At 59.0% G+C, this 114,260-nt stretch carries 109 protein-coding genes, 5 tRNA genes, 3 rRNA genes and 1 pseudogene (2 of these 118 cut by a window edge); 43 read left to right on the plus strand and 75 right to left on the minus strand.

The window, feature by feature from the left end; translation table 11 throughout:
• On the minus strand, positions 1–385 hold the beginning of the coding sequence (locus tag SBC1_RS39790; RefSeq protein ID WP_370469558.1) for an EAL domain-containing protein. It extends 836 nt beyond the left edge of the window; 385 of the gene's 1,221 nt are visible here — the first part of the coding sequence; its start codon is at positions 383–385; its stop codon lies beyond the left edge, outside the window.
• 452 nt (positions 386–837) lie between these two features.
• Here SBC1_RS39790 and SBC1_RS10770 point away from each other — a divergent pair, with 452 nt between their 5' ends.
• The 4 genes from SBC1_RS10770 to rpsU all read left to right on the plus strand — a co-directional run bounded on the left by SBC1_RS10770 (position 838) and on the right by rpsU (position 2,888).
• Positions 838–1,383, plus strand: a complete 546-nt coding sequence (locus SBC1_RS10770) for a GNAT family N-acetyltransferase (RefSeq protein ID WP_165091975.1) — start codon at positions 838–840, stop codon at positions 1,381–1,383.
• Positions 1,384–1,496: 113 nt separating this feature from the next.
• Complete coding sequence (locus SBC1_RS10775; protein ID WP_165091977.1) at positions 1,497–2,090, plus strand: YigZ family protein; 594 nt, start codon at positions 1,497–1,499, stop codon at positions 2,088–2,090.
• Between the two features lie 5 nt (positions 2,091–2,095).
• On the plus strand, positions 2,096–2,443 hold the full coding sequence (locus tag SBC1_RS10780) for a 2Fe-2S iron-sulfur cluster-binding protein (protein ID WP_165091978.1): 348 nt from the start codon (positions 2,096–2,098) through the stop codon (positions 2,441–2,443).
• A 232-nt stretch (positions 2,444–2,675) separates the two neighbouring features.
• Positions 2,676–2,888, plus strand: a complete 213-nt coding sequence (gene rpsU / locus SBC1_RS10785; RefSeq protein ID WP_165093256.1) for a 30S ribosomal protein S21 — start codon at positions 2,676–2,678, stop codon at positions 2,886–2,888.
• A 659-nt stretch (positions 2,889–3,547) separates the two neighbouring features.
• Here the strand turns inward: rpsU and SBC1_RS10790 are convergent.
• Positions 3,548–3,624: transfer RNA gene (locus tag SBC1_RS10790), tRNA-Met, on the minus strand.
• A 78-nt stretch (positions 3,625–3,702) separates the two neighbouring features.
• Complete coding sequence (locus SBC1_RS10795) at positions 3,703–5,235, minus strand: peptide MFS transporter (protein WP_165091979.1); 1,533 nt, start codon at positions 5,233–5,235, stop codon at positions 3,703–3,705.
• Positions 5,236–5,645: 410 nt separating this feature from the next.
• Between SBC1_RS10795 and SBC1_RS10800 the strand changes: the two genes are divergently transcribed.
• The gene (locus SBC1_RS10800) at positions 5,646–6,377 is read left to right on the plus strand and encodes an SDR family oxidoreductase (RefSeq protein ID WP_165091980.1); all 732 of its coding nucleotides are present in this window, start codon (positions 5,646–5,648) and stop codon (positions 6,375–6,377) included.
• Here SBC1_RS10800 and SBC1_RS10805 read toward each other — a convergent pair.
• The 16 genes from SBC1_RS10805 to SBC1_RS10875 form a co-directional block, all read right to left on the minus strand.
• Positions 6,317–7,075, minus strand: a complete 759-nt coding sequence (locus SBC1_RS10805; RefSeq protein ID WP_370469559.1) for a ribonuclease HI family protein — start codon at positions 7,073–7,075, stop codon at positions 6,317–6,319. The two genes, SBC1_RS10800 and SBC1_RS10805, sit on opposite strands and share 61 nt — an antisense overlap.
• 87 nt (positions 7,076–7,162) lie before the next feature.
• Entirely contained in the window at positions 7,163–8,410 is a 1,248-nt protein-coding gene (gene ccmI, locus SBC1_RS10810; protein ID WP_165091981.1) for a c-type cytochrome biogenesis protein CcmI, read from the minus strand.
• Complete coding sequence (locus SBC1_RS10815; RefSeq protein ID WP_241201929.1) at positions 8,407–9,024, minus strand: cytochrome c-type biogenesis protein; 618 nt, start codon at positions 9,022–9,024, stop codon at positions 8,407–8,409. The genes ccmI and SBC1_RS10815 overlap by 4 nt, the downstream gene beginning before the upstream one ends.
• The gene (locus SBC1_RS10820) at positions 9,017–9,556 is read right to left on the minus strand and encodes a DsbE family thiol:disulfide interchange protein (RefSeq protein WP_165987609.1); all 540 of its coding nucleotides are present in this window, start codon (positions 9,554–9,556) and stop codon (positions 9,017–9,019) included. The genes SBC1_RS10815 and SBC1_RS10820 overlap by 8 nt, the downstream gene beginning before the upstream one ends.
• The gene (locus SBC1_RS10825) at positions 9,553–11,610 is read right to left on the minus strand and encodes a heme lyase CcmF/NrfE family subunit (RefSeq protein WP_165091983.1); all 2,058 of its coding nucleotides are present in this window, start codon (positions 11,608–11,610) and stop codon (positions 9,553–9,555) included. The genes SBC1_RS10820 and SBC1_RS10825 overlap by 4 nt, the downstream gene beginning before the upstream one ends.
• Complete coding sequence (ccmE, locus tag SBC1_RS10830) at positions 11,607–12,113, minus strand: cytochrome c maturation protein CcmE (protein ID WP_241201930.1); 507 nt, start codon at positions 12,111–12,113, stop codon at positions 11,607–11,609. Before ccmE ends, SBC1_RS10825 begins: the two co-directional genes overlap by 4 nt.
• Complete coding sequence (locus tag SBC1_RS39795) at positions 12,110–12,301, minus strand: heme exporter protein CcmD (RefSeq protein ID WP_241201931.1); 192 nt, start codon at positions 12,299–12,301, stop codon at positions 12,110–12,112. Before SBC1_RS39795 ends, ccmE begins: the two co-directional genes overlap by 4 nt.
• Positions 12,298–13,047: a heme ABC transporter permease CcmC gene (gene ccmC, locus SBC1_RS10835; RefSeq protein ID WP_165091985.1), complete on the minus strand. Its 750-nt coding sequence runs from the start codon at positions 13,045–13,047 to the stop codon at positions 12,298–12,300. Before ccmC ends, SBC1_RS39795 begins: the two co-directional genes overlap by 4 nt.
• Positions 13,048–13,056: 9 nt before the next feature.
• Positions 13,057–13,725, minus strand: a complete 669-nt coding sequence (gene ccmB / locus SBC1_RS10840; protein WP_165091986.1) for a heme exporter protein CcmB — start codon at positions 13,723–13,725, stop codon at positions 13,057–13,059.
• On the minus strand, positions 13,713–14,408 hold the full coding sequence (ccmA, locus tag SBC1_RS10845; protein ID WP_165091987.1) for a cytochrome c biogenesis heme-transporting ATPase CcmA: 696 nt from the start codon (positions 14,406–14,408) through the stop codon (positions 13,713–13,715). The genes ccmB and ccmA overlap by 13 nt, the downstream gene beginning before the upstream one ends.
• A gap of 11 nt (positions 14,409–14,419) precedes the next feature.
• Entirely contained in the window at positions 14,420–15,034 is a 615-nt protein-coding gene (locus tag SBC1_RS10850) for a NapC/NirT family cytochrome c (protein ID WP_165091988.1), read from the minus strand.
• Positions 15,035–15,043: 9 nt separating this feature from the next.
• Entirely contained in the window at positions 15,044–15,541 is a 498-nt protein-coding gene (locus SBC1_RS10855; protein WP_165091989.1) for a nitrate reductase cytochrome c-type subunit, read from the minus strand.
• Between the two features lie 10 nt (positions 15,542–15,551).
• Positions 15,552–18,056, minus strand: coding sequence for a periplasmic nitrate reductase subunit alpha (gene napA / locus SBC1_RS10860; RefSeq protein WP_165091990.1), 2,505 nt, complete (start codon positions 18,054–18,056; stop codon positions 15,552–15,554).
• On the minus strand, positions 18,028–18,363 hold the full coding sequence (locus SBC1_RS10865; RefSeq protein WP_165091991.1) for a chaperone NapD: 336 nt from the start codon (positions 18,361–18,363) through the stop codon (positions 18,028–18,030). Before SBC1_RS10865 ends, napA begins: the two co-directional genes overlap by 29 nt.
• Positions 18,364–18,423: 60 nt before the next feature.
• Entirely contained in the window at positions 18,424–18,582 is a 159-nt protein-coding gene (locus SBC1_RS10870; protein WP_158934280.1) for a periplasmic nitrate reductase, NapE protein, read from the minus strand.
• Between the two features lie 426 nt (positions 18,583–19,008).
• A complete protein-coding gene (locus tag SBC1_RS10875) occupies positions 19,009–19,713 on the minus strand; it encodes a glutathione S-transferase N-terminal domain-containing protein (protein WP_165091992.1) in 705 nt (234 codons plus the stop codon).
• A gap of 286 nt (positions 19,714–19,999) precedes the next feature.
• Between SBC1_RS10875 and SBC1_RS10880 the strand changes: the two genes are divergently transcribed.
• The 4 genes from SBC1_RS10880 to SBC1_RS10895 all read left to right on the plus strand — a co-directional run bounded on the left by SBC1_RS10880 (position 20,000) and on the right by SBC1_RS10895 (position 23,157).
• Positions 20,000–22,177 (plus strand): malate synthase G, encoded by a 2,178-nt coding sequence (locus SBC1_RS10880; RefSeq protein ID WP_165091993.1) that lies wholly within the window; start codon positions 20,000–20,002, stop codon positions 22,175–22,177.
• A 62-nt stretch (positions 22,178–22,239) separates the two neighbouring features.
• On the plus strand, positions 22,240–22,473 hold the full coding sequence (locus SBC1_RS10885) for an AbrB/MazE/SpoVT family DNA-binding domain-containing protein (RefSeq protein ID WP_165093262.1): 234 nt from the start codon (positions 22,240–22,242) through the stop codon (positions 22,471–22,473).
• A complete protein-coding gene (locus SBC1_RS10890) occupies positions 22,466–22,876 on the plus strand; it encodes a PIN domain-containing protein (protein WP_370469560.1) in 411 nt (136 codons plus the stop codon). The genes SBC1_RS10885 and SBC1_RS10890 overlap by 8 nt, the downstream gene beginning before the upstream one ends.
• 191 nt (positions 22,877–23,067) lie before the next feature.
• Positions 23,068–23,157: transfer RNA gene (locus SBC1_RS10895), tRNA-Ser, on the plus strand.
• Between the two features lie 103 nt (positions 23,158–23,260).
• Here SBC1_RS10895 and SBC1_RS10900 read toward each other — a convergent pair.
• From SBC1_RS10900 to acs, 3 genes are all read right to left on the minus strand, one after another.
• The gene (locus SBC1_RS10900) at positions 23,261–25,279 is read right to left on the minus strand and encodes a sodium:solute symporter family protein (protein WP_165987611.1); all 2,019 of its coding nucleotides are present in this window, start codon (positions 25,277–25,279) and stop codon (positions 23,261–23,263) included.
• Positions 25,280–25,286: 7 nt separating this feature from the next.
• Complete coding sequence (locus tag SBC1_RS10905) at positions 25,287–25,634, minus strand: DUF4212 domain-containing protein (RefSeq protein ID WP_165091995.1); 348 nt, start codon at positions 25,632–25,634, stop codon at positions 25,287–25,289.
• Between the two features lie 138 nt (positions 25,635–25,772).
• A complete protein-coding gene (gene acs, locus SBC1_RS10910) occupies positions 25,773–27,755 on the minus strand; it encodes an acetate--CoA ligase (RefSeq protein ID WP_165091996.1) in 1,983 nt (660 codons plus the stop codon).
• 397 nt (positions 27,756–28,152) lie between these two features.
• Between acs and SBC1_RS10915 the strand changes: the two genes are divergently transcribed.
• The 9 genes and pseudogenes from SBC1_RS10915 (at position 28,153) to SBC1_RS10955 (ending at position 36,122) form a co-directional block, all read left to right on the plus strand.
• Positions 28,153–29,061 (plus strand): DMT family transporter, encoded by a 909-nt coding sequence (locus SBC1_RS10915; protein ID WP_165091997.1) that lies wholly within the window; start codon positions 28,153–28,155, stop codon positions 29,059–29,061.
• Between the two features lie 252 nt (positions 29,062–29,313).
• Complete coding sequence (locus tag SBC1_RS10920) at positions 29,314–29,901, plus strand: TIGR00645 family protein (protein WP_165091998.1); 588 nt, start codon at positions 29,314–29,316, stop codon at positions 29,899–29,901.
• Between the two features lie 90 nt (positions 29,902–29,991).
• A complete protein-coding gene (locus SBC1_RS10925) occupies positions 29,992–31,515 on the plus strand; it encodes a fumarate hydratase (RefSeq protein ID WP_165091999.1) in 1,524 nt (507 codons plus the stop codon).
• 217 nt (positions 31,516–31,732) lie between these two features.
• Positions 31,733–32,209: a bacterioferritin gene (gene bfr / locus SBC1_RS10930; protein ID WP_089158863.1), complete on the plus strand. Its 477-nt coding sequence runs from the start codon at positions 31,733–31,735 to the stop codon at positions 32,207–32,209.
• A 13-nt stretch (positions 32,210–32,222) separates the two neighbouring features.
• Positions 32,223–33,173 carry a glutamate racemase gene (murI, locus tag SBC1_RS10935; protein ID WP_165092000.1) on the plus strand — a complete coding sequence of 317 codons (951 nt, stop codon included), beginning with the start codon at positions 32,223–32,225 and terminating at the stop codon, positions 33,171–33,173.
• A 266-nt stretch (positions 33,174–33,439) separates the two neighbouring features.
• Positions 33,440–33,676, plus strand: a complete 237-nt coding sequence (locus tag SBC1_RS10940) for a bacterioferritin-associated ferredoxin (RefSeq protein ID WP_165092001.1) — start codon at positions 33,440–33,442, stop codon at positions 33,674–33,676.
• Positions 33,677–34,025: 349 nt separating this feature from the next.
• Complete coding sequence (locus SBC1_RS10945) at positions 34,026–34,802, plus strand: energy transducer TonB (protein ID WP_165987614.1); 777 nt, start codon at positions 34,026–34,028, stop codon at positions 34,800–34,802.
• 81 nt (positions 34,803–34,883) lie between these two features.
• Positions 34,884–35,606, plus strand: a pseudogene (locus SBC1_RS10950) (MotA/TolQ/ExbB proton channel family protein); the annotation flags it as partial.
• Positions 35,607–35,696: 90 nt separating this feature from the next.
• Positions 35,697–36,122 (plus strand): biopolymer transporter ExbD, encoded by a 426-nt coding sequence (locus SBC1_RS10955; protein ID WP_165092004.1) that lies wholly within the window; start codon positions 35,697–35,699, stop codon positions 36,120–36,122.
• A 355-nt stretch (positions 36,123–36,477) separates the two neighbouring features.
• On the opposite strand, the gene SBC1_RS10960 is transcribed toward SBC1_RS10955, so the two are convergent.
• Entirely contained in the window at positions 36,478–37,440 is a 963-nt protein-coding gene (locus tag SBC1_RS10960; RefSeq protein ID WP_165092005.1) for a LysR family transcriptional regulator, read from the minus strand.
• 170 nt (positions 37,441–37,610) lie between these two features.
• On the opposite strand from SBC1_RS10960, the gene SBC1_RS10965 reads away from it, so the two are divergent.
• The 4 genes from SBC1_RS10965 to hemP all read left to right on the plus strand — a co-directional run bounded on the left by SBC1_RS10965 (position 37,611) and on the right by hemP (position 40,030).
• A complete protein-coding gene (locus tag SBC1_RS10965; RefSeq protein ID WP_165092006.1) occupies positions 37,611–38,483 on the plus strand; it encodes a pirin family protein in 873 nt (290 codons plus the stop codon).
• A gap of 157 nt (positions 38,484–38,640) precedes the next feature.
• Complete coding sequence (locus SBC1_RS10970) at positions 38,641–39,051, plus strand: OsmC family protein (RefSeq protein ID WP_165092007.1); 411 nt, start codon at positions 38,641–38,643, stop codon at positions 39,049–39,051.
• A gap of 82 nt (positions 39,052–39,133) precedes the next feature.
• Positions 39,134–39,628, plus strand: a complete 495-nt coding sequence (locus SBC1_RS10975) for an SRPBCC family protein (protein WP_165092008.1) — start codon at positions 39,134–39,136, stop codon at positions 39,626–39,628.
• 141 nt (positions 39,629–39,769) lie between these two features.
• Positions 39,770–40,030: a hemin uptake protein HemP gene (hemP, locus tag SBC1_RS10980; protein WP_165092009.1), complete on the plus strand. Its 261-nt coding sequence runs from the start codon at positions 39,770–39,772 to the stop codon at positions 40,028–40,030.
• A gap of 300 nt (positions 40,031–40,330) precedes the next feature.
• Here hemP and SBC1_RS10985 read toward each other — a convergent pair whose 3' ends face one another.
• The 6 genes from SBC1_RS10985 to uvrB all read right to left on the minus strand — a co-directional run bounded on the left by SBC1_RS10985 (position 40,331) and on the right by uvrB (position 46,574).
• A complete protein-coding gene (locus SBC1_RS10985) occupies positions 40,331–40,744 on the minus strand; it encodes a heme-binding protein (RefSeq protein WP_165092010.1) in 414 nt (137 codons plus the stop codon).
• Between the two features lie 95 nt (positions 40,745–40,839).
• Positions 40,840–42,246, minus strand: a complete 1,407-nt coding sequence (locus SBC1_RS10990; RefSeq protein WP_206365950.1) for a 4Fe-4S binding protein — start codon at positions 42,244–42,246, stop codon at positions 40,840–40,842.
• Positions 42,243–43,088, minus strand: coding sequence for an FTR1 family protein (locus tag SBC1_RS10995; protein ID WP_165092011.1), 846 nt, complete (start codon positions 43,086–43,088; stop codon positions 42,243–42,245). Before SBC1_RS10995 ends, SBC1_RS10990 begins: the two co-directional genes overlap by 4 nt.
• A gap of 81 nt (positions 43,089–43,169) precedes the next feature.
• The gene (locus SBC1_RS11000) at positions 43,170–43,517 is read right to left on the minus strand and encodes a cupredoxin domain-containing protein (RefSeq protein WP_165092012.1); all 348 of its coding nucleotides are present in this window, start codon (positions 43,515–43,517) and stop codon (positions 43,170–43,172) included.
• A gap of 96 nt (positions 43,518–43,613) precedes the next feature.
• Positions 43,614–44,162 carry an iron transporter gene (locus tag SBC1_RS11005; protein ID WP_165092013.1) on the minus strand — a complete coding sequence of 183 codons (549 nt, stop codon included), beginning with the start codon at positions 44,160–44,162 and terminating at the stop codon, positions 43,614–43,616.
• Between the two features lie 318 nt (positions 44,163–44,480).
• Positions 44,481–46,574 carry an excinuclease ABC subunit UvrB gene (gene uvrB, locus SBC1_RS11010; protein WP_165092014.1) on the minus strand — a complete coding sequence of 698 codons (2,094 nt, stop codon included), beginning with the start codon at positions 46,572–46,574 and terminating at the stop codon, positions 44,481–44,483.
• Positions 46,575–47,040: 466 nt separating this feature from the next.
• On the opposite strand from uvrB, the gene SBC1_RS11015 reads away from it, so the two are divergent.
• Complete coding sequence (locus tag SBC1_RS11015; RefSeq protein ID WP_165092015.1) at positions 47,041–48,240, plus strand: amino acid aminotransferase; 1,200 nt, start codon at positions 47,041–47,043, stop codon at positions 48,238–48,240.
• A gap of 127 nt (positions 48,241–48,367) precedes the next feature.
• Here the strand turns inward: SBC1_RS11015 and SBC1_RS11020 are convergent, their stop codons facing one another.
• Complete coding sequence (locus SBC1_RS11020; protein WP_165092016.1) at positions 48,368–49,624, minus strand: patatin-like phospholipase family protein; 1,257 nt, start codon at positions 49,622–49,624, stop codon at positions 48,368–48,370.
• A gap of 59 nt (positions 49,625–49,683) precedes the next feature.
• Positions 49,684–50,481 (minus strand): 3-hydroxybutyrate dehydrogenase, encoded by a 798-nt coding sequence (locus SBC1_RS11025; protein ID WP_165092017.1) that lies wholly within the window; start codon positions 50,479–50,481, stop codon positions 49,684–49,686.
• Between the two features lie 244 nt (positions 50,482–50,725).
• Here SBC1_RS11025 and SBC1_RS11030 point away from each other — a divergent pair, with 244 nt between their 5' ends.
• Positions 50,726–51,697 carry an aldo/keto reductase gene (locus SBC1_RS11030; protein WP_165092018.1) on the plus strand — a complete coding sequence of 324 codons (972 nt, stop codon included), beginning with the start codon at positions 50,726–50,728 and terminating at the stop codon, positions 51,695–51,697.
• A 158-nt stretch (positions 51,698–51,855) separates the two neighbouring features.
• Complete coding sequence (locus tag SBC1_RS11035) at positions 51,856–52,701, plus strand: 23S rRNA (adenine(2030)-N(6))-methyltransferase RlmJ (RefSeq protein ID WP_165092019.1); 846 nt, start codon at positions 51,856–51,858, stop codon at positions 52,699–52,701.
• Positions 52,702–52,722: 21 nt separating this feature from the next.
• Here the strand turns inward: SBC1_RS11035 and SBC1_RS11040 are convergent, their stop codons facing one another.
• Positions 52,723–53,325, minus strand: a complete 603-nt coding sequence (locus tag SBC1_RS11040; protein ID WP_165092020.1) for a hypothetical protein — start codon at positions 53,323–53,325, stop codon at positions 52,723–52,725.
• Positions 53,326–53,460: 135 nt separating this feature from the next.
• Between SBC1_RS11040 and SBC1_RS11045 the strand changes: the two genes are divergently transcribed.
• Positions 53,461–53,874, plus strand: coding sequence for a DUF305 domain-containing protein (locus tag SBC1_RS11045; RefSeq protein WP_165092021.1), 414 nt, complete (start codon positions 53,461–53,463; stop codon positions 53,872–53,874).
• Positions 53,875–53,969: 95 nt separating this feature from the next.
• Here SBC1_RS11045 and SBC1_RS11050 read toward each other — a convergent pair whose 3' ends face one another.
• Together SBC1_RS11050 and cueR are read right to left on the minus strand one after the other, a co-directional pair.
• The gene (locus SBC1_RS11050) at positions 53,970–54,116 is read right to left on the minus strand and encodes a DUF3563 family protein (RefSeq protein ID WP_087882081.1); all 147 of its coding nucleotides are present in this window, start codon (positions 54,114–54,116) and stop codon (positions 53,970–53,972) included.
• A gap of 273 nt (positions 54,117–54,389) precedes the next feature.
• Positions 54,390–54,776 (minus strand): Cu(I)-responsive transcriptional regulator, encoded by a 387-nt coding sequence (gene cueR, locus SBC1_RS11055; RefSeq protein ID WP_165987616.1) that lies wholly within the window; start codon positions 54,774–54,776, stop codon positions 54,390–54,392.
• Positions 54,777–54,874: 98 nt separating this feature from the next.
• On the opposite strand from cueR, the gene SBC1_RS11060 reads away from it, so the two are divergent.
• The gene (locus SBC1_RS11060) at positions 54,875–55,081 is read left to right on the plus strand and encodes a heavy-metal-associated domain-containing protein (RefSeq protein ID WP_165092023.1); all 207 of its coding nucleotides are present in this window, start codon (positions 54,875–54,877) and stop codon (positions 55,079–55,081) included.
• The gene (locus SBC1_RS11065; RefSeq protein ID WP_165987618.1) at positions 55,078–56,004 is read left to right on the plus strand and encodes an SDR family oxidoreductase; all 927 of its coding nucleotides are present in this window, start codon (positions 55,078–55,080) and stop codon (positions 56,002–56,004) included. Before SBC1_RS11060 ends, SBC1_RS11065 begins: the two co-directional genes overlap by 4 nt.
• Before the next feature lie 315 nt (positions 56,005–56,319).
• Here SBC1_RS11065 and rrf read toward each other — a convergent pair.
• The 5 genes from rrf to SBC1_RS11090 form a co-directional block, all read right to left on the minus strand.
• A 5S ribosomal RNA gene (gene rrf / locus SBC1_RS11070) occupies positions 56,320–56,432 on the minus strand.
• A gap of 239 nt (positions 56,433–56,671) precedes the next feature.
• Positions 56,672–59,552, minus strand: a 23S ribosomal RNA gene (locus SBC1_RS11075).
• 338 nt (positions 59,553–59,890) lie between these two features.
• Positions 59,891–59,966: transfer RNA gene (locus tag SBC1_RS11080), tRNA-Ala, on the minus strand.
• A 76-nt stretch (positions 59,967–60,042) separates the two neighbouring features.
• Positions 60,043–60,119: transfer RNA gene (locus tag SBC1_RS11085), tRNA-Ile, on the minus strand.
• Positions 60,120–60,189: 70 nt separating this feature from the next.
• Positions 60,190–61,722: ribosomal RNA gene (locus SBC1_RS11090) — 16S ribosomal RNA — on the minus strand.
• The 16S, 23S and 5S rRNA genes sit together here with 2 tRNA genes alongside, the layout of an rRNA operon.
• Before the next feature lie 648 nt (positions 61,723–62,370).
• On the opposite strand from SBC1_RS11090, the gene SBC1_RS11095 reads away from it, so the two are divergent.
• The 4 genes from SBC1_RS11095 (at position 62,371) to SBC1_RS11110 (ending at position 66,880) form a co-directional block, all read left to right on the plus strand.
• Complete coding sequence (locus SBC1_RS11095; protein ID WP_165092026.1) at positions 62,371–63,585, plus strand: DUF2863 family protein; 1,215 nt, start codon at positions 62,371–62,373, stop codon at positions 63,583–63,585.
• A 903-nt stretch (positions 63,586–64,488) separates the two neighbouring features.
• On the plus strand, positions 64,489–65,307 hold the full coding sequence (locus SBC1_RS11100) for a response regulator transcription factor (protein WP_165987620.1): 819 nt from the start codon (positions 64,489–64,491) through the stop codon (positions 65,305–65,307).
• A gap of 117 nt (positions 65,308–65,424) precedes the next feature.
• Positions 65,425–66,099: a hypothetical protein gene (locus tag SBC1_RS11105; protein WP_165092028.1), complete on the plus strand. Its 675-nt coding sequence runs from the start codon at positions 65,425–65,427 to the stop codon at positions 66,097–66,099.
• Between the two features lie 163 nt (positions 66,100–66,262).
• Entirely contained in the window at positions 66,263–66,880 is a 618-nt protein-coding gene (locus SBC1_RS11110; RefSeq protein WP_165092029.1) for a BspC domain-containing protein, read from the plus strand.
• Positions 66,881–67,078: 198 nt separating this feature from the next.
• Here the strand turns inward: SBC1_RS11110 and SBC1_RS11115 are convergent, their stop codons facing one another.
• Positions 67,079–68,239: a M14-type cytosolic carboxypeptidase gene (locus SBC1_RS11115; RefSeq protein WP_165987622.1), complete on the minus strand. Its 1,161-nt coding sequence runs from the start codon at positions 68,237–68,239 to the stop codon at positions 67,079–67,081.
• Between the two features lie 43 nt (positions 68,240–68,282).
• Positions 68,283–69,062: a peroxide stress protein YaaA gene (gene yaaA / locus SBC1_RS11120; RefSeq protein ID WP_165092031.1), complete on the minus strand. Its 780-nt coding sequence runs from the start codon at positions 69,060–69,062 to the stop codon at positions 68,283–68,285.
• A 55-nt stretch (positions 69,063–69,117) separates the two neighbouring features.
• Between yaaA and SBC1_RS11125 the strand changes: the two genes are divergently transcribed.
• Together SBC1_RS11125 and SBC1_RS11130 are read left to right on the plus strand one after the other, a co-directional pair.
• Positions 69,118–69,609 carry a putative toxin-antitoxin system toxin component, PIN family gene (locus SBC1_RS11125; RefSeq protein ID WP_165092032.1) on the plus strand — a complete coding sequence of 164 codons (492 nt, stop codon included), beginning with the start codon at positions 69,118–69,120 and terminating at the stop codon, positions 69,607–69,609.
• Between the two features lie 42 nt (positions 69,610–69,651).
• On the plus strand, positions 69,652–70,833 hold the full coding sequence (locus SBC1_RS11130) for a pyridoxal phosphate-dependent aminotransferase (protein ID WP_165092033.1): 1,182 nt from the start codon (positions 69,652–69,654) through the stop codon (positions 70,831–70,833).
• 3 nt (positions 70,834–70,836) lie between these two features.
• On the opposite strand, the gene SBC1_RS11135 is transcribed toward SBC1_RS11130, so the two are convergent.
• Positions 70,837–71,496 carry a glutathione S-transferase family protein gene (locus tag SBC1_RS11135; protein ID WP_165987624.1) on the minus strand — a complete coding sequence of 220 codons (660 nt, stop codon included), beginning with the start codon at positions 71,494–71,496 and terminating at the stop codon, positions 70,837–70,839.
• Between the two features lie 116 nt (positions 71,497–71,612).
• Here SBC1_RS11135 and SBC1_RS11140 point away from each other — a divergent pair, with 116 nt between their 5' ends.
• The 6 genes from SBC1_RS11140 to SBC1_RS11165 all read left to right on the plus strand — a co-directional run bounded on the left by SBC1_RS11140 (position 71,613) and on the right by SBC1_RS11165 (position 77,961).
• Entirely contained in the window at positions 71,613–73,154 is a 1,542-nt protein-coding gene (locus SBC1_RS11140) for a 3-hydroxyacyl-CoA dehydrogenase (protein WP_165092035.1), read from the plus strand.
• Complete coding sequence (locus SBC1_RS11145) at positions 73,151–73,939, plus strand: oxepin-CoA hydrolase, alternative type (protein ID WP_165987625.1); 789 nt, start codon at positions 73,151–73,153, stop codon at positions 73,937–73,939. Before SBC1_RS11140 ends, SBC1_RS11145 begins: the two co-directional genes overlap by 4 nt.
• Entirely contained in the window at positions 73,936–74,664 is a 729-nt protein-coding gene (locus tag SBC1_RS11150) for a histidine phosphatase family protein (protein WP_165092037.1), read from the plus strand. The genes SBC1_RS11145 and SBC1_RS11150 overlap by 4 nt, the downstream gene beginning before the upstream one ends.
• A gap of 91 nt (positions 74,665–74,755) precedes the next feature.
• Positions 74,756–75,865: a phosphotransferase gene (locus SBC1_RS11155; RefSeq protein ID WP_165987627.1), complete on the plus strand. Its 1,110-nt coding sequence runs from the start codon at positions 74,756–74,758 to the stop codon at positions 75,863–75,865.
• Positions 75,866–75,939: 74 nt separating this feature from the next.
• Complete coding sequence (locus SBC1_RS11160) at positions 75,940–77,154, plus strand: acyl-CoA dehydrogenase (RefSeq protein WP_165092039.1); 1,215 nt, start codon at positions 75,940–75,942, stop codon at positions 77,152–77,154.
• A gap of 114 nt (positions 77,155–77,268) precedes the next feature.
• Entirely contained in the window at positions 77,269–77,961 is a 693-nt protein-coding gene (locus SBC1_RS11165; protein WP_165092040.1) for a glutathione binding-like protein, read from the plus strand.
• 73 nt (positions 77,962–78,034) lie between these two features.
• Here SBC1_RS11165 and SBC1_RS11170 read toward each other — a convergent pair whose 3' ends face one another.
• From SBC1_RS11170 to SBC1_RS11305, 28 genes are all read right to left on the minus strand, one after another.
• The gene (locus SBC1_RS11170) at positions 78,035–78,487 is read right to left on the minus strand and encodes a MaoC family dehydratase (RefSeq protein WP_165092041.1); all 453 of its coding nucleotides are present in this window, start codon (positions 78,485–78,487) and stop codon (positions 78,035–78,037) included.
• Positions 78,484–78,942 (minus strand): MaoC family dehydratase, encoded by a 459-nt coding sequence (locus SBC1_RS11175; RefSeq protein WP_165092042.1) that lies wholly within the window; start codon positions 78,940–78,942, stop codon positions 78,484–78,486. Before SBC1_RS11175 ends, SBC1_RS11170 begins: the two co-directional genes overlap by 4 nt.
• A gap of 31 nt (positions 78,943–78,973) precedes the next feature.
• Positions 78,974–80,095: an acyl-CoA dehydrogenase family protein gene (locus SBC1_RS11180; protein ID WP_165092043.1), complete on the minus strand. Its 1,122-nt coding sequence runs from the start codon at positions 80,093–80,095 to the stop codon at positions 78,974–78,976.
• 10 nt (positions 80,096–80,105) lie between these two features.
• Positions 80,106–81,302 carry an acyl-CoA dehydrogenase family protein gene (locus SBC1_RS11185; RefSeq protein WP_165092044.1) on the minus strand — a complete coding sequence of 399 codons (1,197 nt, stop codon included), beginning with the start codon at positions 81,300–81,302 and terminating at the stop codon, positions 80,106–80,108.
• Positions 81,303–81,371: 69 nt separating this feature from the next.
• Complete coding sequence (locus SBC1_RS11190) at positions 81,372–81,869, minus strand: DUF1178 family protein (protein WP_165092045.1); 498 nt, start codon at positions 81,867–81,869, stop codon at positions 81,372–81,374.
• A gap of 230 nt (positions 81,870–82,099) precedes the next feature.
• Complete coding sequence (locus SBC1_RS11195) at positions 82,100–82,702, minus strand: NUDIX domain-containing protein (protein ID WP_165092046.1); 603 nt, start codon at positions 82,700–82,702, stop codon at positions 82,100–82,102.
• A 71-nt stretch (positions 82,703–82,773) separates the two neighbouring features.
• Positions 82,774–83,070, minus strand: a complete 297-nt coding sequence (locus SBC1_RS11200; RefSeq protein WP_165092047.1) for a DUF2818 family protein — start codon at positions 83,068–83,070, stop codon at positions 82,774–82,776.
• Positions 83,070–84,548: an NADH-quinone oxidoreductase subunit NuoN gene (gene nuoN, locus SBC1_RS11205; RefSeq protein ID WP_165092048.1), complete on the minus strand. Its 1,479-nt coding sequence runs from the start codon at positions 84,546–84,548 to the stop codon at positions 83,070–83,072. The genes SBC1_RS11200 and nuoN overlap by 1 nt, the downstream gene beginning before the upstream one ends.
• Before the next feature lie 24 nt (positions 84,549–84,572).
• Positions 84,573–86,063 (minus strand): NADH-quinone oxidoreductase subunit M, encoded by a 1,491-nt coding sequence (locus tag SBC1_RS11210; RefSeq protein ID WP_165092049.1) that lies wholly within the window; start codon positions 86,061–86,063, stop codon positions 84,573–84,575.
• A 17-nt stretch (positions 86,064–86,080) separates the two neighbouring features.
• Complete coding sequence (gene nuoL / locus SBC1_RS11215; protein WP_165092050.1) at positions 86,081–88,156, minus strand: NADH-quinone oxidoreductase subunit L; 2,076 nt, start codon at positions 88,154–88,156, stop codon at positions 86,081–86,083.
• Positions 88,157–88,173: 17 nt separating this feature from the next.
• Entirely contained in the window at positions 88,174–88,479 is a 306-nt protein-coding gene (gene nuoK, locus SBC1_RS11220) for an NADH-quinone oxidoreductase subunit NuoK (protein ID WP_031360677.1), read from the minus strand.
• A gap of 14 nt (positions 88,480–88,493) precedes the next feature.
• Complete coding sequence (locus SBC1_RS11225) at positions 88,494–89,195, minus strand: NADH-quinone oxidoreductase subunit J (protein ID WP_165092051.1); 702 nt, start codon at positions 89,193–89,195, stop codon at positions 88,494–88,496.
• 208 nt (positions 89,196–89,403) lie between these two features.
• Positions 89,404–89,892: an NADH-quinone oxidoreductase subunit NuoI gene (gene nuoI, locus SBC1_RS11230; RefSeq protein WP_031360675.1), complete on the minus strand. Its 489-nt coding sequence runs from the start codon at positions 89,890–89,892 to the stop codon at positions 89,404–89,406.
• An 18-nt stretch (positions 89,893–89,910) separates the two neighbouring features.
• Positions 89,911–90,975, minus strand: a complete 1,065-nt coding sequence (gene nuoH, locus SBC1_RS11235) for an NADH-quinone oxidoreductase subunit NuoH (protein ID WP_165092052.1) — start codon at positions 90,973–90,975, stop codon at positions 89,911–89,913.
• Entirely contained in the window at positions 90,976–93,315 is a 2,340-nt protein-coding gene (gene nuoG / locus SBC1_RS11240; protein ID WP_165092053.1) for an NADH-quinone oxidoreductase subunit NuoG, read from the minus strand.
• Positions 93,316–93,346: 31 nt separating this feature from the next.
• Positions 93,347–94,672: an NADH-quinone oxidoreductase subunit NuoF gene (gene nuoF, locus SBC1_RS11245; protein WP_165092054.1), complete on the minus strand. Its 1,326-nt coding sequence runs from the start codon at positions 94,670–94,672 to the stop codon at positions 93,347–93,349.
• Positions 94,669–95,154, minus strand: coding sequence for an NADH-quinone oxidoreductase subunit NuoE (gene nuoE, locus SBC1_RS11250; RefSeq protein ID WP_031360671.1), 486 nt, complete (start codon positions 95,152–95,154; stop codon positions 94,669–94,671). Before nuoE ends, nuoF begins: the two co-directional genes overlap by 4 nt.
• Positions 95,155–95,312: 158 nt before the next feature.
• Positions 95,313–96,566 carry an NADH-quinone oxidoreductase subunit D gene (locus tag SBC1_RS11255; RefSeq protein WP_165092055.1) on the minus strand — a complete coding sequence of 418 codons (1,254 nt, stop codon included), beginning with the start codon at positions 96,564–96,566 and terminating at the stop codon, positions 95,313–95,315.
• Positions 96,567–96,575: 9 nt separating this feature from the next.
• On the minus strand, positions 96,576–97,178 hold the full coding sequence (locus tag SBC1_RS11260; RefSeq protein ID WP_165092056.1) for an NADH-quinone oxidoreductase subunit C: 603 nt from the start codon (positions 97,176–97,178) through the stop codon (positions 96,576–96,578).
• A 123-nt stretch (positions 97,179–97,301) separates the two neighbouring features.
• Entirely contained in the window at positions 97,302–97,781 is a 480-nt protein-coding gene (locus SBC1_RS11265) for an NADH-quinone oxidoreductase subunit B family protein (protein WP_027819582.1), read from the minus strand.
• 88 nt (positions 97,782–97,869) lie between these two features.
• A complete protein-coding gene (locus tag SBC1_RS11270; RefSeq protein ID WP_047844587.1) occupies positions 97,870–98,229 on the minus strand; it encodes an NADH-quinone oxidoreductase subunit A in 360 nt (119 codons plus the stop codon).
• A 165-nt stretch (positions 98,230–98,394) separates the two neighbouring features.
• Positions 98,395–98,479 (minus strand) — tRNA-Leu (locus tag SBC1_RS11275).
• A 114-nt stretch (positions 98,480–98,593) separates the two neighbouring features.
• A complete protein-coding gene (secG, locus tag SBC1_RS11280; RefSeq protein ID WP_165092057.1) occupies positions 98,594–98,971 on the minus strand; it encodes a preprotein translocase subunit SecG in 378 nt (125 codons plus the stop codon).
• Positions 98,972–99,057: 86 nt separating this feature from the next.
• A complete protein-coding gene (gene tpiA / locus SBC1_RS11285) occupies positions 99,058–99,840 on the minus strand; it encodes a triose-phosphate isomerase (RefSeq protein ID WP_165092058.1) in 783 nt (260 codons plus the stop codon).
• A gap of 157 nt (positions 99,841–99,997) precedes the next feature.
• Positions 99,998–101,014 carry an NAD(P)H-quinone oxidoreductase gene (locus tag SBC1_RS11290; protein ID WP_165987629.1) on the minus strand — a complete coding sequence of 339 codons (1,017 nt, stop codon included), beginning with the start codon at positions 101,012–101,014 and terminating at the stop codon, positions 99,998–100,000.
• Positions 101,015–101,181: 167 nt separating this feature from the next.
• On the minus strand, positions 101,182–103,329 hold the full coding sequence (gene pnp / locus SBC1_RS11295) for a polyribonucleotide nucleotidyltransferase (protein WP_206365951.1): 2,148 nt from the start codon (positions 103,327–103,329) through the stop codon (positions 101,182–101,184).
• Positions 103,330–103,695: 366 nt separating this feature from the next.
• Positions 103,696–103,974 carry a 30S ribosomal protein S15 gene (gene rpsO, locus SBC1_RS11300; RefSeq protein WP_165092061.1) on the minus strand — a complete coding sequence of 93 codons (279 nt, stop codon included), beginning with the start codon at positions 103,972–103,974 and terminating at the stop codon, positions 103,696–103,698.
• A gap of 300 nt (positions 103,975–104,274) precedes the next feature.
• Positions 104,275–105,675, minus strand: coding sequence for a branched-chain amino acid ABC transporter substrate-binding protein (locus SBC1_RS11305; RefSeq protein ID WP_243830202.1), 1,401 nt, complete (start codon positions 105,673–105,675; stop codon positions 104,275–104,277).
• Between the two features lie 274 nt (positions 105,676–105,949).
• Between SBC1_RS11305 and SBC1_RS11310 the strand changes: the two genes are divergently transcribed.
• From SBC1_RS11310 to SBC1_RS11320, 3 genes are all read left to right on the plus strand, one after another.
• Positions 105,950–106,459: a hypothetical protein gene (locus SBC1_RS11310; RefSeq protein ID WP_165092062.1), complete on the plus strand. Its 510-nt coding sequence runs from the start codon at positions 105,950–105,952 to the stop codon at positions 106,457–106,459.
• Positions 106,460–106,684: 225 nt separating this feature from the next.
• Positions 106,685–107,380 (plus strand): carbonic anhydrase, encoded by a 696-nt coding sequence (locus tag SBC1_RS11315; RefSeq protein ID WP_165092063.1) that lies wholly within the window; start codon positions 106,685–106,687, stop codon positions 107,378–107,380.
• 96 nt (positions 107,381–107,476) lie between these two features.
• Positions 107,477–109,045, plus strand: a complete 1,569-nt coding sequence (locus SBC1_RS11320) for a SulP family inorganic anion transporter (protein ID WP_165987631.1) — start codon at positions 107,477–107,479, stop codon at positions 109,043–109,045.
• A 111-nt stretch (positions 109,046–109,156) separates the two neighbouring features.
• Here the strand turns inward: SBC1_RS11320 and SBC1_RS11325 are convergent, their stop codons facing one another.
• The 5 genes from SBC1_RS11325 to ilvN form a co-directional block, all read right to left on the minus strand.
• Entirely contained in the window at positions 109,157–110,707 is a 1,551-nt protein-coding gene (locus tag SBC1_RS11325; protein WP_165092065.1) for a 2-isopropylmalate synthase, read from the minus strand.
• A gap of 357 nt (positions 110,708–111,064) precedes the next feature.
• Entirely contained in the window at positions 111,065–111,931 is an 867-nt protein-coding gene (gene pssA, locus SBC1_RS11330) for a CDP-diacylglycerol--serine O-phosphatidyltransferase (RefSeq protein WP_165092066.1), read from the minus strand.
• Positions 111,932–111,978: 47 nt separating this feature from the next.
• Complete coding sequence (locus SBC1_RS11335) at positions 111,979–112,623, minus strand: phosphatidylserine decarboxylase (RefSeq protein WP_165092067.1); 645 nt, start codon at positions 112,621–112,623, stop codon at positions 111,979–111,981.
• Between the two features lie 120 nt (positions 112,624–112,743).
• Positions 112,744–113,760, minus strand: coding sequence for a ketol-acid reductoisomerase (ilvC, locus tag SBC1_RS11340; protein WP_031360656.1), 1,017 nt, complete (start codon positions 113,758–113,760; stop codon positions 112,744–112,746).
• Positions 113,761–113,844: 84 nt separating this feature from the next.
• On the minus strand, positions 113,845–114,260 hold the 3' portion of the coding sequence (gene ilvN / locus SBC1_RS11345) for an acetolactate synthase small subunit (protein ID WP_047844600.1). It continues 76 nt past the right edge of the window; only the last 416 of its 492 coding nucleotides appear in the window; its start codon lies beyond the right edge, outside the window; the stop codon is at positions 113,845–113,847.

The following is a 114,260-nucleotide window of genomic DNA, read 5'->3' on the forward strand; positions in this document are numbered from 1 at the left end:
TCCAGGGAAGCGCGCGCAAGCGTTCAGCGAAAGTCGCGTCCGATGTACTCACTGCAGTTGGTGCGTTTGCTGCGTTTGGTGCCTCGTAACCGCGATGTGCCGCGTTGGGGTTCGAGGGCATCGCTGTTGCAGCGAATACGGGTACCGGAAACTGGGCAAACAACCTGGAAGGCCCCGCCACCGAGGTATTGGCGATCAGGTGGATCGCGCCAGTGTCGACCATGTGCACAACGTAGCTTTCGAGCGCCGCGGCTTCCCGCGCTGCGGCAACGCGTTCATCCACGCCGGGCGCAAACAGGACACACAAGACCCCCGGCAGCATCGCCGCGCTCAGCACGATGCTAGCCAGGAACGCTAAGCGCCCGCTGCGTTTGAACGCATTCATCGTGCGCTTGTCATGTAGCGACGCCTTTGCGCCGGATGCGCGCTGCATAATGGTTTTTAATGAGGCACCTGATGGCATCTGTGTCGTGCGCAATTTCGTCAACGCTGAGTGGCTTGCGCTGATAGCGCCGTTAGTCGGGATCCGGGTGATCGCGCCGCAAGCACTGTCCGCTTGGCTGACAACGGCATGCTTGTTTCCCTGCATCTTCCCGGAAACGGCCCAGTTTAGCGGCCGGGTACACCGGGCTTCAATGCTTCGCTGCCCACGAAATGCCTGCTTTGGTGGGCTGGCGCACGCCGGCTCGATGCTTTTGCGCCACGCGTGCGCAGACGTCTGGTAATTGGCGGATGAGTCCTATAGTCGTGAGAAAATCGGACCGCCGGGTGATGACCTTTCTCACTGGCGGATTAACACTATTGACACGATCAACACCCCAACCACGGAGGCACTCGATGGCATTGCACGAAGCCAGCGCTCTCACGATCCGCGACGCGAACGCCGCCGATTTCGAAACAATCACCCGCATATACGCCCACTACGTGTTGCATGCCTTGGCGACCTTCGAGGAAACGCCACCGGGTATTGAGGAGATGCGTAATCGGCACGCGACAATCACCGGCGCGGGCCTGCCCTATCTCGTAGCTGAAATGGACGGCGTGGTGGTGGGTTACACGTATGCAACCGCGTATCGGCCGAGATCGGCGTATAGGCACACGATTGAAGATTCGGTTTATATCGCCGATGGCTTCGGTGGGCGCGGCCTCGGTCTCGCGCTGCTGACGGCGCTGATCGAACGTTGCGACGCGGGGCCCTGGCGCGAACTTATAGCGGTGATCGGCAACAGTGGCAACGCCGGGTCGATCGCGTTGCATGCACGCCTTGGATTTGAGCACGTCGGCGTGTTGCGCAAGGTGGGCTACAAACACGGCCAATGGGTGGACACGGTGCTTATGCAACGCTCCCTCGGCGAAGACAAGGCGTTGATTCGACAGAAATAAGCCGCCCCAGTCAGCGCACGCTGTTCATCGCCGGATAGTGCGCAGCGGCAGCGCTTTCGCCATACCATTGCATCGCGACCTTCCAGTCGCCTCTCTTACACCCTGAGCTTTAGTTGCCCACTTACACCCTCGCCGCCGCCGTCAGTGCTGAAATCGACATTCGCAAAAGCCGTTTTATCGCGCTGGCGATTCCTGTTGCCGATCGCGCTGCCGCAATGCTCGAACTCGATACGCTGCGCGCCCTGCATCCCGGCGCTACGCACGTCTGCTGGGCGCTGCTGGCGGGCGGTGAATCCGGCATGTCGGACGATGGCGAACCTTCCGGCACAGCCGGCCGCCCGATCCTGGAAGTGCTGCGTCATCACGAAGTGGATGGCGTGCTCGCCGCCGTCGTGCGCTACTACGGCGGCATCAAGCTCGGCGCTGGAGGACTGGTCCGCGCATACACGGACGCCATTGCAACCGCGATGCAACTGGCCGAACGCATAGAACGCGTGGCGCTCGGCGTGCTGCAAGTGGAAGTCGATTACGCCGATGAAGCGCGCGTGCGGCGCTGGATCGAACAAGAAGGCCATGCGCTCGATGAACCCGGCTACGGCATGACCGTGTGCCTGTCGATCCGGATGCCGCTTGCCGTGCGCGACCAGGCCGCCGATATTATCCGCGACCTGACGCACGGCCGCGCGGTCATCACCAAAGCGCCCTGAGCATCATGAGCACCGCCGACCATCCACATTCTTTTACGATCACGCTGCTGCCCTCGCAGCGGAGCTTCGCGTCGACCGGGCAGACCACGATCCTTGAAGCCGCCGCGCTCGCCGGGCTGCGCCTGTCGAGTTCGTGCCGCAACGGCACGTGCCGCGCGTGCCTTTGCCGTCTGATCGATGGCACCCTGCAGTATCGGATCGATTGGCCGGGTCTGAGCGCGGACGAAAAAGCCACTGGCTGGATTCTGCCGTGCGTGGCGTTGCCCACGTCCGATTTGATTATCGATCAAGTGGATTTTCTTGAAATACAGAATCCCGCCGATACAAAACCTGTTCGCGGCCGGGGTTTCTGAGGGAGCGAATCGGACTCGAATCAGGCTGCGAGCGGCATGTGCACAAATGCTCAACGACTGCAAACCGGCACCCGGGTATTCCGGGATTGTTGTCTTTTATCAAAGACATACGATGACATTCCCGAGCGGCGAAGCGTGTCCCATTGTTCAGCGGCCTGTAATAGAGGCTCCGAAAAGTGTACAATTGCGTTTCGCCCAATTTTCTGGCAGGGCCAGACCAACTGAGATCTCAATGACTAAAGTATTGTTGAAAGAGAACGAGCCTTTCGACGTCGCCATGCGCCGTTTCCGCCGCACCGTCGAACGTACCGGCCTGATTCAGGAACTGAAGTCACGTATGGCTTATGAAAAGCCGACCACCGAGCGCAAGCGCAAGAAAGCTGCAGCTGTTGCTCGCCTGCGCAAGCAGATCCGTCGCGCACAGTTGCCCAAGAAAATGTATTGATGTTGTTGCACGTCTGAACGGCGGCTTGCAGGTCGATCAAGTTCGATCGAAGCACCGAGTAGCCGGGGCCTTGTTCGATAGGTTCCGGGCGTATGTCGGATAAGTGCGCGGTGTATGTCAAATTAGTGCCCGATAAGCGCGCGATACACGTCGGACCTTCGATACCGGCCCAGGCGCCCTAGCCCAGCGGCCCATTTGCGGCGCGATCCGCGAATCAATCATGAAGCACTTCGCCCACCGAGGCGAAGCTAAGCGGCAGCCGCATTGAGCATCGTTTAAAGCGCACTTGCTGAATGGATCATGACGGCTTGGCCGCATGAATCTTGGCCACATGTCTTCGGCCGCACATCTCGGCCACAATGAATAGATCGCGCGGAGACACAAAACGCGCTCCACGCTTCCCTGCGCTGCTTCCGTTGAACTGTTGATCAGTCTCAAGAAGTCGAGAACTGTATCGACCTTGGCTCACGCATCCAGAATTCAAAAGCCTGCACGGTTCATATCGTGCGGGCTTTTTGAGCTTCCCCGCGTGCGTTCTTAGATCCTTGGGTTCGTGGGCCACTTCTGCGCTTGACGATCACTCATCGAAGCACTTTCCACTCATGCACGACCGTAAACGCATAAAGCCCGGATAGACCGGGCTTTATGCGTTGAATCTTTGGTTGCGGGGGTAGGATTTGAACCTACGACCTTCGGGTTATGAGCCCGACGAGCTGCCAGACTGCTCCACCCCGCGAAAAAGATTATAGCGCTAAGGGTATGTCAGGTCAAACCGAATCGAAGAATATTGGTACTGAATGCAAATACGTTGACGTTATTGCAGCGATGCCGGCTTCGCCGCAGCGTACGGATCAGTTCCACGACGTACCGCTTCCACACAACGCCGATGTTCTCGCGACAAGCGATTCAACAGCGGCAGCAGAATGATTGCCACGGCGGCCCCGCCCGCCGCGAGCCAGCCTAGTCCGAAAAAGAGCTTCGTATAAAGCGGCAGCGATTGCAGCGAACTCAGGTCGTTGGACGGCATACGCGCGAAGTTGGCAACCACGCTGCCCAGATACTGCGACACACCCACTGCAACGTAATACGCCCCCATCATGAAACCGCTCATGCGTGCGGGCACGTAGTGGGCGATCATCGCGAGGCCTAGCCCGGACACCAGCAGTTCACCCAGCGAATAGAGCCCGTAGCCACCGACCATGAACCACGAAGATACTCGGCCATCAACGGCATAACGGCCGCTGAACGCGAACACGAAAAAGCCTAGCGCGACCACTATGAAACCCAGCGCGTACTTTGCGGCGATGGGGATATCGTGATCGCTATTCGCGAGCCGCGTATACGCGATCGCGAGGAACGGACTCAGCAGCATGATCCAGAGCGGGTTCAACGCCTGAAATTGCGCCGCGCTCCATGAGAACAGGGTCACGTTAAAGAGCGTGAACGACGCGTCCACGTTGCGCAGCGCGAACAAGGTCAGCGAGGTGGACATCTGCTGATAAAAGATAAAGAACAGGATGACCTGCAGCGTGAGGATCAATGCAGCGAGCAGACCGGAGCGTTCGCTTCGATCGCATTTCAAAAGCATCCAGCCGAAGATCACGAGCATGGCAACACCCGCCGCATATACGCAGATCGCTGCCACGTGTTCGTTCTGCAGCACGAATACTGTCGCGAGCCCCAAGGCCACGGCGCCCACCACAACGGCCGCAAAGCGGCCCCACATCATGGGCTCGTCGTCAGGAGCGGAACCGATGTGCCCAACGGTACGCCGCATCACCATGAAGTTGATCAAGCCGAGCACCATGCCCGCGAAACACACGGCGAAGGCTACGTGCCAGCCCCAGTGATCCTTGATCCACGGCGTCGCGAGCATCGAAATGGTCGAGCCGATATTGACTGACATGTAGTAGATGGTGAACGCGCTGTCGAGGCGCGCGTCATCGCCTTCGTAAATGCGCCGCACGAGATTCGCCGCGTTCGCTTTGAAGAGGCCGTTGCCGACCACGATCACACCGAGCGCCGCGTAGAGGTACCCCAATGAATCGAACGGAATGGCGAGCATCAGATAACCCGACCCCAAAATGCACGCGCCGAAGATCATCGTGCGCCGCGCACCCAGCACCTTGTCGCCAATCCAGCCGCCTATTGCCGGCGACGAGTACACGAGCGCGGTAAACGCGCCCCATGTGAGGTTCGCGTGGGAATCGTCGAAACCGAGCTTGTCGATCATGAACAGCACGAGCAACGCAGCCATGCCGTAATAACCGAAACGCTCCCACATCTCGATGAGGAAAACAGTCGTGAACGAGCGCGTCTGGGACACGCCGGATGGATGGGGAGTCATGGGTAAATCTCGATAGGGTTAGACGGCGCACCCTGCCTCTGAATCGTTCGCGACCCACCCGCCTGACAGGCAACGTGAAAAAAAATAACGCGATTGATTCATTAATACAGGAGTCCGATACATGTGAAGTCGCGATTATCCCAACACTTTCCATGAATGTGTGACAAAGGCTTGCACATACAGCGTTCAGTTTTTTGAGACGAAGGTGCCGGTTGAAAATGGAATGACACGTTGGAGCAGTTTGCGATCTTGTTGGTTGATTAGCGTCAATTGTTCCTGGGATTGGATAAGTTTTTTGTTCTTTTAATCATTTCGTATAACGATCTATTGGCCGATATCGCACCACACCACGGACTTTTGCAAACTCGTGGTAACTTTGTGTCTTCAATTCATTCTCAGGTTTAATCGACATGAACACTATCAAGGCGATTCTCACCGGTCACACACGCGGTCTCGGCGCGGCGTTGGCCAGCCACATGCTGTCACGGGGCATCGCGGTGCTCGGGGTATCGCGCACGCGCAGCAGCACACCCGCTTCAGCCCTTTTGCAGGAAGTCGAACTCGATCTCGCGAATCCCGCCGCGCTCGGCGAATGGCTGGGGACTGAAACGCTCGCCCGGTTTATCGATGGCGCGCATACCGTCCTGCTGATCAACAATGCCGGCATGTTGCAGCCGGTGGGGGCAATCGAAGGACAGGACGTGAACGCGATCGGGCGCTCGGTGAGCCTGAATGTTGCCGCGCCGTTAATGTTGTCGGCAGCAGTGGCAGCAGCAAGCCCGGCGGCTTTCGATCGACGTATTGTGCATATCTCGAGCGGCGCGGCCCGCAATGCGTATCCCGGCTGGAGCATCTATTGCGCGACGAAGGCAGCGCTCGATCATCACGCGCGCGCGGTCACGCTGGATAACAACCGGGCGTTGAGAATATGCAGCGTGGCACCGGGTGTGATCGATACCGACATGCAAGCCGAGATTCGCGGCACGGGTTTGGAACATTTCCCCTTGCGGGAAAAATTCGATGAACTCAAACGCAACGGCCAGCTTTCGACCCCGGCCGACGCTGCGCGAAAAGTGCTCGACTACGCGTTGAGCGACCCATTCGGCGACACGCCCGTGGTGGACGTACGCGACCTGTCGTGAGCGTCTGCCTGGGTGTCTAGATGAGTGTCGGTGCGCACTGCGTGCTGCGAAAGCGCATCGGCGGCTGCGTTGCGGGCGCGAGGAATCCACTGGAGGCGAACATCGGCGAGTTGCGCGATCAGACCGCGCGCCTGCGCCGCGTAGGGACTTAGCGCGGGCGCACTGCTCGCTTCGTCGCGAAGGACATCTTCAATGACAACCTGACTGTCGCCATGAATCACAAGCTTGGCCGGCACCGGCGTTCGTGATACCGCGGCTTCAAGCACCGCGATCAGAGCAAGATATTCCGCCTCGCAACTGTCGCCATGACCGGCACGCGCGCTGATTTTGACAACGTCGCCATCCGGGCTCTCCAGCACACCGCCAATGCCAATCTTGCCCGGATTCGGATGCGCCGAGCCGTCGAACCAGGCGTGCCACGCGGCGGCATCACGGAATGCAGGCCGCACTTTTCTCGCCGCGCGCGCGGCTGCACGTTCTTGCTCACGATGGTGTCGCGCCTGTTCTTTCGCGGCCCTTTCCCGATGCCGTGCGCTCACAAGCTCCGCGAGCGTCTGCGTGCCGGCTGATTTTTCCAGCGTCTGCGTCAAAGCGGCGTGAGCGGAGAGCGATGTGAGCTTGGACAAGCGTCGGCTCACGGCGCGCTCCTTCTTGTAGGCAATTAGCAATAGCTCTTCGAACTCGAACATGCTGGGCATTGAAGTGACCGAATGCCGAGCTTAACAAGTTTTTGCAGCGGGTCGAAATTCGGAACGCCAAGAACATTGCCGGTCAAAATGAAGCGTCTATGGCGATGATGCCGCGATCACCACATCGGCGTGTCGATTCTCCAACCCTCGGGCATCGCCTCGTCCGGTCAAATCGTCCCCTCCCGATGCCGAGACAATCCGCGCTTCCACCACAACCTGCTGGTGCGCCGACAGCGTGTCGGTTGCGTTGATGGCAAGCGAGTCGTCGAGAACGATCGTAGTGGGAAGTTGACTTGCAGCTAGCCGACGCTCGGCGAGCAACGTGTTCGACGGGACCGCCGCGCTGACCGCACTCGCCGCGCTCGCCGGATTCATCGGCTTAGTCGAAGCCTGTGCGCCGCTCGTGCGAGCCGTCACGATAACCGCTGCATCAGACGCGACGTGCGCGCCATCGGCCAGTCGAATATTCACGGTAACCGCGCTCAAGCCCTCCGCCTCACCAATATTCTTTTGCACTCGGGCGACTTCGGGTGAATCCGGCTTTAACGTCGCGATCAGCCTTCGCCACAACCCGATCGCGCTGGCATAACTCCGCGCTTCGAACGCCGCCGACGCCGCCAACGCAAGCGCTTTCGGATCAGCGGGATCGATGGCGAGCGCCGCCGCGATCTCCTCCGATGCTCGCCCTGCAAGGCGGCCATCGTTCGCGCTAGCGATGGCATCGGCGAAATCGGCCCGCAGCGACGCGTCGCCCGGCTCAAGCGCCACAGCCTTCGCATAGGCCGCAGCCGCGTCCGTCGGCCGCTCGAGCACGGTGTACGAGCGCGCGAGCGTGGCCCAGGCGTCGGCATCGCGAGGATCAGGCACATGATCGCGCAGACGAAATGCGAGCCGTGAAACCATCATCTCCACCGAGATCGACGACATGTCGTGCGAGACGCCCAGCGAGTCGTCCAGCGCGTTGTCCAGCTTAAGCGCGGCGGGTTCGCCAAGCTTCAGATACAGCAGGCACGCAGCGCTCGGGAGAAGCGCAATCAGCACGGCACAGGTTGCCGCACGTGTAGCCGTACGCGGGGTGGACCGGCGGGCCAGCGAAGGAGAACTGGTGGTATCGGCAAGTACGCGCTGTTCTATATCGCTGCGCACGCTTGCATATTGTTGCGCCGATAACGCGCCCGTGCGCAGATCCGCGTCGGCGTCAGCCAGTTCCCGCCGATACAGCGACACGCTCAACGCGCGAGCCTTCGGTGCACCGGTTGCAGTTTCTCGCTGCATCAACGGCACGACTGCGCACAGGACGGCCGCGATCAACATTACGGCTGCGATGAACCAGAAGGTGATCATGTCCGGCTTCCCAGCAGACGCCTGGCGCGTTGCCGCTGCAGGTTAGTAAGCGGTGGCGGCGTCATTTTCCGGCGTTGCAAAACGATGCCCGCGAACACGCCGAAGCCAATCACAAGGAGTACGAATGGACCGATCCAGAGCGCCCACGTCAGCGTTTTGAACGGCGGATCGTAGAGAACGAAATCTCCGTAACGCGTCACCATGTAGTCGCGAATCTGCGCATCGGTTGCACCCTGCTGGACTTGCTCGTGAATGATCATGCGTAGATCGGACGCGAGATCGGCCGTGGAATCCGCGATGGTTTCGTTCTGGCATACGAGACAGCGAAAGCTCGATTCAAGGCGGCGGATGCGAGCGGCAAGCGCCGGGGCAGCACTCGCTGTCGCGGTGATTGCGGCGCTCGTACCGGCATTAGCTTGCATTCCAACGTCGCCTTTAACCGGTGCGTCAACAGGGATGTCAGCGGCTCCCTGAGCGCTGACATTGGCTTCGGTTTCGGCTTCGGCCATCACGACGACGCCAGATCTAACGGCTGCGCTTGCTACACCAATCACCAACACGCAGCACAACCCGGCCACGATCCTGTGCATCGTCCTGTGCGTCGTCTTATTCATCGCTGCCCTCGCCTTGAAGGCTTCGCACAAGCGGCAGGATTTGCGTATCGAGCGCCGCTTGCGTCAGCGGTCCCGAGCGTTTGAAGCGGATCACACCACGCCGGTCGACGATAAACGTTTCAGGCACGCCATACACGCCATAGTCAATTCCCGTCTGCCCGGAGCGGTCCATCATCGTTGCAATATACGGGTCGCCCGCCTGCTTGAGCCACTGTCGCGCGGCGTCCGGTTCGTCCTTGTAATCGAGCCCGTAGATCGGCACGATATTCCTGGCCGCGAACGTCACGAGTGCCGAATGTTCATCGCGACACGACTCGCACCACGACGCCCAAACGTTCATCACCCACACCTGGCCGCGCAATGCTTCGGGAGACAGCCGCCGCTCGGTGGCATCGAGACGTGGCAGGTCGAACGTGGGCGCTTGCTTGCCGATGAACGTCGATGGCAAGCGTCTTGGATCATTCGATAACGACGCAGCCAACACCGCACTCAGGCCCGCGAAGAAAATCAGTGGCGGCAGGAAGCGTTTCATGATCTCGTCTCCTTTGCGCTTGCTACGTTCCCTACGTTCCCTACGTTCGCCGCCGCGATAGCCGCCTGCGTTCGAATGCGCGCATGCACCGCACCCGTTGCAGCCTGCCGCCGCTCACGCACGGCTAGCCGATACCGCCGGTCGCTTGCCGCCAACACGCCGCCGAACGCCATCAGCAAACACCCCGCCCAGATCCAGTCGACGAACGGTTTGATCTGCACGCGCACGGTCCAAGCAGTCGCGCTGTTGTCGGCTGCATCGCCGAGTGCGACGTAGAGATCGCGGAACACGCCGCGGTCGACGGCGGCTTCGGTCATCGTCGTTTCCTGCACGACAAAGAAGCGTTTCTCCGGATGCATCACCGCAACCACGCGCCCTTCGCGGCTCACCACTATGTTCGCCCGCAGTGCGCGATAGTTCGGACCGTCGACCGGTTTCGTGCCATCGAAGCGGAAGGTGTAGCCGCCGGCCTCGATCGATTGCCCGATATCGAGCCGCGCTTCGCCGGCCGTTTCATAACCTTTGACCAGCGTCACCCCAGCGATAAAAATCCCGATGCCCAAGTGTGCAACCAGCATGCCGTAGAACCCGCGCGGCACATGAAAGAACCGCAGAATCCAGGGCCCACGCCCGTCCGCAATACGTCCGGCCAACGCAGTGAGCATGGTCGTCGCGCACCACACTGCCAGCAGCATGCCCAGCGCAACCATCGGCTTCCAACCACCAGCGAGCCACGGCAACGCAATCGCCGACGCCACACTCACCAACGCCGCCCAGCACAAACGAATGGCGATATCGGGCAGGCGCGCGGACTTCCACCTCGCGATTGGCCCAATGCCCATGAGGAATATGGCGGGTGTCATCAACGGCACGAATACCGCATCGAAATACGGCGCACCGACGGAAATTTTTCCGAGCCTGAGCACATCGAGCAAGAGCGGATACAACGTGCCGAGGAAGACCGAAGCGGCCGCGACCATCAGCAAAACGTTGTTCGATAACAGCAAGGCTTCACGCGATACCAACGCGAAACCGGGACCCAGTCCAATCTTCGGTGCTCGCCATGCGAACAATATCAACGCGCCGCCGGTCACTATCGACAGGAAGATCAGGATGAAAATGCCGCGCGTAGGATCAGAGGCGAATGCGTGCACGGACGTAATCACGCCCGAACGCACGAGGAACGTGCCAAGCAAGCTCAGCGAAAACGCGCAGATGGCAAGCAACACGGTCCACGCGCGAAAACTGCCGCGTTTATCGGTGACGGCGAGCGAGTGCATCAGCGCCGTGCCGACGAGCCACGGCATGAACGAAGCGTTTTCCACGGGGTCCCAGAACCACCACCCGCCCCATCCGAGTTCGTAGTACGCCCAGCCGCTGCCGAGCATGATGCCCAGCGTGAGGAAGGTCCAGGCAGCCGTGGTCCACGGGCGCGACCAGCGCGCCCAGGCGGCATCGAGTTCGCCCGACAACAACGCCGATACAGCGAATGAGAACGCTACGGCGAAGCCGACGTACCCCATATAAAGAATGGGCGGATGCGAGACCATGCCCGGGTCTTGCAGCAACGGGTTGAGATCGCGGCCATCCATTGCCGGTGGCAAAAGACGCGTGAACGGATTGGAGGTCCATAGCATGAAGAGCAGGAAACCCACGTTGATCCAGCTCATCACACCGAGCACGCGCGCGACCATGGGTCGGGGAAGCTGCTTGCTGAACACGGATACCACCGCCATCCACCACGTGAGCAGCAAGGTCCAGAGCAACAGCGAACCTTCGTGGCCGCCCCAGACCGCCGCGAAACGGTAGATGAGCGGCAGCATTGAATTGGAATTCGATGCAACATACGCCACGGAGAAATCGTTGCCCATGAACGAAACCGCCAGGCAACCGAATGCCATCGTGACGAATCCGCATTGGGCACGCGCAAGCGGCCACGCGCTTCTTGTCCAGTTTGTGATTCCGCGGGCCGCGCCGACAAGCGGCAACACGCCAGCCGTGATGGCGAGCAGCAAGGCGACGATCAGCGCGAACTGGCCGAGTTCCGGGATCATCGAGCGACTCCTGCGGGCACGCGTGTCCCGCCCGATGCCGCGTTCGATATCGTGTCCGATCTTGTGTCTGATACCCGCACGGACCGCGCGCGTTTGATGGCTTCAGCGGCGTCCGGCGGCATGTATTTCTCGTCGTGTTTGGCCAGCACCTGATCCGCCAGGAACACACCGTCCGGCAACAATCTGCCCTGCGCTACCACGCCCTTGCCTTCGCGAAACAGGTCGGGCAGCGCACCGCGATAAAGCACTGGAATCTCTCGAGCTGTATCGGTGATCATGAAACGCACGGTCAACCCGCTGGCGTCGCGTTCCACCGAACCACGCTCCACCAGACCGCCTACGCGCAGTCGTGCTGCGTGTTTCATGTTGCCCGAGACCAGTTGCGAGGGCGTGACGAAGAACATCACGTTGGCGTTGAACGCATTCAACACGAGCGCGGCCGCGCCGCCGAGCGCCACAAGCCCGGCGGCGACACCGCACGCCCGCCGCGTGCGCCCTTTCACGGTTTCTCCGTCAACGTGCTGCCACGCGTGCGCGGGTGGACAACATGCCCGCGCCTGCGCTGCCGCCTGTTCGAACCAACAGTGATTGCGATCTCGATGGCGAGCACAAGGAAGGTGATGTCGAACGCGACCCACAGGTACCAGAGATCGCCGTCGCCACCGGTCAAGCTGTTCATGACGTTCATCATGCTGCCTCTCGTTCATCGATAATCCGCCGCACCCGTACGAGCACCATGGCAATTGCGTAACACCAGAACGCCAGCGTCATCACGACGAGGCCAGCGAGCATCGAGCTGTCCATCGATACCCCGCTGCCGAATGAAAGCGATGCCCCCTGATGCAGCGTGTACCACCACTGCACCGAGAAATAGATAACCGGCACGTTGACCACGCCGGCGAGCGCGAGCACGGCGCAGGCACGATCGGCGCGGCGTGTGTCGTCGATGGCGCCATGCAGCGACATGAAGCCCAGATACAAGAACAGCAGAATCAGTTCGGACGTGAGCCGGGCGTCCCAGACCCACCACGCTCCCCACGTCGGACGGCCCCACAGCGCGCCCGTCACAAGCGCGAGGGCTGTGAAAAGCGCGCCGGTTGGAGCGATTGCACGGGCCATCATCGCGGAGAGGCGTGCGTTGAGTATCAGGCCGAGCGCCGCGTAAGCGGCCATCACGACATAGAGCAGCATCGACATCCATGCCGCCGGCACATGCACGAACATGATGCGATAAACGTCGCCCTGCACGGCATCCGTGGGGGCAATGAACAACGCGATCTGGATGCCCGGCATCGCGAGTAACAGCGCGGCAATAGCGAAGCCGGGAATCATCTTCCCCGCCAGCCGGTGAAACGGTCTCGGCGATGCGTAACGCAACCAGCCGGTCATCGCGATAGATGAGTTCATGATCGATGTGCCTTCATTGCGCTGACTCATTCTGCTGACTCATTCCGCTGAGATTCTTAAAGCTGCGACGGTTGCGACCGGGCACAGCGCGAGTGCAGCCAGCAGGCTTGCGCCGAGCAGCGAAAAGTTGGCCGTTGACCACGCGTCGGCGCGTGATGGATCGGCCGCGTTGGCGCCGAAAATCAGCACGGGCGTCTCGAGCGGAAGCACGAGCACCGCGAGCAGCATGCCGCCGCCCCGCACGCCGAGCGTCAGCGCCGCGCCCATCGAACCGATCAGGCTCAGAACAGGCGTTCCGAGCAACAGTGCCGCCGTAAGACGGCAAACGGTATCGAAAGACAGCCCGTATTGAAGCGCCAGAACGGGTGCAAGCAACACGAGCGCGAAGCCGCTCGTCAACCAGTGCGCGCCAATCTTCGCCATGACAATCGTCAGCAGCGAACGCGGCGAAAGCAGCATCTGGTCGAGCGCGCCATCGGCGAAATCGGGGCCGAATAAACGCCCGAGCGAGAGCATCGCGGCGAACAGCGCGGTCACCCACAACACGCCGGGAGCGATAGCCTGCAACAGCGCAGGGTCCGCGCCGACCGCGAGCGGAAACAGGCTCGCCGCGATGATGAAAAACAGCAGGCAGCCGAGGGCGGCGGTACGTCGCCGCCACGTCAGGGCGAGTTCGCGCTGCACGATGCGCGCCGTCAGTCGGAACATCGGCCGCACGGTTCGAAGTAGAGATTGCGGGTAGCCGAAGGCGGGGTGGTGATGAGCTTGTGTGTAGTCATCAATACGATGCCGCCTCGCTCCAGATGTCCCGCAATGCAGCGCTCGAGCACGCCGGACGATTCCTCGTCGAGCGCTGACGCCGGTTCATCGAGCAACCACAGCGGCTTGTGTTCCAGCAACAGCCGCGAGATAGCGAGCCGGCGCTTTTGTCCCGCGGACAAGCCGCGCACAATCGCGTGCCGGTAGCGGTCAAGTCCTACGCTCTCGAGCGCTTTCTCCTGGACCTCTACCCGCTCTTCAGCAACTTCGCCCAGCACCGAGCTGAAGGTCAGGTTCTCGGAAGCAGTCAGATCGTCGCTGATGCCGTTCAGATGCCCGAGATAGGCGAGCGATTGCCGCCACACTTCCGGACGTGCCCGCGCATCCTTGCCGCGCCATCGCACCGTGCCCGCGCTCGGTTGCAACAGACCCGCGAGCACGCGCAGCAGCGTGGTCTTGCCACTGCCGTTCGGGCCGTGGATCTGCAGCACCTGGCCGGCGTCAACGTCGAACCCTACGTCGCTAAAGAGCCTTTCTCCGGCGCGATCGAAGGCCAGTTTGTCGACAGACAAAAGTGCATCGCCCGATCTTGCCGTAGAGAATTCCGATGGAATAAACGTGTTCTGATTCATCGATAGACCTCTCAATTTGAACGCGCTTCGCGCAGCTGTTGATCTCGCATTGCCTGAGTCATGTTTGGCAATTCGTGTGCAATCCCCTTGTGACAATCGATACACGTCTTCTCGCCGGTGGCGAGAAAGCGCTGATGCGCGTTCTGCGCCCGCGGGCTTTGGCGCGTGAAATCCATGGACTCGAAAGAGTGGCAATTACGGCACTCCAGCGAGTCATTCGCTTTCATGCGGCGCCATTCGTGTTCAGCGAGTTCAAGCCGCTTCTCCTGGAATTTTTCACGCGTGCCGACCGTGCCGAACACCTTCGCCCACACTTCCTTCGACGCCTGCATCTTCCGTGCGATCTTGTCCGTCCAGTTGTGCGGCACATGACAGTTGGAACAGATGGCACGCACGCCGCTACGGTTGCTGTAATGAATCGTGGTCTTCAGTTCAGCGAAGGTGTTGTCGTGCATCTCGTGGCAACTGGTGCAGAACGCTTCGGTGCTGGTCACTTCCAGCGCCGTGTTGAACGCACCCCAGAACACCACGCCCGCGATAAACCCGCCTAGCGTCAGGAAGCCGAGGCTGTAGTAGGTGCTCGGGCGGTTGATCGTCTGCCAGTAGCGCTTTATCAGGCCGAACATCGCACGCTCCTATTTCTTCCCGGCCGCGTTCGGCCCAGCAGGCCCGGGCGCGACGCGCACATCTTCCACATCCTTGAACGTGTTGCCGACAAGCGGCTTCGTATCGGCTTGCGGGACATGGCACTGCGTGCAGAAATAGCGCCGTGGCGAGAGGCTTCCGAGCGTGGCGTTGTCTCGCGTGAGGTAATGCGATACGCCGATGGGCACGGCTCCACTCTCGGCCGCGCGGCTCCTCGCGTGGCACGCGAGGCAGCGGTTGGCGTTCTTGTCGAGTTGATAGCCGTCGATCTTGTGCGGGATCGTCGGCGGCTGCTGTGCATAGGCGCGGCCACGGATGACATCCTTATTTTCGATAGGTGCAATCAACGGCGGTTTCGCCTCTTCATCGATCGGCGTTGTGCCGCGCATGGCGTCGTGAAACGGTTCGGCAGGAATCACCGGCTGAGTCGACGCCGCCTGGGAAAAAACACAAAGACTTGCTGCAACCACTACGGTCCACGCTCGCATGGCCGCCTCCTCAGACTCTGACAATCTTGACGGCACACTTTTTGTAGTCGGTCTGTAGCGAGATCGGGTCGGTGGCGTCGAGCGTCACTTTGTTGATCAACTGACTCGCGTCGAACCACGGAACGAACACGAGACCGCGCGGCGGTTTGTCACGACCGCGTGTCTCGATCCGCGTACGGATAAAACCACGTCGCGACATCACCTTGACTTCATCTCCGCGTCGTAAGCCGAGCGCTTTTGCATCGTCGGGATGCATGAAACACACGGCGTTGGGAAATGCCCGATATAACTCCGGCACGCGGCGCGTCATCGATCCGGAATGCCAGTGTTCAAGCACGCGTCCCGTTGCCAGCCAGAGCGGAAAATCCTTGTCCGGCGCTTCGGCCGGCGGTTCGTACGGCAGCGCGTAGATCACCGCGCGGCCATCTTTGTTGCCATAGAACTGATACCCCGTGCCGGCCTTTACGTAGGGATCCGATCCCTCCTTGTAACGCCAACGCGTCTCCTTGCCGTCCACCACCGGCCAGCGCAAGCCACGCGCTTCGTGATAAGCGTCGAAGGGGGCGAGATCGTGACCATGACCGCGGCCGAAAGTCGCGTATTCCTCGAAGAGCCCCTTCTGCACATAAAAACCAAAAGCCTTCGCTTCATCGTTTCTATAATTCGGATTACTATCTTTATTCGGAAATTTATCGACTTGGCCGTTACGATAAAGCACGTCATAGAGCGTCTTGCCCTTCAGTTCGGGCTGCTTCGCAATCAACTCCGGCGGCCAGACTTCCTCGACCTTGAAGTGCTTCGAGAACTCCATCAACTGCCACAGATCCGAGCGCGCGCCGTTGGGCGCTTCCACCAGTTGATGCCAGAACTGCGTCCGGCGCTCGGCGTTGCCGTACGCGCCTTCCTTCTCGACCCACATTGCCGCGGGCAGGATCAGGTCGGCAGATACCGCCGTAGCAGTCGGATACACATCGGACACCACAATAAAATTCTCAGGGTTCCGATACCCCGGCAGCGTCTCTTCGTTGAGGTTCGCGCCCGCCTGGACGTTGTTGTTGCACATGACCCAGTACGCGTTCAGCTTGCCGTCCTTCAGCATGCGGTTTTGCAGCACCGCGTGATAGCCCGGCTTCTCTGGAATCGTGCCCGCGGGCAGCCGCCAGATCTGCTCCGCATGCGCCCTGTGTTCGGGGTTCGTCACCACCATGTCCGCCGGCAGCCGATGCGAGAACGTCCCCACTTCCCGCGCTGTGCCGCACGCCGACGGTTGCCCGGTCAGCGAGAACGGGCTATTGCCCGGCGTTGCGATCTTGCCCGTCAGCAAGTGCAGGTTATAGATCATGTTGTTCGCCCACGTGCCGCGCGTGTGCTGGTTGAAACCCATGGTCCAGAACGACATCACCTTGATATTCGGATTGGCGTAAAGCTCCGCAAGCTGATCGAGCTTGACCTTGGGCACACCCGACAACTTCGTCACGTAATCCGCGTCGTACTTCGAAACGAAGCGCGCGAAGGCGTCGAAATCCATGGGCTTCGAACCGTTCGGATCGCCCGCGTTTTTGGCGGCTTTCTGCAACGGATGATCGGGACGCAGGCCATAGCCAATATCCGCGTTGCCTTCCTTGAATGTCGTGTGCTTCGAGACAAAGTCCTTGTTCACACGATTCGTCTTGATGATCACATTCGCAATGTAGTTCAGGATCGCGAGGTCGGACTGGGGCGTAAAGATCACTCGATAATCGGCGAGATCAAAGCTGCGATGCTCGAACGTGGACAGCACCGCGACCGTCGTCTTCGGGACGCTCAGCTTGCGGTCCGTCACGCGGGTCCAGAGGATCGGATGCATCTCCGACATGTTCGAGCCCCAGAGCACGAATGCGTCGGCTTGCTCGATGTCGTCGTAGCAGCCCATAGGTTCGTCCATGCCGAAGGTGCGCATGAAACCGGTCACCGCCGACGCCATGCAATGCCGCGCGTTCGGATCGAGATTGTTGCTGCGAAACCCCGCCTTCATGAGTTTCACCGCGGCGTAGCCTTCGAACACCGTCCACTGGCCCGAGCCAAACATACCGACTGCTGTCGGCCCCTTCTCTTTCAGCACGCGCTTGAATTGCTCGGCCATCGTGCTGAACGCCTGGTCCCACGAGACCGGGGTGAACTCGCCGTCCTTCGCGTATTTGCCGTCCTTCATGCGCAGCAGCGGCGTGGTCAGGCGGTCCTCGCCGTACATGATCTTGGAGAGGAAATAACCTTTTACGCAATTCAGGCCGCGATTCACTTCGGCGAGCGGATCGCCCTGTGTCGCGACTACCCTGCCTGCTTTCACTCCCACGCTGACGCCGCAACCTGTTCCGCAAAAGCGGCATGGCGCCTTCGACCAGGTCACGTCGGCTTCGGCGACAGCGGCGATGGTTTTGTTCACGCCAGCGGCGAGGGCCGGCAGCGCGACGCCGGCCGCCGATGCGGCGGTAGCCGCCGCGGTCTGTTTAATAAAGCTTCGACGCGTCAGGCTCATCGCGAATCTCCTGGTCGAGCGCTTCAATATCCTCGTGATGCTGATAAACAAGCGAGGCCGAATAAACACCCGGAAGCGCATGGATGGCAGTCAGCTGATCGGCGATGTCAACCGAGCGGCGCGCCTCCAGGGTCACGATTATTTTTCCTTCCGGACTGGTTACGTGAATCTCGGACCCCGGTAGACGTGAAATAGCCTGCTTGATATTTTCAAGATTCGATTGACTTGCATGCACGACAATCCCCGCAATATGCGCCTCGGGAATTGAAGCGAGTTCAACCAATGCATTTTTCAGGCGTGCAGACATACATCGACTCCTGTCGCTTTCAATTACGTGAAACGAATTAATCCGCCGATTAGTCGTTAGTCAGTGAGGCGGACCGCCGATCAGCATTTGATAGAACCACACGCTGAAACCGTAAATGGCAACGAACATGATGGTCAATACAGGAACCATGATAATGGTCAGAAAGAGGAAGCTACGGAGCTCTTCCGTCTTTCGAAGGGGAGTTTCGGTTTCCGTCATGATTATGAATTACGAGAGGCTGTGCGATTAAAATCCGGTTTTTTTGAGATCCTGTAAGAGTGATTGTTGGCGCACGCGGGGAAAGCGTCAAGGGATTTATTGTTTTGAGGATATGCGAGAAACGATTGATTGTTGCAGCTAAAGCCATCGATGAAAAACGGGCGTCTTTATATCACCATTTATTAAATCAACTGGAACTCTATTTAATTTAAAATCTCGGTTCTTGAAATTTGAATCAAATCGATGGCTTTTGATGACCTGGATAAAGATCAACGGTCACGGGTGGTTGACAAACGTTCAGCCAGAGGGGAAACGCTGCCCCAAGTGTGGGCACGGCGTGAAATGTCATTGGTCGATCTCGGATAAACGAAGGCAGCGCATGGCCGCCTTCGTCGCGAATTCACTTCAGCCGGTTCGCAAGCCCCCTCAATCCCGCTTCGGAATATCCAGCCCTCTCACCACTGCCGGCCTGGCGACGAATGCATTGAGTGCGCGCCTGACGTTCGGGAAGTTTTCGATACCGACAAGGTGGCCCGCCTCGTAAAAACCAATCAGGTTTCGTATCCACGGAAAGCTTGCTATATCGGCGATCGTGTAGGTGTCGCCCATGATCCATTCGCGGCCCTCCAGCCGCTGCTCAAGTACGCCAAGCAGACGCTTCGACTCAGCCACGTAGCGCTCGCGCGGGCGCTTGTCCTCGTATTCTTTACCGGCGAATTTGTTGAAGAAACCGACCTGGCCGAACATCGGGCCAATGCCGCCCATCTGGAACATGACCCACTGGATCGTCTCATAGCGGCCGGCCGCATCCTGCGGCATGAACTGGCCGGTCTTGTCGGCAAGATAGATCAGGATCGCGCCGGACTCGAACAACGCGAGCGGCTTGCCATCCGGGCCATTGGGATCAAGGATTGCGGGAATTTTGTTGTTCGGATTCAGCGATAAAAACGCCGGCGACATCTGGTCGTTGGTCTGGAAGCTCACCAGATGCGGCTCGTACGGCAGCCCGGTCTCCTCCAGCATGATCGAGACCTTGACGCCGTTGGGCGTCGGCAACGAATAAAGCTGAATCCGGTCGGCATGCTGCGCAGGCCATTTTTCTGTGATGGGAAAAGCAGACAAAGCGGTCATGGTTATCCTTTAGACAAAAGCGTGGGGAGCGAGGCAATAAGGCCTCGCCAGCGCGGTTTATTGGTCCGTTCAGGCGCACAGGACGACAAATATAGTCACTCCTGCGGATCTTGTCTTTGCGGGCCGGTAAACACTGCCGACGCGCGACGGCTATCGAGGTAATCGCCTACGCAGGAACCGGATCGAAGCAATCAAGAAGCGTTAACATGACAACTACAATGGCAACTAACTACATTGCTGCAAAACGGCGAACGCGGACAGAATACAAACAGAGCTGGAGTTACCCATGAGTCAAATGATCAAGCGAAACGGATTGCAGGTTGCAGCCGAACTGAGCCAGTACGTCGATGAAGAAGCGCTGTCGGGTATTGGCATTGATAGCGACGCGTTCTGGAAAGGCTTCGATACCCTTGTTCACGACCTCGCGCCGAAGAACCGCGCGCTGCTCGCTGAACGTGACCGGTTGCAGACGGAGCTGGATCAGTGGCATCGAAAAAATCCCGGGCCGGTGCGGGATCTGAAGGCGTATCGCGCGTTTCTGGAAGGCATTGGCTATATCGTTCCGGCGAGTGCGGCTGTGCAGGCAACGACCCAGAACGTCGATACGGAAATCGCCGAACAAGCCGGACCACAGCTCGTCGTGCCGCTGTCCAACCAGCGCTACGCGCTCAACGCCGCAAATGCGCGCTGGGGCAGCCTGTACGACGCGCTGTATGGTACCGACGCGATCCCCGACACCGATGGCGCCGAACGTACCGCGCAATTCAACCCGGTTCGCGGGGCAGCGGTGATCGCGCGCGCCCGTGCATTCCTCGATGAAGCCGCGCCGCTCACAAACGGTTCCCACGTTGATGCCACCGCGTATCGCGTAGAAGGCGGCAGGCTTGTCGTGACGTTGAAAAACGGTTCATCGGCGTTGAAAGCGCCCGATCAGTTCATCGGTTTCCAGGGCAATGCCAGCTCGCCGTCCGCCGTACTGCTCAAGCATCATGGCCTGCACTTCGAGATCCAGATCGACGCGACCCACTCTATCGGCAAGACCGATGCCGCGCATGTGAAGGACGTGTTGATGGAGGCGGCGGTCTCGACCATTATCGATTGCGAGGATTCGGTTGCAGCCGTCGACGCCGTCGATAAAGTCCTGCTTTACCGCAACTGGACCGGCCTGATGAAAGGCGATCTGGCGGAGGAAGTCACCAAGAACGGCAAGACATTCACACGCCGCCTGAACGCCGATCGCGAATACACCGCGCCCGATGGCTCGACGGTGAAGCTGCACGGCCGCTCGCTGCTGTTCATCCGTAACGTCGGGCATCTGATGACGAATCCGGCTATTGTCGATCGCGACGGGCACGAGATTCCCGAAGGCATTCTCGACGCCGTAATGACGTCGCTGGGTGCCATGCACGACCTGCAAAACAAGCTCAATTCGCGCACGGGATCGATTTACATCGTCAAGCCGAAGATGCACGGCCCGGCGGAAGTCGCTTTCTCCGACGAACTGTTCGGACGCGTGGAAGATCTGCTCGGCCTGCCGCGCTACACGATCAAGATGGGCATCATGGACGAGGAGCGGCGCACGAGCGTCAACCTGCAGGCGTGCATTGCGGTGGCATCGGCGCGGGTCGCGTTCATCAACACGGGTTTTCTCGACCGCACCGGCGACGAGATGCACAGCGCAATGGAAGCCGGTCCAATGATGCGCAAGGGCGACATGAAATCGTCGGCGTGGATCACGGCTTATGAGCGCAATAACGTGCTCGCGGGGCTAAGCTCGGGATTGCGTGGACGCGCGCAAATCGGCAAAGGCATGTGGGCCATGCCCGACCTGATGTACGCGATGCTCGAGCAGAAGATCGCTCATCCGAAAGCGGGCGCGAATACGGCGTGGGTGCCCTCGCCGACCGCCGCGACGCTGCATGCGCTGCATTACCACCAGGTCGATGTTCAAGCCGTGCAGCAGGAGCTGGAGAAGACCAGTTTTGCCAGCGCGCGCGATGGCCTGCTCGATGGGCTGCTGACGATTCCTGTCGTGGAGAAAGCGCAATGGTCGGATGAGGAAATCCGCCAGGAGATCGAAAACAACGCGCAGGGGATTCTGGGTTACGTGGTGCGGTGGATCGACCAGGGCGTGGGATGCTCGAAGGTGCCGGATATCCACGATGTCGGGCTGATGGAAGACCGCGCGACGCTGCGGATTTCGAGCCAGCATATTGCCAACTGGCTGCATCACGGTGTGGTGTCGGAAGCGCTGGTCAACGAGACGTTCGAGCGCATGGCTAAGGTGGTTGACGGGCAGAACGCCGACGACCCGCAGTATCAGCCGATGGCCGGCCACTTTGAAACGTCGCTGGCCTTTAAGGCGGCGAAGGCGCTGGTTTTTGAAGGCCGTGCGCAACCGAGCGGGTATACGGAGCCTTTGCTGCATAAGTTCCGGCTGGAGGTTAAGCAGCAGCACGGTTGAAAGATCGGAACCTGCTCCTCCCTGGATATACAATATCAAAACGTATATCCGGGGAGGCAATGATGCAAGTATCCAAGTGGGGAAACAGTCTGGCGATCCGCCTCCCTGCGGCGGTCGTGGAGGCGCTTGAATTGCACGAAGGCGACGATGTGGAAGTCGTTATCGCGGGCGCGCGCGAATTTCAGATCAAGAAAAAGCCGGCCGGTCGCGCGCTGCTTGACCGGCTCCGCCAATATCGCGGTCGTCTGCCCGCTGATTTCACGTTCAACCGCGACGACGCCAATCGCGATGGCTAAGGTATTCCTGGACAGTAACGTTGCGCTCTACCTTCTGTCCGGCGACGCGGTTAAAGCGGACCGTGCCGAGGGTTTGATGGCGGAAGGCGGTGTCATCAGTGTTCAAGTGCTGAACGAGATCGCCAATGTGACCCGGCGCAAGCTGGCCATGTCTTGGCGCGAGACAAACGACGTACTGGACGCCGTTCGGGCGGTGTGCACGACTGAGCCGCTAACCGTGGAAACCCACGATACCGGCCGACGGATTTCAGAGCGATACGGACTGTCTGTCTATGACTCGATGATTGTGGCAGCGGCGTTGCTTGGCGGATGCGATGTCCTTTACTCGGAGGACATGCATGACGGATTGGTGATCGAGGAGAGGCTGCGGATTGTTAATCCGTTTGTTAGTACGGGCATGTGATTTGCGATGATTTTCCGGCTTGCATCATCCACTGCCAGTACGACGCTCCCCGGCCAGTCTGCCCTGGGTCACCGCGCGCTATCTCGATCTCGCTTCAGCTTCTGAGTGTGAAGCGTGTCGCGCTCCTGATCCATCTTCTCGACAAGGGGGCTGGCACAGACGCGGGAGTTTGCTATAATCCGCGACTTGCTGGAGAGATGGATGAGCGGTTTAAGTCGCACGCCTGGAAAGCGTGTTTAGGGTCAAACCTAACCGGGGTTCGAATCCCCGTCTCTCCGCCAGAATACGTTTCACATTGTCAAGCAGCGCCCAAACCCGCATCGAGCCTTGCGCCGACGCGGGTTTTTTGTTTTCCGGCGCGGCTAAAGCTGCAAATATTTCTAGTCACGGATGCCGGATGTAATCCACCAGCGCCATCGTATATGCGTCCGGTTTCCGGTCGAAGAGGCTCACCACCACCGCCACCACAAACCCCGCCGGCACCCCGAACACCCCTGAACTGATCGACTCGATCCCAAACCACCGCGCGCCCGATAAACCCGTCATCTGCGTGAAATACGGGTACGTCGACACAATGTAATAGACGCACACGCTCAAACCCGCCAGCATCCCCGCGACCGCCCCAAGCTTTGTCGTCCGCTTCCAGAACACGCCCAGCACCAGCACCGGAAACAAACTGGACGCCGCCAACGAAAACGCCGCCCCCACCAGGAACAAGATATTCCCGGTATTGAGCGACGCCACATACGAAGCAAACAACGCCACGCCCAGCAACAATATCTTCGATATGGTGACCCTTCGCTGACTGCTCGCGGTTTTATCGACCATGCAGTAATAGACGTCGTGCGAAAGCGCATTCGCAATCGTCAGCAACAAGCCATCGGCGGTGGAAAGCGCCGCGGCCAGCGCCCCCGCCGCGATCAAGCCCGACATCACATACGGCAGCCCCGCAATCTCCGGCGCGGCGAGTACCACCATATCCGGCTGCATCTGAATGCCGGACCAGCGCACGATGCCGTCACCGTTCACATCGCCGATACGAATCAGATACGGCTCAACCTTGCGCCATTGCATGACCCAGTTAGGAAGATCCGCGAACTTGTGCCCGACAATCCCCGTCAGCATCTCGTACTTGATCAGCACTGCGAGCACGGGCACGGTCACATAAAACAGCGCGACAAAAAACAGCGTCCAGCCGACCGAGCGCCGCGCGGAAGCCACAGATGTGGTCGTGTTATAGCGCGTCAGAATATGCGGCAAGCTCGCCGTTCCCAGCGACAAACACAGCAGCAACGACAAAAAATTCCGCCTGTGCAGCCGCGCGTTTTCATCGTCGGAAGGGGGAAATGCTTCCGCCATTGGCACCGGCGGTGCGGCGCGTTCGAGCATCGCATCGCGGGCGCGGGTCCATTGAACGTTCGCCTCGGCGGCCGTCTTCGGGAACGAAGACAGTTCGCGTTCCCGCTCGCCAATATCGCGCAACGGCCCGTTATGCCGGCGCAAGTCCGCTATCTCCTCAACTAGCCGCGCCTGCCCGGTATGAAACGACGCCGGCAACTCATCAATCTGCGTCTGGATCAGTTCCGCCTGACGCCGGTAATCGTCACGGACTCTCGCTTCTTCGGGCGAGCGCGCAACCGCCCTTTCAAGCACTTCCACACGCTCCAGCAACCGTCCATACGAAAGCTGCGGCAACCAGCCAAGCCCTTCGCGATGCGCGATCATCGAGACGGGAATCAGCATGGCGCTGATCAGGATGATGTACTGCGCGACCTGTGTCCACGTGACCGCACGCATGCCGCCAAGAAACGAGCACACGAGAATACCGGCGAGCCCGCAGAAGATCCCGATAGCGAAATCGATACCGATAAACCGCGACGCAATCAGTCCGATGCCCTGGATCTGCGCGACGAGATAAACGAACGAGCACAGGATGGCCGCGAACGCCGCGATCCCGCGCACGAGGTTGCTTGAAAAGCGCGTGCCGAGGAAATCTGGAATGGTGTAGCGGGCAAGCTTGCGAACGTACGGCGCAAGCAGGAACGCAACGAGACAATAGCCGCCGGTCCAGCCCATCATGTAGGCCAGACCGTCGTAACCCGTTGCGTAGATGGACCCGGCCAGCCCGATAAACGACGCCGCCGATAACCAGTCCGCCGCGGTGGCCATGCCGTTGAACGCGGACGGCACGCGCCGCCCGGCCACGTAATACTCGACCAGATCCGACGTCCGCGACAACAGGCCGATGACGGCATACACGGCTATTGGCACGAACAGGAACACATAGCCGATCCACATGCCCGGCCCGGTCACGCGCTCGATGCGCGCCATCACATAGATGAACAGGAAGAAGCCGAGCGTGTAAAGCGCGTAGCCCCGGATGAGTCGATGGGTGAGCTTCATCGGCGATTCATGGCCCGGGCTTATCGATGGCACGCACGGCAAGCATGGCGAGGGTCCGCTGCAAGCGGGCATCGGCGAATTGCATCAGCACGATATACACCACGATCAACGCGACATACACCAGGATCGCACCCTGGGCGCCAAAATAGAACGGCAGCGGAAACCCCGCGAAACGCAGGTGGGCTAGCTGCGTCGCCATGAGCGGAATGCCGAACGACACCGCGAAGCCGATCAGCATCAGCACCGAAATCACCACAAGATTCGTTCGCCAGTACAACCGATGCGCGTGCGCCATCGCCTCCGTGACGGGCGGTGGTTCGGCGAGACTCGAAGCAGGCGGTGGAATCGAGGACATGTGCTTATCTACCAAATGCTTTGAAAAGCGGCAATCGGGATCGACATCGCGCGTTGGCCCGGAATACAGGCTCGCTATACAAGAACGGCTCCCTGAAACAGGGAGCCGTTCTTTCAAGCAAGATGATACTAGAGCAGATTAACGCGCTTCGCCGAGTTGATCCAGGATCGCGGGATTCTCTAAAGTCGAGATGTCCTGCGTGATCGCCTCGCCCTTCGCGAGCGACCGCAACAAGCGCCGCATGATCTTGCCCGAACGGGTCTTCGGGAGATTCTCGCCAAAACGAATGTCCTTCGGTTTCGCGATCGGACCGATCTCTTTCGCGACCCACGCGCGCAGTTCATTGGCGATTTGCTTGGCTTCCTCGCCCTCAGGCCGCGAGCGCTTCAGCACGACGAACGCACACACCGCTTCGCCGGTCGTATCGTCGGGGCGGCCAACCACGGCCGCTTCCGCCACGATCGGATTCGACACCAGCGCCGACTCGATCTCCATGGTCCCAAGACGATGTCCGGAGACGTTCAGCACGTCATCTATCCGGCCCATGATGGTGAAGTAACCCGTCTCCTTGTCGCGCACGGCGCCATCGCCCGCGAGGTACAACGTGCCGCCAAGTTCTTCAGGGAAGTAGCTCTTCTTGTAGCGGTCCGGATCGCCCCATACGTTGCGCAACGCCGACGGCCACGGCCGCTTGATGACCAGAATTCCGCCCTGCCCGTTCGGCACGTCCTGACCGGTTTCATCGACGACAGCAGCCATGATGCCCGGCAGCGGCAGCGTGCAGGAACCCGGCACAAGCGGCGTTGCGCCCGGCAACGGCGTGATCATGTGGCCGCCGGTTTCGGTCTGCCACCATGTATCGACGATAGGACACACGCCGCCGCCCACGTTCTCGTGATACCACATCCACGCTTCCGGATTGATCGGCTCGCCGACCGTGCCGAGAATGCGCAGCGACGACAGATCGAAGCTCTTCGGATGCACTTTTGCATCGGCTTCGGCCATCTTGATGAGCGAGCGGATCGCGGTCGGCGCGGTGTAGAAAATCGTGACCTTGTGCTTCGCGATCATGTCCCAGAAGCGCCCGGCGTGCGGGTAGGTCGGCACCCCTTCGAACACGACCTGGGTCGCACCAATAGCGGTCGGACCATACGCGATGTAGCTATGTCCCGTGATCCAGCCAATGTCGGCGGTACACCAGAACACGTCGTCGGGCTTGGCGTCGAAGGTCCACTTCATGGTCTGCGCGGCCCACAGCAAGAAGCCGCCCGTGCTGTGCTGGACGCCCTTCGGTTTGCCCGTGGAACCGGACGTGTACAGAATGAACAGCGGATGTTCGGCGCTGACCCATTCCGGCTCACAGCTGTCAGCTTCATGCTCGACCAGTTCGTGCATCCAGAGATCGCGGCCTTCATGCCATTGGATCTTGCCGCCCGTGCGCTTGTACACGATCACGCTCGTGACCGCATCGCAACCACCGGCGGCGATGGCTTCATCGGCAATGTTTTTCAGCGGCAGCGCCTTGCCGCCGCGCATCTGTTCGTCCGACGTGATGAGTGCAACCGCGCCCACATCCACCAGCCGTTCGTTGAGCGACTTCGACGAGAACCCGCCGAACACGACCGAGTGCGTCGCACCGATACGCGCGCAGGCTTGCATGGCGACCACGCCTTCGATCGACATCGGCATGTAGATCACCACGCGATCGCCCTTCTTCACGCCGCGCTTCTTCAGCGCATTGGCGAAGCGGCAGACGCGCTGCAGAAGATCCTGATACGTGACGTTCACCACAGTGCCGTCGTCGGCTTCGAAGATGATCGCGTTCTTCGCGCCGTGGCCCGCTTCCACATGACGGTCGATGCAGTTATACGACGCGTTGATTTCGCCGTCTTCGAACCACTTGTAGAACGGCGGATTCGATTCGTCGAGGACGGTTGTGAACGGCTTGTGCCAGCTAAGCGTCTCGCGCGCGAGCCGCGCCCAGAAGCCTTCGTAATCGCGTTCGGCTTCAGACGTCAAAGCCTTGTACGCGTCCATGCCAGAAATTGCTGCGCCGGCCGAAGCTTTGGCCGAGGGCGGGAAAATACGGCGTTCCTGGAGTACGGATTCAATCGCAGACATCGACAACCCCTTCTTTGATGGTGAATCTGATAACCGCGACACCGGAACCCAGGCTCCGAAGCCGCTATGTCTTTTCGGCGTGGACGGCACACGCGAGCCCCAAGCGTTGTACCGTGTCTCCTGCCCCTGTGCGTTGCCTGTTCAATGCAGCGCAGCATACGCGCGCCAGACTTCATACGGCGAAGATAAGCCGCGCGCCTTACCCGCTACTTACGCAATCCCCCCAATGACCACGGGGTATACACGTACGCACCGGCACTTTTACAATGCCGCCCTTTCAGCACATCAATACAATGATGCGCTTTGCTCGCGCGCGCTGCTTTGCTCACTGCTTGCATTAAGCGCGATCCATGATGCGCCACGCCATGTTAACTGAACTCGTCGTCCGGATTCCAGCTTGAATCGTTACGCGCTCTACCTCATCGCAGCCATGCTGCTGGTTGGCAGCAATGTCGGCGTCGGCAAGTCGGTGGTTGCTTTCATTCCCGTCTCGCTGTTCGCGTTGCTGCGCTTCGTCATTGCAATGGCCGTGCTCTGGCCGTTGCTGCGTCCGGCGAAGATCCGGCTGGTCAAGCGCGGCGAGTGGGCCAACTTGTTTCTGCAGGCGTTTTTCGGCACCTTCATGTTCACGCTGCTGATGCTCAACGGCGTGCAGCGCACGAGCGCCGTCGCGGCCGGCGTGATCACCAGCACGATTCCGGCGGTGGTCGCGTTGTTCTCATGGTTTTTCCTGAAGGAACGCCCGAACGGGCGTGCGTTAATTTCCATCGCGCTCGCCATTGCCGGGGTGGTCGTGATCAACGTCGCGCAGGGAACGGCCAGCGCGCACGGATCGGCTGGCGCGTCTGATAGTTCGCTGCTCGGCAACCTGATGGTGCTCGGCGCGGTGTGTTGCGAATCGTTCTACGTGATCCTTTCGCGGCGCCTGACACAGACGCTTCCCGCCATCGATATCTGCGCCTATACGCATTTCTTCGGCTTCTTGCTGATGCTGCCGCTGGGGTTTTCTGCGCTCGTCAGTTTCGATTACAGCAGCGTCAGCCTGAGCGTCTGGAGCCTTGTGCTCTGGTATGGACTGTCGGCGAGCATCTTCTCGTTCTGGCTGTGGATGAAGGGCATCCGGCACGTGGATGGCAGTCTCGCAGGCGTGTTTTCCGGACTCTTGCCAATCGCGGCGGCGCTATACGGCATTGTGTTTCTCGGCGAGCGCCCGACTATCGCGCACGGAATCGCGCTGGCATGCGTGGTCACCGGGATCGTCCTGGCAAGCATGAAGGCGAAAACGGCCCCGCCGATGATTTCTTGACCGGGCGCGGCTTTCAAACGAGCTTCGCACGCGCGGTGGGACCTTAGAGCACGCGCGGCGGAACCTTGAGTCAGCAGTTTTGGGTCGCGTTGTGCGTGCGGATTTCCTCAGGGTTGACCCGCAACCCGGCGCCATCGTCGCGCTACAATGACGGGCTTTCTCAAAAAAATGCGCGCGAAATAACCGTTTCGCGCTCGCCGCGCCCCACGCACGTACCCGATTCAACCAACCTTCCACGAACCGGCACCGCTCATGTCCGCATCCCCGAACATCCCCGGCACCCGTCCTCCCCGCCCTTCCATGAAGCCGCTCCCAGCCGTCATTTTCATGAGCCGCTGGCTCCAGGTGCCGCTGTATCTCGGCCTGATCGTGGCGCAAGGTGTGTACGTCGTCCTGTTCCTGAAAGAAGTCTGGCACCTCGTCAGCCATATGACGACGCTCGACGAAACCAACATCATGCTGGTGGTCCTCGGCCTGATCGACGTGGTGATGATTTCCAACCTGCTGATCATGGTGATCGTGGGCGGCTATGAGACCTTTGTCTCACGACTCGGCGTGGAGGGACACCCCGACCAGCCGGAATGGCTCGATCACGTGAACGCCGGCGTGCTGAAGGTGAAGCTCTCCATGGCGCTGATCAGCATTTCGTCCATCCATCTGCTGAAAACCTTCATCAACCCGGACCAATACTCCGGGCATGCAGTGATGTGGCAGGTGATCATTCACCTGTCATTCCTCGTGTCGGCGCTGGTCATGGCATGGGTCGACCGCCTGACCACGCACACGCATCCCGAGCATTTTCATGAGCCATCCGCCACGCCGGCGAAGGCGCACGAGTAACGCTAGACCAGCATAAGAAACACAACCACGAGCGCTTTTTAAAGCGCCATACATAGTCCCGATAACGTACCGTCCCCACACGTTCAAGCCATGACCATCATCAAGCAGGAAGACCTGATTCAGAGCATTGCGGATTCGTTGCAGCACATCAGCTATTACCATCCGCTCGACTACATCCAGGCACTCGGCCGCGCATACGAACTCGAAGAGAGTCCGGCCGCGAAAGACGCCATCGCGCAGATCCTGACGAACAGCCGCATGTGCGCTGAAGGTCATCGGCCGATCTGCCAGGACACCGGAATTGTCACGGTGTTCGTGAAAGTGGGCATGGACGTGCGGTGGGACGGTGCGACCATGGGCGTCACCGACATGATCAACGAAGGCGTGCGCCGCGGTTACCTGAACCCGGACAACGTGCTGCGCGCATCCATCGTGAGTCCACCCGAAGGCGCGCGCAAGAACACGAAGGACAACACGCCGGCGGTGATCCACTACGAGATCGTCCCCGGCGATAAAGTCGATGTCCAGATCGCGGCCAAAGGCGGCGGCTCGGAGAACAAGACGAAGTTCGCGATGCTGAACCCATCGGATTCCATCGTCGACTGGGTGCTGAAAACCGTGCCGCTGATGGGCGCCGGATGGTGCCCGCCCGGCATGCTCGGAATCGGCATTGGCGGGACCGCGGAGAAAGCGATGGTCATGGCGAAGGAATCGCTGATGGACGCCATCGATATTCAGGACGTCATTGCACGCGGTCCGCAGGACTGGATCGAAGAGTTGCGCGTGGAGTTGCACGAGAAGGTGAACGCGCTGGGTATCGGCGCGCAGGGTCTGGGTGGCCTCGCCACCGTGCTTGACGTGAAGATCATGGCGGCGCCCACGCACGCAGCATCGAAACCGATCGCGATCATCCCGAACTGCGCTGCCACGCGCCACGCGCATTTCACGCTCGATGGCTCGGGCGTGGCGAAACTCGACGTGCCTTCGCTCGACGCCTGGCCGAAGGTCGAGTGGGTCGCGAACACGGAGACGAGCCAGCACGTGGACCTGAACACGTTGACGAAGGAACAGGTCGCGGCATGGAAGCCGGGCCAAACTTTGCTGCTCTCGGGCAAGATGCTGACCGGACGGGACGCGGCGCACAAGCGTATTGCCGATATGCTCGCCAAAGGCGAAAAGCTCCCCGTCGATTTCACGAACCGGGTGATTTATTACGTTGGCCCGGTGGACCCCGTCCGCGACGAAGTCGTTGGCCCGGCAGGCCCCACCACGGCCACGCGCATGGACAAGTTCACGGACATGATGCTGTCGCAGACCGGCTTGATCTCGATGATCGGCAAGGCGGAGCGCGGCCCGGTTGCCATCGAGGCGATCAAGAAGCATAAGGCCGCCTACATGATGGCAGTGGGCGGTGCTGCGTACCTGGTGTCAAAGGCAATTCGCGGCGCGGAGGTCATTGCGTTCGAAGACCTGGGAATGGAAGCCATTTACGAGTTCGACGTTCAGGATATGCCGGTCACCGTTGCTGTTGATTCGACCGGAACCTCCGTTCATCAGACAGGGCCGAAAGAATGGCAAGCAAAGATCGGCAAGATTCCGGTCGCAACGGTTTAAACTAGCGTCTTAGCAATACGAGCTAAAAAGAGCCGGGCCACGCGCCCGGCTCTTTCATTTTCGGGCTGTTGCGCAGAGAACTGTTTTCATTCTCATTCCACTGCGCGGAAATACAAAATCTCCGCCAAATAGCGGGGAAAACACCATTTTTCATCTTGGCTTTTTAAACTTGAGCGGTTATGTTTGAAAAGCTGAAACGCCCACACAAGGAACTAACATGCAAGGCGATATCAAGGCTCTCGAATACCTCAACCAGCAGCTGAAAAACGAGCTGACTGCGATCAACCAGTACTTCCTGCATGCACGCATGTACAAGCACTGGGGGCTGGAGAAGCTCGGCAAGCATGAATACGACGAGTCTATCGGCGAGATGAAGCATGCCGACTGGCTGATCCAGCGTATTTTCATGCTCGACGGCCTGCCAAACCTGCAGGATCTGCACAAACTGCTGATCGGTGAAGAGACCGAAGAAATCCTGAAGTGCGACTTGAAGCTCGAACAGATTTCGCAGAGCACGTGCAAGGAAGCTATTGCATATTGCGAATCGGTTCGCGATTTCATCTCGCGTGAAATCTTTGTGAAGATTCTCGACGATACGGAAGAGCACATCGACTGGCTGGAAACGCAGATCGATCTGGTGGCGAAGGTCGGCATCCAGAATTATCAGCAAACCATGATGGGCGAGAACGAGTAAACTTCCGGCCACAATGCCCTTCGACGCCCTTCGTTCAGCGGTCGGCTCCGCTGTTAGTTCCGCTGGTAGTTCAACTGTCAGCGCCTCCTCCGAGGCGCTCGGTTCGAGCGCGCCCGTTGCTATTTTCGATTCAGGTCTTGGCGGTTTGTCCGTGTTGCGCGCGGTGCGCGCCGCCTTGCCGGACGAACGGCTGATCTATGTGGCGGATTCGCGGTACGCGCCGTACGGTGAACGCGATGACGACTTTATCGCCGACCGGACGCTCGCGATCGGCGAATGGCTTGTATCGCAGGGCGCGAAGACGCTGGTGGTCGCGTGCAACACGGCGACCGCACAGTCGATCGCTCAAACCCGCGACCGTTTGCCAATTCCTGTGATCGGCGTGGAGCCGGGCATCAAGCCAGCAGCGCTCACGTCAAAAACGCGCGTAGTGGGCGTGCTGGCAACAGCCGTCACGTTACGCAGCGCGCGCTTTCAAGCGCTGGCCGAGCGCCATACCAGCGATTGCCAGTTCATCCTGCAGCCGGGGCACGGCCTCGTGCAGGCAGTGGAACGCTGCGACACGAACTCGCCTGAACTCGTCGCGCTGCTGCGAAGCTATGTGCAACCCATGCTCGACGCCAACGCCGACACGCTGGTGCTCGGCTGCACGCACTACCCCTTCCTTGATCAGGCCATCCGTTCCATTTCCGGCGACCGGCTCACGCTGATCGATACGAGTATCGCGATTGCGCGGCAACTCGAACGGCAACTGGACTCGTTTGGTCTGCGTGCAGCGCCCGCCCAGGCTCGGGATCAAGCTCAGGCTCAGGCTCAGGCAATCGAATTGCCGCGCTTTTACTCGACCAGCGACGGTCAGGCTTTGCGACAACTCGCAGCATCGCTGCTTGGTCTGGACGTGACCGTCGAACACGTCGTGATCCCTTCACGGCGTACGCTGGCACTGGAATCCAATCCGGTTTGACGTCACCGCTCCAAGCGGCGTCATGCGACCCCGAGCCGCACCCGCCTCCCTCCAAGCCGTAAAAACCCGCTTCATCGGCTAAAAAGCCCCTTTCAGGCACGCGGTTTCAGTTTTTTACATAAGCACGGCGCCTTGTGCGACAAGCCTCTGCGCCCCGTCCCTTTTTCCCGCCCTCTGCACACCGAAAAAAACCGTTCACCCCTATTGCCAACCTTCGCATAAGGAATGATAATAATTCGCATTAACGTTAGCTATCGCGGTTAATCATGATCGTCTGTGTGTGCAAGTCAGTGTCGGACAGAAAGATTCGCGCCTCAATTGCGGATGGCGTCGCTACCTTCGACGAACTGCAATTCGAACTGGGCGTCGCCATGTGCTGCGGCAAATGCGAAGAAACCGTACGCGACGTCATGTTGCAAAGCGGTTGTGCGTCGCATTGCGGCATGCACAGCGATCAGCATCAGGCGGTGCCGCTGACGTTCTACGAACGCAAGGCCGCGTAAGCACGCACCAGACCAACGGGATTCACCTGGTGCTGATCACCACGAATACCGCCGTGCTACTGCAATGACTACGCAATAACTCTGACGCGCGGTTTTCAAGCCGATCGTCACGCGTCGCACGCCTCGCCAGGTGTAAAAACGCAGTCCCCGATTCTCCGCCCGCAAGCCACGTCACATTGAGCCAGCCCGCCAACCCCCGCCCAAGGAGGGAATGATGGAATTGCTGATCGGTTTCGTGACCACGCTGTTTATTTCTCTGCTCATCTTTCGAAAATGAAGTCCTCCAGTCTCGCATGCTGCATGGGCTTTCGCCGTTCGTACGGCGTCGCCGCCGTACAACCACGCTGATATGCCGTCTCCCCTGATCTCGCCCGGCAATTCGGCTGCCGCGCTTAACGCTCACTCCCCCCGTTCGATCGAATCCTCAGGCCTCAATCCGCGCGTGATTGCCGCGAGTGTCGCTGTGGTGGCGATTCACGTGGGCCTGCTGGCCGTCGTGCTCACCCTGCGTAACGAGCCGCCGCCGCGCCCGATCGAATCGAAGACAATCACTGCTGAACTGATCAGCCCCGCGCCGCCGCAACCGGTTGCAGCGCCTGCGGCGATTCAGTCGACGCCCGTTCCTCCGCCGCCGAAACCGGTTCCGCCGACGCCTGTGCCGAAGCCCAAGCCCGTCGTTCAGCCGCGCGTGAAGGCCGCACCAACGCCCTTGCCGGAAACCGCGGAGCCTTCGACGGTCGCAGCCGCGGCGCCGGAACCCGCTCCCGCTCCGCCTACGCCGCCGGTTGCGGCAGCGCCGGCCGCCGCAGCGCCGGCTATCGGGCGTCCGACCATGGCGCTCAACGCGCCGAAGGACGTCGCGCATCTCGAGTGCAACATCGCGATGCCGGACTATCCGGCTATATCGCGGCGTCGCGGGGAATCGGGGACGGCGCTGGTGAAGTTCGTCGTCGGGCTGACGGGGAAGATCGAGAACATAGAACTGAAGAAGAGCAGCGGTTCGTCGCGGCTGGATGACGCCGCGCTCGATGCCATGCGTTCAAGCGCATGCAAGCCCTACAAGGAAAACGGCGTGGCGATTCGCGCTGCGTATTCCCAGCCGTTCGTATTTGGGTTGAACGACTAACGCCCCAGTCGGAACCGGTCCAACGAACGCTGAATAACACTAAAAATTCGACCTAATTTCTAGATATCTACAGGAACTGCAATGCAAAACTACGGCTTGGCGCATGTCTGGGCGCAAGGGGATTTCGTCACTCGAGGTATCGCGCTCGCGCTGGCGATCATGTCGATCCTGTCGTGGACAGTGATTCTGGTGAAGGGCCTGAACGTGGTGCGCCTGAAGCGCCTCACGAAGAACGCGGAGCAGGCGTTCTGGCATTCGGACGATTTCGCCGACGGCATCAAGAAGCTGAGCAGCCACTCCTCGAACGCGCAGGACAATCCGTTCCTCGCGCTCGCCCTCTCCGGTCAGGACGCTGCTGATCACCATCATCAGACGCAGCCGCATCTGCACGATCGCATGGACGTGTCGGACTGGATCACGCGCTGCCTGAAGGACACCATGGATGAAGGCGTCGGACGCATGCAGGCGGGGCTCGCCGTGCTCGCGTCGATCGGCAGCACGGCACCGTTCGTCGGGTTGTTCGGCACGGTGTGGGGCATTTATCACGCGTTGCTGACCATTGGCGCGACCGGCCAGACGTCCATCGATCAAGTCGCGGGACCGGTCGGCGAGTCGCTGATCATGACGGCGTTCGGCCTGTTCGTCGCTATTCCGGCGGTGCTCGGCTACAACGCGTTGACCCGCGGGAACAAGACCATTGTCACGAAGCTGAACCGTTTCGCGCACGGCTTGCACGCGTTCTTCGTGACCGGCACCAAGCTCGCGTCCAGCAAGCGTGGAGACGGCTTGCGCCTGGCCACGCAAAACGCTGTGAGCGCCGCGACCGGGGCCACTTCCGGGTCTACGGCCGGCGCCAAGCAGCCTGCATCGCGTGTGAGCTAAGGGGACGTCGCCATGGCCATGAGCCCTTTCTCCAGCGACGAGGACGACGGCATGATGAGCGAGATCAACATGACGCCGCTCGTCGACGTCATGTTGGTTCTCCTTATCATCTTTCTCGTTACCATTCCCGCGATCAACCATGCGGTGAAAATCGACTTGCCGAAGGCGAGCAGCCAGCCGCAGGACACGAAGCCGGCGCACGTGGACGTAGCCGTTGAAGCGGACGGCACGGTGCTCTGGAACGACCAGAAGGTCGACGATGTCACCCTGCAAGCGCGTATAGCCGACGCCTCGAAGCAGATGCCGCAGCCCGAATTGCGCTTGCGTGCGGACCGCAAGGTGCCGTACGAGCGCGTTGCCGATGTGATGTCGGCGGCGCAAGGCGGTGGGTTATCGAAGATCGGCTTTGTCACCGAGCCGAAGGCGGGTGGCAAGTAGCGCGATTTACGCGCGTACGGGCTTTCGAAGCCCACAAAGTAAAAGGCCTTCATCGCAGTGATGAAGGCCTTTTTTTGTGTGCGCGCCGGCACATTCGGGCTAGCAGTTACTTTGGCGTCGACTGCGTCGAATCCGCAGTATCGCTACATGCGACAGCCGTGCTCGACACGGACAGCGCGATTAGCCCTATCAGGCCTACTATAAAAGTGGCCGTGAGTTTTCGCATAAGCAGCTCCTTAGCGAAGAGATTCCAATATAGCGCCCGAGCACAGCGCGTTCAAGCGGGCGGCGATTGAATCTGACCATCGCAAGCGTACGCTTCAATGTCAGAAACTTAAGGCTGCGCCGCGATTAGTCACACTGTTTCGCGAGCAGGCTCCGCAGGGAGAGGACATTCTCCCGGGAAGCGATTGCTGTCATTGATCGACTCGACGAGGAAATCGACGAATGCGCGAATCGCCGGCACCATGCCCTGCCGCGATAAAAACACCGCATAGAGCTGCGGGGTCGGGAAAGTCCAGCCGGGCATCACCGGCGACATCTGGCCGGTACGTAGCGCCGCGCCGTACATCATCTCCGGCAGCGCCGCGATACCCACACCGCGCAGCACCGCTTCGCGGATCATTCCGAGGTCCGCCGTCACAAGGCGCGGTTCGTGCTCGAATTCGTGACGCGTGCCGTCGGGTGCGATCAGGCGAAAGACGTGGCGGCCGTCGGTTGCGGGCACATCGATGGTATCGAACTGGGCCAATTCCGACGGCGTGAGCGGCGGCGCATTCGGCTTAAGCAACGAAGGCGCTGCCACCAGCATTTGTTCCGTGCGCCAGAGCGGACGCGCAACGATAGTCGAATTGACCGGTGGTTCAGAACGCACGCGCAAAGCGACGTCAATGGCATCTTCGAACAAATCGATCACGCGATTCGTCACGCTCAGGATGACGCGAACCTCGGGGTATCGATGCAGAAAGTCCGGCATTACCTCTGACAAAAACGTCTGCGCGATCGTCACTGGCACGCTCACGCGCACACTGCCGCGCGGCGAATCACGCAAGCTATGCACGATATCGACAGCGGCCTGGGCTTCTGCCAGCATCGCCTTGCAATGCTGGTAGAAGAGCTGACCAGCCTCCGTCAGTGCAAGCTTTCGCGTAGAGCGCTGCATCAAACGCACGCCGAGCGATGTCTCAAGCTCGGACACGCGCCGCGACAAGCGCGACTTGGAGATACCCAACACCCGCTCCGCCGCCGAGAAACCGCCGTGCTCGACCACGTACGAAAAATACATCAGATCATTGAGGTCATGCGAATCGGGTTTCATGCGGTCGGATCTTTCGTTGGGGTTTTTGTTGTTCTACAGGTGGGACAATCCATTGCGGTTTGACGGCTTTTTCCGCTAAATACGATCCATATAATAGCTCTATGTTTTAAATTTGGCGCTAATGCCTGATCGGTTGTATCGGCCACGCTGGCCTACCAAGCGAGGAAAAAATGGAAAGCACACGCAGTATCGAACGCACGATTCCGGCGCTCCGCACGGTGGAGGGCGGTGGTTTTGTCGTCCATCGCCCATTCCCGACACGGCTTCTGATGGATTTCGACCCGTTCCTGCTCCTCGATGAAATGGGCCCTGTCGACTACGCGCCCGGCGAGGCGAAAGGCGCACCCGATCATCCGCATCGCGGCTTTGAAACCGTGACGTACGCGCTCGAGGGACAGTTCGGCCACAAGGATTCGGCGGGACATTCCGGCACGCTGCGCCAGGGCGACGTGCAATGGATGACGGCCGGCGCCGGCGTGGTTCACAGCGAAATGCCCGATCCCGAATTCACACGCACTGGAGGCCGTGTTCATGGCTTGCAGCTTTGGGTGAACTTGCCCAAGCGTGACAAGATGATCGCGCCGCATTATCAGGAAATCGCGTCCGAACGGATTCCGGTCGCGACCAGCGATGACGGCCGCGTGCGCGTGAAGGTGATCGCGGGCGAAGCGTTTGGCGTCAAGGCAGCGATCGAAACGCGTACGCCCATTCTTTACCAGCATTTTTCGTTGCAACCGGGCGCGTCGGTCGTGCATCCGGTGCCACGGGACTTTCGTGTGTTTGGTTATGCGTTGTCGGGCAATGGCCTGTATGGCGAGGCAAAGCAACCCGTGCGAGCTCAGCAGATGATCGTATTCGCGGACGATGGCGATACAGTCACGTTCGCCGCTGGCGACGAGCCGCTCGAATTGCTGCTGATCGGTGGCGTGCCGTTAAAGGAACCCGTGGTCCGCTACGGTCCGTTCGTGATGAACACGGAGGAAGAGATCCGCCAGGCCGTGGTCGATTACCAGGCGGGACGCATGGGCTCGATCAACCACTAGGCAAGCTCGCCGCCGTAGGGTGGTGAGACTGTGCTTGTTTCACCGGCGCGGCACGAATGACACTATTTGCGTCACAATAGTCATTCGTGCCGCGCCGTTTTATCGTCTGCTTTTATTCCCTGCACTGTCTGCTCATCCGCTAACTCTGGAGCACCGCATGTCCGAAAAATTTGTGACGCCGTCTGTCAGTGCCAGCATCGGTGCGACGGATTTTCAGGTTTCGCTGAGCGACGGCCAGCATGACTGGATCGCCGACGAACCGTCAACACACGGCGGCGCAGATACCGGACCAACTCCGCATAGCTTGTTACTGTCGAGCCTGGGCGCGTGTACGTCGGTCACGCTGAAGATGTACGCGAAGCACAAGGCATGGCCGCTGGAAGCGGTGCACGTGACGCTCACACTGGACACCACGCCCGAGGGCACGGTGATCGATCGCCAGATCCTCCTGACCGGCGAACTCGATAACACCCAGCGGGAAAGGCTCTTGCAAATCGCGAATGCGTGTCCCGTGCACAAAATTCTGAGCGGCGCGATCATGATTCATTCGGGCCTTACGCCTGCTTAAGCGGACTACATAAACGGGCTACATGAGCAGACACGAGCGCCGCGCTCGCCCGCCAATCGAACAAGTCAAGGAAACAGTCGTTTTGAATTTCGAACATCTCATCCAGATCAACGACCCGCTGAACCCTTTCGTGGAATCGATGACCCGCGAACAGGTCTGGCAAGGACTCGTGCTGCGCGCGGAACAGCCTCAATTGTTCGTGATCGGCCTGGATCGCTGCACAATCCTGTCACGTAAGGGCGACGTGCTCGAACGCGAATTGCACTACGGTCAGGCTATCGTGCGTGACCGCGTGACGCTGATTCCCGAAACGAGTGTTCGCTACGACATCATGCCGACCGCCGATTACGTTGGCGGCTCGCTGACCATGGCAATCGAGCAACCGGACGAGCTTCAGTTGTTCCTGCGTTTCACCTACGCGACCACCTTGCCCGTCGCCGACGATCCGAACGCGAGTGCCGACGCGCTTCAGACGCAGGAGATCGTGAAGTCAGCGTATCGGGAAGCCGATATCGACACCGTCCGGCTGATCCGGCAATTCGCTCACGGCAGCCCCCTCGAAGGCCCCCTGCATTAACGCATTGCGACGTTTCGATTGTTTCGGCGTGGGAACAGTCAATGACTATCGAAACGTGTGGTCGATGAATACTTCGTTGTTGTAAATGGGAATGGTTATCATTAATATTACTCCATCGACTCAACGAACGGACTCTTCGACATGACCGACATCCTGCGCTCCAACACGCTTCGACTACGTCGCCCCGTCGAACGCTCCGTGGCAGCAAGCATCTCGCGGCCCCGGACGGCTGCTATAACGACCGCGCGTCCCGCGTCGTCGAGCAGCGCGTCGGATAGCGGCGAGCGCTCGCTACGCAGCGACACGTTGCTGCAAGGTCATAGCCACATCAGCATCATGCATAACGGTGAAACATATCAGCTGCGCGCCACGCGCCTGGGCAAGCTGATCCTCACCAAGTAATAAGCAGGACGCGTTCTAGTAACGCGCAGAACAGAATTGCAGTACCGGGTATTGTGGGGACCACCTCTTCGAGAGGTGTTTGGCACTAGCCAGCAATGACGGCTTGCACGCGAGAATTAGACCCCTTCGTGCAAACACCAGCCAGTCGTCGATAGCCAGCGAAGCCGCTTTTTTTGGTTCCCGCCAAGTGCTTTGAACTGCACCATCAGTTAAGCAAAAAGCACGTTTTCTCGCGAAAACGTGCTTTTTTATTTGAGCCGACGGGTTTCGATCGGCACGGCACAAAGCCACTTCCGGACCTTAAACGCTCTCGATCCCCAACGCCGCAATGCCCGCTCGCGCCACCGCCGCGTCCTGGTCCGACTTCACGCCCGATACGCCCACCGCACCGACAATATCCGCGCCCACGACAATCGGCACGCCGCCTTCCAGCATCGCAGTCATGGGTGCGCTCAAGAACGCCGTGCGGCCTTGCTTGATCATGTCTTCATACACTTTGGTTTCGCGCCGGCCGAGCGCGGCGGTGCGTGCCTTGCCCGTCGCCATTTCGGCCGTGCTTGCGCCTGCGCCGTCCAGCCTGTGCAGGTGAAGCAAATGACCGCCGTCATCGACGACAGCAATCGTCACGTTCCACTTGTTCGCCAATGCATGCGCTTCAGCTGCTGCCGCGATGGTTTTCACTTCTGCGTCGGTTAATACGGGCTTCGTTCTCATTTGCTCCACCTGTTGGGATAGTCGTTGCGTTGATAAAGAGGTTGGCTCGCGATTAGCCCACGATCGGGCTCGCGTTTGGCTCGATACCCGCAACGTTACCGCGAAAAGCCCCAGAACATCAGGTACCAGGCACTATCGACCACCGCGAGCGCGGCGATGAACCATAGCATCGCAACGCTTTGCGTGACAAAACGCCCAGACGCATACCGTCCGATAACCCGCCACGCAAGCCACGCGCTCCACAGGTTGGCGACGCCGAGCAAGCCGAGACGCACATCGGTCACCCACCAAAGCGGCAAGTGTTCAGCGCGCAGCAGCGATACGGTGGTCGCCGATAAACCCAGGAACACGCCGCATCCCGCTACGGGAATCAGCGCCTGCGTCAGATGATGCAGGCGCGTGAAACTGAAACGCCCGAGCATTCGCGTGCCGACGGCCAGCAAGGCGAGAAGCGTCGTGCCATACACGAGCCCCGTCACGACGATATAACCCACGACCATCCCGCCGTCGAGCCACGAGAAGACATCGTTTTGTTCGGGGTAGTGCGTAAAAAGAAACCATGGAGCGTTCGTGTCGAGCGGCCAGAGAATGTTTCGATCGATCAGCCACGACGCAAAGATCTGCTTCAAGTCGACAAACCATGTGCTCACGGTCCAGTGGAACGCGCCGATAGCGATGCCCAGCAAGCCGTACAGAATGAGCGCGGTGTCCCATGGATCGGCTTGTTTATCGCCGAGTTGCACGACTTCGGCCGAGGGCGAACGCCACTCGAGCGAAATAGCGTCCCGATGGCCGCTGCAACGACCACACATATGGCAATTCGACGCGCCTTTCATGGCGCGCAGCGGCACGAGCGGCGCGCAGTTGACGGGGATCACGCGATGCCCGCGCTCCCCTTCTTTATACGAGCGGCGCCATGCGTCCTCGTTGACCTTGTAGTGAAACGGCGCGAGCCGCGCCAGAAGTGAAAATACCCCATTCACGGGGCAGAGATACTTGCACCACACGCGCTTCTCGCGCCCATACAGCACGCCAACAATCATTGCGCCGACCGTCGAGCCGCCGAGCACCAGCAACACGGCTTTCGGATACTGATAAACGCTGACCATCTGGCCATAGATGGTGGTAATGCCGAACGCAACGAATGGCCAGCCGCCCCAGCGCAACCAACGCGGAATCGCCCAGCCACGGCCGAACCTGCTCGCAAACTCGGTCAGTGCGCCTTCGGGACACAGCACGCCGCACCATACGCGGCCAAGCATCACCATGGAGAGCAGGACGAACGGCCACCAGATACCCCAGAACACAAACTGCGCGGCCAGCGTCAGGTTGCTCCAGAGATGCGCGGTACCGTCCGGCAGCGGCAGGACGGCCGGAACCAGAATCAGAAACGCATACACGGCAACCACGACCCATTGAATGCCGCGGATCATGCTGCCGTGTTGTTGCATCCATTGCCCGGCTTGCTGCAGCCGGCTGGGCCGATTCATCACGTCGCTCATGCCACTCTTCTCGCCGATTTTTGCGCCATCCGGTTTTTCGATCGACGCAGCAGCAGGAAGATCACGGCCCAGTACACCGCGTACGCAATCAGGTTCATGCCGGCCGGATGCGCGCGATAACCCGTGAGCGTGGCGACCAGCGAACCAAAGGTGTTGGAGTCATCGAGCAGCCAGGACGTGTCCCACACCTGATTCATGACGACGGGCAGGATCTCCTTGTCGATGAGTTTATCGACACCCGTCTCGAACAAGCCCGCTGCGAGGAACAACAGCATGATTTCCGTCACGCGGAAAAAGAGCCGCCACGAGAAAATCTTGCCGCCAAGCTGCAGCAGATAAAACGTCAGGAACGCCAGCGCCAGACCAATCGCGACCGCCAGATACTGCATGGGATCGACGTGCCCCGACTGACCGAAGCCGAGGCCGTACAGGAAAATAACGGTCTCGCTGCCTTCACGCGCAATGGCGAGTGCAACCAGCAACGTCACCCCCCACCAGTTCGCGTCCTGCTTGCTCTTCTCGAGCGACGCTTCCATGTCGCGTTTCATTGACCGTCCGTGGTGCTTCATCCACAGCACCATTTGCACGATCAACACGCACGCGACCAGGACCATGCCGGTCTGGAAATAATCCTGCGCGTCACCGGACAACTCTTCCGTGAACCCGACCAGCGCCGCACCCAGAGTTACTGCCGCCAGCAACCCCGCAGCCACACCCGCCCACAAATACGGTATGCCGCGACGCGCATCGGCATCGCCATTTTTCAGCCATGCGTACAGGATGCCGACGACCAGCAGCGCCTCGACACTCTCCCGCCACACGATGAAAAGAACCTGACCCATCACTTATCTCCCGCTCTTGCAGGCCGAAGCGGTTTGCGCGTGACGCTGGACGAACAACGCGTGAACCGGCCCGGCGTGACCTTATTTCGCGACGATGACGCCTTGCGCCGACTGATGAAAGTCGTCGAAGAACTTGTATTCACCCTTGTCCAGCGGCGCGATCACGACGAAGGAATTGGCGCCTGGCGCCAGCACTTTTTCCTTGCGCAACTGGATGCTTTCAAATTCAGCCGCACCCTTGCCAATGTTGTGCACTTCTATCTTGATGCGCTGCCCCGCCGGCACTTCAATACGCGTGGGATTCAGCTTGCCGTCGTTCATTTCCAGCCTGAAGGTCGGCAGGTCGGCGGCTTGCGCTGCGCCGGCACTGGCGAACCATCCAGCCGCCAAGGCGAGCGAGGCGGCGACCAACTTGTATTTGCGTTGCATGCATGCTTCCTGGCTGCGGCGCCCGGCGGGACGCTTCACTTCATGTCACTTGATGTCACTTAATGTCACGTCTAGCCGCACGCCTGACTCGAATGCTCAGTACCCGCCCTTCTTGCCAATGCCGGCGAACGGGAAGTCGTATTCAATCGTGTAGGGCTTGAACCACGGACCCACGCCGGTTTCCTTGTCGACGTGGCGGCCGAACGCCATATGGCCGGTTTGCATCGGCGGCGCAATGTTGAGTTTCAGGTGGTATTTGCCCGGGCCGAACAACTTCACGTTGTCGCCATAATGCGGGCCGTCGCTGGCGACCATGCCCATCATGTCGCCCTTGACCGTTTGCGCTGTGCCAACCTTGGTCAGCTCGTACGTCACTTGCAGGTAAGGCATCCAGTCGCCTTCTGCAAAACCGTTCGGGTTGTTCTTCACAGCGTGGATGTCGGCTTCGAGATGCACGTCGGAATCCGAGGCCTTGCGCATCATGCCTTCCGGTTCCATGGTGATCGGCTGCAGATACACGGCGCCAACTTCCATGCCGTTCTCGATGTGCTGCTTGCCGATCGGATATTCGGCAGCCGATGCCGACGCCATTGCCGCAAGCGCGACTGCGGCAACCGAGCCGCGTACAAAGGTTGAAACCTGCATCCTTCACTCCTTGTTGTTATTGATCGAACCGACGCCACCCATGCGCTCGATCCGATCCGGTCAGTTCACCGACGCATCCGGCGTCGGTGATAGGAAATCGCAATCAAAATGTAACTAGCAACAGTTAATACGAACCATTCTCAATGGGTAAGGAGTTTAGCACCGATCGGAGGGCCGAACAATTTGATGGAAATCAACAAGCCTTGTGCCTGTTGGGTTTTTGAGATGACGGAGGTGTGGTGGAGAGGAAATTTCAGGCGAAAAAAACGCGGCGAACCCGCCTGGGTTGCCGCGTTTCCTACCCTTGAACGCTTACGTTTAGCTGATGCCCGTAATGTGGTCGCCCACATTGGCGCCAAACACGCGCTGCCTCAGAAGCGACAGTTGGTCGCGGGTCTGCGCGGCTTTTTCGAATTCGAGATTTTTGGCGTGATCCATCATCTGCTTTTCGAGCCGCTTGATTTCCTTCGATAGCTGCTTTTCAGACATGTCCTCGAACTTCGCGCGGGTCTGCGCTTCCTTCAGTTCGGCGCGGGCATCGTCGGCGTTATAGACACCGTCGATAATGTCCTTGATCCGCTTGGTCACGCCGCGCGGCGTGATACCCATCGCGAGATTGTGCGCAATCTGCTTCGTGCGGCGCCGTTCGGTCTCACCAATCGCACGCTTCATCGAATCCGTTATTTTGTCGCCGTAAAGAATCGCCTTGCCGTTCACGTTACGGGCGGCCCGACCTACCGTCTGGATCAGCGAACGCTCGGCGCGCAGGAAACCTTCCTTGTCGGCGTCGAGGATCGCGACCAGCGATACTTCGGGAATATCCAGCCCTTCTCGCAGCAAATTGATCCCGACCAGCACGTCGAATGTGCCCAGACGCAGATCGCGGATGATTTCAACGCGCTCAACCGTGTCGATATCGCTATGCAGGTAGCGCACCTTCACGCCGTGATCCGCGAGAAACTCCGTTAGCTGTTCGGCCATGCGCTTGGTCAGCACTGTGACCAGCACGCGCTCGTGTACTTTGACGCGCGCATTGATCTCGCCAAGCACGTCATCTACTTGCGAACGCGCCGGACGCACTTCAATTTCGGGATCGACCAGTCCAGTCGGCCGCACGAGCTGTTCGGCCACCTGCCCCGCCGTGCGGTTTTCGTAGTCGGCTGGCGTGGCCGAAACGAAGATCGCCTGGCGCATCTTGCGTTCGAATTCGTTGAACTTGAGCGGCCGGTTATCCAGCGCAGAAGGCATGCGGAAACCGTAATCGACGAGATTCTCCTTGCGCGCCCGGTCGCCGTTATACATGCCGTTCAACTGGCCGATCAGCACATGCGACTCGTCGAGCAACATTAGCGCGTCGGGCGGCAAATAGTCGACGAGTGTTGGCGGCGGCTCGCCCGGCGCCGCGCCGGAAAAGTGCCGCGAATAATTCTCGATGCCTTTGCAAAAGCCCAATTCCTGCAGCATTTCCAGATCGAAACGCGTGCGCTGTTCGAGCCGTTGCGCCTCTACCAGCTTGCCGTCCTTATGGAAGAACTCGAGCCGTTCGCGCAACTCCAGCTTGATCGTCTCGATGGCGCGCATGACCGTGTCGCGCGGCGTCACGTAGTGGGAGGATGGGTACACGGTGAAACGCGGAATCTTGTTGCGCACTCGGCCGGTGAGCGGATCGAAGAGTTGCATCGACTCTATTTCGTCGTCAAACAGCTCTACGCGCACCGCCATTTCGGCGTGCTCTGCCGGGAAGATGTCGATGGTGTCGCCCCGCACGCGAAACGTCCCGCGTGAAAAATCAGCTTCGTTGCGGTTGTACTGCATCGCGATCAGACGCGCGATGATGTCGCGCTGGCCCATTTTGTCGCCGGTCCGCAGCGTCAGAATCATCTTGTGATATTCCGACGGGTTGCCAATACCGTAGATTGCCGAAACCGTTGCCACGATCACCACGTCGCGACGCTCAAGCAGGCTTTTTGTCGCCGAAAGCCGCATTTGCTCGATGTGCTCGTTGATCGACGAATCCTTCTCAATAAACAGGTCGCGCTGCGGAACGTAGGCTTCCGGCTGGTAATAATCGTAGTAAGAAACAAAGTACTCCACGGCGTTGCGCGGAAAAAACTCGCGAAACTCCGCGTAAAGCTGCGCGGCGAGCGTCTTGTTCGGGGCGAACACAATGGCCGGCCGGCCCATGCGCGCAATCACGTTCGCCATGGTGAACGTCTTGCCGGAGCCCGTTACGCCGAGCAGTGTCTGGAACGACAGGCCGTCCTCAATCCCTTCCACAAGCGTTGCAATCGCCGTCGGCTGGTCGCCCGCGGGCGAATACGGTTGGTAAAGCTGGAACGGAGAGCCTTCGAACCTGACAAATTTGGATTCGTCGAGGGTTTCGGCGGTTTCGAGTAGCGGGGTATCGGACATGAGGGTGAGGTGCCTTGGCCGAGAGCAAACACCCATTCTAGCGGTTCGCGCTGGAGCGGGTTTGGACGGCGGATCAGGATTGTTGGAACAGGTTCAGGCGATTCGCGCCGAGCTTTCGCACGATGCCTACTGCTTTCAAGATGGGGCGTCCGCACGAAATCGCAAGTGATTGTTTTGGATAGTGAAAGCTTTGCGGCGATGTTACGGCACGCTACGGCCCGTAGTGTTCATTTTTGAAAAAAACCGCGAAATCGGCGGGAAAAAATGGCTAAATCACGCGTTTCTTCCGTTTCGCGAGGCCGAAAAGCGGCGCCCGATTCGTTACAATGCCGAACTGGGGTTTTCATCGATGGGACGGAGTTACGTTGGCTCCTCAAGCTCTGGTTTGCACCGCTTTTTAGCCGTTGAGCAGCCGATTTCCCATCCGTGCCGCCCGTGCCGCCTTATCCACTACCGCCGATAAATCATGTCCCTTTTCTCAGCCGTCGAGCTTGCCCCCCGTGACCCGATTCTGGGCCTGAACGAAGCCTTCAACGCCGATCCGCGCACGACCAAGGTCAATCTCGGCGTGGGCGTGTATTTCAACGAAGAAGGCAAGATTCCGCTCCTGCGCGCCGTTCGCGAAGCAGAAAAAGCGCGCGCGGAACTCGCTGCGCCCCGTGGCTATCTGCCTATTGAGGGCATTGCCGCTTATGATGCAGCTGTGCAAAAGCTGCTGCTCGGCAACGATTCCCCGCTGATCGCCGACGGCCGCGTGATCACGGCTCAGGCGCTGGGTGGAACGGGCGCGCTCAAGATTGGCGCCGACTTCCTGAAACGACTGAATCCCATGGGCAAAGTCGCCATCAGCGACCCGAGCTGGGAAAACCACCGCGCGTTGTTCGAATACGCGGGTTTTGAAGTCGTGAACTACCCGTACTACGATGCAGCCACGCACGGCGTGAAATTCGACGCCATGCTCGAAGCATTCAACAACTATCCGGCCGGCACCGTCGTGGTACTGCACGCGTGCTGCCACAACCCGACCGGCGTCGACCTGACCCCGGCGCAATGGCAACAGGTCGTGGAAACGGTCAAGGCACGCTCGCTGGTACCGTTCCTCGACATCGCTTATCAGGGCTTCGGCGAGAACATCGACGCTGACGCCGCTGCGGTGCGCCTTTTCGCCAAGGCCGATCTCAACGTATTCGTGTCGTCGTCGTTCTCCAAATCGTTCTCGTTGTACGGCGAGCGCGTGGGCGCGCTGTCGATCATCACGAGCGCCAAGGAAGAAGCCACGCGCGTGTTGTCGCAACTCAAGCGCGTGATCCGCACGAACTATTCAAACCCGCCAACGCACGGCGGTTCAGTTGTCGCCGCAGTCCTTGCTTCGCCCGAATTGCGCGCCACGTGGGAACAAGAACTCGGCGAGATGCGCGACCGTATTCGCGCAATGCGCAATGGTCTGGTCGAGCACATCAAGGCAGCCGGCGTTGCGCGCGACTTCAGCTTCGTGAACCAGCAACGCGGCATGTTTTCGTACTCGGGCCTGACCTCTCCGCAAGTCGATCGTTTGCGCGAGGAATTCGGGATTTACGCCGTCGGCACGGGCCGCATCTGCGTCGCCGCGCTGAATACGCGCAATCTTGAAGTGGTGGCCAACGCCATCGCAACCGTGCTGAAGTAGTTTGCTCATGTAGTTCGAAAAACGGCGCTCTGTGTGAGCGCCGTTTTTTTTGAGGTCCCCGACGTGTTGCGACAAGGGACCGCCCGCGGTTCCCCGCTTGCTCCCTATCGATGAGCTTGACGCCCGATCAACGCCCGCCGCGATGAATGTCGTGCGTGATGAAACCCGAATCGTTGTTCGGCATGTCGAGCCAATCCCGATGCGAGAGTGTGCCGCGGATATCGGACAAGCCGCTCTCCCAATGCTCACGCATGGTCGACAGCCCAAACTGAAAGTCCTTATAGTTCCCGTCGTACTCCTTCTCCCGGTAGATGAGGTGGATCACGTTATAACGCTTCGAGCACGCAAGTTCTTCCGCCGTCTTGCACCACGGATCGCTGCTGCGGATGTCCACCGGTACTTTATCCAGCACTTCCCTCAATACATTCCGAAACCGCTGTGAACGCTGCAAGGCGTCAGTAACGAACCGCGTCCGGCTGGAGTACTGAATGTCCTTCACGCGCCCCATCACGTCGACAATGCTGTCCGGAACTGGCCCACGCGCGCTCCACAAATCAATCTGGAACCCAAGCGTGTCACGACGCGGCATAGCCTGCACGACCTCGTACAGCGGCGTATTGGACATCAGGCCACCGTCCCAGAAATACTCGCCATCAATTTCGATAGCCGCGAAACCCGGCGGCAACGCCCCCGACGCCATGAAATGCTCCACGCGCAACTTCATGCGGGTGTTGTCGAAATACGCGAAATTGCCGGTAGCAACGTTCACCGCGCCCACCGACACCCGGGTCTCACGCGAGTTGATCCGATCGAAATCGCAGAACCGTTCGAGCGTCCCCTTCAGCGGGACTGTGTCATAGAAACTCGCCGAGCCCGGCTCACCCGCAGCCAGCGGCGAGGGCGGCGGGAAACGCGGTATGAAAAATCCCTTCTGCCCTTCGACCAACGCGCTCACGGCCTGCATCGCGGTGAAAGCCTTGCGGATCTCATCGGTGGAATTGAAGAACGCGTGTTCGACAAAAGCAGGCAACGGTGGCAGGAAGGCAGGCTGGCAGATCGTCTCCCAAAATTCAAGCAGACGCGGCACGCGATCCTCGGGTGCGTTCCCGGCGATGATCGCCGTGTTAAATGCGCCGATGGAGATCCCTGCAATCCAGTTCGGGTGAATGCCGGCCTCGTTCAACCCCTGATACACGCCCGCTTGATAAGCACCGAGCGCCCCACCGCCCTGCAACATCAACGCGATGGTTTCATAGGGCGGCAGCTTGATGCGCTTGCCCGCTTCAGGACCGCCCGAGGCAACTGCCTCAGGCGGCTCGCCAAGGTCAGGGGACGTCACCTTGCGAGGCTCCTTCGTCACCTTCGCCCGTTTCGTTCCCGTCATGTCATTGTGTCCTCGCGCACTGCCCGTTCGCTCTACCATCGAAACTCCTGTTTGAGGCCTTACTGCATGAACCAGCCATGGCTCACCACAACCGATTGACCGGTGAGCGCGGCCGTGGGGAAAGCGGCCAGGAACAGAACCGTTTGGGCCACGTCTTCCACCGTTGTGAAGACGCCGTCGACCGTGCCGCCCAGCATCACATTCTTGACCACGTCCTCTTCGCTGATACCAAGCTCCTTCGCCTGCTCAGGAATCTGCTTGTCGACCAGCGGCGTACGCACGAAACCCGGGCACACCACATGCGAACGCACGTGATGCTTCGCGCCCTCCTTCGCCAGTACGCGAGCCAGACCGAGCAACGCGTGCTTGGCCGTGACATAGGCGGACTTGAGCGCCGACGCCTCGTGCGAATGCACCGATCCCATGTAGATTACGACGCCGCCGCGATCGTCCTTGTACATGTGCTGGAGCGCGGCTTTTGTGGTCAAAAACGCCCCGTCGACGTGAATGGCCTGCATTTTCTTCCAGTCGGAATACGCGTAGTTTTCGATCGGATTGACGATCTGCACGCCAGCATTCGACACCAGGATATCGATGGAGCCGAATTCCGCCGCCACCCGATCGATACCTGTATTCACCGCCTGTTCGTCGGTAACGTCCATCACGACGCCTAACGCCCGGCCGCCTTGCGACTTGATCTGCTCGGCCACGGCGTCGGCGGCGTCCTGGTTCAGATCCGCGATGGCGACCACCGCGCCCGCCTCGGCCAGAGTCAGGGCAATTTGCTTGCCGATCCCGCTCGCCGCGCCCGTGACCACCGCCACGTTGCCCGCCAGACTCGTATTCAGTGATGTCATTTGCCGCCCCTCCTCCTTTCAGGTTCGAACAATGAAACCACGCAACGCCGCGCCGATCAACCTCGATAAACGTCATAGGCCGTTCGGTCAGCTATCCGACGCCACCCGGCGGGGCTATCGTTCCGTCAGAAACACAATGAACGTAGAGGTTGGCAAGCCGGGCGTCGCCGCGCGAATCCTGAAATCGGATTAAGCTTTCAAACCCACTTGATGCAACTCAAACTCACAACTGGAGATCACGAACATGAACTATCGTCGGCTAGGACGTTCCGGCCTGCAGGTCAGCGAATTGTCGATCGGCTCGTGGGTAACGTACGGTACGCAGGTCGACCATCGCGCTGCGCGCGAGTCGCTCGCTGCCGCCCGCGATCACGGTGTAAATTTCTTCGATAACGCCGAGGTCTACTCCAAAGGCAAGTCCGAAGAAATCATGGGCCGCGCGCTGAAAGAACTCGCGTGGCCGCGGGTAAGCTACGTAGTGTCGACCAAGTTCTTCTTCGGTATCAACGAAGGACCGAATCAGCAGCAAACGCTCAGCCGCAAATACCTGCATAACGCCATTGACGGATCGCTTACGCGTCTGCAACTCGATTATGTCGATCTCGTGTTTTGCCATCGGCCCGATCCGCATACGCCGATCGAGGAGACCGTATGGGCAATGAGCGACATCATCGCACGGGGCAAAGCGCTGTACTGGGGCACGTCGGAATGGAGCGCGGACGAGATTCGCACGGCCTACGATATTGCCGAGCGGCATCATCTGCATAAACCGGTGATGGAGCAGCCGGAGTACAACCTGCTGCATCGCAAGCGGGTCGAGAACGAATACAAGCGCCTCTATGAAGACATTGGACTGGGCCTGACAACCTGGAGTCCGCTCGCTTCGGGGCTGCTCACCGGGAAGTATCGCGGTGGCGTTCCGTCTGATAGCCGCGCGCAGCTTCAAGGTTACGAGTGGTTGGCCAAAAAGCTGACGGACAAGGGCGCGAATAACATTGTCGGGCGGCTTGCAGAAGTATCTGACCAGCTTGACTGCTCGCTGGCACAGCTTTCACTCGCCTGGATTTTGCTGAATCCGAATGTCAGCACAGTGATTACCGGCGCGTCGCGGGTCGAGCAGATTCACGAGAATATGAAGGCCATCGACGTCGTGCAAAAGATCACGCCGGAGATCAAGCAGCGCATGGAGGAAATCGTCGGCGACGCGTTTGCCTGACGCGTTGGTCCGAACAAGCAGGGTCGTCGGCTACAATAACGACCCTGCTGCGTGCGCCGTGCGGTGCCGCATAGCGCCTATGCACTTCGGCGCTTAGGCACTTTCTTCGTCCGTCTGGCTCACGCCGCGCTCATTCTCGTCTCGCTCACTCATTTGCCATGCTCAGTTACCGACACGCCTTTCACGCAGGCAACCACGCAGACGTGCTGAAACACGCGGTCGTCGTGCAGTTGCTGCAACACCTTGCCCAGAAGGACAAGGCGTTCTGGTATATCGACACCCACGCGGGCGCCGGCGTGTATTCGCTGACCGACGGATTTGCGACCAAAACGGGTGAGTTCGAAACAGGCATTGCCAAGATCTGGACCAAGCGTGATTTGCCGGGTTTGCTCAAGGATTACGTCAAAGAGGTAAAGGCGCTGAATGCGGACGGCACGCTGCAGTTTTATCCCGGCTCGCCCTATCTCGCATGGCGGGTGATGCGCGAGCAGGATCGCATGCGGTTGTTCGAGCTGCATTCCACCGAAATCGACGTCCTGCGCCACAATTTCCGCGACGCAGGCCGGCGTGCAGTGCTCTTCGAAGGCGATGGTTTCGACGGCATCATCAAGCTGTTACCACCGCCGCCCCGTCGCGCGCTTGTCCTGATCGATCCGTCGTACGAAGACAAACGCGACTACGCACGCACGCTGAACTGCCTCGAGGAAAGCCTGAAGCGCTTTGCGACCGGTACTTATGCAATCTGGTATCCGCAAGTGACCCGGCTGGAATCCCAGCGTTTCGCCGATCAATTGAAGCGCGTGCAGCCCAAGAATTGGTTGCATGCGTCATTGACCGTGAGCAAACCTCCCGTCGACGGCTTTGGCCTGTTCGGGAGCGGCATGTTTATCGTGAATCCGCCGTATACGCTCGCGGCTGAGTTGAAAGAGACGCTGCCCTATCTCGTCGACGCACTCGGTCAAGACGGCAAAGCGGCGTTCAAACTCGAACATCGTGGCAACTGAAAACGTCTGCGCCGTTCGCCGTTAATCAAGCGACGTGGTAACCGCACCGGTTGCGGTATGCGGGTCCGACGATCGGGTTGGCACGGTCGGCGCAGGGCTCGGGGTTGCGACGGATCTCGGCGTCGCTACGGGTACCGGCGTGATGATGGGAGGCTGCGCCGGAGACTGCCGCACTTGCGATACCGCAGACTGAGTTGAGGCTGGAGCCTGGGTTTGAGAGCCAGTTGGCACGCCGTAAGATGCGCTGAGATGTGATGATGTTGAACGTGGCCGATGCTGGCGATTGAACGACGACGACTGTGAGCTTGTTGACGCCCCATATCCCTGCCCAGCACGATGCCCGCCCTGCTGAAGGTCGATGTAAGGCGAAACGATGATCGTCTGCTGATCTTTTTGCGGCAATTCGGGCAGCGTGGGCAATGCCCGCGCGGGCACCATGCCCGACCCATTCAACGGCCCCGTCTGCAGAACGTTGCCGCCTGCGCCGCTGTGAATCCCTGTCTGCGTATCCAGGATCAGCGGCTGACCACCCGCCTGGGCGAACGCGCCCAACGCCGCCAAACCCGAGACCAGACATAGCGCTGCAGTCGCCACACATTTGATAGGTCGAAGTTCTGGACTCACAGCGCCCCCCTTGTCGAATGACAACCGACGCTCATATCGGGCCGATTCATTTCATATCATATTAAAGCGCTTTACCTTACCGCGATGGCAAGCTTTAGGCTAGCTCTCCCGAAAGTCAACATTTAAGGAGATTCGATGACATTCCCGAAAACCTTCCTCGCTGGCGCAGCCGCGTTTGCAGTCTCAATCGTTGTCTCGATGCCCGTCGCGTTGGCACAGACGCCAGCATCCTCAGCATCGATGGCAGGCATGGACATGTCAGCCGCAAGCGGTAGCCAGGGCGATTCTGCGTCGACGAAGGAGTTTCAGGCCGCCGATCATTCGATGATGTCCGGCATGTCCGATGTCGAGTACACCGGCGACGCCGATCGTGATTTTGTCGCGCACATGATCCCACACCACGAGGGCGCCGTCGCGATGGCAAAGGTCGAATTGAAGTACGGCAAGGACGCAAAGTTGCGGGCGTTGGCCAAGGAGATCATCGCTTCGCAGGACAAGGAGATTGCGTTCATGAAGCGATGGCTCGCGACGCATCCCCAGAAAAATTGAGCGACTTGGCCTGATTGGCGAGAGTAGCCAAAAAAAATGACAAAGCCCCGCATGCGGGGCTTGTTCGATTTTCGACCGGGTGTTTTCGGCTGAAATTACAGCGAGTAGCCTTCGGTTTCCAACGAGCGGATACGCTTTTCGAGTTGGACGATATCCGACGATTGCGCCAGATATTCTTCGCGACGATTACGTTCGGCGGTTTCAAACCAGATGCTGACTTTTTCGAGTAGGAATGCAAACATGATTTTTTCTCCAAGGATTTCAAATGAATCCCCGGCGGTTCGGGTCAGGGATATCCCTCGAAAGGGTTAACCCGAATTATAGAGCAACCACGCTGGAGGTGTTAGTGAAATGCCTGCATTGGGTGCATTCTTTTTTGGAATGGTGCAAGCACCGCCTCGGAGCAAGTGATTGATTTCTATACTTTTCCCGGAAATTTCCGAACTAGACTACTAATTTCGCACTTTTATAGTGCACAAATTAGGCAAATGGGCTGCTGTGACGCACCAATACGGTCACTCAGCCAGTCGTTCCAGAATGGGGCAATCGGGCCGTCCGTCACCGTGGCAATGAACCGCCAAATGAGCAAGGGTATCGCGTATATCTGTGAGTTCCGCGATCCGCCTGTCCAGTTCCGCAACATGCTCCAGCGCGATCGCCTTGACCTCTGAGCTGGCACGCTGCCGGTCGTGCCACAAGGCCAGGAGTTTGCGAATATCGTCGACCAGAAAGCCGAGCCGACGTGCTTGCCGAACAAAGCGCAGCGCATGAACTTCCTGGGTCCCGTACATCCTGTACCCTGACGTTGTCCGGTCAACCGGTGGCAAGAGGCCAACGCTCTCGTAATACCGAATCATCTTGGCCGTCACGCCGGACGCGCGGGCGGCTTCGCCGATATTCATCGAACATACTCCCAAATTTTTCCATAGACTCTACACCTTCCAACGATAGGAAGGTATAGCATGGTTCGCTCTTACAAAAACCCATGCAAGGAATTGATATGGCTGAATTTAAGGTAGAAGGCATGAGCTGCCAGCATTGCGTCGCCGCCGTCACTCGCTCCATCCAGGAAATCGACGCCGCAGCACAAGTTCAAGTGGATCTCGAGCACGGGCGTGTTGTGGTGGTATCGAGCGAAACGATCGATACACTCAAGGAAGCGATCGATGAGGCGGGTTACACGGTCGTATCGGCGAAGGCCGCATGACTCGGGGGCCACACTTTAAGGTTGCGTTGATTGGCGCGTCCGGGTTGCTCGGACGCGCCGTTGCGAATGAACTAGCCGCGATAACCCGCTGGCAGGTAGTACGAACAGCGTTTCGTCATGGCGACGCTAGCACCGTCACGCTGGATATTCGCGATGGGCGCGCCGTCCGTCAGTTCATCGCTGACCAGACTCCTGACGCAATCGTTGTGGCCGCGGCCGAACGGCGTCCGGATGTTTGTGAGAACGACCCGGTCCTCGCGCGAGCGTTGAATGTTGACGCATTAGGCTTTATTGCGAGCGCTGCACAGGGCATCGGTTCGTGGATCCTCTCCATCTCGACCGACTATGTCTTCGATGGCACACGACCGCCCTATCAGCCGGACGACACGCCGAATCCCCTTAACGCCTACGGTCGCAGCAAGCTTGACGGAGAGCAGGCGCTGCTGCAATCCGGCGCGCGGTCCTGCGTGCTGCGTTTGCCGCTCCTGTATGGCCCGGTGATCGAATGGGGCGAGTCAGCGGTGACAAACTTGACGCCAGCAATCGCGGAATCTGCTCGCGGAGTAGCTCCCGCGGTGATGGACGCTTGGGCAACTCGCTACCCCACCTTCACGCCTGACGTGGCGGTTGTGATCCGGCAGTTGCTGGAACGTCATGAAATCGGTGAATCAATTACCGGCGTGAAGCACTGGTCCGGCGATGAGCCAATGACAAAGTTCGACATTGCGAAGCGGATCGCGAAAGTGCTTAATATTGATGCCTGCATCACAGCACAACGAACGCCGATCGAAGCTACGCCGCGCCCGCGCAACTGCCATCTTGCATCGGATGCGTTGGAGGTTTTGAGGATCGGACAACGAACACCTTTCGACACCGCGATCCGCGCGGTGCTGCAAAACTGGCCACGTCCAACAAGCCTGTGAGAGGCCGTGAAATTTAGATGGCCGACGAAGCGACGTCCGAATTCAACGCATCGTCACATCGATGTTTCACTATTCATTGAACCCACTTTGCGAATAGTCAAAGACAACTAGGGCTGTCAGTTTTGAGATACGCCTGAGACTATCGATTTCCTCGCCCGGTTGAGCAAGCTTGCATGGCGGACTGAAGGCTCCATGGTCATATCGAACGAGTGATTGGAGCCGGATGAACTTCACGAAACCAGGCCCGAAACGCAAAAACCCCACCTTTGGGGGGTGGGGTTTCTGCGAGCTGCGGTGTGTTGCAGCGAATGAGGAGCCTGACGATTACCTACTTTCACACGGGTATCCGCACTATCATTGGCGTGGAGTCGTTTCACGGTCCTGTTCGGGATGGGAAGGGGTGGTACCAACTCGCTATGGTCATCAGGCATAAGGGGGTGTTGTGGTGGGGGTTAAGGCCATCACAACCAATCTGAGGAAGAAGTAGTCGAGTGCATGGGGGGTTTTACGCGCCGCACGCCTCGTTATTACTGGTGAAGCTTGGGGTTGTGTTTGTTGGCACAACACTGATCTCAACCTAGGCGTGTACTTAAGACCCTGCGCGTTGCGCAGGATGGGGCATCCATAAGTGCTGAAGCACTAACGGCTGCCGACACACACTGGTTATAGGATCAAGCCTTACGGGCAATTAGTATCAGTTAGCTTAATGCATTACTGCACTTCCACACCTGACCTATCAACGTCCTGGTCTAGAACGACCCTTCAAGGAGCTCGAAGCTCCAGGGATATCTCATCTCAAGGCGAGTTTCCCGCTTAGATGCTTTCAGCGGTTATCTCTTCCGAACATAGCTACCCGGCGATGCCACTGGCGTGACAACCGGTACACCAGAGGTTCGTCCACTCCGGTCCTCTCGTACTAGGAGCAGCCCCCTTCAAATATCCAACGCCCACGGCAGATAGGGACCAAACTGTCTCACGACGTTTTAAACCCAGCTCACGTACCTCTTTAAATGGCGAACAGCCATACCCTTGGGACCGGCTACAGCCCCAGGATGAGATGAGCCGACATCGAGGTGCCAAACACCGCCGTCGATATGAACTCTTGGGCGGTATCAGCCTGTTATCCCCAGAGTACCTTTTATCCGTTGAGCGATGGCCCTTCCATACAGAACCACCGGATCACTATGACCTGCTTTCGCACCTGCTCGACTTGTCGGTCTCGCAGTTAAGCACGCTTATGCCATTGCACTATCAGCACGATTTCCGACCGTACCTAGCGTACCTTCGTACTCCTCCGTTACACTTTGGGAGGAGACCGCCCCAGTCAAACTGCCTACCATGCACTGTCCCCGATCCGGATCACGGACCAAGGTTAGAACCTCAAACAAACCAGGGTGGTATTTCAAGGACGGCTCCACCGAAACTAGCGTTCCGGTTTCATAGCCTCCCACCTATCCTACACAGATCGGTTCAAAGTCCAATGCAAAGCTACAGTAAAGGTTCATGGGGTCTTTCCGTCTAGCCGCGGGGAGATTGCATCATCACAAACACTTCAACTTCGCTGAGTCTCGGGAGGAGACAGTGTGGCCATCGTTACGCCATTCGTGCAGGTCGGAACTTACCCGACAAGGAATTTCGCTACCTTAGGACCGTTATAGTTACGGCCGCCGTTTACCGGGACTTCAATCAAGAGCTTGCACCCCATCATTTAATCTTCCGGCACCGGGCAGGCGTCACACCCTATACGTCCACTTTCGTGTTTGCAGAGTGCTGTGTTTTTATTAAACAGTCGCAGCCACCAGTTTATTGCAACCCCTTCACCCTTTGCGCGCAGGCGCATCAAGCTACAGGGGCGTACCTTATCCCGAAGTTACGGTACCAATTTGCCGAGTTCCTTCTCCCGAGTTCTCTCAAGCGCCTTAGAATACTCATCTCGCCCACCTGTGTCGGTTTGCGGTACGGTCTTGTTAAACTGAAGCTTAGAGGCTTTTCTTGGAACCACTTCCGATTGCTTCTTCGCCTAAGCGAATGGCCTCGTACCCTTGAATTCCGCGCCCGGATTTGCCTAAGCGCCTTCTCCAATACAAGGACCGGGACTTCCAACACCCGGACAACCTTCCGCGATCCGTCCCCCCATCGCATTTAACAATGGTGCAGGAATATTAACCTGCTTCCCATCAGCTACGCATTTCTGCCTCGCCTTAGGGGCCGACTCACCCTACGCCGATGAACGTTGCGTAGGAAACCTTGGGCTTACGGCGAGGGGGCTTTTCACCCCCTTTATCGCTACTCATGTCAGCATTCGCACTTCCGATACCTCCAGCACACTTTTCAATGCACCTTCACAGGCTTACGGAACGCTCTCCTACCATGCGAGATAAATCTCGCATCCGCAGCTTCGGTATATTGCTTAGCCCCGTTACATCTTCCGCGCAGGACGACTCGATCAGTGAGCTATTACGCTTTCTTTAAAGGGTGGCTGCTTCTAAGCCAACCTCCTGACTGTTTTAGCCTTCCCACTTCGTTTCCCACTTAGCAATATTTGGGGACCTTAGCTGGCGGTCTGGGTTGTTTCCCTCTTGACACCGGACGTTAGCACCCGATGTCTGTCTCCCGTGATTGCACTCTTCGGTATTCGGAGTTTGCTATGGCGTAGTAATCCGCAATGGACCCCACAACCATGACAGTGCTCTACCCCCGAAGGTGATACACGAGGCACTACCTAAATAGTTTTCGGAGAGAACCAGCTATTTCCAAGTTTGTTTAGCCTTTCACCCCTATCCACAGCTCATCCCCTAATTTTTCAACATTAGTGGGTTCGGTCCTCCAGTACGTGTTACCGCACCTTCAACCTGGCCATGGATAGATCACTTGGTTTCGGGTCTACGCCCAGCAACTGAACGCCCTATTCGGACTCGCTTTCGCTACGGCTGCCTTAATCAGTTAACCTTGCTACTGAACGTAAGTCGCTGACCCATTATACAAAAGGTACGCCGTCACCCCTTTCAAGGCTCCGACTGTTTGTATGCATGCGGTTTCAGGATCTATTTCACTCCCCTCCCGGGGTTCTTTTCGCCTTTCCCTCACGGTACTGGTTCACTATCGGTCGATCACGAGTATTTAGCCTTGGAGGATGGTCCCCCCATCTTCAGACAGGATTTCACGTGTCCCGCCCTACTTGTCGTACACCTAGTTCCACACATCCGCTTTCGCCTACAGGGCTATCACCTGCTATGGCCACACTTTCCAGAGTGTTCGGCTAACGGTCGTGCTAAAGAGTACAGGCTGATCCCATTTCGCTCGCCACTACTTTGGGAATCTCGGTTGATTTCTTTTCCTGCGGTTACTTAGATGTTTCAGTTCACCGCGTTCGCTTCTCATAGCCTATGGATTCAGCTATGGATACTCCATTCGGAGTGGGTTTCCCCATTCGGACATCGACGGATCAAAGCTCGTTTGCCAGCTCCCCGTCGCTTTTCGCAGGCTACCGCGTCCTTCATCGCCTGTGATCGCCAAGGCATCCACCACATGCACTTGTTCGCTTGACCCTATAACGAGTGTGTCTCCGAGCGTTTTTCTCTACACCGAACCGAAGTTCAATGCGGATGAAACCTCTTTCACCCCGCTATAGGTTGAGTATTCGTGTTGCGCCGTATTCCAAAGCAATCTTTCGATCACCTTTTCATACATTGATACAATCACAACCCTGATTCACCTACTCGCACACCCATCTCTAAGTATGCTTTCGTGAATCTCTTTACTACTTCTTCCAGATTGTTAAAGAACGACAGCATCACCTAAAGCGCTATGCCTTAAATGATTTTACTGACTGGCTCAATCGCCAATGCAAATCACTCTTCATTTAAGAGTGCTTGGCATTGATGATTGGTGGAGGATGACGGGATCGAACCGACGACCCCCTGCTTGCAAAGCAGGTGCTCTCCCAGCTGAGCTAATCCCCCCGTACCTTGATGCTTGAGGGTCCGTAAATTCTATTGAATGTGATTCACTTCTCGTGAGCCACCTTCAAGCGAATCATGGTGGGTCTGGTTGGATTCGAACCAACGACCCCCGCCTTATCAAGACGGTGCTCTAACCAACTGAGCTACAGACCCTTAGCCTGTCTTCTTACAGCCGATAAGCGTGAGCGCTTTAGCACTTCACTTCAAAACGTTTGAGCTCGAGAAAGGAGGTGATCCAGCCGCACCTTCCGATACGGCTACCTTGTTACGACTTCACCCCAGTCATGAATCCTACCGTGGTGACCGTCCTCCTTGCGGTTAGACTAGCCACTTCTGGTAAAACCCACTCCCATGGTGTGACGGGCGGTGTGTACAAGACCCGGGAACGTATTCACCGCGGCATGCTGATCCGCGATTACTAGCGATTCCAGCTTCACGTAGTCGAGTTGCAGACTACGATCCGGACTACGATCGGTTTTCTGGGATTAGCTCCCCCTCACGGGTTGGCAGCCCTCTGTTCCGACCATTGTATGACGTGTGAAGCCCTACCCATAAGGGCCATGAGGACTTGACGTCATCCCCACCTTCCTCCGGTTTGTCACCGGCAGTCTCCTTAGAGTGCTCTTGCGTAGCAACTAAGGACAAGGGTTGCGCTCGTTGCGGGACTTAACCCAACATCTCACGACACGAGCTGACGACAGCCATGCAGCACCTGTGTATCGGTTCTCTTTCGAGCACCCCCACCTTTCAGCAGGGTTCCGACCATGTCAAGGGTAGGTAAGGTTTTTCGCGTTGCATCGAATTAATCCACATCATCCACCGCTTGTGCGGGTCCCCGTCAATTCCTTTGAGTTTTAATCTTGCGACCGTACTCCCCAGGCGGTCAACTTCACGCGTTAGCTACGTTACTAAGTCAATGAAGACCCAACAACTAGTTGACATCGTTTAGGGCGTGGACTACCAGGGTATCTAATCCTGTTTGCTCCCCACGCTTTCGTGCATGAGCGTCAGTATTGGCCCAGGGGGCTGCCTTCGCCATCGGTATTCCTCCACATCTCTACGCATTTCACTGCTACACGTGGAATTCTACCCCCCTCTGCCATACTCTAGCTCGCCAGTCACAAATGCAGTTCCCAGGTTAAGCCCGGGGATTTCACATCTGTCTTAACGAACCGCCTGCGCACGCTTTACGCCCAGTAATTCCGATTAACGCTCGCACCCTACGTATTACCGCGGCTGCTGGCACGTAGTTAGCCGGTGCTTATTCTTCCGGTACCGTCATCCTCCCGCCGTATTAGGGCAGAAGTTTTCTTTCCGGACAAAAGTGCTTTACAACCCGAAGGCCTTCTTCACACACGCGGCATTGCTGGATCAGGGTTTCCCCCATTGTCCAAAATTCCCCACTGCTGCCTCCCGTAGGAGTCTGGGCCGTGTCTCAGTCCCAGTGTGGCTGGTCGTCCTCTCAGACCAGCTACAGATCGTCGCCTTGGTAGGCCTTTACCCCACCAACTAGCTAATCTGCCATCGGCCGCCCCTATAGCGCGAGGTCCCGAAGGATCCCCCGCTTTCTTCCGTAGATCGTATGCGGTATTAATCCGGCTTTCGCCGGGCTATCCCCCACTACAGGACACGTTCCGATGTATTACTCACCCGTTCGCCACTCGCCACCAGGGTTGCCCCCGTGCTGCCGTTCGACTTGCATGTGTAAGGCATGCCGCCAGCGTTCAATCTGAGCCAGGATCAAACTCTTCAGTTCAATGCCTGTTACTGTTTTCTATTCTTGCGAATAGGTCGCTCACTCAACGTACTGACAAGTTCCTCCCATCTTCCAGTTGCCCGAAAGACGCTCAAAACCTACCTTAATACTAGTGTGAGACTTGATACTTTCGCTTCACGGCAGCATCTCCCGAGAAACCCCGGAAAACACCACCACGCTTAAAGCCAAGCACCAAGCGCCCACACTTATCGGCTGTTAGTTTTTAAAGAACATTCGCGCCAACCACAAGATCCCAACCTTCAGAACCCTGCCGCTTTCGCGTTGCTGCATCAGCAGCACAGAAACGAGATTATGTCCTGCGTTTCGCTTTTCGTCAACAGGTTTTTTACTCAACCCCGACTTTCCGATTCCCTGCGAAGCCCGTCCTGCTTGGCTCTGCGGCATCCTCTTAAGCGACACGCCTACTGCACTTTCTCACTTCCCTTCGCCTCATCGTGAAGCGAAGGAACGGAATTCTAGTGCCCGTTTCGCACTCGCGCAAGGGCTTCGCAAAAAGAATTTCAACGATGCAATTCCTCACAGTAACAAAGGACGTAAACCCGCATCACAGAGAGGCGGCGCGCAATGATCCAACCGGACGCATAGCGACTACAATCTAAGGTTCTCTGCACCTGATAACTGCCTCCTATGCGCTCGCGAATCGCCAAACGACTTCCTCCGGATGCCGACAAGCTCGTCGGTCTTTCGCTCTCGCTCTTCGCATCGGGCAGCCGTATAGAAGACCGGTTCTGGGAAGCGCGTCTCGACACGCTTCTCGGGAAAATTGTGCGCAACGGCAATCAGACCGCGCTCGATGCCGCGCTCGACCATCTTCAACTCAAGTTTCCGGACGCTTACGGCGCTCTCGCCGATATGGCGGAAACACAAAGCGAGTCGTTCGTGATCGAGATCGACGGTGTGCCACACGAAGCGCTGCTGATTGCGGCACCCGTGCTGGCATGGACGCGTTACTCGATCCCGTCCGGGCCGCTCAAGGCCGACGTGGTTGACGCCTTGCGTGCTCAACTGCAAGCGCATGTGCTCGCGGAAGGCGCCAAGGTGTCGGTTGCACCGTACCTCTATAGCATCGACCAGTTGCCGCGCCATCATGTGGAAACTGCGCGTGTGGCGCAGCAACTTATACAAACCGTACTCGGCAACGCGCCAGCACGCCTGAATCTCGGTGACCTGCCTGAAACCTCACCGATCCTCGCCGATCCGCGCTTTTTACTCGCGATGGCCATCGTGCCCGCCGGCGCCGCGCTGTTTCGGTGGCAAGAGGAAACGGCCGGCACCCGGATCGAACGCGGCCAGTGCCTTGAACACTGGGCAACTCAAGGCGGCGCCAGTTTTGCCGCCATCCTGCCCGGCTGCGAATTCGAATGCCTGTTGCCCGACGCCTACTACTCGGCATGTCGCGACGCCGACGAACAGGTTCGGCCACACTCGGTCCGCACCGCCGTTCGCTACCTGTTCGACACGCTCGGCACGGCGCCTGATGAGTTACGCGCCGTGATCGCGGGGTTCGGCGAGCAACGCGTCGACGAATATCGGATCGGCTTTACCCGCCGTGGCAGCAACGACGTGATCTATGGCGTCGTCTGGCCGCTCTACGGACGGGAGAACGGCGAAATTAGTGCGGCGGAAGAAGCGGCCGAGCTGGAAGGCGCGGATGGTCCAGTAGAAGAAATCGTCGCGTTGTTGAAGCGCTCGGGGGTGACCGATGTACGCCGGCACACCGGCCGTTTCGAGCCGGAATATTGCGACGATTGCGGCGTGCCGCTGTACGCGGATCCGCTCGGGGAAATCGTCCATGCGGAAATGCCGGAAGACGCTGAGCCAGCCCAGCCGCATTTTCACTGAGCTGAGAGGTTGAAGGCGCTTACGGCTCGTGCGCCGCAAGTTACCACCCTCACCTGGTTCGCATCACCGCAAGCAATCGGGAGATTAGTCGCGTATTCGGACTTGCGAAATAGGATGCAGCGAGGATCCAACACGAGGACGCAGCTCAGATCCTGACGGGCCCAACCCCAACTTCTGATCCGATAAAACCCGTTCCGGCACCCGTCGGAACGGGTTTTTTTACGACGCGCTGCCAACGCCCGACTACCGATTGCGTGGGGCGCCTCCGGCATCCGAGTCGCACGCGCAAACCGTGCATGCTCCAACTCGCCGCCGAAATAAAACTCATTTCACGAAGCAGTCCCAAGCGTCGAATTCGGTGCCGCAAGGAAGGGGCTTGGACGATTGATCCGCCCCATCGTCTTAGCGTTGTACCCGGCTAGTGTCGTCTCAGCGTTTTCGCTCCCCGGCCCATCTCCCCCGCTTCGTCGATGTGACTGAGCGGACAAAATCACTGCGCGAAGCAGCGAAAAGCTCAAGCCACTTGCCGCGTTGTTAGATCAAAACAACGCCGCGAGTGAATTAAAGCAGGAGCAATCCAAATTATTGCTATGCAGTGTGACGCCACGGCACGGAAGCGCGCTTCAGATACGTCCCATTTTGTCCTGCATTCACACTCCCATTTGAGATGCATCCCAACTTCGACAGCGAACATTTGAGACTCCTCCTAGCAAAGCTGCCCTGAGCAGAAATTAATTCGCCAAATCAACCACCAGGCGAAACACAGACCGCGATTTTGTGCGTAATGCCTATGCCATTCGGTCAGGGCGCAATTTCGGCCGCGATTGGTCATTATCGGTTCAGCCGCATATCGCCCGCCCGGAAGCGGGCATCGCGCCGAACCCATATAACAACGAGGCACGCATGAAATTCACCATAGTCAACTCCGAAGCCGAGCGTCGCGAAGGTTTGAAGGCGCTTTTAAGGCATATCGACCGGCGCGCGCGTTTCAACGAAGCGAAAGACTGGCGGCAGGCGGCAAGCGCGGTCCTGCGGCTTGACCCGGACATGATCGTGATCGACTGGCACGACGCCATGCGCATGGCAGATCTGCGCACGCTGCTGAACGCCTTCCCCCGGATCCCTGCGGCAATCATCGTGGACGAAGCATCAACCGCGAAGGTCCGCATGCTTCTCAGCGCGGGCGTGCTCGGTGTCGTGCCACGCGATCTCGATCCCACATTGATTGTCCGCGCGCTTGAAATGGTTCTGCTGGGTGGTCATTACGTCCCTGCGTGCGCGCTTGACCCCACGCTCGAGCCCGTTTTCCTGCCACGTCGCGACACCGAGCCGAAAGAGTTCCGAAAGGGCTCGCGACGGTTCAACACGTTGTCATTGCGCCAACAACAAATCATGCGGTGCGTCCACATGGGCAGCACGAACAAGGTCATCGCGAAGACACTTGGAATCAGCGAGGGCACGGTAAAAATTCACATGGGCAGCATCTTCCAGCAACTCGGTGCACCGAATCGCGCAGCGGCCGTTGCTATTTATAACGGCTGGCAGAATGGCTATCTTGAGGTCCTGAAGCGCGAGGCTGACGCGTCGCCGCGGCCCGCGCTCGGCGACGCCGGTCCGGTGCCACTGCGAGCGGCCGCTTTGCTGACGTACGCGCCGCGTCCGGAAATAGAAGACCACTTGCTGCCAATGGCCGCTCAACCCCAACCCCGCTTCGGCGACTGAACACGGCTATTTCACAGTCAACACGCAACACGTAACTTGACGCGTTGCGTGTTGGAAAATCTCCGCTGGCACAGTCAATGCACACGTTTTCCGGCGCAAACGAGTAATATAAGATTTATGGGTTTCTTCTACACACCTCTTCCGTTTTGGCTCGCAATAGGTGGCTGGATTGTCACTGCGGGTGTGCTCGCGCTTGCGATCTGGAAGAACCCGTTTCGACGGTTGCAAGATGGGACCCTTCAGCACGTCTGGTTCGGCATTGTCGTCGCGGTGACGGTACTGTGGGCGTGCAATACCTGGTTCGAAGACGGTCCCGCCATTCATCTGCTGGGCGCAACACTGATGGTCACACTGTTCGACTGGCAACTCGCGATGGTCGGCATGGCCGTGACAACCGGCCTGGCGGCCGTCGTGCTGGATGCCTCATGGCCCGGCGTTCCCGTGACCTTCATATTGTTCGGGGCATTGCCCGTCGCCGTATCGTCGCTTCTACAGAAAGCTATCCAGGCGTGGATTCCGCGAAGTCTCTTCGTTTTCATCCTCGGTCACGGGTTCCTGACGTCGGCATGCGCCGTCGCAACAGCCTGCTCGGCAGGACTGCTGCTGCAAATCGTGCTTGCCAATGGCGAACTTATTATCCCGGCTGGATTTACGCTCGCGGCCTCCCTGCTCGTAGCAGGCGAGGCCTTGTTCACCGGCGTGTTCACCATCCTGATCACCGTCTACCGACCTACCTGGATCACTACGTTCGACGTCCGGCGTTATCGGCTGGATCGTGGGCCGCGCGTCTGAACGTCGCATCAATTCCGCACCTTGTCCCGCATCAAAGTCCACGGCAGAACCTGTGTCGAGGCCGGACATTGTTGGCGGTTCGTGAAAGAATTTAATATAAGATGGAACTCCCACTCACTGTCGGGCATCTTACGTGCCTGTTGTCTCTTTAGTGCAGAACCCGATGGATAGTATTCAAGTACCGCGTCGACTGCTTCGGCTGGTCGGCCGGCTGGTGGCAATTGCATCAATAGCGACGCTCGCGTCGGCCGCATGCAGCGCCACCGCGTTCGCCGATACGCTCGACGAACGCAACGAGCTCGTCAATCACTTCGTCACCGACTTCAACGCCAATCCCCTGGTGGCCGACTGCGCCGCACACGGAAGTTTCGTGGCGAGTACGTCGACGGCATTCGACCACGTGGAGTTTCCAGCCAGTTCCTTCGATTCCGCTCATGGCAGCATCGTCCCTTGGAACGACGCATTCGACGAACACAAGCAACGCATCAAGGTGGACAACATTGTGACGGTGGAGGGCCTTGGGGTCACCAAGGACGGTGACTCCAGCCCTACCACGCTGAAGTTCCGCTGCGGCTACGTAGGCAGCCAGATGCTGGCGTTCGGCTGGAATGATCCCGTGCCGTCGGCCAGACCACGCGCCGAACCCAGATCGAGCCACGGCGCAAAAGGCCGGCATGGCGCGGTCAAGGGCAAAGGTACAGGTAAAGGCAAGACGAGCTCGAAAACAAAATCGGCCGGCGGCAAGGCAACGAAAAAGTCGACGAGCAAAAAGAAGCACTGAGTCACCGTCCTCTGACTCACCGTCCTCTGAGCGGCCGTCCTCCGCGTCATAGTCCTCTGAGGCGCCCTCTGAAGCTCGAACGCCAAAACAAAAGGGCGTGATCGCCGTCCAGCGATCACGCCCTTTCGATACAGGTCCTTCGGAACGCACCCGCATCGCATGCGTTCACCGCCGCTCACTTCACTCCGCTCGCCAGGCTCAGAACGCCTGCAAATGCCGCAGGATAGCCTGAAGCATCGACGCCCCCAGCGCAGCGCTGCGTTCGCCGTTCCATCCAACCCGCTCGTCCGGCAGATTCGCGTTGTCCTTGAACGGCATCTCAAGCGTCAGCGACAAACAGCCGAACTCATTGCCCACATATTTAGACGCCAGCTTTAACGCGTCCGTCTGGTACTTGCTCGCTTCATAGCCGTACACGTCCTGAAAATCCGGACTCGCCTGCTTGAAGCATTCGATGAACGCCTTCTGTTCCTGCGCCTGTTTTTCGGTAAAGCCGGGCAGCATCTCCGAGCCGGCCACGAAAACATAAGGCAGCGCTTCGTCGCCGTGGATATCGAAGAAAAGATCGCAGCCCAGCGCGTGAATGGCGTTGCGCACGGCCAGCACTTCAGGACTGCGCGCAGCGTCGGGTTCCATCCATTCGCGATTCAAGTTAGCACCCGCGGCGTTCGTGCGCAGATTGCCGAGGACGCTGCCATCGGGATTCATGTTCGGCACGATATGGAACACGGCGTGATCAAAGATCAAACGCGCGACAGGGTCGCCCGCCCAGTCGCCCCAACCCGCCAGCCGTTTGATCAGCCCTTCCACGAACCACTCGGCCATGGTCTCGCCGGGATGCTGACGCGCGATGATCCACACGTTCTTCTTCGGCTTCACCGGGCGCTCGGTCTCTTCGGTCAACCCGAGCGACACTAGTGTCATCGGCCGACCTTGTACCGTCTGGCCGATTTCCGTCAGGGTCGCGTGGGGCATCTGCTGCACGGCGCCGAGGAAACCCGCATGGCGCTCTTCACTATACGGCTCGAAATAGGCGTAATAGATGGCGTCGAAATCGGGCGTGTGCTCGATGGTCAGTACACGGCCGTCATAACGTGTGGGTACGCGAAACCAGTTGATCCGGTCGTAGCTCGCCACCGCCCGATACTCGCGCCAGCCATCGGCGAACGCACAGTCAGCGGCGTTCTCGAAGGTCATGGTGAGCGGCTCGTCGCGCGCGCCCGAGACGCGGAAGTAAAACCACTGCGCGAAGTCGGCGTGACTGTCCGGACGCACACGCAGGCGAATGGCTGCGGGATCGTCGGCAGACACGACGTCTATCGCGCCTGCATCGAATTGACTCGTGATTGAAATGCTCATGAAGCTTCCTTAATAGTGCGTAATCAGTGCTTAAGCGTTGCGCTCAAAGACCCAGCCGCCGGCGATACACATAGCTCGTTTCAGTCGATGCCTTTTTATCGAAGGCATAACCTTCGGTCTCGAAAGCCTTCAGTCCTTCCGGCTCGTCAATCCGATGCTGCACCGCAAATCGCGCCATCAGGCCGCGTGCGCGTTTAGCGTGAAAACTGATGATCTTGTACTGGCCATTCTTCCAGTCCTGGAAGACCGGTGATATCACCGGCGCGTCCAGGCGCTTCGGCTGCACCGACTTGAAATACTCGTTGGACGCGCAGTTCACCAACACGCGCGCGCCCTTCTGTTTTTTCATCTGTACGTTCAGGGCCGCCGTGATGCGATCGCCCCAAAACGCATACAAATCCTTGCCGCGCGTGTTGGCGAACTTCGTGCCCATTTCCAGCCGATACGGTTGCAACAGATCCAGCGGCCGCAGCAATCCGTAGAGTCCCGACAGCACGCGCACATGAGTTTGCGCGTAGTCGAGATCCGCGGCGTGCATCGACTTTGCGTCAAAACCCTCGTAGACGTCGCCGTTGAACGCCAGCATGGCCTGCTTCGAATTATGCGTGCCAAAGGTCGGCGACCAGTCCGCGTAGCGCTGGAAATTGAGTCGCGCGAGCGGATCGGAGATATGCATGAGGCTGCCGATTTCCTGTGGCGAGAGCTTGCGCAAGGCGTCGATCAATTCAGCGGAATCGGCGGCGAATTCGGGCAACGTGTGCTTGGCGACGTGAGGCGGGGTCTCGTAGTCGAGCGATTTGGCCGGCGATAGAACGATTATCATAGGGGCTCGCCGGCATGCTGCCAACGATGAAGACGGAAACCCTCGATTGTATCGAATGAAAAAATCACCCGTGCTGCGCGCCGTGCTGGATTCGAATGTCTGGATCGATATCCTGGTGTTCGACGACCCCATCACGCGTCCAATCCGCGCCGCGCTTGAAGCCGGTACGCTGGAAGCGCTGATCGATTCGCGCTGCCTCAAAGAACTGACGTATGTGCTGGACTATCCGCAATTCGTGCGCTTCGCCGTGAATAAGTCCGAAGCGCTCGAAACGGTCGCGCGGCTATCACAACTTGTTGCGCCCGAACCGCCGCCCGCCGACGCAGCGCCGTTGCCGAAGTGCCGCGATCGCGACGACCAGAAGTTTATTGAGCTGGCTCACGCGAGCAAGGCGGACTGGCTGGTCTCGAAGGATCGTGCGGTGCTTAAGCTCGCGAAACGCACGGCGCGCGACTTCGGGTTTCGAATCGCCCAGCCGGCGCCGTTCGTGGCCAGCTTCGAAGCGCACATTGAGGCTTGTGAAGAAACAAATGCCATCGACGTTTAAAATAGGACACATTTCCCTTTAGCGCAGCCGATCGCCCACACCATGAACGCCTCGCACGACCTTCCGTATTCGCCCGCGGTTCCCGCCATTGCCTCGCGCCTGCCGAACGTCGGCACGACCATTTTCACGGTCATGAGCGCGCTCGCGACCCAGAACGGCGCAGTCAATCTAGGCCAGGGCTTTCCGGATTTCGCCTGCGATCCGCGCATCGTGGACGCCGTATCGAACGCCATGCGCGATGGCCACAACCAGTATCCGCCGATGGCCGGCGCTGCTTCGCTGCGACACGCTATCAGCGAGAAGATTGAGCGGCTTTACGGCCGCCCCTACGACGCCGAGCGCGAGATCACCGTCACGGCCGGCGCGACTCAGGCCATCCTGACCGCTATTTTGTGCTGCGTGCACCCGGGCGATGACGTCATCGTGATCGAGCCGATGTACGACTGCTACGTGCCCGCCATCGAACTGGCGGGCGGCAAACCGGTGTTTGTATCGTTGGAAGCGCCCGATTACGCGCTGCCCTTCGACAAGATCGCCGCCGCAATCACGCCGAAGACGCGCCTGCTGATCATCAATTCGCCGCACAACCCTACCGGTCGCGTCTGGCGCGCCGCCGACATGCAGAAGCTCGACGAGATCCTGCGTGGCACCGATGTGCTGATTCTTTCCGACGAAGTGTACGAACACATGGTCTTCGACGGCGCTCCGCACGAAAGCGTGTGCCGATATCAGGACCTGGCCGCGCGCAGTTTCGTGGTGTCGAGTTTCGGCAAGACCTTTCACGTGACGGGCTGGAAGATCGGTTACGTCGCCGCGCCCGCCGCGCTCACCGCGGAATTCCGCAAGGTCCACCAGTTCAACGTCTTCACCGTGAATACGCCGATGCAGGTCGGCATTGCGGAATACCTGAAAGACCCCGCGCCGTATCTCGAATTACCCGCTTTTTATCAGCAGAAACGCGACTTTTTCCGCGAAGGCCTCGCCAACTCGCGCTTCAAACTGCTGCCTTGCGATGGCACGTATTTCCAGTGCGTCGACTACTCGGCCATCAGCGACCTGCCAGAAGCCGAGTTCTCGCAATGGCTCACGAGCGAGATTGGCGTCGCGGCCATTCCTGTGTCGGCGTTTTATCACGAGAGCCACGAATCGGGCGTCGTGCGCTTTTGCTTCGCGAAAAAGGAAGAGACGCTGCGCACCGCGCTCGAACGTCTCGCCAGCCTTTAAAGACTAGATCGTCGGCAGCGTTTTTTTCTGCGCGTCCACGAAGGCGAGCCGGTCCGCCGTGACTTTCTGCGCGGCCGGCCGCTCGCCTACCAGCTTGTTGTGCGTCTTCCAGTCAATCCCCGCTTCCAGCAGGAAATCCCCTCCATAAATCGCTTTCGTGGTCAGCCCGATCAGCGGCAAATTCACGAATGCACTCACATCGGCGATACTGAAGGTCGTGCCGAGCACGTACGGTTCGAACCTCGCAATCCGCTTGAATCCTGCGATGCCATGCCGGAGGCGTTTTTCCGCGCGCACCTTGGTGTACTCAGTCACTGTGCCGCCAAAAAACGCCTGCTTGTAGAGCTCGCGGGCAGGCAGTTCCAGGTGGGTCTCAAGGACCGCGATCATCTCGCGCTCCTTGGCGGCCGAGAACGGATCGGCGGAAAAAATGGGCTTCTTCGGATAAGCGCTCGCCAGATATTCAACGATCACCTGCGACTCGCACAGCGCTCCGGCCTCGGTCTCCACATACGGAACCTTGCCAAGCGGCGAGAGCGCAAGCGTAGCTTCGTCCTGGCCGAAATTCGCACGTATTTCCTCGAACGGGATGCCGTGTTCGAGCAGCACGAACTTCACCTTGTTCACGTAGTTGGACAGCGGAAAACCATACAGCTTGAGCATCTTGAGTCTCCTGGACATCTTTCGTTTTAAAGCAAAGCAGGCAATCGGCGGCCTTCAGGGCCACCTCACAAACAGTACGATCGTGCTAATCTAGCAAATAAGGAGTGAGACACGCCATGAGTTTTCGCGACACAGAGATTCGGACCTTAGGCATTGTCGGCAGTGGCGCGATGGGACGCGGCATCGCGCAGATTGCGGCGCTGGGCGGCCTGACCGTGCGTCTGTATGACACCAATCAGCAAGCCATCACGGCTGCACGCGAGTATCTCGCCGATACCCTGACCAAACTTTCCGCAAAAGGCAAGCTGAATGAAGCCGATGCGCACGCCGCGCTGGCGCGCATTCATGCGGCCGGAGCAATTGGCGACTTGGCGGATTGCGATGTGGTGGTGGAAGCCATCGTGGAAAAGCTGGACGTCAAACGGGAGTTGTTCCGCGAACTCGAAGGCGTAGTCGGCGAGAATTGCATCCTGGCGTCTAACACGTCGTCGCTGTCCATTACGGCCATTGCCGCGGGCTGTGCGAAGCCGGAGCGCGTGGTCGGCCTGCACTTCTTCAACCCCGTGCCGCTGATGAAAGTGGTCGAAGTGATCGACGGCTTGCGCGGAGACCCCGCTGCCGGCGACGCGCTGATGGCGCTCGGCCGCCAGATGGGCCATACGGCCGTGCGCGCGAAGGACATGCCCGGTTTCATCGTGAATCATGCCGGACGCGGCATGAACACCGAGGGTTTGCGGATTGCGAGCGAAGGCGTGGCGAGTTTCGCGGATATCGACCGGATCATGCGCGAACAAGCCGGCTTCCGGCTCGGGCCGTTCGAGTTGCTCGACCTGACGGCGCTCGACGTCTCGCATCCGGTAATGGAATCGATCTATCACCAGTTCTATGAGGAACCGCGCTTCACGCCGTCGCCTATCACCGGTACGCGACTCGCCGGCGGGTTGATCGGACGCAAGGTGGGTGAAGGGTTTTATAAATACGTGGACGGCAAGCAGCAAACTCCAGAAGAAGCGCCCGCGCCGACGGCGCTGCCGCGTCGCGTATGGGTGAGCCGGGCATCCGCCCACGCGCGTGAAGAAGTGTTCCGGCTGATCGCGAAGATGGAAGCGGCTGTCACTATCGATACCGGCGGCACCCCAGCACCGGATTCGCTGATCATTGTCACGCCGCTTGGTCACGATGCCACCACGGCTGCAGTAGCGGAGAAACTGGACGCATCGCGCACGGTCGCTATCGACACCTTGTTCCCGCTCGCCGACGCCGCCCGCCGCACGATCATGACCACGCCGGCCACGACCGCCGAATTCCGCGACGCCGCGCACGCGCTCTTCGCATTCGATGGCGTCCCCGTCACCGTGATCCGCGATTCGACCGGGTTTGTCGCACAACGCGTGGTGGCGACCATCGTCAACATTGGCTGCGATATCGCGCAGCAACGCATTGCAAGTCCCGCGGATATTGACCTCGCCGTGACGCTCGGCCTGGGTTATCCGCGTGGCCCGCTCGCTCTGGGCGATGCGCTCGGCGCGAGCACCATTCTCACTATCCTGCGCAACATGCAGGCCGTGCTGGGCGACCCGCGTTATCGTCCGTCGCCGTGGCTCGCGCGCCGTGCGCAGCTCGGCTTGTCGCTCACCCTCGACGAGGCCGCAGCATGAGCGCCGAACTGCTCTCCGTCCGGCCCGCCGAAAGCGACACCACGCTCGTTCTCAAGCTATCCAATCCGGGCGCGCGCAACGCGCTGCACCCGGACATGTACACGGCTGGCATTGAAGCGATGAACACGGCTGAACGGGATACGTCGGTGCGCGCAATCGTGCTGACCGGCGCCGATAACTTCTTTTGCGCCGGCGGCAATCTGAACCGCTTGCTCGAAAATCGCGCGAAGGATCCCTCGGTGCAGGCCGCGAGCATCGACATGCTCGGCGAGTGGATCGTCGCATTGCGGTCATCGACGAAACCGGTGATCGCGGCTGTCGAAGGCGCCGCAGCGGGCGCGGGTTTCTCGCTTGCGCTTGCATGCGATCTGCTGGTCGCGGCTGACGACGCCAAGTTCGTGATGTCGTACTCGCGCGTGGGCCTCACGCCTGACGGCGGCGGCTCGTGGTTCCTCACGCGCGCGCTGCCGCGTGCGCTCGCCACCGAAATCCTGCTTGAAGCGAAACCGATTGGCGCCACGCGGTTGTATGACGTTGGTGTCGTGAACCGCGTGACGAAACCGGGCGCAGCGCTCGATGCCGCCATCGCGTGGGCCGACGAACTGGGTCGCATGGCGCCGAAAGCGCTCGCGCGGATCAAGACGCTGATCGCAGCGGGCGAAACGCAGTCGTTGGCGGAACATCTTGACGACGAACGCGATGGTTTCGTCGATGCCCTGCATAACGGCAACGCGCTCGAAGGCATCAACGCATTCCTCGAAAAACGGCCACCGCACTACAAATGACGACCTCGTACGAATTGCCCAAACGCCGCCGCATTTTCCTGATGCGCCACGGCGACGTAACTTACTTCGATGCCAGCGGCCGTGCCATCGACCCGGAAGGCGTGCCGCTCAATGAACGTGGCCGCGAGGAAGCAAGCGCGGCGGGACGCGAGTTCAAGGCGCAGCAGATTCGCTTCGATAAAGTCATCGCAAGCGGCTTGCCGCGTACGATCGAGACTGCACAACGCGTGTTGGCCGAAACCGGTCAGCAGATCGATATCGACGTCTGGCCGGAGTGGCAAGAGATTCGCGGCGGCCGGCTGGCCGATCTGCCGGCCCAGGATGTCGAGCGAGCGTTTCTCAGCGTATTCGATGGCATCGTGCCTGAAACAACGTCGTTTCTGGGTGGCGAGACTATCGGCGAGTTGCTTGATCGCGTGTTGCCGCCGCTGCAAAACCTGCGCGACGATGCATCGTGGGACACGGTGCTGCTCGTGCTCCACGGCGGCGTCAATCGTGCGCTGTTATCGCACGCGATCACCAGCGGGGGCCGCACGTTTTTCGGCCATCTCTCGCAGACCACGGGCTGCATCAATGCGCTCGATGTCGGCTCTAAACCCGGCGACTGGGTGATCCGCGCGCTGAATCATTCGCCGCCCTCGCCGCTTCACGCCGCGGTACGCAACACAACCATGGAATTGCTGTACGCGCAGTTCGTGCGCTTTAAGTCGATCATGAAGTCATAGCGGGCACGCGGCCTGCACGCCGAACTACTGCGCCGTGAACGGCGCGACGCCGCGTGATGCCTCAACAATCGCAAGACCGGAGGAGACAACGATGGCTGCACACGATACCCCCGCCCCACAGGATTTTTCAGCATTCGAGGGAACACGCCCGGTCAACGAGCGGCAACAATTCGATGTTCCGGCGTTATCAGCGTGGCTCGAAACGCACGTTGAAGGCTTTGCCGGACCGCTTAGTGTCGAGCAGTTTGCCGGCGGCCAGTCGAATCCCACCTTCAAGCTGATCACGCCCGCGCGCAGTTACGTGATGCGATCGAAGCCCGGGCCGTCGGCGAAGTTATTGCCATCCGCGCACGCAATCGAACGTGAATATCGCGTGATGGATGCACTCGCCAGCACTGACGTTCCCGTCGCGAAAATGTTCGCGTTATGCGAGGACGAGAGCGTGATCGGACGCGCGTTCTATGTGATGGAGTTCATCGAAGGCCGCGTGTTGTGGGATCAGGCGCTGCCGGGCATGGCACCGTCCGAACGCGGGGCGATCTACAACGAGATGAATCGCGTGATTGCGGCTCTCCATTCTGTGGATATTGCACAAGTAGGCCTCGATACCTACGGCAAGCCTGGCAACTATTTCGAGCGTCAGATTGGTCGCTGGAGCAAGCAATATGTTGCGTCGGAAACCGAGCCTATCGAAGCGATGACCAAGTTGATCGCATGGCTGCCGAAGCATATTCCACGCAGCGAGGAAGGCGCGCCGGCGGAACGGGTGTCGATCGTCCACGGCGACTTCCGGCTCGACAACCTGATCTTCCATCCAACCGAACCGCGTGTGCTTGCCGTGCTCGACTGGGAGCTTTCCACGCTTGGCGATCCTCTCGCCGATTTCGCTTACCACTGCATGGCGTGGCATGTGGATCCTACTCAATTTCGCGGTATCGGCGGCCTCGACTGGGCGGCGCTGGGTATTCCCGATGAGGACGATTACGTCGCGAAATACCTCGCTCGAACGGGCCTTGCGATTCAGGGTGACTGGAATTTCTACCTCGCCTACAACATGTTCCGCATTGCCGCGATCCTGCAAGGAATCATGAAGCGGGTGAGCGAAGGCACGGCGGCAAGCGCACAGGCTGTTGATGCCGGAAAGCGCGCGAAACCCATGGCCGAACTCGCGTGGTCGTATGCGCAGAAGGTCAGTGAATAGAGTAGCAATCAGCAACATCTTTCATGGGACCAGAGTAAGCGCTGAAGCGCCAACTCTGGTCGACAGGAGACGCTATGAATTTCGATTACACGCCGAAAGTGCAGGAACTGCGCCAAAAGCTAAGCCATTTCTTCGATGAACACATCTACCCGAACGAGCGCGCGTTCAACAGTGAAGTCGCCGCTAATCGCGCAAACGGCAACGCATGGGTTCCAACGAAGTTGATCGAAGAACTGAAGCAACAAGCCCGCGATGCCGGTCTATGGAATCTGTTCCTGCCAGAGTCCGAACGCGGTGCCGGTCTGAGTAATCTGGAATACGCGCCACTCTGCGAGATCATGGGCCGCGTGCCATGGGCGCCGGAAGTCTTCAATTGCGGCGCGCCGGACACGGGCAACATGGAGACCATCGAACGTTATGGCAGCGAGCAGCAGAAGCTGCAATGGCTCGAACCGCTGCTTCAAGGCGAAATCCGTTCCGCATTCCTGATGACCGAACCGGACGTGGCTTCGTCGGACGCGACGAATATTCAGTGCAGCATTGTGCGCGATGGCGACAGCTACGTGATCAACGGCCACAAGTGGTGGTCGTCGGGTGCCGGCGATCCGCGCTGCAAGGTGTACATCGTGATGGGCAAGACCGATCCCGATGCGCCGAAACATCAGCAGCAATCGATGATTCTCGTTCCTTCGGACGCGACTGGCATTACCGTGCATCGACCGCTCTCGGTGTTTGGCTACGACGACGCACCGCACGGCCACATGGATATCACGCTCGATAACGTGCGCGTGCCAGTATCGAACATGTTGCTCGGTGAAGGGCGCGGCTTTGAAATCGCACAGGGACGTCTTGGACCGGGCCGCATTCATCACTGCATGCGGCTGATTGGACTGGCTGAACGCGCGCTCGAACTGATGTCGAAACGCACGCTGCAACGGGTGGCTTTCGGCAAGCCTATCGCTGCGCACGGCGTAACGCTGGAGCGTATTGCCGAGGCACGCATCATGATCGAACAGGCGCGCCTGCTCACCCTGAAAGCGGCTTACATGATGGATACCGTCGGCAATAAGGGCGCACGTGGCGAGATCGCGATGATCAAGGTGGTGGCGCCGAATATCGCGTGCCAGATCATCGACTGGGCGATTCAGGCGCACGGCGGGGCCGGCGTGTCCGATGATTTTCCGCTGGCTTACGCCTACGCGCATGCCCGGACGTTGAGACTTGCCGATGGGCCCGATGAAGTGCATCGGAACGCGATCGCCAAGCTGGAGCTTTCACGGTACGCGTGAACCGGTGTTCAGCGTCTTTCTGCGAACTATGGTCTAATTTTCGGCAGCGTTTTTGGGCGGCGATCCATGATTGCACAGGTCGCCGCTTTCCCGTATTCAGGACCTGGAGCGAAAATGATCGACGTATATAGCTGGGCCACGCCGAACGGCCACAAGATTCATATCATGCTGGAAGAAGTCGGACTCGAGTACAAAGCGATTCCCATCGATATTGGCGCGGGCGATCAATTCACGCCCGAGTTCCTGGCTATCAGCCCGAATAACAAGATTCCCGCGATTGTCGATAGCGATGGCCCTGGCGGCAAGCCGCTAGCGCTCTTTGAATCTGGCGCGATCCTGCTTTATCTCGCCGAGAAAACGGGAAAGTTTCTGCCCCTGGATCCTGTTGGCCGATACACGACCATGCAGTGGTTGATGTTTCAGATGGGCGGTATTGGACCCATGCTCGGCCAGGCGCATCATTTCCGAATTTACGCGCCTGAAAAGATCGAATACGCGGTTAATCGCTATTCGAATGAAGCCAAGCGCTTGTATGGCGTGATGGACAAGCAATTGGGTGTGACGCGGTTTCTCGCCGGAAATGACTATTCCATCGCTGATATCGCGACGTTTCCATGGACGCGATCCTGGAAAAACCAGGGGATTGAGCTGGACGAATTCCCGAACGTGAAGCGGTGGTTTGATGAGATCGCTTCACGGCCTGCGGTTATTCGCGGCGTTGAAGTACTTGCGTCAGCTCGCAAGGATTTGAACACCGATAAACAACGTGAAGTGCTGTTTGGCGCACAGCAGTACGCGAGACGCTAAGCGTTTGATGCGACAGGTTCCTTACTAGGGGAACCTGCCTGATGACGGCATAACGCCGCGCACACACGGACTTTCAAAAGTAATGCCGGGTGATGAACTCCGCGACGCATACCGGTTTCTCATCGCCCTCTTTCTGCACGGTCACGCGCCAGATTACCTGCACCCCGCCTTCTTCCACATCACTCACCGTTTCCGCTACGAACCTCGCCCTGAGCCTCGTCCCGACGCGTACCGGCGACATGAACCGCACCTTGTTCATGCCGTAGTTCACGCCCAATTTCTGCTGCAGCGGCACGCACTGATCAAGCCACATCGGGACCAACGCCAAGGTTAAAAACCCATGCGCAATCGGTCCGCCAAACGGTGATTCTTTTTTCGCTCGCTCTACGTCAACGTGGATCCACTGGCGATCGTCGGTGGCGTCGGCGAATCGGTTCACGCGTGATTGATCTATTTCCAACCACTCGCTCACATACTCGTCCCGGCGCTCCGCGGCTTTGACCTCGGCTGCGCTGGTCAACTTCATTGCGAGTTTCCCGGGTAACGAAGCCCGAAGATTGCCGCCGAATCCACGGTCAATACCAGTTCGTCACGCTGGTTATAAGCTTCCCAACGCGTGGCGACAATTCCACGATCCGGCTTGCTCTCCGATACCCGCTTGCTCAACACACGTACCGTCAACCTGACTGTATCGTTCACCCGAACCGGCTTGAGCCAGCGGATATTATCGAGACCGGGGGAGCCCATTGACGTGGAATCCGCTAGCATGTCGCGCACCAGGATGCCCATCATCGCCGAGCAGGTATTCCAGCCGCTTGCGACCAATCCGCCAAACGGCGATGCCTCGCCGCCCGCCTCGCTCAAATGAAAAGGCTGCGGATCATAACGTCCGGCGAATTCGATAATCTCTTCTTTCAGAAACGTATGACCGCCCAATTGCGCCACCGCTCCAACTTCGAAATCCTCATAGCTGAACGCCATCCCCGCTCTCCTTTTTAAATACATCGATTATTTAAACCTCAGTGTCGGCGAATCCGGGCAACGACGCAAACCGTGCCAGATGATGATCGACATCGCCTAACGTCGTCTCGATGATCGACAAGCGTTTGAACCAGTGCGCCGCCGCGACTTCGTTCGTCACGCCCATTCCGCCATGCAGTTGGACCGCTTGCTGCCCGACGAAACGCGCTGCCTGACCAACCCTCGCCTTGGCCGCGGAAATTGCGCGACGGCGCTCATTGGCGTCCTCACTTGTGTACCGCGCAGCAGCAAGATACGTGATGGAACGCGCCTGCTCCGCGTGAATCAGCATCTCCACCATACGATGCTGCAGCGCCTGGAAACGCGCGATGGGCGTGCCGAATTGCTTACGCTCCTTCGTGTACTCGACTGTCGCGTGATTCAGCGCGTCGAGTACGCCAACGGCTTCGGCGCACAGCAGGAACGTGGCGTAATCGGCAATGCGTTCAAGCGTGGCGGCGCCTGTGTTGGCCTGGCCGAGACGGGCGGCCGGCGTGGCCGTGAACGTGAGCGTCGCGGCGCGCTGACCATCGATCGTCCGATACTCAGTGACCTGCGCATTAGCCGCGTCACGCGCGACAACGAACAACGCAATTTCGCCAGCCAGCCGCGCGGGCACGATCCAGTAGTCGGCCTGTGCGCCATGAAGGACCAAGGACTTCTGGCCGCTCAGCACGAAACCATCGCTTTTCTCTTGCGCGGCGGTTTCCACCGAGAACAGGTCGTAGCGGGCATGCGGTTCGTGAAACGCCACCGCAAGCTTGATCTCGCCGCCGGCCGCGCGTTCGAGCAACGCGTTCGCGTAGTCATCGCCCACCAGCCGCAAAGCTTCGATACCCACCGCCGTCGCCCAATACGGCTCAACTACCAGTGCACGTCCCAGTTCCTGCATGACGACCAGCATGTCGGCCGGACCGCCATCGAAACCACCCTGCGCTTCAGGCGCCGGCAAGGCCGTCAAGCCTAGCTCGGTGAATGCGGTCCAATGTTTTTCATCGACACCGTCCTTCGACGCCACGATCTTCTGCCGAGCATCGAACGTGTACTCGTTGTCGAGATACCGGCGCAATGCGTCCCTGAACTGCTGCTGCTCATCGGTGAAATTGAAGTCCATGTGCCGCTCCTCACAAGCCCAGAATCATCTGCGCGATGATGTTTTTTTGAATTTCGTTCGAGCCGCCGTAGATCGACGTCTTGCGGAAGTTGAAGTAGTACGCGGCTAGCGGTGCGGCGTCGTCGTCGCCGGCAAGGCTGTGTTCACGTTCGCCTTCCAGATACGCGGGATCGAACGCGGCAGCTTGCGGACCGATAGCTTCGACCATGAGTTCGGTCAGCGCCTGCTGGACTTCGGTGCCCTTGATCTTGAGCATTGATGCCTCCGGCCCCGGGCCGCGCCCGTTCGCTTCGCTCGCCACCACGCGTTGCACGGTGACCTCGAGCGCCATCATCTCGATCTCGAGCGCTGCGATCTTCGAGGAAAACACAGGATCACTGAGCAACGAACCACCGCCCTTCTTCTGATTGGCGGCAAGCCGCTTCAGGAACACCAGTTCCCGCTTCGATTGCCCGACGCGCGCAATGCCCGTACGTTCATGCCCGAGCAAATACTTCGCATAAGTCCAGCCGCGATTTTCTTCGCCGACCAGATTCTCGAGCGGCACCTTCACGTCTTCCAGGAACACTTCGTTGACTTCGTGATCTTCGTCGAGCGTGATGATCGGACGCACCGTGATGCCGGGCGTCTTCATGTCGATGAGAAGGAACGAAATGCCTTCCTGTTTCTTCGCACCGGTATCGGTGCGCACGAGGCAGAACATCATGTCGGCGAATTGGCCGAGCGTGGTCCAGGTTTTCTGGCCGTTGACCACGTAGTGATCGCCCTGGCGTTCGGCGCGGGTTCTCAGCGACGCCAGATCGGAACCCGAGCCGGGTTCCGAATATCCCTGGCACCACCAATCGGTGCCATCGAGAATACGCGGGAGGTAGTGGGCTTTTTGCACGTCGCTGCCATATTTCATCAGGACGGGCGCGACCATCGATACCCCGAACGGCAACACGCCCGGCGCACCAATGCGAGCACATTCTTCGTCCCAGATATGGCGCTGCGTTGCGTTCCAGCCCGGGCCGCCGTATTCCTTCGGCCAGGCGACAACGGACCAGCCACGCGTGCCGAGCAGCTTGTGCCAGCTCGCGTAGTCGTCGCGGTTCAGACGTTTGTGTTCGAGTACCTTGGTCCGCAGAGTTTGCGGCAGGTTGGCGTCGAGCCAGGCGCGGATGTCGGCGCGAAATGCGTCGTCGGCGGGGGAATAATTCAGGTCCATGCGCTGTGTCTCCTGTCATGACCCGGGTCGGCCATGAGGAGACGCGCGCCAAGCTGAACCTGATTCAGCTTATTGCAGCGGCTCTTTCAGTGCGGCCGGCACGGGCAACGGCATCACGTCGATGCCTTCTTCCATCAATGCGTGCGCATCTTCCGGCGTTGCGACGCCGCGAATATTGCGCGCCGGCGCTTCGTCGTAATGCATGCGCCGCGCCTCTTCAGCAAAACGGTCGCCCACGTTCTCCGTCTTCGCGAGAATTTCCCGCATGAAATGCAGCGCTCGCGCCTGAAGCGCTTGATCGGCGTCCTGCGGCGGCTGAGCCGCTTGCGTAGCGTTCGATCCGGCGGCCTCTTTTCCGCCCTGGTCGGAACTGCTCGACGAGCGATTCTCCGAACGATTCGCCGACAAATTCAGGCGCGGCGCCGACGGCATGCGGCTCACCTCCGTTGTCGAGCACACCGGGCAAGCCACGAGCTTGCGCGACAACTGGGATTCGAACTCATCGGTCGAAGCAAACCAGCCTTCGAAACGATGGTCGTGTGAGCACTTCAAGTCGAGAACCTTCATGCTAATCGGGGCTTGCCAGAAAGTTTAATCGCAAAAACGCGTTTTGTGAACGACCGTTCGCAAAAAATGACATTGCGACGGTTTGATGGAATGTGGAAACACACGTTCGATTCTAGCCCGGCGCTGGAGCGCGTGCCGAACGGCGCGCAGTCTTGATTGAACACACAAATAAAAAGCGGCCTTCAAGGCCGCTTTTTCATGCGAATGCATCGGGCCGCTCAGTCGCTTTTTCAGTCACTGACCGGATCGCCCAACGCCCACTCGCCCGACATCACTTTCTCCAGCCAGAAGCTGCCGATGATCGTCTTGACGTCGCTGATATGCCCGCTCCTGATCCACTCGAAAATCTGCGACCGGTCTGCGATGAACGTCTCGAGAAACTCGCCCTCGTCGAGCTTGCTCTCGCCGGCCGTCAAACCGCGGGCCAAATACAGATCGATGAATTCGGTCGAATAGGAAATCACCGGATGAATTCGCGTCAGGAAAAACCATTCGCGTGCCGTGTAACCGGTTTCTTCGAGGAGCTCGCGTTTTGCGCACGCGAGTTCGCTCTCGTTCGGATCGAGCTTGCCGGCGGGATATTCGAGCAGAACCTTGGCAATCGGGTATCGATACTGCCGTTCAAGCAGCACGCGGCCGTCATCGAACAGCGGCAGGATCATCACAGCACCCGGATGTTCGACGAACTCGCGCGTGGCGTGCTTGCCATCCGGCAACTCGACTGTATCGATCTTGAGCGTGAGGAACTTGCCCTGATGCAGCAACTTGCTCTCGACCGTCTTCTCGATCAAGCCATCGTCGGAATCGGGGAAATCGAGAGATTGGTCAGCCATCGTGCACCTTGAAAGAAACGCGTTAAGTTAAACGGCTAAACGCGAGGATCAAGCCACGACGGCCGTCGCCATCAGCGGCGCTTGACGAGATACTGGAACGTGAAGCCGGGAAACGCGAGCACCAGGAACAAGCTGAAGGTCACGGCGTAAAACTGCCAGCCCTGCTCGAAGCGGTTACCCGCACGCGCTTCGAGCATAAAGCCGAGTGCGCCCACGACAAAATAAAGCACGATCAATTCCGCGATGCGAATCCAGCCGTTTTTCTTCGTCGTCTTGAGCGAAACGACGGAGAAAAGGCGCTGATTCACGAACGGGAGGTTGGCGCCGACCAGCGCCAACAACACGATAAACCAGCCCGCAGCCGACATTACAGCTGGAACGGCAAGGTATGCGTGATCGCTGCCAGACAGGCGTTCATCAGCGGTCCGGGGACAATGCCAAGCACCAGCACTGCCAGGCCGTTGAAGGCGAGCAGCGCACGCTTGAGGTTGTCCGCAACGATCGGCGATGCATCGGTCGGTGCATCGAAGTACATCAGCTTGACGATACGCAGGTAGTAGAACGCACCCACCAGCGACGACAACACTGCCAGCACCGCAAGCCACGTCAGGCCGGCGTTCATGGTGGCCTCGAGCACGGCGAGCTTCGCGTAGAAGCCGACCATCGGCGGAATGCCGGCGAGCGAGAACATCATGATCATCATCACGAATGCGAACACCGGGCTGCGTTGGTTCAGGCCCTTGAAGTCGTCGAGCGTTTCGGCTTCGAAGTCCTTACGTGCCAACAGCATGACTACGCCGAAGGTACCAAGCGTGGTCATCAAATAGATGATGCTGTAGAACATAGCCGAGCTGTACGCGTTCGCTGCACCGTCGGCCTTGCCTTCGACCACGCCCGCGAGCATACCGAGCAGCACGAAGCCCATGTTCGAGATAGCCGAGTACGCCAGCATCCGCTTGATGTTCTTCTGCACGATACCCGTGACGTTACCCACGATCAGCGACAACGCAGCCAGGATCACCAGCATCTCTTGCCAATCCACCGCCAGCGGCAACAGCGCCATGACCAGGAAACGCAGACCCCACGCAAACGCCGCAGCCTTCGGGCCACCGCCGGTGAGCAGCGTCATCGCGGTCGGTGCGCCTTGGTACACGTCAGGCACCCACATATGGAACGGCACCGCGCCCATCTTGAACGCCACGCCTGCCACCACGAAGATCACGCCAAACAACAGGACTGCGTCGTTGATGCGGCCCGTTGCGATCGCCTTCGCCACTTCATTCAGTTCGAGCGAGCCGGTCGCGCCGTACAGCATCGAGATACCGTAGAGCAGGAAACCCGAAGCCAGCGCGCCCAGTACGTAGTACTTCATCGCGGATTCGTTCGCTTGCGGCGAGTCCTTACGCAACGCGATCACTGCGTACAACGACAGCGACATCAATTCCAGACCGAGATACAGCGTCAGGAAGTTATTGCCGGAAATCATCACGCACTGGCCGAGCAGCGAGAACAAACCAAGCAGGAAGAAGTCACCGCGGAACAGGTCGCGATCTTCAAGATACTTGCGCGAATAGATGATCGATACCGCGAAGCCGAGCGTCACGACCGCTTTCATCGCGCTCGCAAACGGGTCGACCACGTACATGCGCGTGAAGTAGTAATGCGGCGTGGGATCGAGCGCCTGGAAGGCGAACCACACACCGACCACAATGGTCGACACAACCGAAATCAGGTAGGTCGAGTGACGGCTCTTCTCGCCGAAGATGGTGTCGTTCAACCAGGCCACGACGACCATCAGCATCAACAGTCCATCGGGTAACAGGGCACTCATGGGGGCGTTTTGCATGATCTTTTATTTCCTCCGCACGCGTTACTGGGCCAGCGGCAGTTTGGACTGCGCGACGTGGGAGAGGAGATTTTCTACGGATGCGTGCATCACGTCGGTGAACGGCTTCGGATACAGGCCCATGTACAGCGTAAATACAGCGAGCACGGCAAGCATGAAGAATTCGCGCTTGTTGATATCTTTCAGCTTCGCCACATGTTCATTCGCTACCGCGCCGAAGTGCACGCGCTTGTACATCCACAGCGTGTAAGCCGCGCCGAGAACCAGCGTAAAGGTGGCCAGGAAACCGATCCAGAAGTTGAACTTCACGGCAGCCAGGATGACCATGAACTCACCGACGAAACCCGAGGTACCCGGCAAACCGCAGTTGGCCATCGCGAACAACATGGCGAACGCGGCGAACTTCGGCATCACGTTCACCACACCACCGTAGTCGGCGATCCGGCGCGAATGCATGCGGTCATAGAGCACCCCGATGCACAGGAACATGGCGCCCGAGACAAAGCCGTGCGAGATCATCTGGATGATCGCGCCTTCCATGCCGAGCGTGCTGAAGATGAAGAAACCGAGCGTGACGAAGCCCATGTGCGCAATCGACGAATACGCAACCAGCTTCTTCATGTCTTCCTGCACCAGCGCCACGAAGCCAATGTAGATCACCGCGATCAGGGACAACGTGATCACCACCGGCGCCAGGAAATGGCTGGCATCCGGAGCGATAGGCAGCGAGAAGCGGATAAAACCGTACGCACCCAGCTTCAGCATGATCGCAGCCAGCACGACCGAGCCGCCTGTTGGCGCTTCCACGTGGGCGTCAGGCAACCACGTGTGGACCGGCCACATTGGCACCTTCACCGCGAAGGCCAGGAAGAATGCGATAAACAGCAGGATCTGCGGCGTGAAACCGATCTTCAATGCATGCCACGTAGCAATGTCGAACGTATGCGTCTGCGTGTACAGGTACAGCAACGCAATCAGCATCAGCAGCGAACCCATCAGCGTGTACAGGAAGAACTTGAACGCGGCATACACCCGGTTCGCGCCACCCCACACGCCGATGATGATGTACATCGGGATCAGCGTTGCTTCGAAGAAGACGTAGAACAACATGCCGTCGGCGGTCGAGAACACGCCGATCATGAGGCCCGACAAGATCAGGAACGCGGCCATGTACTGCGCCACGCGCACCGTGATGACTTCCCACGCACTGATGACCGTGATCACCGTGATCAATGCGGTCAACACGACGAACCACATGGACAGGCCGTCGACACCCAGGTGATACGAGATGTTGAAGCGTTCGATCCAGACCGACTTCTCTTCGAACTGCAACGCGGCCGAAGAGTTGTCGAAGCCGGTAATCAGGGGAATGGTGACGATCAGTCCAAGAATCGAGCCGATCAGCGCAAGCCAGCGCGACGGGCCAGGATTGCTGTCATTGCCTATTGCCAGTACAAGGATGCCGACAATGATCGGCAACCAGATCGCGAGACTAAGAATTGGTAAAGAGTGCATAGATAGGTGTCCCCGCCTTATTTGCCGCCGAGCGTTACAAACAGGGTCAAGAGCCCCAACATGCCAATAATCATGGCGAACGCGTAGTGATAGATGTAACCGGATTGAAGGAAGCGAATCACACCGGCAAACCAGCCGACGAACTTGGCGAGGCCGTTGACAATACCGTCGATAACGGCGACATCGCCCTCTTTCCAGAGTCCGCGGCCAATGGCGACCGCGCCCTTTGCAAATACGACGTCGTTGATCTTGTCGAGGTAGTACTTGTTGTCAAGCAAGGTCCAGATCGGCAGAAAGCGTTGCTTGATCACGCCCGGCAGATCCGTGCGCTTCCAGTACAGGAACCACGACACAACCACGCCCGCGAACGCCAGCCAAACCGGCAAGCCCTCCACTGAACTCAGGCCCATTGCAAACCAGCCGTGGAATTCCTCAGCCATCTCGTGCAGCGCCGGATGGTTCGCGCCAATGGCGATCACCTGGTCGAACACCACGCCGTGCGCGAAGAAGTCGCCAAACAGCATTGGGCCGATCGCAATCGCACCAATGATCACCGACGGAATCGCCAGCAGGATCAACGGAAGAGTAATGACCCACGGCGTTTCGTGCGGAACGTGCGCGTGGCCATGGCCGTGATCGTCATGGTCATGTGAATCGTGACCATGCGAATCGTGCGCATGCGCCGCGGCTTCGATAGCCATCGGGCTTTCCGGATGCTTCGGACCACGGAAGCGCTCCTTGCCGTGGAAGACCATGAAGTACATACGGAAGGAATACAGCGCGGTGACGAAGACACTCGCCACCACCGCAAAATACGCGAAACCCGAGCCCGGCAGATGCGAAAACTTCACCGCGTCGATGATCGAATCCTTCGAATAGAAACCCGCGAAGAACGGCGTACCAATCAACGCCAGCGAACCAATCAGCGACGTGATCCACGTGATTGGCATGTACTTACGCAGGCCGCCCATGTTGCGCATGTCCTGATCGTGGTGCATGCCGATGATCACCGAACCCGCGCCGAGGAACAGCAGTGCCTTGAAGAATGCGTGCGTAGCCAGGTGAAACACTGCTACCGGGTAAGCGGAGACGCCCAGCGCCACCGTCATGTAACCGAGTTGCGAGAGCGTGGAGTAAGCCACCACGCGCTTGATGTCGTTTTGCACCACGCCAAGAAAGCCCATGAACAGCGCAGTGATCGCGCCGATCACCGTCACGAACGACAACGCCGTATCCGAGAGTTCGAACAGCGGCGACATCCGCGTGACCATGAAAATACCGGCCGTCACCATGGTTGCCGCGTGGATCAGCGCCGAGATAGGCGTCGGGCCTTCCATGGAGTCCGGCAGCCACACGTGCAACGGGAATTGCGCCGACTTACCCATCGCGCCGATGAACAGGCAGATACAGGCAACGGTCAGCAAACCCCAGTCCGTGCCCGGGAACGTCATGGCGGCCAGCTCGGTACGGTGAGCGAAGACATCGCCGTAATTGAGCGAACCCGCAAACGCCAGCAACAAGCCAATACCGAGCAAGAATCCGAAGTCGCCCACGCGGTTCACGATGAACGCCTTCATGTTCGCGTAGATGGCTGTCGGACGCGTGAAGTAGAAGCCGATCAGCAGATACGACACCAAGCCCACCGCTTCCCAGCCGAAGAACAGCTGCAGGAAGTTGTTGCTCATCACGAGCATCAGCATGGAGAACGTGAAGAGCGAGATGTACGAGAAGAAGCGCTCGTAGCCCACCTTTTCGTCAGCCATGTAGCCGATCGTGTAGATGTGCACCATCAGCGAGACGAAGGTGACGATCACCATCATCATCGCCGTGAGCGAGTCGACCAGGAAGCCGATCTCCATCTTCAGCGGACCGACCGTCATCCATTCGTAAATGGTCGCGTTGAAACTCGCGCCCTGCACCACGTCGAAGAAGACGATGCAGGAGAGTGCGAACGAGATCATCACGCCGAGGATCGTGATGCGGTGCGAAGCCTTGCGCCCGATCTTCCAGCCGAACAGGCCAGCGATCAGCGAACCGGCAAGTGGCGCCAGCGCAATCGTGAGCAGAAGGTTTTCATTGAGTGTCGTGGACATATCTGTCTTGCCTGAAATTAACCTTTGAGCTGATCGAGGTCTTCGACGTTGATCGTGTCGAGACTGCGGAACAATGTGACCAGGATAGCGAGGCCGATTGCGGCTTCAGCCGCCGCGACCGTCAGCACGAAGAACACGAAGATCTGTCCGTGGATGTCGCCGAGATAGTGCGAGAAGGCGACGAAGTTCGTGTTGACCGCCAACAGCATCAGTTCGATTGCCATCAGGATGATGATCACGTTACGTCGATTCAGAAAAATGCCGACGATGCTGATCGCGAACAGGATCGCGCCAAGCACAAGGTAATGGGCAAGACTCAACATGGTTATTTATCTCCTCAGCCTTTGTTGTCGACCGTGCCGGCACCGGCATTGCCGGTCACGGGCGGATTGGTCGTGGCGTCCGGCGCTTCTTTCTCGGACTTCATCTTGACGATCCGCACGCGATCCTGCGCGCGCACCTTGACCTGTTCGCTCACGCGCTGACGCTTGTTGTCCTTCTTTTCACGCAGGGTCAGCGAGATGGCCGCGATGATCGCTACCAGCAGGATCAGGCCGGCGATTTCAAACGCGAAGATGTAGTCGGTGTAGATGACCTTGCCGATCAGTTGCGAATTCGACATCACGTCGTTCGGGCCCACGCCGGAACCGACTCCGTTGACCAACATCGCGTCGCGCACCGGCGTAACCGTCGCGCCGTAACCGTGCCAAAGAATCAGCGCGGTTTCTATGATGATGATCGCGCCCACGATACTGGCTATAGGCACGAACTTCTTGAAGTCGCCATGCAGCACGTCGAGGTTGATGTCCAGCATCATCACCACGAACAGGAACAGCACCATCACCGCGCCGACGTAGACGAGAACCAGCAGAATGGCGAGGAATTCGGCTTGAAGCAGCATCCAGATCGCGGCCGCGTTGAAGAACGCGAGCACGAGGAACAAGGCGGACGCCACCGGATTGCGCGAAGTGATCACCTTCAGCGCCGAGACAACCAGCAGCAGCGCGAAGATGTAAAACAGTACGGTCGTGAATTCCATGATTACCGGTTCATCGTTAGGCTTTGTGTTTTGACACAAGCACGCCGAATCGCGTTTTTTGAGAACGCAACCTACAACCTTGGCGCGCGGGCCGGAACAGCAGGTCAATTCAAATGCAGGAACAGCAAGGGGCGCGGCGATGTTCAGCTTGCTCTGCCCCGCTCCGCTTTACCGCGAGTTACCACGCTTCACCGCGTCTTACCGCGTATTAGCGATAAGGCGCATCAGCCGCCTTCGCAGCAGCAATTTCCGTTTCATAACGGTCGCCCACTGCGAGCAACATGTCTTTCGTGAAATACAGGTCGCCGCGCTTCTCGCCGTGATACTCGAGGATGTGCGTTTCGACGATCGAATCAACCGGGCAGCTCTCTTCGCAAAAACCGCAGAAGATGCACTTGGTCAGGTCGATGTCATAGCGCGTGGTACGGCGTGTGTTGTCAGCGCGCGTTTCCGATTCAATCGTGATTGCAAGCGCGGGGCACACTGCCTCGCACAGCTTGCACGCGATGCAGCGCTCTTCGCCATTTTCGTATCGGCGCAATGCATGCAGGCCACGGAAACGCGGGGAAATAGGCGTCTTCTCTTCCGGGAACTGAACAGTGATCTTGCGCTGGAACAGATAACCGCCTGTCAACGCCAGACCCTTCAGCAACTCGGTCAGGAAAAACGTTTTGAAGAAATTCTGTAATGCGTTCATGGTTTTTTCATCCGCCCATTATTTCCAGATGTTCAGCGGCGACATGATCCAGAACCCGACCACGACCACCCACACCACCGACACCGGCAGAAAGATTTTCCAGCCGAGACGCATGATCTGGTCGTAGCGATAACGCGGGAATGTCGCACGGGCCCAGATAAACACCGACAGCAGGAAGAAGATCTTCAGCACGAACCAGAAAATGCCCGGGATGAAGGACAGGAAACCGAACGGCGCGCTCCAGCCACCGAGGAACAACGTGGTTGCGATCGCCGAGATCACGATCATGTTGATGTATTCGGCGAGGAAGAACAGCGCGAACGCCATGCCCGAATAATCGATCATGTGGCCCGCGACAATCTCCGACTCACCTTCCACCACGTCGAACGGGTGACGGTTCGTTTCAGCAATGCCCGAGACGAAATACACAACGAACATGGGCAGCAGCGGCAGCCAGTTCCACGACAGGAAGTTGATACCCCAGCCTGCGAAGATGCCATGTTCCTGCGACACCACGATGGCCGACATATTCAGGCTGCCCGTGACCATCAGCACGACGACGAGCGCGAAGCCCATCGAAATTTCGTACGAGACCATTTGGGCAGCCGCGCGCATCGCACCGAGGAACGCGTACTTCGAGTTCGACGCCCAGCCGGCCAGAATCACGCCATACACGCCGACGGACGAAATTGCCATCACGTAGAGCAAGCCCGCGTTGACGTCGCCGAGCACGGCCTTCGCCTGGAACGGAATCACCGCCCACACCGCGAACGCCGGCACCACCGTCATGATTGGCGCGATCAGGTAGATCCAGCGGCTTGCTTGCGTCGGCTGAATCACTTCCTTCAGCAACAGCTTCAGCACGTCGGCGATCGGCTGCAACAGACCGAGCGGACCCACGCGATTCGGGCCGAGACGCACGTGCATCCAGCCGATGAGCTTGCGTTCCCACAGAATCAGGTACGCCACGCACAGCAGGATCACTACCGAGACCACGAGAATGCGGACTAACGCCCACACCGTCGGCCAGGCGACGCCGAGAATCTGCGTCCCGCCTGCGTTGATCGTATCGAACAAGCCCATTTACGCCTTCTCCACTACCAGTTCACCGAACAGAGCCCCGAGCGCTGCACCGGCCGACGTTCCCGTCGATACACGCACCACGCTTTCCGCCAGGTTCGCGTCGCGAACTGCCGGCAGGACCACCGCGAGATCACCTTGGGCGACACGCACAGCGTCGCCGTTCTTCAGACCGAGTTTCTCGAACAGCGACGTCGGCAACGCAACCACGTTTGCGTCGCGCGCAGCAGCCGTCAGATGCAACGATTCAGCGCGACGCGACAATGCATCGGCGTGATAGATCGGCGTGTCAGCGAGGCGTTCGTAGCTGCCTTCATTGCTTGCAGCCGTTTTCGAAACAGCCTTGATCGCCACGCTCGTCTTGTTCGACAGACGCGCCGTCAGATCGCCCGTGCCCAAAGCGGCGTCGCGAACTTCTTCGGCGGTATCGAATTCAAAACCCTTCAGGCCGAGGATGCTGCCCAGCACGCGCAGCACCTTCCAGCCCGGACGCGTTTCGCCCAGCGGACGCACCACGCCGTTGAACGTCTGCGCGGTACCTTCGGCGTTGACGAACGTGCCCGATGTTTCCGTGAACGGCGCGATCGGCAGCAGCACGTCGGCGTAGTCGGCGCCATGCTTGAATGCCGACAAGGCAACGACCATTTCTGCCTGCTTCAATGCGGCGAGCGCTTGCGCGGGGTTTGCGGTATCGAATGCGGGTTCGACGTTGAACAGCACATAACCCTTGCGCGGCTGCTCGAAGACTTCACGTGCGTTCAGACCGCCCTCGCCCGGCAATGCATCGACCAGATGCGCGCCAACCGTATTGGCCGCTTCCGTCAGATAACCGAGCGTAGCGCCCGTGTTGTCCGCGATCCACTGGCACACGGCCTGGATCTGCGCAAACTGCGGATGCTGAACCGCGCTGTTGCCGAGCAACACCACGCGGTTATCACCCGCCGACAACGACGCTGCGATGTCCTTCGCCGCAGCGGACGCTTCATGCCCGGCGAACGCTTCCGGCACTGCGACGCCTCGCGCTTCGGCCACTGCAGCAGCCAGACTGCCGAGGCGGTCGAGCCATTCCGACGGCGCCGCGACGACGCGATGTGCAGCCGGGATCAGCGAGTCGTCATTGGTCGCGTTCAGGAACGTGAGCTTTGCGCCGCCCTTGGCTGCCTGACGCAGGCGTGCCGCAAACAGCGGATGATCGCGACGCAGGAACGAACCGACGACAAACGCTGTGTCGATATTCGTCAGGTCTGCGATCTTCATGCCAAGCCACGGTGCGCTGTCCGAAACCGGCGCCGAGAAATCGCTTTGACGCAGACGGAAGTCGACGTTCGGCGATCCCACGCCTTCAGCGAATTGCTTCAGCAAATACAGTTCTTCGACCGTGCTATGCGGCGTAGCCAGGGCAGCGATCTGATTCGCGCCGTGATCGGCCGTAATGCCCTTGATACCCTTCGCCACGTATTCCAGCGCTGTCTGCCAGTCGGTCTCGATCCACTTGCCGCCCTGCTTGAGCATGGGCTGTGTGAGACGTTCGTCGCTGTTCAGCGCTTCATACGAGAAACGATCCTTGTCCGAGATCCAGCATTCGTTGATGGCTTCGTTTTCCATCGGCAGAACGCGCATCACGCGGTTGTTCTTGACCTGCACGACCAGGTTCGCGCCGACGGAATCGTGCGGGCTGATCGACTTGCGGCGCGACAACTCCCACGTGCGGGCGCTGTAGCGGAACGGCTTGCTCGTCAACGCACCAACCGGGCACAGGTCGATCATGTTGCCCGACAGTTCGGAGTCCACCGTCTTGCCGACAAACGACGTGATTTCCGAGTGCTCGCCACGACCTAGCATGCCGAGTTCCATCACGCCGGCCACTTCCTGACCGAAACGGACGCAACGCGTGCAATGAATGCAACGCGTCATCTCTTCCATCGAGATCAGCGGTCCGACGTTCTTGTGGAACACCACGCGCTTTTCTTCGTTGTAGCGCGATTGCGATTTGCCGTAACCCACGGCCAAGTCTTGCAACTGACATTCGCCGCCCTGATCGCAAATCGGGCAATCGAGCGGGTGGTTGATCAGCAGGAATTCCATCACGGACTGCTGCGCCTTCACAGCCTTGTCCGATTTCGTGCGCACGATCATGCCCGCCGACACCGGCGTGGCACAGGCGGGAACCGCCTTTGGCATTTTCTCGACTTCGACCAGGCACATCCGGCAGTTCGCCGCGATCGACAGTTTCTTGTGATAGCAAAAGTGCGGAATGTATGTATCAACCTTATGCGCAGCCTGGATCACCATGCTGCCTTCAGGCACTTCTACACTTTTGCCGTCGATTTCTAATTCAACCATGATGGGGAATGGTCCTTGGCCTGATGCCTGATCACGCGGTAAGCGCTTCGGACGTGTGCGCGTGATGCGCATGTCCGTCGACGAGACAATGTTTGTGCTCGACGTGATATTCGAATTCGTCCCAGAAGTGCTTCAGCATGCCGCGCACCGGCATGGCCGCCGCGTCGCCGAGTGCACAAATGGTGCGTCCCATGATGTTTTCCGCGACCGAGTTCAGCAGATCCAGGTCTTCCTTGCGCCCGAGTCCGTGTTCGATCCGATGCACCACGCGATACAGCCAGCCCGTACCTTCACGGCAAGGCGTGCATTGACCGCACGACTCTTCGTAATAGAAGTAAGACAGGCGCAGCAGCGAGCGCACCATGCAGCGTGTTTCGTTCATCACGATCACGGCGCCCGAACCGAGCATTGACCCGGCTTTCGCGATGGAGTCGTAGTCCATGTCGGTATTCAACATGATCTCGCCCGGAATCACCGGTGCCGACGATCCACCGGGGATCACCGCTTTCACCGACTTGCCGCGCACACCGCCGGCCAGATCGAGCAAGGTTGCGAACGACGTACCGAGCGGCACTTCGAAGTTGCCCGGACGATTGACGTCGCCGGCGACCGAGAAGATCTTCGTGCCGCCGTTGTTCGGCCGACCGATCTCGAGATACTTCTGCGGGCCAATAGCCAGCAAGAACGGGACGGCTGCGAACGTTTCGGTGTTGTTGATCGTGGTCGGCTTGCCGTACACGCCGAAGCTCGCCGGGAACGGCGGCTTGAAGCGCGGTTGGCCCTTCTTGCCTTCCAACGACTCGAGCAACGCAGTTTCTTCGCCGCAGATATACGCGCCGTAACCATGGTGCGCATGCAGTTCGAACGAGAAGCCTGAACCGAGAATATTCGCACCGAGATAACCGGCCGCACGCGCTTCTTCAAGCGCCTGCTCGAAGATCTTGTAGACCTCGAAAATCTCGCCGTGAATATAGTTGTAGCCGACCGTGATGCCCATGGCATACGCGCCAATAGCCATGCCTTCGATCAGCGAATGCGGATTCCAGCGCAGGATGTCGCGGTCTTTGAACGTGCCCGGCTCCCCTTCGTCCGAATTGCAGACGAGATACTTCTGCCCCGGAAACTGACGGGGCATGAAGCTCCACTTGAGACCGGTCGGGAAACCCGCACCGCCGCGCCCGCGCAGGCCCGACGCCTTGACGTCGGCAATGACCTGCTCTTGCGGGATTTTTTCTTCGAGAATGCGGCGCAGCTGGGCGTAACCGCCGCGCGCGACATAGTCTTCAAGGTGCCAGTTTTCGCCGTTGAGGCCGGCGAGAATCAGGGGCTGGATGTGGCGATCGTGAAGAGACGTCATTTCGATAGTTCCTCGAGGAGCGTGTCGATCCGCTCGCGGCTCATGAAACTGCACATACGATGATTGTTCACGAGCAACACGGGTGCATCGCCGCACGCGCCGAAACATTCGCCTTCTTTCAAGGTGAATTTACCGTCAGCGGTGGTTTCGCCAAAGTCGATGCCGAGCTTTTGCTTCAGGTATTCAGCCGCGCTTTCCGAACCGCCGTCCGGACCGAGTTGGCACGGCAGGTTCGTACAGAGCGTGATCTTGTGTTTGCCGACCGGCGCGGTCTCGTACATGGTGTAGAACGTCGCCACTTCCTGCACGGCCACGGCGGGCATGCTGAGGTAATCGGCGACAAACTGCATGAGTTCCGGCGACAGCCAGCCGTGCTCTTCCTGAGCAACGGTCAACGCCGACATCACCGCGGACTGTTTCTGGTCCACGGGATATTTCGCGATCGCGCGATCGATTTCTTTCAGGCCTTCAGCTGAGATCATTTCAGACACGACTCTTTCAGTTCCTACCGAACGAAAACCCACCGCGCGCTTCTTTTGCGGCAGACCTGGCGTCCTGCTGTTGTTGGTTCGCCGGCATGCTCAGCGCTGTTGCGCGTGCATGCCGGCGTGGTGCGGCGCAGTTTCCTGGCGACGTCATGTCAGCGATCGATCTCGCCGAACACGATGTCCTGCGTGCCGATGATCGTCACCGCGTCCGCAATCATGTGACCGCGAGCCATTTCGTCGAGTGAAGCAAGATGCGCATAACCCGGAGCACGAATCTTCAGTCGATACGGCTTGTTCGCACCATCCGAAATCAGATAAATGCCAAACTCGCCCTTCGGATGCTCGACCGCCGCATACGTTTCACCTTCGGGAACGTGAAAACCTTCCGTAAAGAGCTTGAAGTGGTGAATCAGCTCTTCCATGTTGGTCTTCATGCCCACGCGCGAAGGCGGTGCAATCTTGTGATTGTCGACCATCACCGGGCCTGGATTCTTACGAAGCCAGTCAATACATTGTTTCGCGATGCGGGTGGACTGGCGCATTTCTTCCACACGCACGAGATAGCGGTCATAGCAGTCGCCGTTCACGCCAACCGGAATATCAAAGTCCAGTTGATCGTAGACTTCATACGGCTGCTTCTTGCGCAGATCCCATTCAATGCCCGAGCCGCGCAGCATCGCGCCGGTCATGCCGAGCTGCAGTGCGCGCTCAGGACTGACCACGCCGATACCCACCAGCCGCTGCTTCCAGATACGGTTATCGGTCAGCAGCGTCTCGTACTCATCGACACATTTCGGAAAGCGGTTAAAGAAGTCTTCGATGAAATCGAGCAACGAACCCTGACGGGTTTCGTTCATCCGCGACAACGCCTTCGCATTGCGGATTTTCGACGCCTTGTATTGCGGCATTGCGTCAGGCAGATCGCGATACACGCCGCCCGGACGGTAATACGCCGCGTGCATCCGTGCGCCGGATACCGCTTCGTACACGTCCATCAGGTCTTCGCGTTCGCGGAACGCGTACAAAAACACCGCCATTGCGCCGACGTCGAGCGCGTGCGAGCCGATCCACATCAGGTGGTTCAGCACACGCGTGATTTCGTCGAACAGCACGCGGATATATTTCGCGCGAACCGGGATGTCAATGCCGAGCAGCTTCTCGATCGCCATTACGTAGCCGTGCTCGTTGACCATCATCGACACGTAGTCGAGACGGTCCATGTACGGCACGGACTGAATGAAGGTCTTCGATTCCGCGAGCTTTTCAGTCGCGCGATGCAACAGGCCGATATGCGGATCGGCGCGCTGAATTACTTCGCCGTCCAGTTCCAGCACGAGGCGCAGCACACCGTGCGCGGCCGGGTGTTGCGGGCCGAAATTGAGCGTGTAGTTCTTGATCTCTGCCATGGCGTTCTCTTAGTGTTTCAGACCGCCATAGCGGTCCTCGCGGATCACGCGCGGCGTGATTTCGCGCGGCTCGATCGTCACTGGCTGGTACACAACGCGCTTCTCTTCGGCGTCGTAACGCATTTCGACATAACCCGACACCGGGAAGTCCTTGCGGAACGGATGGCCGATAAAACCGTAGTCGGTGAGAATGCGGCGCAGGTCCGGGTGACCTTCGAAGACGATACCGAACAGGTCGAATGCTTCCCGTTCGTACCAGTTCGCCGACGACCAGACATCGACAGCCGACGGAACGATCGGCACTTCGTCGTCCGGTGCGAACACGCGCACGCGCAGACGCCAGTTGTTCGCGATCGAAAGAAGATGGAGGACGGCCGCGAAACGCGGGCCTTCGTAGGCGCCTTCGCCGTACGTGGAGTAGTCGACGCCGCACAGGTCGACGAGTTGTTCGAAGCCGAGCGAACGGTCGTCGCGCAGCTTGAGCAGCACGTCGGCGTAGTTCGCAGCTTTGACGACAATAGTCAGTTGCCCGAGCGACTCGGTGATGCTTTGCAGGCGGTCGCCGAACGCCGCCTCGAGGTTCGCTTTCAGGGTCTCGAGTTTGCTTGCCATATTGGGAGGCTCTGGCCTTGGTGACGCTTAATGGGACTTCAGGGACTTCAATGCCGTGACTTCAACAGCGCTGACTGACGTGCTTATGTGCGCCATGACAGACGGCGCACATACTAACGACAATTACTGGCGAGCGATGGTGCTGGTGCGGCGAATTTTCGCCTGCAACTGAATCACGCCATACACCAGCGCTTCAGCCGTCGGCGGGCACCCGGGCACGTAGACGTCGACCGGTACGATCCGGTCACATCCGCGCACGACGGAATACGAATAGTGGTAGTAACCACCGCCGTTGGCGCACGAACCCATGGAAATGACCCAGCGCGGCTCGGCCATCTGGTCATAGACCTTGCGCAGCGCCGGCGCCATCTTGTTGCACAGCGTGCCAGCGACGATCATCACGTCCGACTGCCGCGGACTCGGACGAAACACGACGCCGAAACGATCCAGATCGTAGCGAGCAGCACCCGCATGCATCATCTCGACCGCGCAACACGCCAGACCGAACGTCATGGGCCACAGCGAACCCGTGCGCGTCCAGTTGATAAGCTTGTCAGCCGTGGTGGTGACAAACCCTTCCTTCAAGACCCCTTCGATACTCATTTGCTTTCACTCCAGATGAGCAGCCAGCCAAAGCCGCCCAGCAATCCGGTGATCAGGTGAACCTCAACCCGCCGCGCCCGTTACACCGTCACTCCCAGTCCAGCCCACCCTTTCTCCAGATGTAGGCGAAACCAAGAAGAAACTCGAGCAGAAAAACCATCATTGACAGGAAACCAGGCCAGCCGATGTCGCGCAGGGCGACGCCCCACGGAAACAGGAACGCGGTTTCGAGGTCGAAAATAATGAACAGAATAGCGACGAGATAGTAACGCACATCGAACTTCATCCGCGCGTCTTCGAATGCCTCGAAGCCGCACTCGTAAGGCGCGTTCTTTTCTGTGTCAGGCTTATGGGGACCGAGAACCTTACCGATGCTGACTAGAGCGATGCCTAAACCGGTGCCCACGACGAGAAACAGCAAGACGGGATAATAGGCTGAGAGATTCACGACTATCCTCAAATCGGTTTGATCTGGTGTGCCGGCCGGGACGACTGCCCAACCGATTTTCAACTAAAGACAAGAAACATGCACAAGAGACTTTGAGCAAATTCACTCGCCAGAAGCGACAATGCCAGCCGAAGCAATGCATGCGGCTGGCATTGGATAACTTTTTGGTGCCGACGGCGAGACTCGAACTCGCACAGCTTTCGCCACTACCCCCTCAAGATAGCGTGTCTACCAATTTCACCACGTCGGCACTGTCTTGCAATCCGGAAAAACAACTTCTTATTGCCGGGAATCGCTTCAAGAACAAAATTATAACCGGGTTAACCAGTTTGTTCAACGCACAAAAAGCGATCCACGCGAAAAATTATTTCGGAACGTCAGAACCAGGACCCGACGATGCGACCGGCGCTGAAGCACCTGCTGAAGCCGAAGCACCAATAGCCGGATGCACCGCGGGCGCGGTCACTGCTGCCCCGCCCAGCAAGCCTGCAGAGGCTGCCGGCTTGTAGCTGCCGAGATACGTCAGCGTCAATGTCGAGATGAAAAACACGGCAGCGAGCACGGCCGTTGTACGCGACAGGAAGTTGGCCGAGCCAGTTGCCCCGAACAGACTTCCCGACGCACCACTACCGAAGGCCGCGCCCATGTCTGCGCCTTTACCGTGCTGCAACAATACCAGCCCGATAACACCAAACGCCGACAACAACTGGACGACGATAATCAAAGTCTTTAAATACAGCATTGCGTTCACCCGACTCTTTAATGTTCACATGACACTGTTGCGTCACGCTTTTAATGCTTACACATTCGAAAGCTTAAACTCGGTGATTAAACCGAAACGTTTTGTGCCGCCCGGCAAATCGCAAGAAAATCGTTCGACTTCAGCGATGCACCGCCAATCAATCCGCCGTCGATGTCCTGTTGAGCGAATAATTCTTCCGCATTCTCCGGCTTGACGCTGCCGCCGTACAACACTGGGACGTCTGCCACTGCCGCGCCCTTGCCCGCCAGTCGCGCCCGCAGGAATGCGTGAACCTGTTGCGCCTGCGCCGTCGTTGCGCTTTTTCCCGTGCCGATCGCCCAGACCGGCTCATAGGCCACGACGATCTTCGACGCTTGGGCTTCGCTCAACACCAGCAACACCGCTTCCAGTTGCGTGCTGACCACTTGTTCTGTCAAACCGTTGTCACGCTGCTCCAGCGTTTCGCCCACGCACACAATGGGTGTCAGCCCCGCTTCCAGGGCTCGTTGCGCCTTCACCGCGACCAGGTCCGAATGCTCGCCATGATAGGCGCGCCGCTCCGAGTGACCGACGATTGCGAACGTTGCATCAAAATCCGCCGCCATGTCTGCGGCGACTTCGCCGGTGTAAGCGCCCTGTGTGTGGGCTGACACGTCCTGGACACCCCACGCGACCACCGATCCGCCCAGCAGCGCCTGCGCCTGCGCCAGATACGGCGCGGGCACGCAAACCGCTGCGCGCACACCGTTCTGCAACGTCGCGGCGCCCGCGGCCACCGCTTGCATCAAGACCGCGTTCTCAGCCAGACGGCCGTGCATCTTCCAGTTACCGACCACCAGCTTTGCACGTTTGGCTTGTTCTTTCGGCATTTGTCTCGTAGCAGCGAGGCTGCCGATCATTGAAATAGAAAAAATGGAACTTTTGGACGCAACGCGCCAGCACAACATGCGATTTTACTGTGCCCAGCCGAAAACGGTCAAACGACGAAACCTGATACGCCGTTCATTTCAACTTCGCGACCCGGAATCAGGCGACCTGACTCCAGTCCAGCATGATCTTGCCAATGTGCGTACCGCCTTCCATCAACGCGTGAGCAGCGGCAGCCTGATCGGCGGGGAAAACCTGATGAATGACAGGCTTGATCCGCCCGGCTTCAATTTCCGGCCACACCTGCGTCTTCAGCTGTACCGCAACCCTGCCTTTGAACGCGACTGAACGCGGCCGCAATGTGGACCCGGTAATCACTAAACGACGGCGCAGCACTTCGTTGAGGTTGATCTCGGCCTTCGAACCACCCAGCGTTGCGATCACCACCACCCGTCCACCGTCGGCCAGCGCCTTCAGTTCACGCGGAAGATAGTCGCCGGCGACCATGTCGAGGATCACATCCACGCCGCGATCGTTCGTCAGCGACTTCACGACATCGACGAAATCTTCCGTGTTGTAGTTAATCGCGCGTTCTGCGCCCAGTTTTTCACACGCCTGACACTTCTCGTCGTTTCCGGCCGTCACGAACACGCGATGCCCCAGCGCCTTTGCAATCTGAATGGCCGTCACGCCGATACCGCTCGATCCGCCCTGGATCAGCAGCGTTTCTTCCGCACCGTTCTCACCCTTGCCCAGATGCGCGCGTTCGAATACGTTGCTCCAGACCGTGAAGAACGTTTCCGGCAGCGATGCCGCCTCAATGTCCGTCAACCCCTTCGGCACCGGCAAGCATTGATCGAGCGGCGCGCACGCGTATTCGGCATAACCGCCGCCCGCGAGCAGCGCACAGACACGATCGCCAACCTTCAAACCGAACGGATTGTGCTTCGGATCGAAGTCGCCCCGCACGATCTCGCCTGCCACTTCCAGCCCCGGCAGATCCGACGCACCCGGCGGCGGAGCATAGCCGCCCTTGCGCTGGAACACGTCCGGGCGATTCACGCCCGACGCCGCGACCTTGATCAGCACTTCGCCGGCTTTCGGCTCCGGCATGGAACGCTCGCCCAGCTTCAATACATCGGGCGCGCCGAACTCGGTGATTTCGATGGCTTTCATCTGCTTATTCCCTTCAAGTCACACTCGCGTAACACCGATGCATAACCCCATGGCATTGCGGGCTCATTACCCCGAAACCCGCAATAACATCGAATCACATTCGAACCATCAGATTCGAAAACGGCCGGCGCGCGAACTTCACGCGCCGGCCCTCCGAACTTACCGCATTACTGCTGCGTCGGCTGGATCGGTTCGATAGGCGCGCCGCCTTCGTTCAACAAAGCCTTCGCTGACAAACGAACACGACCCTTTTCGTCTGTCTGGATGACCTTGACCTTCACGATCTGGCCTTCCTTCAGGTAGTCGTTGATGTCCTTGATGCGCTCGTTGACGATTTCCGAGATGTGCAGCAGACCATCCTTACCCGGAAGAATATTCACGATCGCGCCGAAGTCCAGCAATTTGAGTACCGGGCCTTCGTAGACCTGGCCCACTTCCACTTCAGCCGTGATGTTCTCAATGCGCTTCTTCGCTTCCGCCATGCCTTCGCTGCTCGTGCTAGCGATAGTCACCACGCCGTCGTCCGAAATGTCGATGGTCGTGTTGGTTTCTTCGGTCAACGCACGGATTACCGAACCGCCCTTGCCGATCACGTCGCGGATCTTCTCCGGATTGATCTTCATGGTGATCATGCGCGGCGCATAGTCCGACAGGTTCGTGTTCGTACCCGGAACAGCGGTCGTCATCTTGCCGAGGATATGCATGCGGCCTTCCTTCGCCTGCGCGAGCGCGACCTGCATGATTTCCTTCGTGATGCCCTGGATCTTGATGTCCATCTGAAGCGCCGTCACGCCTTGCGCCGTGCCCGCCACCTTGAAGTCCATGTCGCCGAGGTGATCTTCGTCGCCCAGGATGTCGGTCAATACTGCAAACTTGTTGCCTTCCAGAATCAGGCCCATCGCAATACCCGCGACGTGCGCCTTCATGGGCACCCCAGCGTCCATCAGCGCGAGACAGCCGCCGCAGACCGAAGCCATGGACGACGAACCGTTCGATTCCGTGATTTCCGACACAACGCGGATGGAGTAGCCGAATTCGTCGGCGCTTGGCAGGCAAGCCGCCAATGCGCGCTTGGCCAGACGGCCGTGACCGATTTCGCGGCGCTTCGGCGAACCGACGCGACCCGTTTCGCCGGTCGCGAAAGGAGGCATGTTGTAGTGAAGCATGAAGCGTTCGCGATACTCGCCTTCGAGCGCGTCGATGTTCTGTTCGTCGCCCTTCGTGCCCAGCGTCGCGATCACGAGCGCTTGCGTTTCTCCGCGCGTGAACAAAGCCGAACCGTGCGTACGCGGCAGCACGCCGGTACGGATTTCGATCGGACGGACGGTGCGCGTGTCGCGGCCGTCAATACGCGGTTCGCCGTTCAGGATCTGCGTACGGACGATCTTTGCTTCGATGTCGAACATCACGTTGCCGATGCTCGCCTTGTCAGCCGGCGTCTCACCCTTGGCAACAGCTTCTTCGGTCAGCTTTGCGGTCGTTGCTGCGTAGACTTCCTTCAGCTTCGCGGTGCGAGCCGATTTGTCGCGGATCTGGTACACGGCGTTCAGTTCGGCTTGCGCCAGTTCCGTCACGCGTGCGATCAGCGGCTCGTTCTTCGGCGCCGGCGTCCAATCCCATTCCGGCTTGCCACCTTCGGCGACCAGTTCGTGGATTGCGTCGATAGCCACTTGCATCTGGTCATGACCAAACACCACAGCGGCCAGCATGACTTCTTCGGTCAGTTGCTGCGCTTCCGATTCCACCATCAACACCGCGCGCTCCGTACCGGCGACGATCAAATCGAGTGCCGATTCCTTCATCTGCGGACGGGTCGGATTCAGCACGAATTCGTTGTTGATGTACGCGACGCGAGCGGCGCCCACCGGGCCGTTGAACGGCAAGCCGGAGATAGCCAGGGCCGCCGATGCGCCGATCAGCGCAGGAATGTCAGCGGGCACATCCGGATTCAGCGACAACACGTGAATCACAACCTGGACTTCGTTGTAGAAGCCTTCGGGGAACAGCGGACGCAACGGACGGTCGATCAAACGCGAGATCAGCGTCTCACCTTCCGACGGACGGCCTTCGCGACGGAAGAAACCACCCGGGATCTTGCCGGCTGCGTAGGTCTTTTCCAGATAGTCGACGGTCAGCGGGAAGAAGTCTTGACCCGGCTTTGCCGTTTTCGCGCCGACAACCGTCGCGAGCACCACGGTATCTTCGATATCAACGATGACCGCGCCGCCAGCCTGGCGCGCGATTTCACCTGTTTCCAGGCGAACGTTGTGTTGTCCCCACTTGAATTCCTTGACGATCTTTTTAAACATTCTCACTCCTTCTTCGTTATGCCTCGCGTGTTTCCTGACGTGTTGTCGTGGATTCCGGAGCATCCGGAGTCCGTGCACACGGTAAAAAAACGGCGAAGCCAAGCGATGACCGGAACCGCGCGAAAAGAGAGGTATATGTCATTCCAACGCAACACGACACGCGATGCGCATGACGCGCTGGAATGACACAAAACTCTTCTGCTAAGCCCGGTCCTGTAGTCGAATCGGTTTCCGATCCGGGGTTGGCTTTAATGCAAGCCTTCGATAATTCCCGCTACTTTCCCTTCTCCGCCCATTACGAGCGCGCCGTTCAAAAACAAAATGCCTGTATCAGCAGACTGACACAGGCATTTCGTTGTGAACGCTAGCCGCTTACTTGCGCAGACCCAGCTTCTCGATCAGCGAGCGATAACGGTCAGCGTCTTTGCCCTTGAGGTAATCGAGCAGCTTACGACGGCGGCTCACCATGCGCAGCAGGCCGCGGCGGCTGTGGTGATCCTTCGTGTGAGCCTTGAAGTGAACGGTCAGTTCGTTGATACGGGTGGTCAGCAGTGCAACCTGCACTTCTGGCGATCCGGTATCGTTAGCGGCGCGCGCATATTCTGCGACAACGTCGGACTTCTTTGCATGAGCAACTGCTACGGTAGACATTTAATTTTCCTTTGAAACGGACAGGCGGTCACGGAAGAAGGGCCGTGCCGTGGGCTTTCTACATCTTTCCTCAGCCGATTTTCAGCCCGACTTACAGTCGATACCTAACTGATCACTCGACGTTGGACTTCCTTGCCGGACGGGTCTGAGGAACGTTTTTAGCGGGCTTTGCAACCTACCACTCCACCAACCCTGAGTACGGCAAGTCGCGAATTATAGCACAGCGGCTTTTGCCGTCGACCGGGTTGCGGACAGCAGCGGAAATTGCGCAATAGGCGTGGGGCCCAAGCTTGGCCGCATTCACGACGCCGGGCGCTTCATCTGGCACGTGGTCGGCATGGCGGTCTGGGCTGACGGAATTTTGAGCAGCGTCCGAAAGCCAAAGCCGGAACCTTCGTTGTCAAAACGCACACCAGGTGAGCCCGCCTTATCCATTTCCATCACGTAAAGGGGCTGGATCAGTTGATGGTCGGTGGCGCGCATTTCCGTCGCCTGGAAGCCTTCGTCCAGCTTCATGCCCTCCAGCGCGTGAGCGACCGCGGTCGGGTCGGCGCTGTGTGCTTTCTCCATGGCCTGCGCGAGCATCTCGATCATAAGCGGCATGCGCAGGAAGAGGTAATCGTCGGCGGGTGCGGGGAAACGGGTGCGGAACGCCTCGTAATAGGCATCCGACGCCGTGGCGCCTGCGTTCGGATGCCAGTCAGCCACCGCCACGACGTGTTTTACGCCGGCGTCGCCGAGAGCGGCAGGCGCGCCCAGGCTGTTGCCGTAGAACGTATAGAAATGCGTGTCCAGCCCTTGTTCGCGAGCGGCTTTGACGAGCAGCGTAAGGTCGTTGCCCCAGTTGCCGGTGATCACCGCGTCGGCGCCGCTTGCGCGGATCTTGGCAATGTACGGCGCGAAGTCCTTCACGCGGCCGGCGGGGATGAATTCATCGGCGACGATCGCAATGTCCGGGCGGCGCTCCTTCAGCGCGCGCTGGGCTTCAAGGCTGACGTCGTGGCCAAAGCTGTAGTCCTGGTTGACCAAATAGACTTTTTTCACCGATTTATCTTGCTGGATGACATCGGCGAGCGCGTTCATGCGCATGCCGGCGTGGGCATCAAAGCGAAAATGCCAGAAGCTGCAATCCGCGTTGGTGAGCGCGGGGTCGTCGGCGGAATAATTGAGGAACACCACGCGGTGTTGAGGATCGCGTGAGTTTTGTTTATTGATGGCGTCGATGAGCGCCGCGGCAACCGCCGAGCTATTGCCCTGCATGACAAAGCCAATATTCTGGTCGATGGCGGCACGCAACTGGACGAGGCTGGCTTCGCTGCTGCCCTTGCCATCGAGAACCACGAGTTGCAGCGGGTGTTTGCCATCGGGCAAGGTTACGCCGCCGTTCGCGTTCACACGCTCCACGCCAAAGTGCAGATTGCGCTCGACGGCCGCGCCCGCGTTCGCGAACGGACCGGACATGCCTTCGATCATCGCGATGCGGATGGGAGACAAACCAGGAGCGGCGTCCGCCGCAAACGCAGGAGTAACCACCGCGCTGCCAACACATGACGCCACCAGCAACGAACCACCCAGGCGCTTACCAGCTCGCGATGCGCGGCCGAGCAACCTGGACCACCCTGCCGGCAGGAACCGAACACTTGCCCTGAGAGAAACCACGCGCGACAAGCCGGGGCCAAGGCCGGGACCCATACAGTTCATTACAGTTCATCCATGGATAAATGACAGCGAAGCGAATCGCGGATCATAGGGCGTTCGGTACGCCGCGTGCAACCGCAGAGGAAAATGCGAACGGAAATGGAATAGCCACCCGAGCCCGCGCGTTCCACCTATATGTCATAGGCACTTCCTGACGACCGCGATCAAAACCGCCCGCCTACCCCGCATGTCAAAATGAGCGATACAGCGCAGATCAGCAGAAAAACCCACGACCGATTGTGGATACGGCGCGCAAACGAATACGAAGGAGGCTTCAATGTTGAGCAAGGCAATACGAAAACCCGCGGCAGTAATGGCACTCGCCCTTCTGCTTACGGCGTGCGCACAGCCGTGGCAGAACTACCAGGCGGGCGCGGACTCGTCCACCATCACGGCAAAACTGGGGCCGCCGAAAGAGGTCTACGACTTGCCGAACGGTGGCAAGCGCCTGATGTGGCCGACTCAACCGCTGGGCGAGGTGACCACGGCGGCGGATATCGATGCATCGGGAAAGATCGTGAGCGTGCGCCAGGTCCTCGATGAAAACGAGTTCTTCAAAGCGCAGATCGGCACCTGGACGCGCAAGGACGTACTGATCAACTTCGGCCGTCCGGTGGAGACATCTTACTTCCCGTTGATGAAACGCGAGGTTTGGACGTACCGGTACATGGAGGCAAACGTCTGGTACATGATGTACAGCTTTTACTTCGACGACCAGGGCACGCTGCGCCTGACGCAAAAAACGCCCGACCCGCTTCACGATCCCGACCAACGGAATTTCTTCTGATTTCGCCTGATAAGCACCGAAGAAATCTCTTGTCCACGAAAAAAAATGCCGCCCCGAAAGAGCGGCATTTTTTTATGCCTGGACTGCCGGGACCTTTTGATAGAAAGTAATTTGTAATGTTTCATTGCAGCGCGGCCATGACGCATGACGCGGGAAGCCCATTTCCAGCGATAATTTCACCGTTGCAGTGTTGCGCCTCTCATTACGCTTTTGGAGCTGATAGCCATGAATCGACCCAAACGCATGCTGGTTGAAAACGTCGGCTGGGCGGCTGAAGTTGCCGCCAGCGACCCGGATTTTTTCGAAACCCTGGCCCAGGGTCAAAGCCCAACCGTCCTGTGGCTTGGATGTTCCGACAGCCGCGTGCCGGCCGAAACCATCACGCACTCGAAGCCCGGCGATTTATTCGTCCATCGCAACATTGCGAACCTCTTTTCACCCGACGACGACAACACCATGAGCGTCCTTGAATACGCGGTGAACGTCTTGAAAGTCGACGACGTGATCGTGTGCGGACACTACGGGTGCGGCGGCGTGCGAGCGTCGTTGCTGCCGTTATCCGACGCACTGCCCCACGTCAACCGTCGCATTGCCCCGCTGTGTGCGCTGGCGCGTACGCACAGCAGCGAACTCGACGCCATGGGCACAATGGATTCACGCATCGACCGGCTGGCAGAACTGAGCGTGCTCGAACAAGTGAGCGCGTTACGCGATACAGCCATCGTGCGCGACGCCGAGCGTCCACCGCGCGTTCACGGGTGGATCTTCGGTCTGCGCGATGGCCGCATCAAGGTGCTTTCATCTGGAAACCCTGGCGAAGCCGAGACCGGGGGCGAGCCAATTGCCCCATCGAATGCAGTGGCAGAACCGGTACCGGCGCCTAGCGCAGCCCAACGCGTAATCGAAACCGCCCGTCACTAACAAGCCGCACTCGCTACCCAATCTCACGTTGCCAACCTTCACCGTGCGATGCGTTTCCTGGCATCGCATGCTCCAACTCGCGCTCAAAAAAAGCTCATGACCCTACGTGAAACGTTCGCAACCTTCCCGCGTGATCTCTTCGCGGGCACCGTCGTCTTTCTTGTCGCGATGCCGCTGTGTCTCGGCATCGCCAACGCATCCGGCGTCGAACCATTTGCCGGCTTGCTGTCGGGCATTATCGGCGGGCTGGTCGTTGCGCTGCTCAGCGGCTCGCACTTGAGCGTGAGCGGGCCGGCGGCGGGACTGGTCGTCATCGTCGTTGATGGCATTGCCAAGCTCGGCAGTTTTTCGACCTTCCTGATGGCCGTGATGCTCGCGGGCGTGATCCAGTTCGGCTTCGGCATGCTGAGGGCCGGACGCTTCGCCGCATACGTGCCGTCGTCGGTTATCAAGGGCATGCTCGCCGCCATTGGCTTGTTGCTGATCATCAAGCAGGTGCCGCTTGCCGCTGGTTTTGCCAACGGCGGCGCTCACATCGCCGCGCAAACCGCCGGCACACTCGACACGCCGTTCGGCGCGATGTCCCTCGCGGCGTGCGCCGTCGCCGCGCTGTCCATCGCCATTCTGGCTGGCTGGGAAACGAAGGCAATGCGCCGCTTTGCGTTGGTGCGCGCGCTGCCCGCTCCGCTCGCGGTAGTCATCCTCGGTATTGCGATTACGCTGGCGCTCGACTTCGCCGCGCCCGGCTTCGCACCGCCAGCGGAGCATCGCGTGCTGTTGCCGTCACTGGCTTCGTTCGCGGCGTTGAACGCCGCATTCGACTGGCCGGCCTTCGCGCAACTCGTCAATCCAGATGTCTGGCGGCTCGCGACGACGCTTGCCATCGTCGCAAGCCTGGAGACCTTGCTAAGCCTCGAAGCGGTTGAACAGATCGATCCGAAGAAGCGCACCGCTCACCCGGACCGGGAACTCAAGGCGCAGGGTATCGGCAATATGATGGCGGGCGCGATCGGTGCGTTGCCGATCACATCGGTCATTGTGCGAAGTTCCGCCAATGTGCACGCGGGCGCGCAGAGCCGCTGGTCGGCCGTCATACACGGCGTCTTGCTGCTCGCGAGCGTCTTCGCGCTGACGGCCGTGATCAATTTGATTCCGCTCGCCTGTCTCGCCGCGATCCTGATTTTCACAGGACTGAAGCTGGCGAAACCGTCGCTGTTTACAGCCGTTGCAAGGCAGGGATTCGAACGCTTTGCGCCGTTTATCGTGACAATTGTGGGCGTGCTGACGACCGATCTGCTGATCGGCATTCTGCTGGGTATTGCATGCAGTATCGGGCTCGCGATTCACGCGAATCTGCAGCGCCCTATCACCATCGCGCAGCATGACGACCACTTCCTGCTGTCGTTTCGCAAGGACGTGTCGTTTCTCGGCAAGGTGTCGCTCAAGCACCACCTGAGGCAAATTCCGGACAACGCAACGGTGATCGTGGATGCGAGCCGTGCGGATTTCGTCGATCCCGACGTGCGCGAAGTAATCGATAAATTCGTCGCCGATGCCCCCGCGCGCGGCATTCATGTGGAATGCCGACAGCTTGAACGCACAGCGCGCGAACGGCCGAGTTTGCAGCAGCGCATGGCGTTTTTCAAACGGGCGCCGGTGAAATAAAGCTGCAATGAAAAACAGCCCTCGCTTTTGGCGAGGGCCGTTTTTAACCGATAAAACGCCGGATATGCGCTTCGCTCAACCGAATCAACTCAATCGAATCAACTCATCGAATCAAATTGAGGAAAGCTGCGGATTCAGCTTTTCAACCTTCGAATGCAGCTTGTTCAGCGCCGCGAGATACGCCTTCGCCGATGCCGCCACAATGTCCGGGTCCGTGCCCACGCCGTTCACGATCCGGCCGCTCTTCGACAAACGCACGGTCACTTCGCCCTGAGCCTGCGTGCCCGTGGTAATCGCGTTCACCGAATACAACACCAGCTCGGCGCCGCTCGTCACCTTCGATTCGATCGCGTGCAGCGTGGCATCGACCGGACCGTTACCACGCGATTCACCCTGCACTTCAATGCCGTCGACAGCGAACACCACGCGTGCATGCGGCTGCTCGCCCGTTTCCGAGTGCTGAGCCAGCGACACGAAGCGGAACGTTTCCTTCGCCTGCATTTCCGCCGATTCTTCGGAGACGATCGCCATGATGTCTTCGTCGAAGATCTCGGATTTACGATCGGCGAGCTCCTTGAAGCGCACGAACGCGGCGTTCACATCCGTTTCCGATTCCAGCGTCACGCCGAGATCTTCCAGGCGCTGCTTGAACGCGTTACGACCCGACAACTTGCCGAGCACGATCTTGTTGGTCGACCAGCCCACGTCTTCGGCACGCATGATTTCGTAGGTATCGCGCGCTTTGAGCACGCCATCCTGGTGAATCCCGGACGCGTGCGCAAACGCGTTCGCGCCCACAACAGCCTTGTTCGGCTGCACGACAAAGCCGGTGATCTGCGAGACGAGCTTCGACGTTGGCACAATATGCGTTGTATCGATACCGAGTTCCAGCCCGTAGTAATCCTTGCGCGTTTTCATCGCCATCACGACTTCTTCGAGCGCCGTGTTGCCTGCGCGCTCGCCCAGACCGTTGATGGTGCATTCGATCTGACGCGCGCCGCCGATGTGCACGCCGGCCAGTGAATTCGCCACCGCCATGCCGAGGTCATCGTGGCAATGCACGGACCACACCGCCTTGTCCGAATTCGGCACGCGTTCACGGATGGTCTTGATCAGGTTGCCATAGCCTTCCGGCACGGCGTAACCGACCGTATCGGGAATATTGATGATGGTTGCGCCTTCATCGATCACCGCTTCCAAAACCCTGCACAGGAAATCGAGGTCCGAACGGCTGCCGTCTTCCGGCGAGAACTCGACGTCGTCGGTGAACTTACGCGCGAAACGCGTAGCGAGACGCGCCTGTTCGTAGACCTGATCCGCGCTCATGCGCAGCTTCTTTTCCATATGCAGCGCCGACGTGGCAATGAACGTATGGATGCGGAAGTGATCGGCGGGCTTCAGGGCATCGGCGGCGCGCTGGATGTCCTTATCGTTGGCGCGGGCAAGCGAACAGATCGTGCTGTCCTTGATCAAGCCTGCAATGGTGTGGATCGCATCGAAATCACCGTTCGAGCTGGCCGCGAAGCCTGCTTCGATCACATCGACTTTCATCCGTTCGAGCGCCTTCGCGATCCGGATCTTCTCTTCCTTTGTCATCGACGCGCCGGGGGACTGCTCGCCATCGCGCAAGGTCGTGTCGAAAATGATCAGTTTGTCTGCCATGTCGGGCTCCAGTGGGGAGTTTTAGAGTTTTGAAAACGGTGGGGAAAAACGAAAAACAATACGGAATCCGGGTGTTCGCGCCACCGCTGGCGTCGAAAACCACGAACGAGCAGACGGAAGGCGGGAAGCTTAGCGCGGCAGGCGCGCTAGTAGCGGTAGCGCGCGTAGCGGCGCACCAGCTAGGAAAAACGAGAGGGGATGGGCGAAAAAAATCATTTGCAGACTATAACGAGATTTTTGGGAGCGTGCAATTAGGCTTTCCGATCGGGGTTATTGACGCCACCCGCAAGGTTTGCCGCCATAACAGCCCAAAAGCAAAAAGCGCGCATCGGCTTCAAACCGATGCGCGCTGTGCTTTCAATGCGCTTTTTCAGACGATCTGGCCGGATTCGGCCGGCCGCGAATGGCCATGTACCCCCACCACGCATAACCGGAAAAACCGTACAGCACGAACAAGCCGAACAACATCAAAGGCGGATCCGACGACACCAGCACAAATGCGACCACCACCAGCAACACGCCAGCGAACGGCACGCGGAACCGCACATCGAGCGCCTTGCCGCTGTAGAACGGTGCGTTTGACACCATCGTGACACCGGCATAGATGGTCAGCGCAAATGCCACCCACGGCAGCCAGACCAGCTTCAGCGGCACGCGGTTATCGGTGGCGAGCCACACGAAGCCCGCGATCAACGCCGCCGCTGCCGGGCTCGGCAGGCCCTGGAAATAACGCTTGTCCACTACGCCTACGTTCGTATTGAAGCGCGCGAGCCGCAATGCCGCCCCCGAGCAATAGACGAACGCCGCGAGCCAGCCCCAGCGGCCCAGGTCCTTCAGGATCCATTCGTACATCACCAGCGCGGGTGCCACGCCGAACGAGACCATGTCGGAGAGGCTGTCGAACTGCTCGCCGAACGCGCTCTGCGTATGCGTCATGCGCGCGACACGGCCGTCCATGCCGTCCAGCACCATTGCCACGAAGATCGCGATAGCCGCGATCTCGAAGCGCACGTTCATGGCCTGCACGACCGCGAAAAAGCCGCAAAACAACGCAGCCGTGGTGAACGCGTTGGGCAGCAAATAAATGCCGCGCTTCCTCAAAAACTGTTGCCGCTTCGCGCGCCGCGTTTCCAGCACGCCAATGTCCTGCGTCGCCTTATTGCGGCGAAATGCCCGCGGGGGTGTTGTCGTGCTTCGCGTCCGGCGCGGTTTGAGTGCCGCCATCGAGTCCTCCGTTGTGCAGCCTGGTTTTACCGCTTTACTTGTACTGATTACTCTGCGAACTCGGCAAGAATGGTGGACGAGGCCGACACTTTCTCGCCAATCGCCACCCGCGGACGGCTGCCCACCGGCAAATACACGTCGACCCGCGAACCGAAGCGGATAAAGCCATAACGCTGGCCACGGTTAAGCGGCTCGCCCACGTGGACATAGCACAAAATGCGCCGTGCAATCAGTCCGGCGATCTGCACCGAGGTCACTGTATGCCCCGCCGCGGTCTGGATCACGATTGCATTGCGTTCGTTCTCGGTCGAGGCTTTGTCGACGGCGGCGTTGAGGTACGAACCTGGGAAGTACTCGACCTTGCTGATCGCGCCATCGACTGGCGAGCGCTGGGAGTGGACATTGAACACGTTCATGAACACGCTGATCTTCAGCGCTTCGCGGCCCGCGTACGGGTCGTGCGCCGTTTCCACAGCGACTACACGGCCGTCTGCGGGACACAACACGGCGTTCGCCTGAACGGGAATCGGCCGGGCCGGGTCACGGAAAAACTGGACGACGAAGATCGTCAATAGCCAGAACGGCCAGGCAAAACCAAAGCCGCCGATGGCCTGGATCAACACGGCAATGACAGCCGCAATGGCAATAAACGGCCAGCCTTCACGCGCGATGATCGGATGTGGATAGTTCATGAACGAGTTCTATGTTTTTAGTAAAACCGTAGGATAGCAAAAGCCGTCCGGCACCAAGCGACACCGGACGGCTTGCGGTCTTCACTAGGACCGGCCAATGAGGCCGGTCGTTCAGCTTTTTTAGTTCTTCGACTGGTCGACGAGCTTGTTTGCCGCGATCCACGGCATCATGGCGCGCAATTTTGCGCCCACCGTTTCGATCTGGTGCTCAGCCGTCAGGCGGCGGCGCGATTGCAGCGTCGGCGCGCCGGCCTTGTTCTCGATAATGAAGCTCTTTGCGTACTCGCCCGTCTGGATGTCCGTCAGCACTTGCTTCATTGCCTTCTTCGTTTCCGACGTCACGATCTTCGGACCTGTCACATATTCGCCGTATTCGGCGTTGTTCGAGATCGAGTAGTTCATGTTGGCGATGCCGCCTTCATAGATCAGGTCGACGATCAGCTTCAGTTCGTGCAGGCATTCGAAGTACGCCATTTCCGGCGCGTAACCCGCTTCTACCAGCGTTTCGAAGCCAGCCTTGATCAGGTCGACCGTACCGCCGCACAGCACAGCTTGCTCGCCGAACAAGTCAGTTTCCGTTTCTTCGCGGAAGTTCGTTTCGATAATGCCAGCACGGCCGCCGCCGTTAGCTGCTGCATACGACAATGCCACGTCACGTGCTGCGCCCGACTTGTCTTGTGCCACGGCGATCAGGTGGGGAACGCCGCCGCCCTGGGAGTACGTGCTGCGAACCGTGTGGCCCGGCGCCTTCGGGGCGATCATGATCACGTCGAGGTCGGCACGCGGGATAACCTGGCCGTAATGCACGTTGAAACCGTGCGCGAATGCCAGTGCAGCGCCTTCCTTGGCGTTGTCGTGCACTTCGTTCTTGTAGACTTCAGCAATCTGCTCGTCCGGCAGCAGCATCATGACCACGTCAGCGCCCTTCACGGCTTCAGCCACTTCCTTGACCTTCAGGCCGGCCTTCTCAGCCTTGCTCCACGATGCGCCGTTCTTGCGCAGACCGACCGTCACGTTCACGCCGCTTTCCTTCAGGTTCAGCGCGTGTGCATGGCCTTGCGAGCCATAACCGATGATCGTGACTTGCTTGCCCTTGATGAGGGAAAGGTCGGCGTCTTTGTCGTAGAAAACTTTCATGGTGGTTCCTTTTACCTGTAATTAATAAGCTAGGTTTAACTTGTGAATTGGGTGCTAAATAACGTGCGCTTTGTTCAGCCGCTCTCAGACCTTCAGGATTCGCTCGCCCCGGCCAATGCCGGAGCTGCCTGTGCGCACGGTCTCGAGAATCGCCGTTGCGTCCAGCCCCTGAATAAATGCGTCGAGCTTGTCGCTCGCGCCCGTCAGTTCCATCGTGTAGCTTTTTTCGGTGACGTCAATGATGCGGCCGCGGAAGATGTCCGCCATCCGTTTCATCTCTTCCCGTTCCTTACCGACCGCTCTCACCTTGATCAGCATCAGCTCGCGCTCAATGTGGGCGCCCTCTGTCAGGTCGACCACTTTCACCACCTCGATCAGGCGGTTCAGGTGCTTTGTGATCTGTTCGATCACGTCATCCGAGCCAATGGAAACGATGGTCAGCCGGGACAGCGAACTGTCTTCGGTCGGCGCCACCGTCAAGGTTTCAATGTTGTAGCCAC

Source organism: Caballeronia sp. SBC1 (assembly GCF_011493005.1).
In the GTDB taxonomy this organism is placed as follows: Bacteria; Pseudomonadota; Gammaproteobacteria; order Burkholderiales; family Burkholderiaceae; genus Caballeronia.

Coding starts and splice junctions, on each gene's coding strand:
- SBC1_RS10770 (WP_165091975.1), top strand. CDS start 838: ATGGCATTGCACGAAGCCAGCGCTCTCACGATCCGCGACGCGAACGCC.
- SBC1_RS10780 (WP_165091978.1), top strand. CDS start 2,096: ATGAGCACCGCCGACCATCCACATTCTTTTACGATCACGCTGCTGCCC.
- rpsU (WP_165093256.1), top strand. CDS start 2,676: ATGACTAAAGTATTGTTGAAAGAGAACGAGCCTTTCGACGTCGCCATG.
- SBC1_RS10795 (WP_165091979.1), bottom strand. CDS start 5,235: ATGACTCCCCATCCATCCGGCGTGTCCCAGACGCGCTCGTTCACGACT.
- SBC1_RS10800 (WP_165091980.1), top strand. CDS start 5,646: ATGAACACTATCAAGGCGATTCTCACCGGTCACACACGCGGTCTCGGC.
- SBC1_RS10805 (WP_370469559.1), bottom strand. CDS start 7,075: ATGCCCAGCATGTTCGAGTTCGAAGAGCTATTGCTAATTGCCTACAAG.
- ccmI (WP_165091981.1), bottom strand. CDS start 8,410: ATGATCACCTTCTGGTTCATCGCAGCCGTAATGTTGATCGCGGCCGTC.
- SBC1_RS10815 (WP_241201929.1), bottom strand. CDS start 9,024: ATGAATAAGACGACGCACAGGACGATGCACAGGATCGTGGCCGGGTTG.
- SBC1_RS10820 (WP_165987609.1), bottom strand. CDS start 9,556: ATGAAACGCTTCCTGCCGCCACTGATTTTCTTCGCGGGCCTGAGTGCG.
- SBC1_RS10825 (WP_165091983.1), bottom strand. CDS start 11,610: ATGATCCCGGAACTCGGCCAGTTCGCGCTGATCGTCGCCTTGCTGCTC.
- SBC1_RS39795 (WP_241201931.1), bottom strand. CDS start 12,301: ATGATGAACGTCATGAACAGCTTGACCGGTGGCGACGGCGATCTCTGG.
- ccmC (WP_165091985.1), bottom strand. CDS start 13,047: ATGAGTCAGCGCAATGAAGGCACATCGATCATGAACTCATCTATCGCG.
- ccmB (WP_165091986.1), bottom strand. CDS start 13,725: ATGTTCCGACTGACGGCGCGCATCGTGCAGCGCGAACTCGCCCTGACG.
- ccmA (WP_165091987.1), bottom strand. CDS start 14,408: ATGAATCAGAACACGTTTATTCCATCGGAATTCTCTACGGCAAGATCG.
- SBC1_RS10850 (WP_165091988.1), bottom strand. CDS start 15,034: ATGTTCGGCCTGATAAAGCGCTACTGGCAGACGATCAACCGCCCGAGC.
- SBC1_RS10855 (WP_165091989.1), bottom strand. CDS start 15,541: ATGCGAGCGTGGACCGTAGTGGTTGCAGCAAGTCTTTGTGTTTTTTCC.
- napA (WP_165091990.1), bottom strand. CDS start 18,056: ATGAGCCTGACGCGTCGAAGCTTTATTAAACAGACCGCGGCGGCTACC.
- SBC1_RS10865 (WP_165091991.1), bottom strand. CDS start 18,363: ATGTCTGCACGCCTGAAAAATGCATTGGTTGAACTCGCTTCAATTCCC.
- SBC1_RS10870 (WP_158934280.1), bottom strand. CDS start 18,582: ATGACGGAAACCGAAACTCCCCTTCGAAAGACGGAAGAGCTCCGTAGC.
- SBC1_RS10875 (WP_165091992.1), bottom strand. CDS start 19,713: ATGACCGCTTTGTCTGCTTTTCCCATCACAGAAAAATGGCCTGCGCAG.
- SBC1_RS10880 (WP_165091993.1), top strand. CDS start 20,000: ATGAGTCAAATGATCAAGCGAAACGGATTGCAGGTTGCAGCCGAACTG.
- SBC1_RS10885 (WP_165093262.1), top strand. CDS start 22,240: ATGCAAGTATCCAAGTGGGGAAACAGTCTGGCGATCCGCCTCCCTGCG.
- SBC1_RS10890 (WP_370469560.1), top strand. CDS start 22,466: ATGGCTAAGGTATTCCTGGACAGTAACGTTGCGCTCTACCTTCTGTCC.
- SBC1_RS10900 (WP_165987611.1), bottom strand. CDS start 25,279: ATGAAGCTCACCCATCGACTCATCCGGGGCTACGCGCTTTACACGCTC.
- SBC1_RS10905 (WP_165091995.1), bottom strand. CDS start 25,634: ATGTCCTCGATTCCACCGCCTGCTTCGAGTCTCGCCGAACCACCGCCC.
- acs (WP_165091996.1), bottom strand. CDS start 27,755: ATGTCTGCGATTGAATCCGTACTCCAGGAACGCCGTATTTTCCCGCCC.
- SBC1_RS10920 (WP_165091998.1), top strand. CDS start 29,314: ATGTCCGCATCCCCGAACATCCCCGGCACCCGTCCTCCCCGCCCTTCC.
- SBC1_RS10925 (WP_165091999.1), top strand. CDS start 29,992: ATGACCATCATCAAGCAGGAAGACCTGATTCAGAGCATTGCGGATTCG.
- bfr (WP_089158863.1), top strand. CDS start 31,733: ATGCAAGGCGATATCAAGGCTCTCGAATACCTCAACCAGCAGCTGAAA.
- murI (WP_165092000.1), top strand. CDS start 32,223: ATGCCCTTCGACGCCCTTCGTTCAGCGGTCGGCTCCGCTGTTAGTTCC.
- SBC1_RS10940 (WP_165092001.1), top strand. CDS start 33,440: ATGATCGTCTGTGTGTGCAAGTCAGTGTCGGACAGAAAGATTCGCGCC.
- SBC1_RS10945 (WP_165987614.1), top strand. CDS start 34,026: ATGCCGTCTCCCCTGATCTCGCCCGGCAATTCGGCTGCCGCGCTTAAC.
- SBC1_RS10955 (WP_165092004.1), top strand. CDS start 35,697: ATGGCCATGAGCCCTTTCTCCAGCGACGAGGACGACGGCATGATGAGC.
- SBC1_RS10960 (WP_165092005.1), bottom strand. CDS start 37,440: ATGAAACCCGATTCGCATGACCTCAATGATCTGATGTATTTTTCGTAC.
- SBC1_RS10965 (WP_165092006.1), top strand. CDS start 37,611: ATGGAAAGCACACGCAGTATCGAACGCACGATTCCGGCGCTCCGCACG.
- SBC1_RS10970 (WP_165092007.1), top strand. CDS start 38,641: ATGTCCGAAAAATTTGTGACGCCGTCTGTCAGTGCCAGCATCGGTGCG.
- hemP (WP_165092009.1), top strand. CDS start 39,770: ATGACCGACATCCTGCGCTCCAACACGCTTCGACTACGTCGCCCCGTC.
- SBC1_RS10985 (WP_165092010.1), bottom strand. CDS start 40,744: ATGAGAACGAAGCCCGTATTAACCGACGCAGAAGTGAAAACCATCGCG.
- SBC1_RS10990 (WP_206365950.1), bottom strand. CDS start 42,246: ATGAGCGACGTGATGAATCGGCCCAGCCGGCTGCAGCAAGCCGGGCAA.
- SBC1_RS10995 (WP_165092011.1), bottom strand. CDS start 43,088: ATGGGTCAGGTTCTTTTCATCGTGTGGCGGGAGAGTGTCGAGGCGCTG.
- SBC1_RS11000 (WP_165092012.1), bottom strand. CDS start 43,517: ATGCAACGCAAATACAAGTTGGTCGCCGCCTCGCTCGCCTTGGCGGCT.
- SBC1_RS11005 (WP_165092013.1), bottom strand. CDS start 44,162: ATGCAGGTTTCAACCTTTGTACGCGGCTCGGTTGCCGCAGTCGCGCTT.
- uvrB (WP_165092014.1), bottom strand. CDS start 46,574: ATGTCCGATACCCCGCTACTCGAAACCGCCGAAACCCTCGACGAATCC.
- SBC1_RS11015 (WP_165092015.1), top strand. CDS start 47,041: ATGTCCCTTTTCTCAGCCGTCGAGCTTGCCCCCCGTGACCCGATTCTG.
- SBC1_RS11020 (WP_165092016.1), bottom strand. CDS start 49,624: ATGACGGGAACGAAACGGGCGAAGGTGACGAAGGAGCCTCGCAAGGTG.
- SBC1_RS11025 (WP_165092017.1), bottom strand. CDS start 50,481: ATGACATCACTGAATACGAGTCTGGCGGGCAACGTGGCGGTGGTCACG.
- SBC1_RS11030 (WP_165092018.1), top strand. CDS start 50,726: ATGAACTATCGTCGGCTAGGACGTTCCGGCCTGCAGGTCAGCGAATTG.
- SBC1_RS11035 (WP_165092019.1), top strand. CDS start 51,856: ATGCTCAGTTACCGACACGCCTTTCACGCAGGCAACCACGCAGACGTG.
- SBC1_RS11045 (WP_165092021.1), top strand. CDS start 53,461: ATGACATTCCCGAAAACCTTCCTCGCTGGCGCAGCCGCGTTTGCAGTC.
- SBC1_RS11050 (WP_087882081.1), bottom strand. CDS start 54,116: ATGTTTGCATTCCTACTCGAAAAAGTCAGCATCTGGTTTGAAACCGCC.
- cueR (WP_165987616.1), bottom strand. CDS start 54,776: ATGAATATCGGCGAAGCCGCCCGCGCGTCCGGCGTGACGGCCAAGATG.
- SBC1_RS11060 (WP_165092023.1), top strand. CDS start 54,875: ATGGCTGAATTTAAGGTAGAAGGCATGAGCTGCCAGCATTGCGTCGCC.
- SBC1_RS11065 (WP_165987618.1), top strand. CDS start 55,078: ATGACTCGGGGGCCACACTTTAAGGTTGCGTTGATTGGCGCGTCCGGG.
- SBC1_RS11095 (WP_165092026.1), top strand. CDS start 62,371: ATGCGCTCGCGAATCGCCAAACGACTTCCTCCGGATGCCGACAAGCTC.
- SBC1_RS11100 (WP_165987620.1), top strand. CDS start 64,489: ATGAAATTCACCATAGTCAACTCCGAAGCCGAGCGTCGCGAAGGTTTG.
- SBC1_RS11105 (WP_165092028.1), top strand. CDS start 65,425: ATGGGTTTCTTCTACACACCTCTTCCGTTTTGGCTCGCAATAGGTGGC.
- SBC1_RS11110 (WP_165092029.1), top strand. CDS start 66,263: ATGGATAGTATTCAAGTACCGCGTCGACTGCTTCGGCTGGTCGGCCGG.
- SBC1_RS11115 (WP_165987622.1), bottom strand. CDS start 68,239: ATGAGCATTTCAATCACGAGTCAATTCGATGCAGGCGCGATAGACGTC.
- yaaA (WP_165092031.1), bottom strand. CDS start 69,062: ATGATAATCGTTCTATCGCCGGCCAAATCGCTCGACTACGAGACCCCG.
- SBC1_RS11125 (WP_165092032.1), top strand. CDS start 69,118: ATGAAAAAATCACCCGTGCTGCGCGCCGTGCTGGATTCGAATGTCTGG.
- SBC1_RS11130 (WP_165092033.1), top strand. CDS start 69,652: ATGAACGCCTCGCACGACCTTCCGTATTCGCCCGCGGTTCCCGCCATT.
- SBC1_RS11135 (WP_165987624.1), bottom strand. CDS start 71,496: ATGCTCAAGCTGTATGGTTTTCCGCTGTCCAACTACGTGAACAAGGTG.
- SBC1_RS11140 (WP_165092035.1), top strand. CDS start 71,613: ATGAGTTTTCGCGACACAGAGATTCGGACCTTAGGCATTGTCGGCAGT.
- SBC1_RS11145 (WP_165987625.1), top strand. CDS start 73,151: ATGAGCGCCGAACTGCTCTCCGTCCGGCCCGCCGAAAGCGACACCACG.
- SBC1_RS11150 (WP_165092037.1), top strand. CDS start 73,936: ATGACGACCTCGTACGAATTGCCCAAACGCCGCCGCATTTTCCTGATG.
- SBC1_RS11155 (WP_165987627.1), top strand. CDS start 74,756: ATGGCTGCACACGATACCCCCGCCCCACAGGATTTTTCAGCATTCGAG.
- SBC1_RS11160 (WP_165092039.1), top strand. CDS start 75,940: ATGAATTTCGATTACACGCCGAAAGTGCAGGAACTGCGCCAAAAGCTA.
- SBC1_RS11165 (WP_165092040.1), top strand. CDS start 77,269: ATGATCGACGTATATAGCTGGGCCACGCCGAACGGCCACAAGATTCAT.
- SBC1_RS11170 (WP_165092041.1), bottom strand. CDS start 78,487: ATGAAGTTGACCAGCGCAGCCGAGGTCAAAGCCGCGGAGCGCCGGGAC.
- SBC1_RS11175 (WP_165092042.1), bottom strand. CDS start 78,942: ATGGCGTTCAGCTATGAGGATTTCGAAGTTGGAGCGGTGGCGCAATTG.
- SBC1_RS11180 (WP_165092043.1), bottom strand. CDS start 80,095: ATGGACTTCAATTTCACCGATGAGCAGCAGCAGTTCAGGGACGCATTG.
- SBC1_RS11185 (WP_165092044.1), bottom strand. CDS start 81,302: ATGGACCTGAATTATTCCCCCGCCGACGACGCATTTCGCGCCGACATC.
- SBC1_RS11190 (WP_165092045.1), bottom strand. CDS start 81,869: ATGAAGGTTCTCGACTTGAAGTGCTCACACGACCATCGTTTCGAAGGC.
- SBC1_RS11195 (WP_165092046.1), bottom strand. CDS start 82,702: ATGGCTGACCAATCTCTCGATTTCCCCGATTCCGACGATGGCTTGATC.
- SBC1_RS11200 (WP_165092047.1), bottom strand. CDS start 83,070: ATGTCGGCTGCGGGCTGGTTTATCGTGTTGTTGGCGCTGGTCGGCGCC.
- nuoN (WP_165092048.1), bottom strand. CDS start 84,548: ATGCAAAACGCCCCCATGAGTGCCCTGTTACCCGATGGACTGTTGATG.
- SBC1_RS11210 (WP_165092049.1), bottom strand. CDS start 86,063: ATGCACTCTTTACCAATTCTTAGTCTCGCGATCTGGTTGCCGATCATT.
- nuoL (WP_165092050.1), bottom strand. CDS start 88,156: ATGTCCACGACACTCAATGAAAACCTTCTGCTCACGATTGCGCTGGCG.
- nuoK (WP_031360677.1), bottom strand. CDS start 88,479: ATGTTGAGTCTTGCCCATTACCTTGTGCTTGGCGCGATCCTGTTCGCG.
- SBC1_RS11225 (WP_165092051.1), bottom strand. CDS start 89,195: ATGGAATTCACGACCGTACTGTTTTACATCTTCGCGCTGCTGCTGGTT.
- nuoI (WP_031360675.1), bottom strand. CDS start 89,892: ATGAACGCATTACAGAATTTCTTCAAAACGTTTTTCCTGACCGAGTTG.
- nuoH (WP_165092052.1), bottom strand. CDS start 90,975: ATGGGCTTGTTCGATACGATCAACGCAGGCGGGACGCAGATTCTCGGC.
- nuoG (WP_165092053.1), bottom strand. CDS start 93,315: ATGGTTGAATTAGAAATCGACGGCAAAAGTGTAGAAGTGCCTGAAGGC.
- nuoF (WP_165092054.1), bottom strand. CDS start 94,672: ATGACGTCTCTTCACGATCGCCACATCCAGCCCCTGATTCTCGCCGGC.
- nuoE (WP_031360671.1), bottom strand. CDS start 95,154: ATGATCTCAGCTGAAGGCCTGAAAGAAATCGATCGCGCGATCGCGAAA.
- SBC1_RS11255 (WP_165092055.1), bottom strand. CDS start 96,566: ATGGCAGAGATCAAGAACTACACGCTCAATTTCGGCCCGCAACACCCG.
- SBC1_RS11260 (WP_165092056.1), bottom strand. CDS start 97,178: ATGGCAAGCAAACTCGAGACCCTGAAAGCGAACCTCGAGGCGGCGTTC.
- SBC1_RS11265 (WP_027819582.1), bottom strand. CDS start 97,781: ATGAGTATCGAAGGGGTCTTGAAGGAAGGGTTTGTCACCACCACGGCT.
- secG (WP_165092057.1), bottom strand. CDS start 98,971: ATGCTGTATTTAAAGACTTTGATTATCGTCGTCCAGTTGTTGTCGGCG.
- tpiA (WP_165092058.1), bottom strand. CDS start 99,840: ATGCCGAAAGAACAAGCCAAACGTGCAAAGCTGGTGGTCGGTAACTGG.
- SBC1_RS11290 (WP_165987629.1), bottom strand. CDS start 101,014: ATGAAAGCCATCGAAATCACCGAGTTCGGCGCGCCCGATGTATTGAAG.
- rpsO (WP_165092061.1), bottom strand. CDS start 103,974: ATGTCTACCGTAGCAGTTGCTCATGCAAAGAAGTCCGACGTTGTCGCA.
- SBC1_RS11305 (WP_243830202.1), bottom strand. CDS start 105,675: ATGAACTGTATGGGTCCCGGCCTTGGCCCCGGCTTGTCGCGCGTGGTT.
- SBC1_RS11310 (WP_165092062.1), top strand. CDS start 105,950: ATGTTGAGCAAGGCAATACGAAAACCCGCGGCAGTAATGGCACTCGCC.
- SBC1_RS11315 (WP_165092063.1), top strand. CDS start 106,685: ATGAATCGACCCAAACGCATGCTGGTTGAAAACGTCGGCTGGGCGGCT.
- SBC1_RS11320 (WP_165987631.1), top strand. CDS start 107,477: ATGACCCTACGTGAAACGTTCGCAACCTTCCCGCGTGATCTCTTCGCG.
- SBC1_RS11325 (WP_165092065.1), bottom strand. CDS start 110,707: ATGGCAGACAAACTGATCATTTTCGACACGACCTTGCGCGATGGCGAG.
- pssA (WP_165092066.1), bottom strand. CDS start 111,931: ATGGCGGCACTCAAACCGCGCCGGACGCGAAGCACGACAACACCCCCG.
- SBC1_RS11335 (WP_165092067.1), bottom strand. CDS start 112,623: ATGAACTATCCACATCCGATCATCGCGCGTGAAGGCTGGCCGTTTATT.
- ilvC (WP_031360656.1), bottom strand. CDS start 113,760: ATGAAAGTTTTCTACGACAAAGACGCCGACCTTTCCCTCATCAAGGGC.